Source organism: Variovorax sp. Varisp46 (assembly GCF_059491885.1).
Map to the genome: position 1 here is coordinate 732053 of NZ_CP168515.1, position 111439 is coordinate 843491.

General features: G+C 67.3%; 103 protein-coding genes and 4 tRNA genes (2 of these 107 cut by a window edge). 66 read left to right on the forward strand and 41 right to left on the reverse strand.

The genetic code is table 11. The annotated features are described in order from the left end of the window. From ACEN9N_RS03365 to ACEN9N_RS03385, 5 genes are all read left to right on the forward strand, one after another. Positions 1 to 1875 carry the 3' portion of a DEAD/DEAH box helicase gene (locus ACEN9N_RS03365; RefSeq protein WP_495655349.1) on the forward strand. 39 nt of this gene lie to the left of the window's left edge, so 1875 of the gene's 1914 nt are visible here — the last part of the coding sequence; its start codon lies beyond the left edge, outside the window; its stop codon occupies positions 1873 to 1875. Positions 1876 to 2087: 212 nt separating this feature from the next. Continuing rightward, a complete protein-coding gene (locus ACEN9N_RS03370) occupies positions 2088 to 3161 on the forward strand; it encodes an NAD/NADP octopine/nopaline dehydrogenase family protein (protein WP_495655350.1) in 1074 nt (357 codons plus the stop codon). Beyond that, positions 3151 to 4155 (forward strand): 3-hydroxybutyryl-CoA dehydrogenase, encoded by a 1005-nt coding sequence (locus ACEN9N_RS03375; protein WP_007831273.1) that lies wholly within the window; start codon positions 3151 to 3153, stop codon positions 4153 to 4155. The genes ACEN9N_RS03370 and ACEN9N_RS03375 overlap by 11 nt, the downstream gene beginning before the upstream one ends. Next, positions 4152 to 4949 carry an alpha/beta fold hydrolase gene (locus tag ACEN9N_RS03380; protein WP_495655351.1) on the forward strand — a complete coding sequence of 266 codons (798 nt, stop codon included), beginning with the start codon at positions 4152 to 4154 and terminating at the stop codon, positions 4947 to 4949. Before ACEN9N_RS03375 ends, ACEN9N_RS03380 begins: the two co-directional genes overlap by 4 nt. Beyond that, entirely contained in the window at positions 4946 to 5830 is an 885-nt protein-coding gene (locus ACEN9N_RS03385; RefSeq protein WP_495655352.1) for a quinone oxidoreductase family protein, read from the forward strand. The genes ACEN9N_RS03380 and ACEN9N_RS03385 overlap by 4 nt, the downstream gene beginning before the upstream one ends. Positions 5831 to 5848: 18 nt before the next feature. Here ACEN9N_RS03385 and ACEN9N_RS03390 read toward each other — a convergent pair whose 3' ends face one another. Further along, the gene (locus tag ACEN9N_RS03390) at positions 5849 to 6331 is read right to left on the reverse strand and encodes a MarR family winged helix-turn-helix transcriptional regulator (protein ID WP_007831268.1); all 483 of its coding nucleotides are present in this window, start codon (positions 6329 to 6331) and stop codon (positions 5849 to 5851) included. 145 nt (positions 6332 to 6476) lie between these two features. Between ACEN9N_RS03390 and ACEN9N_RS03395 the strand changes: the two genes are divergently transcribed. The 22 genes from ACEN9N_RS03395 (at position 6477) to ACEN9N_RS03500 (ending at position 31245) form a co-directional block, all read left to right on the forward strand. Further along, the gene (locus tag ACEN9N_RS03395) at positions 6477 to 8669 is read left to right on the forward strand and encodes a thiamine pyrophosphate-dependent enzyme (protein WP_413313458.1); all 2193 of its coding nucleotides are present in this window, start codon (positions 6477 to 6479) and stop codon (positions 8667 to 8669) included. A 137-nt stretch (positions 8670 to 8806) separates the two neighbouring features. Beyond that, a complete protein-coding gene (locus ACEN9N_RS03400) occupies positions 8807 to 10291 on the forward strand; it encodes an indolepyruvate oxidoreductase subunit beta family protein (RefSeq protein WP_495655353.1) in 1485 nt (494 codons plus the stop codon). Positions 10292 to 10307: 16 nt separating this feature from the next. Beyond that, entirely contained in the window at positions 10308 to 11300 is a 993-nt protein-coding gene (locus ACEN9N_RS03405; RefSeq protein WP_495655354.1) for a PDR/VanB family oxidoreductase, read from the forward strand. A gap of 16 nt (positions 11301 to 11316) precedes the next feature. After that, complete coding sequence (locus tag ACEN9N_RS03410) at positions 11317 to 12630, forward strand: aromatic ring-hydroxylating oxygenase subunit alpha (protein ID WP_495655355.1); 1314 nt, start codon at positions 11317 to 11319, stop codon at positions 12628 to 12630. Beyond that, positions 12630 to 13118, forward strand: a complete 489-nt coding sequence (locus tag ACEN9N_RS03415; protein ID WP_495655356.1) for an aromatic-ring-hydroxylating dioxygenase subunit beta — start codon at positions 12630 to 12632, stop codon at positions 13116 to 13118. The genes ACEN9N_RS03410 and ACEN9N_RS03415 overlap by 1 nt, the downstream gene beginning before the upstream one ends. Before the next feature lie 7 nt (positions 13119 to 13125). Beyond that, a complete protein-coding gene (locus ACEN9N_RS03420; RefSeq protein WP_495655357.1) occupies positions 13126 to 14751 on the forward strand; it encodes an AMP-binding protein in 1626 nt (541 codons plus the stop codon). Beyond that, the gene (locus ACEN9N_RS03425; protein WP_413313449.1) at positions 14748 to 15920 is read left to right on the forward strand and encodes a thiolase family protein; all 1173 of its coding nucleotides are present in this window, start codon (positions 14748 to 14750) and stop codon (positions 15918 to 15920) included. The genes ACEN9N_RS03420 and ACEN9N_RS03425 overlap by 4 nt, the downstream gene beginning before the upstream one ends. Beyond that, positions 15917 to 17170, forward strand: coding sequence for an SDR family NAD(P)-dependent oxidoreductase (locus ACEN9N_RS03430; RefSeq protein WP_495655358.1), 1254 nt, complete (start codon positions 15917 to 15919; stop codon positions 17168 to 17170). The genes ACEN9N_RS03425 and ACEN9N_RS03430 overlap by 4 nt, the downstream gene beginning before the upstream one ends. 16 nt (positions 17171 to 17186) lie before the next feature. Beyond that, positions 17187 to 17999 (forward strand): cyclase family protein, encoded by an 813-nt coding sequence (locus ACEN9N_RS03435; protein ID WP_495655359.1) that lies wholly within the window; start codon positions 17187 to 17189, stop codon positions 17997 to 17999. Continuing rightward, positions 17996 to 18730 carry an SDR family oxidoreductase gene (locus ACEN9N_RS03440; protein WP_495655360.1) on the forward strand — a complete coding sequence of 245 codons (735 nt, stop codon included), beginning with the start codon at positions 17996 to 17998 and terminating at the stop codon, positions 18728 to 18730. The genes ACEN9N_RS03435 and ACEN9N_RS03440 overlap by 4 nt, the downstream gene beginning before the upstream one ends. A 52-nt stretch (positions 18731 to 18782) precedes the next feature. Continuing rightward, positions 18783 to 19949, forward strand: coding sequence for an ABC transporter substrate-binding protein (locus tag ACEN9N_RS03445; RefSeq protein WP_007831252.1), 1167 nt, complete (start codon positions 18783 to 18785; stop codon positions 19947 to 19949). A 1-nt stretch (position 19950) separates the two neighbouring features. After that, the gene (locus ACEN9N_RS03450; protein WP_413331368.1) at positions 19951 to 21096 is read left to right on the forward strand and encodes an ABC transporter substrate-binding protein; all 1146 of its coding nucleotides are present in this window, start codon (positions 19951 to 19953) and stop codon (positions 21094 to 21096) included. 22 nt (positions 21097 to 21118) lie between these two features. After that, the gene (locus ACEN9N_RS03455) at positions 21119 to 22438 is read left to right on the forward strand and encodes an aromatic ring-hydroxylating dioxygenase subunit alpha (protein ID WP_413313440.1); all 1320 of its coding nucleotides are present in this window, start codon (positions 21119 to 21121) and stop codon (positions 22436 to 22438) included. Beyond that, the gene (locus tag ACEN9N_RS03460) at positions 22435 to 22899 is read left to right on the forward strand and encodes an aromatic-ring-hydroxylating dioxygenase subunit beta (RefSeq protein WP_495655361.1); all 465 of its coding nucleotides are present in this window, start codon (positions 22435 to 22437) and stop codon (positions 22897 to 22899) included. Before ACEN9N_RS03455 ends, ACEN9N_RS03460 begins: the two co-directional genes overlap by 4 nt. Positions 22900 to 22939: 40 nt before the next feature. Continuing rightward, complete coding sequence (locus tag ACEN9N_RS03465; protein WP_007831231.1) at positions 22940 to 24103, forward strand: ABC transporter substrate-binding protein; 1164 nt, start codon at positions 22940 to 22942, stop codon at positions 24101 to 24103. A gap of 34 nt (positions 24104 to 24137) precedes the next feature. After that, the gene (locus ACEN9N_RS03470) at positions 24138 to 25193 is read left to right on the forward strand and encodes a branched-chain amino acid ABC transporter permease (protein WP_495655362.1); all 1056 of its coding nucleotides are present in this window, start codon (positions 24138 to 24140) and stop codon (positions 25191 to 25193) included. Then, positions 25190 to 26977, forward strand: a complete 1788-nt coding sequence (locus ACEN9N_RS03475) for a branched-chain amino acid ABC transporter ATP-binding protein/permease (RefSeq protein WP_413313432.1) — start codon at positions 25190 to 25192, stop codon at positions 26975 to 26977. The genes ACEN9N_RS03470 and ACEN9N_RS03475 overlap by 4 nt, the downstream gene beginning before the upstream one ends. A gap of 82 nt (positions 26978 to 27059) precedes the next feature. After that, on the forward strand, positions 27060 to 27791 hold the full coding sequence (locus tag ACEN9N_RS03480) for an ABC transporter ATP-binding protein (protein ID WP_413313430.1): 732 nt from the start codon (positions 27060 to 27062) through the stop codon (positions 27789 to 27791). Next, positions 27781 to 29370: an ATP-dependent acyl-CoA ligase gene (locus tag ACEN9N_RS03485; protein WP_495655363.1), complete on the forward strand. Its 1590-nt coding sequence runs from the start codon at positions 27781 to 27783 to the stop codon at positions 29368 to 29370. Before ACEN9N_RS03480 ends, ACEN9N_RS03485 begins: the two co-directional genes overlap by 11 nt. A gap of 104 nt (positions 29371 to 29474) precedes the next feature. Further along, positions 29475 to 30251 (forward strand): SDR family NAD(P)-dependent oxidoreductase, encoded by a 777-nt coding sequence (locus ACEN9N_RS03490; RefSeq protein WP_007831219.1) that lies wholly within the window; start codon positions 29475 to 29477, stop codon positions 30249 to 30251. After that, positions 30248 to 30781 carry a MarR family winged helix-turn-helix transcriptional regulator gene (locus tag ACEN9N_RS03495; protein WP_007831218.1) on the forward strand — a complete coding sequence of 178 codons (534 nt, stop codon included), beginning with the start codon at positions 30248 to 30250 and terminating at the stop codon, positions 30779 to 30781. Before ACEN9N_RS03490 ends, ACEN9N_RS03495 begins: the two co-directional genes overlap by 4 nt. 2 nt (positions 30782 to 30783) lie before the next feature. After that, the gene (locus tag ACEN9N_RS03500) at positions 30784 to 31245 is read left to right on the forward strand and encodes an acyl-CoA thioesterase (RefSeq protein WP_007831217.1); all 462 of its coding nucleotides are present in this window, start codon (positions 30784 to 30786) and stop codon (positions 31243 to 31245) included. 5 nt (positions 31246 to 31250) lie between these two features. Here ACEN9N_RS03500 and ACEN9N_RS03505 read toward each other — a convergent pair whose 3' ends face one another. Continuing rightward, the gene (locus tag ACEN9N_RS03505) at positions 31251 to 31643 is read right to left on the reverse strand and encodes a hypothetical protein (protein WP_007831215.1); all 393 of its coding nucleotides are present in this window, start codon (positions 31641 to 31643) and stop codon (positions 31251 to 31253) included. 725 nt (positions 31644 to 32368) lie between these two features. Between ACEN9N_RS03505 and ACEN9N_RS03510 the strand changes: the two genes are divergently transcribed. The 4 genes from ACEN9N_RS03510 to ACEN9N_RS03525 all read left to right on the forward strand — a co-directional run bounded on the left by ACEN9N_RS03510 (position 32369) and on the right by ACEN9N_RS03525 (position 33405). Next, positions 32369 to 32445, forward strand: a tRNA-Arg gene (locus tag ACEN9N_RS03510). A gap of 39 nt (positions 32446 to 32484) precedes the next feature. Beyond that, a complete protein-coding gene (locus ACEN9N_RS03515) occupies positions 32485 to 32691 on the forward strand; it encodes a short-chain dehydrogenase (protein WP_495655364.1) in 207 nt (68 codons plus the stop codon). Between the two features lie 28 nt (positions 32692 to 32719). After that, positions 32720 to 32790, forward strand: a tRNA-His gene (locus ACEN9N_RS03520). Between the two features lie 51 nt (positions 32791 to 32841). Continuing rightward, on the forward strand, positions 32842 to 33405 hold the full coding sequence (locus tag ACEN9N_RS03525; RefSeq protein ID WP_413313424.1) for an HNH endonuclease: 564 nt from the start codon (positions 32842 to 32844) through the stop codon (positions 33403 to 33405). 92 nt (positions 33406 to 33497) lie between these two features. On the opposite strand, the gene ACEN9N_RS03530 is transcribed toward ACEN9N_RS03525, so the two are convergent. Then, positions 33498 to 33668, reverse strand: a complete 171-nt coding sequence (locus ACEN9N_RS03530) for a hypothetical protein (RefSeq protein WP_007831210.1) — start codon at positions 33666 to 33668, stop codon at positions 33498 to 33500. Between the two features lie 649 nt (positions 33669 to 34317). On the opposite strand from ACEN9N_RS03530, the gene ACEN9N_RS03535 reads away from it, so the two are divergent. Next, positions 34318 to 34539: a hypothetical protein gene (locus ACEN9N_RS03535; protein WP_495655365.1), complete on the forward strand. Its 222-nt coding sequence runs from the start codon at positions 34318 to 34320 to the stop codon at positions 34537 to 34539. Between the two features lie 52 nt (positions 34540 to 34591). Here ACEN9N_RS03535 and ACEN9N_RS03540 read toward each other — a convergent pair whose 3' ends face one another. Beyond that, positions 34592 to 35044 (reverse strand): hypothetical protein, encoded by a 453-nt coding sequence (locus ACEN9N_RS03540; RefSeq protein WP_413313420.1) that lies wholly within the window; start codon positions 35042 to 35044, stop codon positions 34592 to 34594. A 475-nt stretch (positions 35045 to 35519) separates the two neighbouring features. Then, positions 35520 to 35595 (reverse strand) — tRNA-Lys (locus ACEN9N_RS03545). Positions 35596 to 35734: 139 nt separating this feature from the next. Here ACEN9N_RS03545 and ACEN9N_RS03550 point away from each other — a divergent pair. Further along, on the forward strand, positions 35735 to 36442 hold the full coding sequence (locus tag ACEN9N_RS03550) for an SDR family NAD(P)-dependent oxidoreductase (protein WP_007831205.1): 708 nt from the start codon (positions 35735 to 35737) through the stop codon (positions 36440 to 36442). Positions 36443 to 36493: 51 nt separating this feature from the next. Here the strand turns inward: ACEN9N_RS03550 and ACEN9N_RS03555 are convergent. Further along, positions 36494 to 36569 (reverse strand) — tRNA-Ala (locus tag ACEN9N_RS03555). 88 nt (positions 36570 to 36657) lie between these two features. Here ACEN9N_RS03555 and ACEN9N_RS03560 point away from each other — a divergent pair. Beyond that, positions 36658 to 37524 carry an alpha/beta hydrolase gene (locus ACEN9N_RS03560; RefSeq protein ID WP_495655366.1) on the forward strand — a complete coding sequence of 289 codons (867 nt, stop codon included), beginning with the start codon at positions 36658 to 36660 and terminating at the stop codon, positions 37522 to 37524. A gap of 16 nt (positions 37525 to 37540) precedes the next feature. Here ACEN9N_RS03560 and ACEN9N_RS03565 read toward each other — a convergent pair whose 3' ends face one another. Next, a complete protein-coding gene (locus ACEN9N_RS03565) occupies positions 37541 to 38518 on the reverse strand; it encodes a GMP reductase (protein ID WP_007831202.1) in 978 nt (325 codons plus the stop codon). Between the two features lie 207 nt (positions 38519 to 38725). Between ACEN9N_RS03565 and ACEN9N_RS03570 the strand changes: the two genes are divergently transcribed. Further along, on the forward strand, positions 38726 to 41140 hold the full coding sequence (locus ACEN9N_RS03570) for a UvrD-helicase domain-containing protein (RefSeq protein ID WP_478178599.1): 2415 nt from the start codon (positions 38726 to 38728) through the stop codon (positions 41138 to 41140). 36 nt (positions 41141 to 41176) lie between these two features. On the opposite strand, the gene ACEN9N_RS03575 is transcribed toward ACEN9N_RS03570, so the two are convergent. Genes ACEN9N_RS03575 through ACEN9N_RS03585 form a run of 3 tightly spaced genes read right to left on the reverse strand, consistent with a single transcriptional unit; the run spans position 41177 to position 43502 of the window. Beyond that, a complete protein-coding gene (locus tag ACEN9N_RS03575) occupies positions 41177 to 42004 on the reverse strand; it encodes a BPSS1780 family membrane protein (protein ID WP_007831200.1) in 828 nt (275 codons plus the stop codon). Positions 42005 to 42013: 9 nt separating this feature from the next. After that, the gene (locus tag ACEN9N_RS03580; protein WP_495655367.1) at positions 42014 to 43072 is read right to left on the reverse strand and encodes a homoserine kinase; all 1059 of its coding nucleotides are present in this window, start codon (positions 43070 to 43072) and stop codon (positions 42014 to 42016) included. Between the two features lie 58 nt (positions 43073 to 43130). Further along, positions 43131 to 43502 carry a hypothetical protein gene (locus ACEN9N_RS03585; protein WP_413313410.1) on the reverse strand — a complete coding sequence of 124 codons (372 nt, stop codon included), beginning with the start codon at positions 43500 to 43502 and terminating at the stop codon, positions 43131 to 43133. A gap of 97 nt (positions 43503 to 43599) precedes the next feature. Here ACEN9N_RS03585 and polA point away from each other — a divergent pair, with 97 nt between their 5' ends. From polA to ACEN9N_RS03600, 3 genes are all read left to right on the forward strand, one after another. Beyond that, entirely contained in the window at positions 43600 to 46416 is a 2817-nt protein-coding gene (gene polA / locus ACEN9N_RS03590; RefSeq protein ID WP_007831197.1) for a DNA polymerase I, read from the forward strand. 41 nt (positions 46417 to 46457) lie between these two features. Beyond that, on the forward strand, positions 46458 to 47732 hold the full coding sequence (locus ACEN9N_RS03595; RefSeq protein WP_413331355.1) for a M20/M25/M40 family metallo-hydrolase: 1275 nt from the start codon (positions 46458 to 46460) through the stop codon (positions 47730 to 47732). Positions 47733 to 47857: 125 nt separating this feature from the next. Continuing rightward, positions 47858 to 48760, forward strand: a complete 903-nt coding sequence (locus tag ACEN9N_RS03600) for a LysR family transcriptional regulator (protein ID WP_007831195.1) — start codon at positions 47858 to 47860, stop codon at positions 48758 to 48760. A 1-nt stretch (position 48761) separates the two neighbouring features. On the opposite strand, the gene ACEN9N_RS03605 is transcribed toward ACEN9N_RS03600, so the two are convergent. After that, positions 48762 to 49973, reverse strand: coding sequence for a D-amino acid dehydrogenase (locus tag ACEN9N_RS03605; protein WP_413313405.1), 1212 nt, complete (start codon positions 49971 to 49973; stop codon positions 48762 to 48764). A gap of 186 nt (positions 49974 to 50159) precedes the next feature. Between ACEN9N_RS03605 and ACEN9N_RS03610 the strand changes: the two genes are divergently transcribed. The 5 genes from ACEN9N_RS03610 to ACEN9N_RS03630 all read left to right on the forward strand — a co-directional run bounded on the left by ACEN9N_RS03610 (position 50160) and on the right by ACEN9N_RS03630 (position 54241). Then, positions 50160 to 51050 (forward strand): transporter substrate-binding domain-containing protein, encoded by an 891-nt coding sequence (locus ACEN9N_RS03610; RefSeq protein ID WP_007831192.1) that lies wholly within the window; start codon positions 50160 to 50162, stop codon positions 51048 to 51050. 111 nt (positions 51051 to 51161) lie between these two features. Beyond that, positions 51162 to 51911, forward strand: a complete 750-nt coding sequence (locus tag ACEN9N_RS03615; protein WP_413313404.1) for an aspartate/glutamate racemase family protein — start codon at positions 51162 to 51164, stop codon at positions 51909 to 51911. 103 nt (positions 51912 to 52014) lie between these two features. Beyond that, positions 52015 to 52911 carry a dienelactone hydrolase family protein gene (locus tag ACEN9N_RS03620; protein WP_495655368.1) on the forward strand — a complete coding sequence of 299 codons (897 nt, stop codon included), beginning with the start codon at positions 52015 to 52017 and terminating at the stop codon, positions 52909 to 52911. A 108-nt stretch (positions 52912 to 53019) separates the two neighbouring features. Next, complete coding sequence (locus ACEN9N_RS03625; protein WP_495655369.1) at positions 53020 to 53910, forward strand: ZIP family metal transporter; 891 nt, start codon at positions 53020 to 53022, stop codon at positions 53908 to 53910. A gap of 118 nt (positions 53911 to 54028) precedes the next feature. Beyond that, complete coding sequence (locus tag ACEN9N_RS03630) at positions 54029 to 54241, forward strand: hypothetical protein (RefSeq protein WP_007831182.1); 213 nt, start codon at positions 54029 to 54031, stop codon at positions 54239 to 54241. 10 nt (positions 54242 to 54251) lie between these two features. Here ACEN9N_RS03630 and ACEN9N_RS03635 read toward each other — a convergent pair whose 3' ends face one another. Genes ACEN9N_RS03635 through ACEN9N_RS03670 form a run of 8 tightly spaced genes read right to left on the reverse strand, consistent with a single transcriptional unit; the run spans position 54252 to position 63944 of the window. Beyond that, entirely contained in the window at positions 54252 to 55709 is a 1458-nt protein-coding gene (locus tag ACEN9N_RS03635) for an N-acyl-D-amino-acid deacylase family protein (RefSeq protein WP_495655370.1), read from the reverse strand. 16 nt (positions 55710 to 55725) lie between these two features. After that, positions 55726 to 56724: an ABC transporter ATP-binding protein gene (locus ACEN9N_RS03640; protein ID WP_413313400.1), complete on the reverse strand. Its 999-nt coding sequence runs from the start codon at positions 56722 to 56724 to the stop codon at positions 55726 to 55728. Beyond that, positions 56721 to 57761, reverse strand: coding sequence for an ABC transporter ATP-binding protein (locus tag ACEN9N_RS03645; RefSeq protein ID WP_007831171.1), 1041 nt, complete (start codon positions 57759 to 57761; stop codon positions 56721 to 56723). Before ACEN9N_RS03645 ends, ACEN9N_RS03640 begins: the two co-directional genes overlap by 4 nt. A gap of 10 nt (positions 57762 to 57771) precedes the next feature. Then, the gene (locus ACEN9N_RS03650; RefSeq protein ID WP_413313530.1) at positions 57772 to 58665 is read right to left on the reverse strand and encodes an ABC transporter permease; all 894 of its coding nucleotides are present in this window, start codon (positions 58663 to 58665) and stop codon (positions 57772 to 57774) included. A gap of 24 nt (positions 58666 to 58689) precedes the next feature. Continuing rightward, complete coding sequence (locus ACEN9N_RS03655; RefSeq protein ID WP_007831166.1) at positions 58690 to 59625, reverse strand: ABC transporter permease; 936 nt, start codon at positions 59623 to 59625, stop codon at positions 58690 to 58692. Between the two features lie 18 nt (positions 59626 to 59643). Next, the gene (locus tag ACEN9N_RS03660; protein WP_495655371.1) at positions 59644 to 61236 is read right to left on the reverse strand and encodes an ABC transporter substrate-binding protein; all 1593 of its coding nucleotides are present in this window, start codon (positions 61234 to 61236) and stop codon (positions 59644 to 59646) included. 47 nt (positions 61237 to 61283) lie between these two features. Further along, positions 61284 to 62735 (reverse strand): M81 family metallopeptidase, encoded by a 1452-nt coding sequence (locus ACEN9N_RS03665; RefSeq protein WP_495655372.1) that lies wholly within the window; start codon positions 62733 to 62735, stop codon positions 61284 to 61286. 51 nt (positions 62736 to 62786) lie between these two features. Further along, positions 62787 to 63944, reverse strand: coding sequence for an NAD(P)/FAD-dependent oxidoreductase (locus ACEN9N_RS03670; protein ID WP_495655373.1), 1158 nt, complete (start codon positions 63942 to 63944; stop codon positions 62787 to 62789). A gap of 202 nt (positions 63945 to 64146) precedes the next feature. Here ACEN9N_RS03670 and ACEN9N_RS03675 point away from each other — a divergent pair, with 202 nt between their 5' ends. Both ACEN9N_RS03675 and ACEN9N_RS03680 read left to right on the forward strand, forming a co-directional pair. Next, positions 64147 to 64860 carry a helix-turn-helix domain-containing protein gene (locus ACEN9N_RS03675; RefSeq protein WP_495655374.1) on the forward strand — a complete coding sequence of 238 codons (714 nt, stop codon included), beginning with the start codon at positions 64147 to 64149 and terminating at the stop codon, positions 64858 to 64860. A 99-nt stretch (positions 64861 to 64959) separates the two neighbouring features. Beyond that, complete coding sequence (locus ACEN9N_RS03680; protein ID WP_413313395.1) at positions 64960 to 66219, forward strand: M20/M25/M40 family metallo-hydrolase; 1260 nt, start codon at positions 64960 to 64962, stop codon at positions 66217 to 66219. A gap of 42 nt (positions 66220 to 66261) precedes the next feature. On the opposite strand, the gene ACEN9N_RS03685 is transcribed toward ACEN9N_RS03680, so the two are convergent. The 8 genes from ACEN9N_RS03685 to ACEN9N_RS03720 form a co-directional block, all read right to left on the reverse strand. Then, on the reverse strand, positions 66262 to 68301 hold the full coding sequence (locus ACEN9N_RS03685; protein ID WP_495655375.1) for a DUF3300 domain-containing protein: 2040 nt from the start codon (positions 68299 to 68301) through the stop codon (positions 66262 to 66264). A 167-nt stretch (positions 68302 to 68468) separates the two neighbouring features. Then, on the reverse strand, positions 68469 to 69104 hold the full coding sequence (locus ACEN9N_RS03690; RefSeq protein WP_495655376.1) for a DUF3299 domain-containing protein: 636 nt from the start codon (positions 69102 to 69104) through the stop codon (positions 68469 to 68471). A gap of 3 nt (positions 69105 to 69107) precedes the next feature. Further along, positions 69108 to 70370, reverse strand: a complete 1263-nt coding sequence (locus ACEN9N_RS03695; RefSeq protein WP_413749263.1) for an ABC transporter permease — start codon at positions 70368 to 70370, stop codon at positions 69108 to 69110. Continuing rightward, positions 70367 to 71113, reverse strand: coding sequence for an ABC transporter ATP-binding protein (locus tag ACEN9N_RS03700; RefSeq protein ID WP_042673075.1), 747 nt, complete (start codon positions 71111 to 71113; stop codon positions 70367 to 70369). The genes ACEN9N_RS03695 and ACEN9N_RS03700 overlap by 4 nt, the downstream gene beginning before the upstream one ends. A 4-nt stretch (positions 71114 to 71117) precedes the next feature. Next, positions 71118 to 71717: a DUF2796 domain-containing protein gene (locus ACEN9N_RS03705; RefSeq protein ID WP_007831140.1), complete on the reverse strand. Its 600-nt coding sequence runs from the start codon at positions 71715 to 71717 to the stop codon at positions 71118 to 71120. Next, the gene (locus ACEN9N_RS03710) at positions 71714 to 72622 is read right to left on the reverse strand and encodes a sulfurtransferase (RefSeq protein WP_413313392.1); all 909 of its coding nucleotides are present in this window, start codon (positions 72620 to 72622) and stop codon (positions 71714 to 71716) included. Before ACEN9N_RS03710 ends, ACEN9N_RS03705 begins: the two co-directional genes overlap by 4 nt. Before the next feature lie 40 nt (positions 72623 to 72662). After that, a complete protein-coding gene (locus ACEN9N_RS03715; RefSeq protein WP_413313528.1) occupies positions 72663 to 73580 on the reverse strand; it encodes a DMT family transporter in 918 nt (305 codons plus the stop codon). Positions 73581 to 73727: 147 nt separating this feature from the next. After that, positions 73728 to 74867, reverse strand: coding sequence for an aromatic ring-hydroxylating oxygenase subunit alpha (locus ACEN9N_RS03720; RefSeq protein ID WP_007829282.1), 1140 nt, complete (start codon positions 74865 to 74867; stop codon positions 73728 to 73730). A gap of 277 nt (positions 74868 to 75144) precedes the next feature. On the opposite strand from ACEN9N_RS03720, the gene xseB reads away from it, so the two are divergent. From xseB to ACEN9N_RS03740, 4 genes are all read left to right on the forward strand, one after another. After that, positions 75145 to 75411: an exodeoxyribonuclease VII small subunit gene (gene xseB, locus ACEN9N_RS03725; RefSeq protein ID WP_007829283.1), complete on the forward strand. Its 267-nt coding sequence runs from the start codon at positions 75145 to 75147 to the stop codon at positions 75409 to 75411. After that, entirely contained in the window at positions 75408 to 76328 is a 921-nt protein-coding gene (locus tag ACEN9N_RS03730; protein ID WP_007829284.1) for a polyprenyl synthetase family protein, read from the forward strand. The genes xseB and ACEN9N_RS03730 overlap by 4 nt, the downstream gene beginning before the upstream one ends. A 21-nt stretch (positions 76329 to 76349) precedes the next feature. Continuing rightward, on the forward strand, positions 76350 to 78206 hold the full coding sequence (gene dxs, locus ACEN9N_RS03735) for a 1-deoxy-D-xylulose-5-phosphate synthase (RefSeq protein ID WP_007829285.1): 1857 nt from the start codon (positions 76350 to 76352) through the stop codon (positions 78204 to 78206). Positions 78207 to 78316: 110 nt separating this feature from the next. Beyond that, positions 78317 to 79396: a TRAP transporter substrate-binding protein gene (locus ACEN9N_RS03740; protein WP_413313388.1), complete on the forward strand. Its 1080-nt coding sequence runs from the start codon at positions 78317 to 78319 to the stop codon at positions 79394 to 79396. A gap of 89 nt (positions 79397 to 79485) precedes the next feature. On the opposite strand, the gene ACEN9N_RS03745 is transcribed toward ACEN9N_RS03740, so the two are convergent. The 6 genes from ACEN9N_RS03745 to ACEN9N_RS03770 all read right to left on the reverse strand — a co-directional run bounded on the left by ACEN9N_RS03745 (position 79486) and on the right by ACEN9N_RS03770 (position 85726). Then, complete coding sequence (locus ACEN9N_RS03745; protein WP_495655377.1) at positions 79486 to 80490, reverse strand: Bug family tripartite tricarboxylate transporter substrate binding protein; 1005 nt, start codon at positions 80488 to 80490, stop codon at positions 79486 to 79488. A gap of 59 nt (positions 80491 to 80549) precedes the next feature. Then, positions 80550 to 81962: an amidase family protein gene (locus ACEN9N_RS03750; RefSeq protein WP_495655378.1), complete on the reverse strand. Its 1413-nt coding sequence runs from the start codon at positions 81960 to 81962 to the stop codon at positions 80550 to 80552. Between the two features lie 118 nt (positions 81963 to 82080). Beyond that, positions 82081 to 82821, reverse strand: a complete 741-nt coding sequence (locus tag ACEN9N_RS03755) for a FadR/GntR family transcriptional regulator (RefSeq protein ID WP_495655379.1) — start codon at positions 82819 to 82821, stop codon at positions 82081 to 82083. 256 nt (positions 82822 to 83077) lie between these two features. Beyond that, positions 83078 to 83608 carry a hypothetical protein gene (locus tag ACEN9N_RS03760; RefSeq protein WP_495655380.1) on the reverse strand — a complete coding sequence of 177 codons (531 nt, stop codon included), beginning with the start codon at positions 83606 to 83608 and terminating at the stop codon, positions 83078 to 83080. Continuing rightward, on the reverse strand, positions 83605 to 85128 hold the full coding sequence (locus ACEN9N_RS03765; RefSeq protein ID WP_495655381.1) for a TRAP transporter large permease: 1524 nt from the start codon (positions 85126 to 85128) through the stop codon (positions 83605 to 83607). Before ACEN9N_RS03765 ends, ACEN9N_RS03760 begins: the two co-directional genes overlap by 4 nt. 58 nt (positions 85129 to 85186) lie before the next feature. After that, positions 85187 to 85726 carry a TRAP transporter small permease subunit gene (locus ACEN9N_RS03770; protein WP_007829308.1) on the reverse strand — a complete coding sequence of 180 codons (540 nt, stop codon included), beginning with the start codon at positions 85724 to 85726 and terminating at the stop codon, positions 85187 to 85189. A 176-nt stretch (positions 85727 to 85902) separates the two neighbouring features. On the opposite strand from ACEN9N_RS03770, the gene ACEN9N_RS03775 reads away from it, so the two are divergent. Further along, positions 85903 to 87204 carry an SUMF1/EgtB/PvdO family nonheme iron enzyme gene (locus ACEN9N_RS03775; protein WP_081502614.1) on the forward strand — a complete coding sequence of 434 codons (1302 nt, stop codon included), beginning with the start codon at positions 85903 to 85905 and terminating at the stop codon, positions 87202 to 87204. 10 nt (positions 87205 to 87214) lie between these two features. On the opposite strand, the gene ACEN9N_RS03780 is transcribed toward ACEN9N_RS03775, so the two are convergent. Both ACEN9N_RS03780 and aptA read right to left on the reverse strand, forming a co-directional pair. After that, the gene (locus tag ACEN9N_RS03780; protein WP_495655382.1) at positions 87215 to 88654 is read right to left on the reverse strand and encodes an MFS transporter; all 1440 of its coding nucleotides are present in this window, start codon (positions 88652 to 88654) and stop codon (positions 87215 to 87217) included. A 54-nt stretch (positions 88655 to 88708) separates the two neighbouring features. Continuing rightward, on the reverse strand, positions 88709 to 90064 hold the full coding sequence (gene aptA / locus ACEN9N_RS03785) for an omega-aminotransferase AptA (RefSeq protein ID WP_413313375.1): 1356 nt from the start codon (positions 90062 to 90064) through the stop codon (positions 88709 to 88711). 106 nt (positions 90065 to 90170) lie between these two features. Here aptA and ACEN9N_RS03790 point away from each other — a divergent pair, with 106 nt between their 5' ends. Then, complete coding sequence (locus ACEN9N_RS03790; protein ID WP_413313373.1) at positions 90171 to 91127, forward strand: LysR family transcriptional regulator; 957 nt, start codon at positions 90171 to 90173, stop codon at positions 91125 to 91127. 122 nt (positions 91128 to 91249) lie between these two features. On the opposite strand, the gene ACEN9N_RS03795 is transcribed toward ACEN9N_RS03790, so the two are convergent. Continuing rightward, a complete protein-coding gene (locus ACEN9N_RS03795; protein WP_413313371.1) occupies positions 91250 to 92014 on the reverse strand; it encodes a FadR/GntR family transcriptional regulator in 765 nt (254 codons plus the stop codon). Between the two features lie 209 nt (positions 92015 to 92223). On the opposite strand from ACEN9N_RS03795, the gene ACEN9N_RS03800 reads away from it, so the two are divergent. The 8 genes from ACEN9N_RS03800 (at position 92224) to ACEN9N_RS03835 (ending at position 100005) form a co-directional block, all read left to right on the forward strand. Next, a complete protein-coding gene (locus ACEN9N_RS03800; RefSeq protein WP_007829314.1) occupies positions 92224 to 93429 on the forward strand; it encodes an ABC transporter substrate-binding protein in 1206 nt (401 codons plus the stop codon). A 22-nt stretch (positions 93430 to 93451) separates the two neighbouring features. Further along, a complete protein-coding gene (locus tag ACEN9N_RS03805) occupies positions 93452 to 94312 on the forward strand; it encodes a branched-chain amino acid ABC transporter permease (protein ID WP_007829315.1) in 861 nt (286 codons plus the stop codon). Between the two features lie 5 nt (positions 94313 to 94317). Continuing rightward, complete coding sequence (locus ACEN9N_RS03810; RefSeq protein ID WP_413313369.1) at positions 94318 to 95277, forward strand: branched-chain amino acid ABC transporter permease; 960 nt, start codon at positions 94318 to 94320, stop codon at positions 95275 to 95277. Beyond that, positions 95274 to 96041 carry an ABC transporter ATP-binding protein gene (locus ACEN9N_RS03815; RefSeq protein ID WP_478178606.1) on the forward strand — a complete coding sequence of 256 codons (768 nt, stop codon included), beginning with the start codon at positions 95274 to 95276 and terminating at the stop codon, positions 96039 to 96041. The genes ACEN9N_RS03810 and ACEN9N_RS03815 overlap by 4 nt, the downstream gene beginning before the upstream one ends. Next, complete coding sequence (locus ACEN9N_RS03820) at positions 96038 to 96751, forward strand: ABC transporter ATP-binding protein (protein ID WP_007829318.1); 714 nt, start codon at positions 96038 to 96040, stop codon at positions 96749 to 96751. Before ACEN9N_RS03815 ends, ACEN9N_RS03820 begins: the two co-directional genes overlap by 4 nt. A 34-nt stretch (positions 96752 to 96785) precedes the next feature. Further along, positions 96786 to 98042, forward strand: coding sequence for a Zn-dependent hydrolase (locus tag ACEN9N_RS03825; protein WP_413313365.1), 1257 nt, complete (start codon positions 96786 to 96788; stop codon positions 98040 to 98042). Continuing rightward, positions 98039 to 99535 (forward strand): M81 family metallopeptidase, encoded by a 1497-nt coding sequence (locus ACEN9N_RS03830; RefSeq protein WP_495655383.1) that lies wholly within the window; start codon positions 98039 to 98041, stop codon positions 99533 to 99535. The genes ACEN9N_RS03825 and ACEN9N_RS03830 overlap by 4 nt, the downstream gene beginning before the upstream one ends. Positions 99536 to 99627: 92 nt before the next feature. Beyond that, positions 99628 to 100005, forward strand: a complete 378-nt coding sequence (locus ACEN9N_RS03835) for a nuclear transport factor 2 family protein (RefSeq protein WP_007829322.1) — start codon at positions 99628 to 99630, stop codon at positions 100003 to 100005. Positions 100006 to 100030: 25 nt separating this feature from the next. Here ACEN9N_RS03835 and ACEN9N_RS03840 read toward each other — a convergent pair whose 3' ends face one another. Continuing rightward, positions 100031 to 101170, reverse strand: a complete 1140-nt coding sequence (locus tag ACEN9N_RS03840) for a helix-turn-helix domain-containing protein (RefSeq protein ID WP_495655384.1) — start codon at positions 101168 to 101170, stop codon at positions 100031 to 100033. Positions 101171 to 101349: 179 nt separating this feature from the next. On the opposite strand from ACEN9N_RS03840, the gene ACEN9N_RS03845 reads away from it, so the two are divergent. The 7 genes from ACEN9N_RS03845 to ACEN9N_RS03875 all read left to right on the forward strand — a co-directional run bounded on the left by ACEN9N_RS03845 (position 101350) and on the right by ACEN9N_RS03875 (position 108944). After that, complete coding sequence (locus ACEN9N_RS03845) at positions 101350 to 101847, forward strand: (2Fe-2S)-binding protein (RefSeq protein WP_413314757.1); 498 nt, start codon at positions 101350 to 101352, stop codon at positions 101845 to 101847. 13 nt (positions 101848 to 101860) lie between these two features. Next, positions 101861 to 104245 carry a xanthine dehydrogenase family protein molybdopterin-binding subunit gene (locus ACEN9N_RS03850; RefSeq protein WP_413314756.1) on the forward strand — a complete coding sequence of 795 codons (2385 nt, stop codon included), beginning with the start codon at positions 101861 to 101863 and terminating at the stop codon, positions 104243 to 104245. 20 nt (positions 104246 to 104265) lie between these two features. Continuing rightward, complete coding sequence (locus ACEN9N_RS03855) at positions 104266 to 105057, forward strand: FAD binding domain-containing protein (RefSeq protein WP_413331330.1); 792 nt, start codon at positions 104266 to 104268, stop codon at positions 105055 to 105057. A gap of 67 nt (positions 105058 to 105124) precedes the next feature. Continuing rightward, positions 105125 to 106027 carry an AAA family ATPase gene (locus tag ACEN9N_RS03860; protein WP_007829333.1) on the forward strand — a complete coding sequence of 301 codons (903 nt, stop codon included), beginning with the start codon at positions 105125 to 105127 and terminating at the stop codon, positions 106025 to 106027. Positions 106028 to 106057: 30 nt separating this feature from the next. Continuing rightward, the gene (locus tag ACEN9N_RS03865) at positions 106058 to 107272 is read left to right on the forward strand and encodes a vWA domain-containing protein (RefSeq protein ID WP_495655385.1); all 1215 of its coding nucleotides are present in this window, start codon (positions 106058 to 106060) and stop codon (positions 107270 to 107272) included. A gap of 33 nt (positions 107273 to 107305) precedes the next feature. After that, a complete protein-coding gene (locus tag ACEN9N_RS03870; RefSeq protein ID WP_495655386.1) occupies positions 107306 to 107914 on the forward strand; it encodes an SRPBCC family protein in 609 nt (202 codons plus the stop codon). Positions 107915 to 107930: 16 nt separating this feature from the next. Further along, complete coding sequence (locus tag ACEN9N_RS03875) at positions 107931 to 108944, forward strand: XdhC family protein (protein WP_007829339.1); 1014 nt, start codon at positions 107931 to 107933, stop codon at positions 108942 to 108944. A gap of 98 nt (positions 108945 to 109042) precedes the next feature. On the opposite strand, the gene mnhG is transcribed toward ACEN9N_RS03875, so the two are convergent. The 4 genes in view from mnhG to ACEN9N_RS03895 are tightly spaced (each overlapping or abutting the next) and all read right to left on the reverse strand, a layout consistent with a single transcriptional unit that may run on beyond the window. Then, positions 109043 to 109399: a monovalent cation/H(+) antiporter subunit G gene (gene mnhG, locus ACEN9N_RS03880; protein WP_007829341.1), complete on the reverse strand. Its 357-nt coding sequence runs from the start codon at positions 109397 to 109399 to the stop codon at positions 109043 to 109045. Continuing rightward, positions 109396 to 109674 (reverse strand): K+/H+ antiporter subunit F, encoded by a 279-nt coding sequence (locus ACEN9N_RS03885; RefSeq protein ID WP_007829342.1) that lies wholly within the window; start codon positions 109672 to 109674, stop codon positions 109396 to 109398. Before ACEN9N_RS03885 ends, mnhG begins: the two co-directional genes overlap by 4 nt. Beyond that, on the reverse strand, positions 109671 to 110162 hold the full coding sequence (locus ACEN9N_RS03890) for a Na+/H+ antiporter subunit E (protein ID WP_413314753.1): 492 nt from the start codon (positions 110160 to 110162) through the stop codon (positions 109671 to 109673). Before ACEN9N_RS03890 ends, ACEN9N_RS03885 begins: the two co-directional genes overlap by 4 nt. Then, positions 110159 to 111439, reverse strand: partial view of a monovalent cation/H+ antiporter subunit D gene (locus ACEN9N_RS03895; RefSeq protein WP_495656444.1) — the 3' portion only. 378 nt of this gene lie beyond the right edge of the window; 1281 of the gene's 1659 nt are visible here — the last part of the coding sequence; its start codon lies off the right edge, out of view; it ends in the stop codon at positions 110159 to 110161. Before ACEN9N_RS03895 ends, ACEN9N_RS03890 begins: the two co-directional genes overlap by 4 nt.

A 111439-nucleotide genomic window follows, 5' to 3' on the forward strand; every position in this document is an offset into this window, starting at 1 on the left:
GTGCAATCCGCTACCCATAACGAATTCACCGCTGTTTCGGACACCGTGTCCGAATCGCCCATCCTCGAAGCGCTGGATGCAGCCGCTCCCGAAGTGGCCGTGGCCGAAGAGCCCGCCCAGCCCAACGGCTTCATCAAGCTGGGCCTCGCGCCCGAGCTGATCGCCGCCGTGGCCGACCTGGGCTTCACCCAGCCCACGACCGTCCAGGAAAAGGTCATCCCGATCGCCATGGGCGAGCAAGAGGGCGCCGCCCAGACCGCTCGTTTCGTCGACCTGATGGTTTCGAGCCAGACCGGTTCGGGCAAGACTGCCGCCTTCCTGCTGCCCGTGCTGCACACGCTGCTGAAGCGCCAGGCCGAAGCCGAAGCCGAAGCCAAGGCCGAATTCCAGCGCCTCGCCGCCGAAGCCGCTGCCCGCGGCGAAGCCGTGCCGAAGAAGCCGAAGCGCAAGGACCCGACCAACGCCCGTCACTTCAAGCCCGCTACCCCCGGCGCGCTGATCCTGTGCCCGACGCGCGAACTCGCGCAGCAAGTCGCGCACGACGCCATCGAACTGGTTCGCCACTGCCGCGGCCTGCGCATCGCCAACGTGGTGGGCGGCATGCCCTACCAGCTCCAGATCGCCCGCCTGCAGAACGCCGACCTCGTCGTCGCCACGCCGGGCCGCCTGCTCGACCTGCAGCGCTCGTCGCAAATCAAGCTCGACCAAGTCAAGTTCCTGGTGGTCGACGAAGCCGACCGCATGCTCGACCTCGGTTTTGCCGATGACCTGGCCGAAGTCAACCAGCTCACCATCGAGCGCCAGCAGACGATGATGTTCAGCGCCACCTTCGCGCCGCGCATCCAGCAGCTGGCCCAGCGCGTGATGCGCGAGCCGCAGCGTGTGACCATCGACAGCCCGCAAGAAAAGCACGCGAACATCAAGCAAGTGCTGTTCTGGGCCGACAACAGCCAGCACAAGCGCAAGCTGCTGGACCACTGGCTGCGTGACACCACCATCAACCAGGCCATCGTGTTCGCGAGCACGCAGGTCGAGTGCGACGGCCTCGCCAACGACCTGCAGCAGGACGGCTTCAGCGCCGTGGCGCTGCACGGCGCCCTGAGCCAGGGCCTGCGCAACCGCCGCCTGATGGCACTGCGCCAGGGCCAGGTGCAGATCCTGGTGGCCACCGACGTTGCCGCCCGCGGCATCGACGTGCCGACCATCACCCACGTCTTCAACTTCGGCCTGCCGATGAAGGCCGAGGACTACACCCACCGCATCGGCCGCACCGGCCGTGCAGGCCGCGACGGCATTGCCGTCACGTTCGCCGAGTTCCGCGATCGCCGCAAGATCATGGACATCGAGCACTACAGCCGCCAGCAGTTCAAGGCCGAAGTGGTGCCGGGCATGGAACCGCAACAGCGCATGCCGCAATCGCGCCCGCCGCAAGGCGAGTTCCGCGGCGGCCGCGGCGACAATCATTCGCGTGACCGCAAGTTCGGCGGCGGCGGTCATCGCGGTGGCAATGGCGGCGGCTTCGGCGGCGGCAACAGCAACTACGCAGGCGCCAGCGGCTTCAACGACCGCGGCTCGCGTCCCCCGGCACCGCGCGGCGGTGGCTTCGGCGGCCAGGGCCACGGCCATGGCGGCGGTCACAACGCCGGCTTCGGCGGCGGCCGTGACGAAGGCGGCGGCTATGGTCGCAAGCCGGGTTGGGGCGACAGCGCCCCGCGCGGCGGCGGCAATGGTGGTGGCCGTGATTTCGCTCCCCGCGAAGGTTTCGCACCGCGTGAAGGCTTCGCGCCCCGCGGCAATGGCGCAGGCCATGGCGGCCAGGGCAAGGTGTTCGTGCCCCGCGACGCGCAGAAGCGCTCGTTCAAGCCCAGCCGCTGATCCTTGCCGAGCGGCCTGACAGCCGCCTCGTCTCCTCGAAAGCCCGCGCTTCTCACGAACGCGGGCTTTTTCATTTCGGGTTTCCGAGCGGTACGGTGTCGCTTGATTTTGATTGACACCTGAATCGATGAAAAGTAATGTAATGGCGCATTGCTTCCCCGGGTCCGTCCTGCGGCCGCCGGTTCATCGACACCTGCTTTTCGACTTTCGACATGAAAATTGCGATTCTTGGGGGTGGTCATGGCGCCTATGCGGCCGCCGCCGACCTGTCTGAAACCGGCCACGAGGTGCGCCTGTGGCGCCGCGATGCCGCCGCACTGGAGCCCGTCGTCCGCGCCGGCGCGATCACTCTGAAAGACGCCGAAGGCACCCGCGAGGTGCCCATTGCGCTGGCGACCGCCGACATCGGCACTGCCCTGAAGGGCGCCGAGCTGATCGTCATTCCCACGCCCGCCATCGCCCAGCACGACATCGCGCTCGCGATGGCGCCGCATCTGGTCGATGGCCAAGTCGTGTTCCTGCCGCCGGGCACCTTCGGCAGCTACGTGATGGCGAGGACGGTGAAGGAGGCCGGGAGCCGCGCCGACGTCGCCTGGGCCGAGACCGGCACCTTGCCGTACCTCGCGCGCAAGCACGGCGAACGCGAGGTGAACGTCACCATCCGCGCCATCCGCCTGCCGACCGGCATCTATCCGGCGCGCAAGGAGGCCGACGCGATCGAGGTGATCCGCAAGGCCTACCCGGCCGTGCACGGTTGCGGCGACGCGCTCTCGGGCGCATTGATGAACGCCGGCCCCGTCATCCATCCGCCGCTGATGGTGATGAACGCCGCGCCGCTGCAGCACTTCGAGCGCTGGGACATCCACAACGAAGGCACGCAGCGCGCTGTGCGCGATGTGACCGACCGGCTCGACCAGGAGCGCATCGCCGTGCGCGAAGCCTTCGGGCAGGGCGCGCCGCACTATCCGCTGGCCGACCATTACAACAACGACCAGTGGATGTACGGCGACGCGCACAAGCAGCTCGTGAAGTCGGGCGACTGGCGTGAGAACATCGACCTGCACACGCACCGCTACATCACCGAGGACACCGAACTCGGCCTCGCCTTCCTGGCTTCGGCCGCGCGCCATGCGGGCGTGGATGCGCCCATCGCCCATGGCCTGCTGGCCATCGTCGGCGGCTTTCTCGGCCGCGACCTTCGGCGCGGGCCTCGCACTTTCGAAAGCTTCGGCCTTGCCGGCCTGAGCGCCGCCCAACTCAAGCAGAGGCTGCACGATGGCGAATGAGGCCGTGCTCCCGCGCTTCGCGGCCGTCGGCGCGGGCCGCATGGGACGCGGCATCGCCATCGCGTTCGCCTATGCCGGCCGGCGCATCTCGCTGATCGACCTGCGCCCGCGCAGCGACGATGCGTGGCGTCGTTTGCGCGACGAGGCCAGGGCGGAGATCGAAGCCAGCCTTTCGGGTCTCGCCCAGCTTGGCGTGATCGATGCCTCGCAGGTCGAACGCGTCGCCGCGCGTATCGAATTCGTCAACGCTGCCGCCGCACCGCAGGTGCTCGCCGCCGCCGAACTCGTGTTCGAAGGCGTGCCCGAAACCATGGAGGCCAAGCGCGAGGCTTTCGAGCATCTCAACCGCCATTGCCGCGACGACGCCATCCTCACCTCGACCACCAGCAGCATCCTCGTGACGCAGCTGGCCGCACTCGTGCGGCTGCCAGAGCGCTTCCTCAACATGCACTGGCTCAACCCGGCCTACGTGATCCCGGTGGTGGAGCTCAGCTGCCATCCGGGCACCGATGCCACCGTGCTCGCGCGCACCAAGGCGCTGATGGAAGAGATCGGCAAGCTGCCCGTGGTCTGCGGCGCGTCGCCCGGCTACATCGTGCCGCGCCTGCAGGCGCTGGTAATGAACGAAGCCGCGCGAATGATCGAGGAGGGCTCCGCCACAGCCGAGGAGATCGACAAGGCCACGCGCTACGGCCTCGGCCTGCGCTTCGCGGCGCTCGGCGTGGTCGAGTTCATCGACTTCGGCGGCTGCGACATCCTGCATCACGCGAGCCGCGAGATGTCGGCTTCGCTCGATGCCGGCCGCTACACCGCGCCGGCCATCGTCGGGCGCATGGTCGAGCAGGGGCGGCTCGGCCTCAAGAGCGGCAGCGGCTTCTACGATTACGCGGGCCGCGACGTCGCAGCCTACCGGCGCGACGTGCTCTCGCGCACGCTCGGCGAACTGCGGCACGCGGGCCTGTGGCGCGCGCCGGCCGACGAGACCTTGCCATGAGCATCCGCCGCGCCTTTGCCGACCTGTCGGTGGGGCAGGTGCACTTTGCGGAATGCGGCGACCGCAGCGCGCCGGTGGTGCTGCTGCTGCACCAGTCGCCGCGCAGCTGGGCCGAGTACCGCGCCGTGCTGCCGTTGATCGGCGCGCAGCGCCGGGCCATTGCGATGGACACTGCCGGCTTCGGCGACTCCGCGGACGGCGGCGTGCCCGCGAGCATCGGGCAATGGGCGCGCGTGGCGTGCGAACTGCTGGACGTGTTGAACATCGCGCAGGCCGACGTGGTGGGCCACCACACCGGCGGCGTCGTGGCAGTGGAGCTTGCAGCCGCGTTTCCCGATCGCGTGCGCAGCCTGGTGCTGTCGTCGACGCCTTGCACCGACGAAGCTTTTCGCCGCGCGCGTGCGCGGCGCCCGCCCATCGATGAAGTCGCGCCAAGCGAAGATGGCTCCCATCTCGCTGCACTATGGCAGAAGCGCCAGAGCTTCTATCCACCGGGGCGGCCCGAACTGCTCGAAGCCTTCGTGCGCGATGCGTTGAAGGTCGAACGCGTCGAAGAGGGCCATCGCGCCGTCGCGTCGTACCGCATGGAAGAACGCATCGGCCTTGTCGCGCAGCCCACGCTGATCGTGCGCGCCACCGACGATCCGTTCGCGGCGCCGCATGCGGCGCAGCTGCGGCATCACTTGCCGCACGCGCGCATCGTCGACATCGAAGGCGGCATGGTGCCGCTGCCCGATCAGATGCCCGATACCTTCGCGCGCACGGTACTCGACTTTCTGGCGACGCTGCCATGAAGGCCGTGCGCGTCCACGGCTTCGATGCAGTCCCCGTGCTGGAAGAGGTGGCCGATCCCGTCGCAAGGCCGGGCCGCACTATCGTGCGCATGGAAGCCGCGACGGTCGGCCACATCGACCGCACCGTGTGGCGCGGCAGCTTCCTGCGGCATCCGCCGTTGCCTTACACGCCCGGCGTGGAGGCTGCGGGCACCGTCGTCGCGAGCGAACGTTACGACGTCGGCCAGCGCGTGTGGCTGCGCGGCGGCGGACTTGGCACGCTCTTCGATGGCACCTGGTGCGAACTTGTCGATGCGCCCGACGAAGCGTTGGGACTCTTGCCTGACGGCGTTCCGATGACGCTGGGTGCCGCGTTCTTTTCCCCATGCACCTCGGCCTGGGTGGCGCTGCACGACGTCGCGAAGCTGCGGCCCGGTGAACAGGTGCTGGTGACCGGCGCGAGCGGTGCCGTCGGCTCGCTAGTGATGCAGCTGGCAGGCAGCCTGGGCCGCGCAGCGACGGCCGTCGATGCGAATGCCGAAGCACCGCCCGCGGCCAGCGCCGACCTGCTCATCGACACCGTCGGCGGCGACGTCCTTGCGAAAGTCCTGCCTGCGGTGCGCCCCGGTGGGCGCGCGGTGCTGACCGGCTACACCGCCGGCCCGACGCTGCAGCTGGACATTGCACACTTCCTGCAACGCGATGTCGCGCTTCTGCCGCTCAATATGTTCCGGCGTGAATCGGCCGGCCGCGCCGCTGCCCCCGAGTTGCTCGCAAGGCTGGCCGACGGCCGCCTGCATCTGGACGTTCGGCCCTTCGCATTCGACGATGCGGCCGGCGCGCTCGACTGGATTGCGCAACGCGGCCACCGCGGACGGGCTGTTCTCGTGCCTCGCCTTTGACCAGCGAGGCGCGGAGACTCAGTCTTCTTCCGGCCCCTCGACCGGTACGTGCACATGCAGGTCGATCATCTGCCGCAGCGTCTGCTTGAGCTCTTCGGCGCGCCGCAGCCCGAAGGGTTCGAGCACGCGCCGCTCGTGGTCGCGCGCGAGTTCCATCAGATGCTCCACCGCCTTCAAGCCCTTGCGCGTGATGCGCACCAGCGTGATGCGGCGATCACTTTCATGGGGCAGGCGTTCGACCTGTCCGCGCGCTTCCATGCGGTCGAGCAGCCGCGTCACCGTCGGCTGCTTGGTGACAGTTACCTGTGCGAGCTGGCCGATGCTGATCGGCTCGCTGCCCGCAAGCGATGCCATCACGCGCCACTCCGACACGGAGAACCCCTGCTGCCGCGCGACCTCATGGAACTCCGAGGAAATCAATTGGCTGGCCTGTGCCAGCAGCGCCGGCAGGTAGTCGTCGACGAAGCGATGCGATTCGGTGGATGGATCTGGTTCAGCCATGAAGGCACCTCACAGTCGCCGCGGGCACGCGGCTTGCATGTCTAGGGTAATTCATGATTGTGGATACATTCATTTGTCAACATTATAGGAAGCGTGATGTGGCACCTGAAGCGCATCCTCCCACGCGAAGGAAGAAGGACCCCTAATGGCTGAGCGTTCGTTCGTCGAAGAAGTCAAGAAGCTGAGGCTTTCTGGCGGAGATGTCTTTCGTGGCGAGGGCATTCTGGCGGTCACCAAGGCCTTGCTCGAATCCGGAGTTTCCTATGTGGCGGGCTACCAGGGCGCGCCCATCTCGCACCTGATGGATGTGCTGGCCGACGCACAGGACATCCTTGCCGAGCAGGGTATCCGCTTCGAGAACAGTGCAAGCGAAGCCACTGCTGCCGCCACGCTTGCGGCGTCGGTCAACTACCCCTTGCGCGGCGCCGTCACCTTCAAGGCCACCGTGGGCACCAACGTGGCTTCCGACGCGTTGGCCAACCTGGCGTCGGGCGGCGTGACCGGCGGCGCGCTCATCATCGTGGGCGAGGACTACGGCGAGGGCTCGTCGATCATGCAGGAGCGCAGCCATGCGTTCGCCATGAAGTCGCAGATCTGGCTGCTCGACCCGAGGCCCAACCTGCCGAGCATCGTCGATGCGGTGAAGCAGGGCTTCGATCTCTCCGAAGCCAGCAACACGCCCGTGATGCTGCAGCTGCGCATCCGCGCTTGCCATGTGCACGGCCACTTCATCGCCGGCGACAACAAGCGCGCGAAGTTCACGCTCAAGGACGCACTCGAGAATCCGCAGCGCGACGTCGGGCGCATCGTGCTGCCGCCCGCGAGCTTCGTGCACGAGCAGGAGAAGGTGCGGGACCGCTGGCCCGCGGCCGTGCGCTTCATCGAGGAGCGCCAGCTCAACGAATTCTTCTCCGAAGACGCCGACGACATCGGCATCATCGTGCAGGGCGGCAGCTACAACACGCTGCTGCGCGCACTCGAGCGGCTCGGCCTGGCCGACGTGTACGGCAACACGCAGGTACCGCTCTACGTGATGAACGTGGCCTACCCGGTCATCGAGAGCGAGGTGATCCGCTTCTGCGAAGGCAAGCGCGCAGTGCTGGTCGTGGAAGAGGGCCAGCCCAACTTCGTCGAGCAGAACCTCGCGACCATCCTGCGCCAGGCCGGCTCCACCACCGCGCTGCATGGCAAGGACATGCTGCTCGTGGCCGGCGAGTACACCGCATCCGAACTGCTGAAGGGCGCACGCAGCTTCTGCGAGCGCTACGACCGGCTCGCGCCGCTGCCGGTGCCCGCCCCCGTGCGCAAGGTGATCCCTCTGGTGGAGGTCGCAGCGATCGGCGTCGATGCCGCGCCCGAGCCCGCACTGCCGTCCACGGCGCTGGGTGAAGTGGTCCACGCCCGTCCACCGGGCTTCTGCACCGGCTGCCCCGAGCGCCCCATCTTCAGCGCCATGAAGCTGGTCGAGCGCGAACTGGGCCCGCACCACGTGAGCGCAGACATCGGCTGCCACCTGTTCTCCATACTGCCGCCCTTCAACATCGGCAACACCACCATGGGCTACGGCCTCGGCGGCGCAGGTGCTTCCGCGCTCAACGCGCCGGCCGGCAAGCGCGCGATCTCGATGATGGGCGACGGCGGCTTCTGGCACAACGGCCTTACCAGCGGCGTGGCCAACGCGGTCTTCAACAAGAGCGACAACCTCACCATCGTCGTCGACAACAACTACACCTCGGCCACGGGCGGGCAGGACATCCTCTCGTCGAACGCCGTCAACAAGACGCGCAGCACCGGCCACGAAATCGAGCGCGCCGTGCGCGGCGTGGGCGTCGAGTGGGTCAAGACATTGCGCCGAACCTACGACGTCGCCGGCATGCGCGATGCGCTGAAAGAAGCGCTCACCACCAAGACCCGGGGCCCGAAGGTGCTGATCGCCCAGTCGGAATGCATGCTCAACAAGCAACGCCGCGAGAAGCCGCTGGTACGCAAGGCCATCGCCGACGGCAAGCGCATGGTGCGCGAGAAGTTCGGCGTCGACGCCGACACCTGCACCGGCGACCACTCGTGCATCCGCTTGTCGGGCTGCCCGTCGCTGTCGATCAAGCCCAACCCCGATCCGCTGCGCACCGACCCGGTCGCGACCGTGCTCGACAGCTGCGTGGGTTGCGGCGTGTGCGGCGAGGTTTCGCACGCCGCCGTGTTGTGCCCCTCGTTCTACAAGGCGCAGATCGTGAGCAACCCGAGCCGCTGGGACCTGCTGCGCGAGCGTGTGCGCGCTGCCGTCATCGGCTGGCTGCAGCGCGGCGAGGCTCGCCGCCGTGAAGCCTATGCCTTCTGAATGAGTCCCTCCATGCAAAGCGAAGACATTGCGTCGAAGTGCCAGGGATGCCGCGGAACCGGCTTTGCCGGGCCGCAGGTATCGTCCCCGGTAGGGGGTTGGCGGCTACACGAAGTGAGCAAGACTGGGGGGGAGCCATGAGCCCGATCAAGATCGCGATCCTCGCCATGGGCGGGGAGGGAGGCGGCGTTCTGGCCGACTGGATCGTCGACATGGGCGAGGCCAATGGCTACGTGGCGCAGACCACGTCGGTGCCAGGCGTGGCGCAGCGCACGGGCGCAACCATCTACTACGTCGAGCTCTATCCGAGCGCGCAGGCCGAGGCGGACGGCGGCCGACCCGTGCTCGCATTGATGCCATTGCCGGGCGATGTCGACGTGGTGCTGGCGTCGGAGCTTATGGAGGCCGGACGCGCAGTTCAGCGCGGGCTGGTCACGAACGACCGCACCACGCTGATCGCCTCCACGCACCGCGTGTTCTCGATCGCGGAGAAGAGTGCGCTGGGTGACGGCCGCGTCGACAGCGACCAGTTGCTCGCGCACACGGCGCGGGCCGCCAAGCGCTTCATCCGCTTCGACATGGCACAGGCGGCCGAGGCTTCGGGCAGCGTGATCAGCGCTGTGCTCTTTGGTGCGTTGGCAGGATCAGGCGTGCTGCCGTTCAGCCGTGCGCAGTTCGAGGCGACGATCGAACGCGGCGGCGTAGGTGTGAAGCCCAGCCTCAAGGCCTTCGGTGCCGCATTCGCCCGCGCGCAGGGCGGCGACGACGGCGAGCCGGTGAAAGAGGCCCCGCTCGCCACGCCGGCACCGCAACCCCGCCACCCGGCCGTGCGTGCCTTGGTCGAGCGCGTACAGCGTGACTTTCCGGCTGCCGCGCAAGACTTCCTGCTCGAAGGCGTGCGCCGCCTCATCGACTACCAGGACCCGGCCTACGCCGGCCTGTACCTCGACCGCATGGCGGCCTTGCCGGCCGGCGACCACCGGCTGCTGCGTGAAACCGCGCGCCATCTTGCGCTCTGGATGTCCTACGAAGACACCGCCCGCGTCGCGGCCCTGAAGACCCGCGCGACCCGCTTCGAGCGCGTGCGAGGCGAGGCGCGGGTGCAGCCGGGCCAGGTGCTGGCCATCAACGAATACATGCACCCACGCCTGCAGGAAATCTGCGAGACGCTGCCGGGTGGCATCGGCCGCTGGCTCATGGATTCGACGCTGCCGAAGAAGCTCGTCGAGCGCTTCACGCAGCACGGCCGCGTGATCCGGACCAGCTCGCTGCGCGGCTACCTGATGTTGCGCACGGTGGCAGCCATGAAGCGCTGGCGCCTGTCGACGATGCGCTATGCCGAAGAGAACCGCCGCATCGAGGAATGGCTGCTGCGCATCGCCGCGACTGCGCAGCGCAACCCGGAGCTCGCCGTCGAACTCGCGCAGTGCCAGCGGCTCGTGAAGGGCTACAGCGACACGCACGAGCGCGGCGTTCGCAACTACGACACCGTGATGCGTGCCGTCGAGCGCGCCGGCGCGGGGCTGGCACCGGCCACGCTGCGCGAACTGCGCGACTCGGCACTGGCCGACGAACACGGCCACAAGCTGCAGGCTGCACTGGCGCTGCACGCACTGGCCTGACGAAGAGACAACGAAGATGACCGCACCCTCCGCCATCCTCTCGCTGCGCGTCGTCGAAGCGCGGGCATTGAATTCGCTGATCCGCATGCTGCGCCTGCGCGCCGAAGACGGCCGCGCGCTGCCAGGCTTCGCGGCCGGCTCCCACATCCGCGTGCAGGTGTCGCTGCCCGATGGCAAGACCGACTGGCGCCATTACTCGCTTATCAACTTCGCGACCGCGCGCAACGCCACCAACGCACCAACCGAGTACGTGATCGCCGTGCGCAGGGAGGCCGAAGGCCGTGGCGGCTCGCGCTTCATGCACGAGCAGCTGAAAGAAGGCGATACCGTCGCCATCGAGGCGCCGAAGAACGACTTTCCGCTGCACACCGGTCCCGGCGGCACCGTGCTGGTGGCGGGTGGTATCGGCGTCACGCCGCTCGCCACCATGGCCGCGCGCCGCCGCGCCGAAGAGGCGCCGGTGCGCATGCACTACGCCGGCCGCAGCCGCGAGCTGATGGCCTTCCTGCCCGAGCTGCAGGCGCTGCTCGGCGAAGACCTGCGCGTGCACGCCGATGCCGAAACCGGTGCGCCTCTCGACATCGACGCGCTGCTCGACGGCGTGCCCGCTGGCGACCGCCTCTATGTCTGCGGCCCCAAGGTCATGCTGGACGCCGTGCTGGCCCGCACCCAGGCGCGCGGCTGGGAGCACGACCGCGTGCACTTCGAACTCTTCACCGAGCCGGTCGCGGAAGCGGGCGACCAGCCCTTCGAGGTGGAACTCGCCCAGTCGGGCCAGCGCTTCACAGTGCCGGCCGACCAGAGCATCCTCGATTGCCTGATCGAGCACGGCTGCGACCCGATGTTCGACTGCAAGCGCGGCGAATGCGGCGTGTGCGCCGTGCCCGTCATCGAAGGCGAGATCGAGCATCGCGACTACGTGCTCACCGCCCGCGAGAAAGCGGCCGGCAACGTCATCCAGATCTGCATCTCGCGCGCCAAAGGTGCGCGCCTGGTGCTCGACCTCTGAAGGAGCCACGAGAACCATGCCTTCATACCGAGACAACCCTGAAGCCGTCCGCGCGCTGGTGCGCAACGACCAGGTGCACCGCGATCTGTACACCAGCCAGGAACTGTTCGAGCTGGAGCAGGAGCACTTCTTCGCCAACACCTGGAACTATGTCGGCCACGAGAGCCAGCTGCCGAAGCCCGGCGACTGGATCAGCAACGAGATCGCCGGTCGTCCGCTGATCGTCGTTCGCCACGCCGACGGCAGCGTGCGCGCGATGATGAACCGCTGCGCGCACAAGGGCTCGCGGCTGGTGAACGGACCTTGCGGCAACACCGGCAAGTTCTTCCGCTGCCCGTACCACGCCTGGACCTTCAAGACCGACGGTTCGCTGCTGGCCATTCCGCTGAAGACCGGCTACGAGAACACCGAACTGCACGCGTGCGAATCGGCCAAGGGCCTGACGACGCTGAAGCACGTGCGCAGCCACCGCGGCTTCATCTTCGTGAAGATCAACGACGCCGGGCCGGACTTCGACGACTACTTCGGCGACTCGCTGAGCTCCATCGACAACATGGCCGACCGTTCGCCAGAGGGCGAACTCGAGATCGCGGGCGGCTGCCTGCGCTTCATGCACCAGTGCAACTGGAAGATGTTCGTCGAGAACCTCAACGACACCATGCACCCCATGGTGGCGCACGAATCCTCGGCCGGAACCGCCAAGCGCATGTGGGCCGACAAGCCCGCCGACGAGCCCAAGCCCATGGCGGTCGAGCAGTTCGTGCCTTTCATGTCCGACTACAAGTTCTTCGAGGACATGGGCATCCGCACCTACGACAACGGCCACAGCTTCACGGGCGTGCACTTCAGCATCCACAGCAAGTACAAGGCGATCCCGGCCTATGACGACGCCATGAAGGCGCGCTACGGCGAGGAAAAAACCGCGCAGATCCTCGGCATGGCGCGCCACAACACGGTGTACTACCCGAACCTCACGATCAAGGGCGCGATCCAGGCGATCCGCGTGGTCAAGCCGATCTCGGCCGACAGGACGCTGATCGAGAGCTGGACCTTCCGCCTCAAGGGCGCGCCGCCCGAGCTGCTGCAGCGCACCACCATGTACAACCGGCTCATCAACTCGCCGTTCTCGGTGGTGGGGCATGACGACCTGCAGGCCTACCGCGGCATGCAGGCAGGCCTGCATGCGAGCGGCAACGAGTGGGTCAGCCTGCACCGCGACTACGACGCGTCGGAGCTGAAGGGCGGAGAGATCACCACGGGCGGCACCAACGAGCTGCCGATGCGCAACCAGTACCGCGCATGGGTCCAGCGCATGACGGAGACCATGTGATGGCCGGCATCGAAGTCACCCGCCAGGTCCTGATCGATTTCGTCGTGACCGAAGCGCACCTGCTCGACACGCGCCGCTATGAGGAGTGGAACGCACTCTTCACCGACGATGCCTTCTACTGGGTGCCGCTGGTTCCCGACCAGGAAGACGGCCTCAACCACACCTCGCATCTCTACGAGGACAAGCTGCTGCGCGAACTGCGCATCGAGCGCCTCAAGAGCCCGCGCGCCTTCTCGCAACAGCCGCCGAGCCGCTGCCACCACCTGCTGCAGGTTCCGGTGGTCGAGCAATTCGACGCCGAGGCCAACCGCTTCGTGGTGCGCACTGGATTCCACTACACCGAATCGCAGGGCGACGAGCTTCAGTTCTACGTCGGCACCTTCTTCCATCACCTCACGGTGCAGGATGGCGCGCTGCGCATGGCGCTCAAGCGCGTCAACCTGCTCAACTGCGACGCGGCGCTGCCAGCCGTGCAGCTTTTCATCTAGGGACGCGATGACACACGCCACCGTCCATCAAGTCTTCGCGGCCACCGCGGTGCGCACGCCGCAGGCCGATTTCCTGTTCACCGAATCGGTGACCGCGGCTGCCTACGGTATTTCAGCCGGCGCCATTCGCTGGGGCGAGGCCGCGGCCGAGGTCGAGCGTCTGCGCGCGGCCTATGCGCAAGCCGGGTACGGACACGGCCACCGTGTCGGGATGCTGCTGGAGAATCGCCCCGCATTCCTCTTCCACTGGTTCGCGTTGAACGCCCTGGGCGTGAGCGTGGTGCCGATCAACGCCGAGATGCGCTCGGCGGAACTGATCTATTTGATCGGCCACAGCGAAATCGGCTTGGCCGTGACGCTGCCTGAACGTGCCGGCGACCTGCGCGCTGCGGCTGCGCAGGCCGGTGTGGCCTTCGAGACGATGGGGCCCGACGACGCGGTGCCCAGTGCGAAGACGATTGCACCGCGAGCCCATGAGCGCATCGGCGTCGACACCGAATGCGGCCTGCTCTATACCTCGGGCACCACCGGGCGCCCCAAGGGCTGCATCCTGAGCAATGCCTACTTCCTGCGCGCCGGCGAGTGGTACGCCGCGCTCGACGGTGTCTGCAGCATCCGGCCCGACGCCGAGCGCGTCATCACGCCGCTGCCGCTCAACCACATGAACGCGATGGCGTTCTCCACCATGGTGGTGCTGGTCGCGGGCGGCTGCCTGGTGCAGCTCGACCGCTTCCATCCGAAGACCTGGCTGGCCAGCGCGCGCGAAAGCGGCGCGACCATCGTGCATTACCTCGGCGTGATGCCGGCGATGCTCCTGTCGGCCAGCGCGTCTGCGGCCGACAGGGAGCATGCAATCCGCTGGGGCTTCGGCGCTGGTGTGGACCGCAAGAACCACGCACCTTTCGAAGAGCGCTTCGGCTTCCCATTGGTCGAGGCCTGGGCCATGACCGAGACCGGTGCGGCCGCCTGCATCATGGCCAATCGCGAGCCGCGGCTCGTGGGCACCAGCTGCTTCGGCCGGCAGGAGGACTTTGTCGAGATCCGCCTGGTGGGTGAAGACGGCGATGAAGTCGGCGTCGATGCACCCGGCGAGTTGCTGGTGCGTTCGGCCGGCAGCGACCCGAAGCGTTATTTCTTCTCGGGCTACCTGAAGGACGACGACGCCACGCGCGAAGCCTGGGCCGGCGGCTGGTTCCACACCGGCGACCTCGTGCGCCGCGATGCCGAAGGCAACTTCTTCTTCGTCGACCGCAAGAAGAACGTGATCCGCCGCAGCGGCGAGAACATCTCGGCCGTCGAAGTGGAGAGCGTGCTCAACCAGCACCCGGCGGTGAAGGCGTCCGCCGTGGCCGCCACGCCTGACGCGGTGCGCGGCGACGAGGTGCTGGCCTGCATCGTGGTGCGCGAAGGCGCCGATGCATCGCAGCGCGAGCAGCTCGCCGCCAGCATCGTCGAGCATGCGCTCGCGCAGCTGGCCTACTACAAGGCGCCGGGCTACGTGGCCTTCGTTGATGCGCTGCCGCTCACGCCGTCGCAGAAGATCCAGCGTGGCCAGCTGCGCGAGATGGCGCAGTCGCTGCCGGGGCAGAGCCATTGCATCGACACGCGCGCGATGAAAAAGAGGCGGGCATGACGAAGCAGCGGCTCTCCTACGAAGGCGTTGCGGTGGCCGTGCCGGTCACGGTGCCTTATGTGCGCTATTCCACGCGCACCGCGCATTGGTTCATCGGGCAGGCCATCGAGGCGCTGGTCGAAGCCAGCGGCGTGGCCAAGGAACAGATCGACGGCCTCTGCCTGAGCAGCTTCTCGCTCGCGCCCGACACGGCCGTGGGCGTCACGCAGCACCTGGGCCTGTCGCCGCGCTGGCTCGACCACGTGCCCACGGGCGGCGCCTCGGGCGTGATGTGCCTGCGCCGCGCGGCGCGCGCCGTGCAGGCGGGCGATGCCGACATCGTGGCCTGCGTGGGCGCCGACACCAACCACGTCGACTCCTTCCGCCAGACGCTGGGCAGCTTCAGCAACTTCGCGCGCGATGCGAGCTACCCCTACGGCTCGGGCGGGCCGAACTCGATCTTCGCGTTCATCACCGCCAACTACATGCGCACCTACGGCGCGAAACGCGAGGACTTCGGCCGTATCTGCGTGGACCAGCGGACCAATGCGCTCGGCAACCCGAACGCGATGTTCAAGAAGCCGCTCACGCTCGACGAGTACATGGCCGCGCGGCCGATCTCGGACCCGATCCATCTTTTCGACTGCGTGATGCCCTGCGCCGGTGCCGATGCCTTCCTTGTGATGAGCGAGGAGCGCGCGCGCGACCTGGGCCTGGCGCACGTGGTGATCCGCGGCGCCATCGAGCGCCACAACGCCTATGCCGAAGACCCGGTGATGGTGCAGGGCGGCTGGCGCAAGGACCGCGACGACCTCTACGCGCAGGCCGGCGTCCAGCCCGCGGAACTCGACTTCGTGCAGACCTACGACGACTATCCCGTCATCGTGATGATGCAGTTCGAGGATCTGGGCTTCTGCGAGAAGGGCGAGGGCCCGGCCTTCGTGCAGTCGCACACGATGACCTTCGACGGCAGCTTTCCGAACAACACGAGCGGGGGGCAGCTCTCGGCCGGGCAGGCCGGTGCAGCGGGCGGCTTCCTCGGCATGGTCGAGGCGATCCGGCAGCTCACGGACCAAGCCGGACAACGCGCTGTGCCGAACGCCCGGCTGGGCCTCGTCGCCGGCTTCGGCATGGTCACTTACGACCGCTGCCTGTGCACAGGCGCCGTCATTCTCGGGAGATCGGCATGACGATGCCCCTGATGCGCCCCCCGCGCAAGAACCCGGTGCTGCGCACCCGGCAGATGAACCTGCCGCCCGGCGCGCGCGGCCGCGTGGCGCTCGGCCTCACGGCGGCCGCCGCCGAAGGCCGCTTCGAACTGCAGACCTGCGAAGACTGCGGCACGGTGCAGTACCCGCCGCGCGAGGTCTGCCACAAGTGCCTTTCGGCCGCACTGCGCTGGCGGCAGCAAAGCGGTGAGGGCGAGCTGCTCGGCAGCACCACGCTGCACCACAGCAACGACCTGTTCTTCCGCGAGCGGCTGCCCTGGCGGCTGGGCCTGGTGCACCTGGATGCGGGCCCGACGCTCATGGTCCACCTGCATGGCGAGGTCGGCGATGCGCCTGAGCGCGTGCGTGTCGGCGCCCGGCTCGATCGAGCCGGGCAGGCCGTTCTCATTGGTTTTCCGATTGAAGGGAGTCCCCATATGGCCGACGACAAGATGCTGCGCGAGATGACCAGCGACCCAAAGTTCCGCAAGGTGCTGGTGACCGACGGGAAGACCGAGACCGGCCAGGCCATCGTGCGTGCGCTGGTCAAGGCCGGCGCAGACATCGTCTGGGTCGGCCATGCCGAGCCGTGGAAGAAGATGGGCGATGGGCTTGACGACATCTCGGTGCTGCCGCAAGTCACGCTGGTGCCGCTGGACCTGACCAACGGCCGGCAGGTGACCGAGCTCGCGGGCTCCATCGGCGGCAAGGTCGACATCGTGATCAACAACGCGGAGGTGCACCGCACTTTCGGCATCGGCGCGCGCCGCGGCACCGACGTGGCCAAGGCCGAGATGGACATCAACTACTTCGGCCTGCTGCGCCTGGCGCAGGAGTTCGGCCCCGCGCTCAAGGGCCGCTCGGCCGACGGCGCCACGGGCGCGACCGCGTGGGTCAACCTGCTGTCGATCTACGCGCTCAGCAACTTCCCGCCGCACGGCACCTTCAGCGCTTCGAAAGCGGCGGCGCACTCGCTCGCACAGTGCCTGCGCGCCGAGATGCGGCCGGCCGGCATCCGCGTGATCAATGTGTTCCCGGGCCCCATCGACGACGAATGGAACCAGCACACGCCGCCGCCCAAGCTGGCACCCACCGCGCTGGCCAACGCCATCGTCAAGGCACTGCGCGACGGCGTCGAGGACGTGTATCCCGGCGACGTGGCGCAGGAATGGCTGGAACGCTGGCGAGACAACCCGAAGGTGCTCGAACGCGAACTCGCGGCGGGCGACTGAGACAGGAGCCAAACGAATGAGCACGACAACCGAACTGATGTCCACCGCAGAAATCCTCGGCGGCCTCGTGACCGCGATGGCCAGCGGCCGCATCCGCGTGATCGACCTCACGCAGACGCTGACGCCCGAGTTCCCGCAGATCGCGCTGCCGCCCGAGATGGGGCAGTGCTGGCCCTTCCGCATCGAGGAAGTGTCGAAGTATGACGAGCGCGGCCCGGGCTGGTACTGGAACAATTTTTCCTGCGGCGAGCACACCGGAACGCACTTCGACGCGCCCATCCACTGGATCTCGGGCCGCGACCTGCCGAACAACTCGGTCGACACCATTCCCGTGCAGCACTTCGTGGCGCCGGCCTGCGTGATCGATTGTTCGCCGCAGGTGAAGAACGACCCCGACTATCTGCTGACCCTGGAAGACATCGAGGCCTACGAGGCGGCGCATGGCCGCATTCCCAAGGGCGCGTGGGTGCTGATGCGCACCGACTGGTCCAAGCGCACCGACCCCGAGGCCTACCAGAACTTCGACGAAACCGGCCAGCACACGCCGGGCCCGAGCACCGAGGCCGTGCGCTTCCTGGTCGAGCAGCGCGACGTGCTGGGTTTCGGCTCCGAGGCCATCGGCACCGATGCCGGGCAGGGCTATCACCTGCGCCCGCCGTACCCGTGCCACTACTACATGCACGGCGCGGGGCGCTACGGGCTGCAGTGCCTGAGCAACCTCGACCTGCTGCCACCCTCGGGCGCGGTGCTGATCTGCCCGCCGCTGAAGATCGAGAAGGGCAGCGGCAGTCCGCTGCGGGTGCTGGCGCTGGTGGGGGCATCGGCATGAGCGGCGCGGCACCCAAGGTCGCGGCGGTCACCGGCGGCAGCGCCGGCATCGGCAAGGCCATCTGCGAAGACCTGCTCGCGCAGGGCTACGAGGTGGTCTCGCTCGCGCGCCGCAAGGCCGAGATCGGCCATCCGAAGCTGCACAGCCTCGAGGTCGACCTGAGCGACCGCGCCGCCACGGGCGAAGCGGTGCGCGAACTGGTCGAACGCTTTGCGCCGACCACCATCGTCCACAACGCCGGCGTCATACGCGCCGCGCTGCTGCCCGACGTGAAGCTCGACGACCTCGATGCGCTGGTCGACCTGCACCTGGGCTGCGCGATCCAGTTGGTGCAGGGCGCATTGCCCGCGATGCGCGCACAGCGCTTCGGCCGCGTGGTGCTGCTGTCGTCGCGCGCTGCGCTGGGCCTGGCCACGCGCACCAGCTATTCGGCCACCAAGGCCGGCATGCTGGGCATGGCGCGCACCTGGGCGCTGGAACTTGCTGCGGACGGCATCACGGTGAACGTGGTGGCACCGGGTCCGATCCGCACCGACATGTTCTACGACGTGGTCGAGGCCGGCAGCGAGAAGGAACGTGCGCTCGCCGCCTCGGTGCCGGTCAGGCGCATCGGCGAATCGGCCGACGTGGCACGCGCCGTGCGCTTCTTTGCCGATGCCGACAGCAGCTTCGTCACCGGCCAGGTGCTGTACGTGTGCGGCGGTACCAGCGTCGGCAGCCTGGCCCTCTGAATTCTTCCTTCGCTTTTCCACGTTCATCCCAAACCATCCCTGGAGCATCGCCATGAAAGTCCTGAACCGAATTCGCACACTCGCGGCCATTGCCGCGGGCCTCGGCGCGCTGAGCGCCGCGGGCGCATGGGCCGCCGATCTCAAGGTCGGCTTCATCACCTCGATGTCGGGACCGGTGTCTTCGCTCGGCATTCCCTACGACAAGGGCATGAAAGCCGCGCTGGCCTACAAGTCCGAAGTCGGCGGTCGCAAGGTGCAGGTGATCCAGCTCGACGATGCGTCCGACCCGTCCACGGCCGCGCGCAATGCGCGCAAGCTGATCGAGGAAGACAAGGTCGACGTCATCATCGGGACGGCCGGCGCACCCGGCTCGCTGGCCATTGCCGGCGTGGCGCGCGAGACGAAGACACCGCTGATCTCCATCGCCAATGCCGACCTGGCCGGCGAGGACGGCGCCTGGATGGTGACGCTGCCGCAGCCCGCACCGTTGATGATGGGTGCGATGGTCGAGAAGATGAAGCAGGCCGGCGTGAAGACGGTGGCCTACATCGGCTACTCCGACGCCTGGGGCGACCTGGTCTACGACGCGCTCATGAAATCGGCGCCCACGGCCGGCATCAAGGTCGTGTCGAACGAGCGTTATGCGCGCAGCGATTCGTCGGTGGCCGGCCAGGTGCTGAAGATCGTGGCGCTGCGCCCCGACGCGGTGATTACCGGTGCCTCGGGCACGCCCGGTGCGTTGCCGTACCTCGCGCTGACCGAGCGTGGCTACAAGGGAAGGATCTACGGCATGCACTCGCTGATCAACCCCGACTTCATCCGCGTCGGCGGTTCGTCGGTCGAAGGCCTGCTGGCGCCCACGGGCCCGGTGGTGGTGGCCGAGCAGCTGCCCGACAACAACCCGATGAAGAAGATCGCGATGGACTTTCGCGCTGCCTACCAGAAGGCCAACGGCGCGGCGCCCACTGATACCTTCTCGGCCTACAGCTTCGATGCGTGGCTGATCTATCTCGATGCTGCGCAGCGTGCGCTGGCCAGCAAGGCTGAGCCCGGCACGCCGCAATTCCGGCTGGCGCTGCGTGATGCCATCGTGAGCACCAAGGAGCTGGTGGGCACGCATTCGGTCTACAACTTCAAGCCCACTGATCGCTATGGCTCGGATGATCGCTCGCGCGTCGTCGTGAAGCTCGAAAAGGGTCAATGGAAGCTGGTGCCCTGAGATGAAGAACAAGCTAGCCCACATCCTTGGCGCCACAGTGCTTGCTCTGGCAGCTTCGCAGGCCATGGCGGCTGACCTGAAGATCGGCTTCATCAGCTCGCTCTCGGGTCCGGTGGCTGCGCTCGGCATTCCGTACGAGAAGGGCATCCGCGCTGCCATTGCCGAGCATCCCGAGATCGCCGGCCGCAAGGTCCAGCTGATCGTGCTCGACGACGCGTCAGACCCCACCACCGCCGGCCGCAACGCACGCAAGCTGGTGACCGAAGACAAGGTCGACGTGCTCATAGGAACCTCCGGCGTGCCAGGTGCGATGGCCATCGCAGCGGTGGCCAAGGAACTGAACACACCGTTGATCTCGCCCACGCCGGTCACCATCGCCGGCCCCGAGGGCGCGTGGACGGTGACGGTGTCGCAGCCATTCCCGCTCATGGTCGCGGGCGTGGTCGACCGCATGCAGAAGTCCGGCGTGAAGACGGTCGCCTTCATCGGCTTCTCGGACGCACTGGGCGACCTGGCCTACGACTCGCTCGTGAAGAGCGCCGATGCTGCCGGCATCAAGGTGGTGGCCAACGAGCGTTATGCGCGCAGCGATTCCTCGGTGGCCGGGCAGGTGCTGAAGATCGTCGCGGCTCGACCCGACGCCGTGTTCGCGGGCAATTCCGGCACGCCCGGTGCGTTGCCTTACATCGCACTGGCCGAGCGCGGCTACAAGGGAAAGATCTATGGCACGCACGGCCTCATCAACGCCGACTTCGTGCGCGTGGGCGGCGCCTCCGTCGAAGGCCTGCAGGTGCCCAGCGGCCCGGTGCTGGTGGCCGACCAGTTGCCCGACAGCAACCCCATCAAGAAGGTGTCGATGGGCTTTCGCAACGCCTACCAGAAAGTGAACGGCGCGGTGCCGACCGACGCCTTTTCTTCCTACACCTACGACGCCTACCTGCTGCTGGCGGATGCCGCCTCGCGCGCCAAGGGTGAGCCCGGCACACCGCAATACCGCACCGCCCTGCGCGACGCCATCGTGAGCACCAAGGAGCTGGTGGGTACGCACGGCATCTACACCTTCAAGCCCGGCGATAGCTATGGCTCCGACCGGCGCGGCGTGGTGATCGTGCAGATGAACAGGGGGCAGTGGAAGCTGGTTCCCTGAAAAAAGACCCGGGCCCACGTCGATGACCAGCTATCGCCACTATCCCGAACGCGTCGCCGCCCTCGTGCAGCACGACCGCGTGCACCGCGACCTGTACCTGAGCGAGGAGATCTTCGCGCTCGAGCAGGAGCGCCTGTTCGCGAACAGCTGGGTCTTCCTCGGCCATGCGAGCCAGGTGCCCGAGCCCGGCGACTTCGTGGCGCAGGACATCGCGGGCCGGCCGCTGCTGATGGTGCGGCAGCCCGACGGCGCGGTGCACGTGCTCTACAACCGCTGCGCCCACAAGGGCACGCAACTGGTGACGGACGAGAGCGGCAACACCGGCCGCTTCTTCCGCTGCCCGTATCACGCGTGGACCTACAAGCTCGACGGCGCGCCGCTCGGCGTACCGTTGAAGAACGGCTACGAGGGCACGCAGCTCAAGGCGTGCGAGTCGGGGCAGGGGCTGTCGGTGGTGAGGCATGTGAAGGTGTACCGCGACTTCGTGTTCGTGCGCCTCTCCGACACGGGGCCATCGTTCGATGACTACTTCGGGGAGGTGCTGGGTGCCATCGACAACATGGTCGACCGCTCGCCTGAGGGCAATCTCACCGTGGGCGGTGGCGTGCTGCGCAACATCGTCCACTGCAACTGGAAGATGTACCTCGAGAACATCAACGACACGGTGCACCCGATGTCCACGCACGAGTCGGCCACCAAGGCGGCCGAGGCGCTGTGGGAAGGCCACGCGCCCACGGACCCCAAGCCGATGGCGATGGAGCAGATCCTGCCCTTCGGCTCGGGCTACGAGTTCTTCGACAAGATGGGCGGGCGCGTGTTCGCCAATGGCCACAGCGTGCTGGGCGTGAACTTCAGCATCCACTCCAACTATGCGCAGCTGCCGGAGTACGAGGCCGCGATGCAGGCGGCGCACGGCATTGGGCGCGCCACCGAAATTCTGCAGAGATCGCCGCAGAACTCCGTTCTTTATCCGAGCCTGTCGGTCAAGGGCTCGCCGCAGGCCATCCGCGTGATCCGTCCGCTGGCCGCCGGCCGCACGCTGATCGAGGCGTGGAGCTTCCGCGCGGCCGGCGCACCCGCGCTGCTGTTCGAGCGCGCCATGAGCTACAACCGGCTTGTTTTCTCACCGATGTCGGTGGTGGCGCACGATGACGTGCACCTGTTCGAGAGCATCCAGCAGGGCCTGCGCGCGGGCGGCAACGAATGGGTGAGCCTGCACCGCAACTTCGATGCGGCCGAGCTCGCGCAGTCGACCATCACCACCAACGGCACCAACGAGCTGCTCATGCGCAATCAATTCCGCGCCTGGGCGAAGTCGATGTCGGTGGAGGCCGCGCCATGACCGTTCCGCGCGATTTCGCCGCCCACGAAGCGGCCCTGCTCGACGAGCGGCGCTTCGACGACTGGCTGGCGCTCTTTGCCGACGACGGCCACTACTGGGTGCCGCTGCTCGGCGTTGCGCAGGCCGATCCGTTCTCGCACAACTCGCTGGCCTATGAAGACCGGCTGCTGCTGCAGTTGCGCGTGGAGCGCCTCAAGAGCCCGCGCGCGCACTCGCAGCATCCAGCCAGCCACAGCCAGCACGTGCTGCAGCCCTCGCGCATCGAGCACGAGAACGCCGATGAAGCGCGCCTGCGCACGCCATTCCTGTACGTCGAAGCGCGAGGCGAATCCCAGATCCTGCTGAGCGGCACCGCGCGCCATCACCTCGTTCGCACGCCGGCCGGCTGGCGCATCCGCGAGAAGCGCATCGACCTGCTCAACGCCACGCGTGCGTTGCCGGCCATCCAGTTGTTCATCTGAGTTACCTGTCCATTCCAACCATCCTCACCGGAGCTACGACATGAAGAGCCTGATGCAGACCTTGACGCGCGGTGCACTCGCCGCGGCGCTGATTGCCTGTGGTGTTGGGAGCGCGCTGGCGGCCGACCTCAAGGTCGGTCTCAGCGTGTCGCTCTCAGGGCCGAATTCCTCGCTGGGCGTGCCCTATGCCAAGGGCATGCAGGCCGCGCTGGCGTACAAGCCGGAGGTGAACGGCCGCAAGGTCCAGCTCATCGTGCTGGACGACGGCTCCGACCCGACCACGGCCGGGCGCAACGCGCGCAAGCTGATCGAGGAGGACAAGGTCGACGTGCTCATGGGCACCTCGGGCGTGCCCGCCGCCATCGCGATGGCGCAGGTTGGCAAGGAAGCGAAGACGCCGATGATCGGCCTCACGCCCATCTTGCTCGACCCGAACGACAACCCCTGGGTCATGACCGTGGCCCAGCCCACGCAATTGATGATCGATGCGGTCGTCGAGCGCATGAAGCGCAACAACGTGAAGACGGTGGGCTACATCGGCTTCTCCGATGCCTGGGGCGACCTGGTCTACAACGCACTGATGAAGGCCGCGCCCGAGGCCGGCATCAAGGTGGTGAGCAACGAGCGCTATGCGCGCGCCGACGCGTCGGTGACGGGGCAGGTGCTGAAGATCGTGGCGCTGCGGCCCGATGCGGTGATGACCGGCGGCGCCGGAACGCCGGGCGCACTGCCGTTCCTCGCATTGCAGGAGCGCGGCTTCAAGGGTGGCGTGTACGGCCAGCACGGCTTGATCAACCCCGACTTCGTGCGGGTGGTGGGCGCGGCCGGCCAGAACGCGCTGATGCCCACCGGCCCGGTGATCGTGGCCGAGCAATTGCCCGACAACTACCCGACCAAGAAGATCGCGACCGAGTTTCGCGCCGTGTTCCAGAAGGCGAACAACGCGCCAACCGGCGACGCCTACTCGGCCTATTCGTTCGACGGCTGGCTGGTGTTTGCGGACGCCGCATCGCGCGCCATGAAGAAGGCCGAGCCGGGCACGCCCGAGTTCCGCGTGGCGCTGCGCGACGCCATCTTCAGCACGAAGGAAGTGGTGGGCACGCACGGCGTCTACACCTTCAAGCCCGGCAGCCTCTACGGCGTGGACGAACGCGCCCGCGTGATCGTCAAGCTCGACAACGGCCAATGGAAGCTCGCACCTTGAACCGCTCGCCCTTGATTTTCCGGAGGGCCGCGCGATGACCTGGGACGTGGCGCTCATTCTCCTCACCGACGGCCTGGCCAACGGTGCCGTCTACCTGCTGGCCGGCCTGGGGCTGGTGTTGATCTTTTCCGTCACGCGCGTGGTGTTCGTGCCCTTCGGCGACATCGCGGCCTTTGCGGCGCTGTCGCTCGCGGCCTTCGAGACCGGCCGCGTCCCGCCGACCATAGGCATGGTCGCCGTGCTCGCTGCCCTGGCGCTGGCAACGGAAATCGGCAGCCTGTTGCGGCGCGGCGAGGCTGCACGCATTCCCAAGGCGGTGCTGATGTGGGGCGTGCTGCCCGCCATTCCCTGCGTGCTCGCATGGCTGGCGGCGCGGCCGGGCGTGCCGGTGGCGGTGCACATCGCGGTGGCGGTGCTGCTGGTGGTGCCTATCGCGCCGCTGCTGGCGCGAGTGGTGTTCCAGCCGATCGCGGATGCATCGGTGCTGGTGCTGCTGATCGTGTCGCTGGCGCTGCACTTCCTGCTGTCTGGCCTGGGCCTGCTGTTCTTCGGACCTGAAGGCTCGCGCACCACGCCGCTCACCAGCGCCATGTTCACGTTGGGCGACGGCTTCACGGTCAGCGGCCAGGTGGTGCTGATGGTGGGCGCGGCCATCGTGCTGAGCGGGCTGTTCTTCCTGGTGTTCGAACGCACGGTGGCCGGCAAGGCGCTGCGCGCCACGGCGGTCAACCGCGTGGGCGCGCGGCTGGTCGGTATCCGGCCGATGCGCACCGCACTGCTGGCCTACGGATGCGCCTCGCTGCTGGCGGGGCTGATCGGCGTGCTGATTGCGCCGGTGACGACCATGTACTACGACTCGGGTTTCATCATCGGCCTGAAGGCCTTCGTGGCCGCGATCATCGGCGGGCTCGTGAGCTACCCGATGACTGCGGTGGGCGCACTCGCAGTCGGCGTGGTGGAAAGCTTCGCCTCTTTCTGGAGCGGTGCGCTGAAGGACGTGATCGTGTTCAGCCTGCTGATCCCCGTGCTCATGCTGCGCTCCTTCATGGCCACGCATGCCGAAGAGGAAGAAGACGAGGTGGACCAATGAGCGCCAACCGCAAACGCATGACGTGGATCGCCGCGGTGGTGGTCGTGCTGGCCCTGGTGCCGGTGGTGGCGGGGAGCTTCACGGTCTCGCTGCTCAACGACATCGGCATCGGCGCGCTGGTGGCGCTGGGCCTCGTGCTGCTCACCGGCGTGGGCGGCGCGACCTCGTTTGGGCAGGCGGCTTTCGTGGGCATCGCAGCCTACGCCACGGCATGGCTCACGACCACGCAGGGCATGTCGCCGTGGATCGGGCTGCTGTTCGCGCTGCTGCTCACCGGCCTCTCGGCGCTGGCCATCGGCATGCTCACGCTGCGCCTGGGCGGGCACTTCCTGCCGCTCAGCACCATCGCCTGGGGACTGTCGATCGCAATGCTGTTCGGCAATGTCGATGCGCTTGGGCGGCACACGGGCCTGTCGAACATTCCACCGCTGCAGGTCGCGGGCTGGTCGCTGGCCGATCCGCGTTCGATGTACTACCTGATCTGGGTGGTGGTCGGGCTGGCCTGCCTGTTCAGCCACAACCTGCTGCAGTCGCGGCCGGGGCGCGCGATTCGCGGGCTTCGCGGCGGTGCCACGCTGCTGGCGAGCGTGGGGGCGGATGCCTACCGCGTGCGGCTGTCGCTGTTCGTCACGGCCGCGCTGTTCGCGGGGCTGGCGGGCTGGCTCTACGCGCACATGAACCGCTTCGTGAGCCCATCGCCCTTCGACGTGCGCGCGAGCATCGAGTACCTGCTGATGGCCGTGGCCGGCGGGCTCGGCCAGCTGGCGGGCGCACTGGTGGGCGCCGCGCTGGTACTGGTGCTGAAGAACGGCCTGCAGGACGTGCTGCCGATGCTCACGCAGCGCGCCGGCCAGCTCGAGGCGGTGGCATTCGCCGCGCTCTTCATCCTGCTGCTGCACTTCGCGCGCGGCGGCGTGATGGGCCTGCTGCGCCGCTGGACGCACCGGCGCAGCGGCTCGCAGGAGCCTTCGCGCCACGAGGCCCCGCCGGTCGATCCCTTGCCTCACCGCACGCTGCCCGAGCGCGGCTCGCAGGTGCTGTCGGTGAACGGTGCGGTCAAGCGCTTCGGCGGGCTGGTGGCCGTCAACGACGTGAGCTTCGACGTGAAGGCCGGCGAGATCGTCGGCCTGATCGGGCCCAACGGCGCGGGCAAGTCGACCATGTTCAACCTGCTGACCTGCACGCTGCCGATGAGCGCGGGCCAGGTGCGCTTCCTGGCGCACGACATCGCAGGCAAACCGCAGCGCGAGGTGGCGCGGCTGGGGCTGGCGCGCACTTTCCAGCACGTGAAGCTGCGCCCGCACATGAGCCTGCTCGACAACGTGGCGCTGGGCGCGCATTCGCGCACGCGCTCGGGCATCCTGAAGGCGGGGCTGCGGCTCGACCGCCTGGAAGAAAGCCAGATCCTGCAGGAGGCGCAGCGGCAGCTCGACCGCATCGGCCTGGGCGACCGCGCGCACGAGCTGGCGGGCAGCCTGCCGCTGGGCACGCAGCGCATCCTGGAAATCGCGCGCGCGCTGGCCGCCGACCCGGTGCTGCTGGTGCTCGACGAGCCCGCCGCCGGCCTGCGCCGCAAGGAAAAGATGGCGCTCGGCGACCTGCTGCGCAAGCTGCGCGAGGAGGGCGTGACCATCCTGATCGTCGAACACGACATGGACTTCGTGATGAAACTGGTGGACCGGCTGGTGGTGATGAATTTCGGCTCCAAGCTCGTGGAGGGCGTGCCGTCCGCGGTGCGCGCGGACGAGCGGGTGCAGGCGGCTTATCTGGGGAGTGTTGTATGAGCGCCGCACGGCCGCCCGAAGGCGCGGGCCCCCTTCAGGGGGTAGGAGAAGTACACGAAGTGACAAGCCTGGGGGTAGCGCAATGACCGCGATGCTGGAGATTGGCGATCTGCACGTGTCGTACGGGCAGGTTGAGGCGGTGCGCGGCGTGTCGCTCGACCTGCAGCCGGGTCAGATCATTTCGGTAATCGGTCCCAACGGCGCGGGCAAGACCACGCTGCTGGCGGCCGCGATGGGTCTGCTGCCTTGCAAGGGCACGCTGCGCTTCGAGGGCGAAGACCTGCGGGGGCTCGACGTGGAAGCGCGCGTGGAGCGCGGCCTGTGCCTCGTGCCCGAGAAGCGCGAGCTGTTCGGCGAACTCACCGTGCTCGACAACCTGCAGCTCGGCGCCTATGCCAAGCGGCTGCGCGGCGATGCGATGAAGAAGCGGCTGCAGTCGGTGTACGACCGCTTTCCGCGGTTGGCCGAACGGCGTTCGCAGCGCGCAGACACGCTCTCGGGCGGCGAGCGTCAGATGCTGGCGGTGGGGCGCGCGCTGATGTCGGCGCCGCGCCTGCTGATGCTCGACGAGCCGAGCCTCGGCCTCGCGCCGCTGATCGTGCGCGACATCCTCACCATCGTGCGCAAGCTGCGCGAAGACGGTGTCTCGATCCTGCTGGTCGAGCAGAACGCGCGCGCCGCGCTAGAAAGCTCGGACGAAGGCTATGTGCTGGAGACCGGCGAGATCGCGCTGTCGGGTGCCTCGGCCGAGCTGGCGAGCGATCCGCGCGTGCAGGCGACCTATCTCGGTGGAGGCACGCACGATGACGAGTGACCCGCGGGCTGTGCCGCCCGTGCAGCGCACGTTGCCGGCGATGCTGCAGCGGCAGGCCGGGCTGTTCGGCTCGCGTCCGTTGCTTCGGATCGGTGGCGACGAGTGGACGCATCGCGACGCTGCGCAGGCTGCAGCCGTTCGCGCCGGTGCGTTGGCCGCGACCGGCGTGGTGCGCGGCGACCGCGTCGCCGTGATGTGCGGCAACCGCATCGAGTTTCTCGAAAGCTTCCTCGGCGCGGGTTGGCTGGGGGCATCGATGGTGCCGGTCAACACCGCGTCGATGGGGCCGCAGATCGAGTACTTCCTGGCGAACAGCGAGGCGAAGCTGCTGGTGATCGAGGCGGGTTTTCTTGAACGGCTCGCGACGGCGGATCTGGCGCGCACCGCGTTGCGCGAGGTCTGGGTGGTGGGCGAGGCGGAGTCCTCCGGCTGGCAGGCGCCCCAGGGCGTGCGCGTAACGCCTTACCCCGAGGGCGGTGAGGCGCTGGCGCCCGCAGCGGTGCAGCCCGGCGACCCGCTCGCGATTCTGTACACCTCCGGTACGACGGGGCCAGCCAAGGGCGTCGTCTGCCCGCATGCGCAGTATTTCTGGTGGGGCGTGAACAGCGCGGAGGTGCTCGGAGTCGGCGTCGACGACGTGCTGTGCACCACGCTGCCGCTCTTTCACATCAATGCGCTCAACACCTTCGCGCAGGCCGCATTGACGGGCGCAGAGGTGGTGTTCGCGCCGCGCTTCTCGGCCTCGGGCTTCTGGCCGGCGATGCGCGCGAGCGGGGCGACGGTGGTCTACCTGCTGGGCGCAATGGTGCCGATCCTGCTCGCGCAGCCCGAAGGGCCTGGCGAACGCGATCACCGGGTGCGCATCGGCCTCGGGCCCGGCGTGCCGTCCGCCGCAGGTGCCGCATTCAAGGCGCGCACCGGCGTGCAACTGCTCGAAGGCTACGGCTCGACCGAAACCAATTTCGCCATCGCGACCGCCCCGGATTCGCCGCGCGGCGGTGTCATGGGCTGGCTGCGCCCAGGCTTCCAGGCGCGCGTGGCCGACGAAGGCGATGCGGCGCTGCCACCCGGCGAAGCCGGCGAACTGCTGCTGCGCGCGGACGAGCCCCATGCCTTCGCGAGCGGCTATTTCAACATGCCGGAGAAGACGGTCGAGGCCTGGCGCAATCTCTGGTTCCACACCGGCGACCGCGTGGTGCAGGACGCCGACGGTGCGTTCCGCTTCGTCGACCGCATCAAGGACGCGATTCGCCGGCGCGGCGAGAACATCTCGTCGTTCGAGGTCGAGCAGGTGCTGCTGAGCCATCCGGGCGTGGCTTCGTGCGCGGTGTACCCCGTGCAATCCGAACTGGCCGAGGACGAGGTGATGGCCGCGCTGGTGGCGCGCGACGGCGTGCCGATCGACCCGGCCGAACTCGTGCGCTTCTGTGAAAGCCGGCTGCCTTACTTCGCCGTGCCGCGCTACATCGACGTGCTGGCCGACCTGCCGCGCACCGAGAACGGCAAGGTGCAGAAGTTCAAGCTGCGCGAGCGCGGCGTGAGTCCTCAGACCTGGGACGGCCGGCGCGCAAAGACCTGAGGCTCCCGGCAGACGCAACGCGCTCCTTCTTTCCGGCTGTTTCATGCGCTGACAGCTTCGCCGGTACATTTCGCTAAAATGATTCAGAACTAAAACATTCAGGTATGCAATCAAATTCACTGACCGGCCGCCATGCACTCGTCACGGGCGCGGCGCGCGGCATCGGCGCGGAGATCGCGCGCACCCTGGCCGCCGAAGGCGCCGTTCTGACGCTGCTGGGGCGTGACCGCGAAGCGCTGAAGCGTGTGGCCGATTCGCTCGCGGGCAGCGGGCATGGCGTGGCTGCAGCCGATGTGGCGAATCCGCAGGCGGTGCAGGCGGCCTTCGCAGAGGCCCGAGCAGCGCGCGGCCCTGTTGCCGTGCTCGTCAACAACGCGGGTGCCGCCGAGAGCGCGCCTTTCCTCAAGACCTCGTTCGAGCTCTGGCAGCGCATGCTGTCGGTGAACCTCACCGGCAGCTTCCTGTGCGCGCAGGCTGCGCTGCCCGACATGCTCGATGCGGGCTGGGGCCGCATCGTCAACATCGCCAGCACGGCGGGGCAGAAGGGCTACGCCTACGTGTCGGCCTACACCGCGGCCAAGCATGGTGTGGTCGGGCTCACGCGTTCGCTAGCACTCGAAGTGGCGCGCAAGGGCATCACGGTGAATGCCGTATGCCCGGGCTACACCGACACCGACATCCTGCGCAACAGCGTCGCCAACGTGGTCGGCAAGACCGGGCGCAGCGAGGCCGACGCGCTGGCCGAATTCTCCAGCGTCAATCCGCAGCGGCGCATCGTGCAGCCGGCCGAAGTCGCCGATGCGGTGCGCTGGCTGTGCGGCACGGGCGCTGCGTCGGTCACCGGCCAGTCGATCTCGGTTTCAGGGGGAGAGGTGACATGACGCGCGACAACGATGCCTCGCACGCCGTGCTGAGCGATGCGGAGGAACTGGGCCACGAAGCCCGCGCGGGCCACGAGGACCACGCGATGCTCAAGCTCTGGCTGCGCATGCTGGCCAGCACCACGCAGATCGAGGCCGAGATCCGGCGCCGGCTGCGCGAGCGCTTCGGCATCTCGCTCGCGCGCTTCGACTACATGGCGCAGCTCCATCGCTACAAGGACGGGCTCAAGATGCGCGTGCTCTCGCGCTACCTCATGGTGACCGGCGGCAACGTCACAGGCCTGACGGACGAACTCGAGCGCGAAGGCATGGTGGCCCGCGCGCCCAGCCCCGACGACCGCCGCGCGTGGATCGTGAGCCTCACGCCGACAGGGCGCCGCACCTTCGAGACGATGGCGAGCGAGCACGAACAATGGATCCTCGAGATGTTCTCGGGGCTCGACATGAAGACCGTCAAGCAGATGCACACCCAACTGGGCCTGCTGCGTGTGCACGTGATGCGCGGCGAGCCGCCGGCCGAGGAGGGCTGAGCATGAGCGCGGCCACCCCTGTCGATCTCCCGGCCCAGGGCAGCGAGTTCCGCCGCGCACGGCTGATCCGCTTCTCGGACTGCGACCCGGCGGGCATCGTTTTCTACCCTCAGTACTTCGTGATGCTCAACGGGCTCGTCGAAGACTGGGTCAACGAGGGCCTGGGGCTCAGCTACCACGGGCTGGTGGCCGTGCGGCGCATTGGCCTGCCCACCGTGAAGCTCGAAGCCGACTTCCGTGCGGTGAGCCGCATGGGCGACCAGGTCACGCTCGGCCTTACCGTGCAGCGGCTGGGGTCGCGCTCGATGACGCTGCTTGTGCGCTGCTTCGAGCCGGCGACCGGAGAACTGCGCATGCAGATGCAGCAGGTGCTCGTGACCACGTCGCTCGAAACCCATCGCGCCGTCGCCATTCCGGACGACATGCGCGCAGCCATCCTGCGCAACGCGCCCGAGCTGGGCTGAGCGTCCTAGGGGGCGGGCTCGCTGCCCGCCGCGTCCTGCGCGCGCTTCTTCAGCCAGCCGCCGAGCTCCTTCTTTCCCTTGGCATTGGCGGCGCGCCATGCGTTGCGCGCGGCCGCAATGAAGCGCTCTTCCGCTGCATCGGGTACTTCGCTGAGGCGGTCTTCTTCGTCGAGCCAGCCGGGCTCGACGCTGCAATGCCGTTCGATCTGCCGTGCCAGGTTGTCGCCGATGGGCCGCGAGCTCTTGATCTGGCTCCACATGCTCGGAGAAATTTCGAGCTTTTTCGCAAACGCCTGGTCCAGCCCCTTGGCTGGCAGGCCCGCGGCGATGGCCTCTTCGAGAAAGCGGCGGTGCAACGCAAGGGCATTGCGGCGGCGCGCGACGGTGATATTGGGCACTGTTCAAAAACAACAACAAGACAAGAAAAGATTGTCCCGGTTGTTGACGCCGTCGTAAACACTATTTACAGTTGCCTTCATTCGCGGCCCAGGCCGTCCCTTTTGTCCAACCCTTTACAGCCGACAGCGGCAATTTTTTGACTCAGGAACCATCGTGAACACCGCCTTGAACCTCACCAGCATTCGACCCGCCTTGGGCCGATCGCTCGTGCGCGTCTGGTCGTGCGGTGGTTTGGACAGCATGCTGTCGGTCCGACCGAACCAGCACCAGAACCACGTGTATTCCACGAAAGCCGCAGCCAGCCTGCGCGTCGGAAAAGCCGAGGATCAGGTGCTACCGGGTGGAGGTTGCGCATAGGCGCACACCTTCCAAGCTCTCTCATGCAGAGGCCCGGAAACCGCAAGGTTCCGGGCCTTTTTGTTTTGTCTGTCGTGCTTGTTTGCCATTTCGGGTGTGCCTTCACCACACCGCCAGAGCCCACCGCGTAGACGGTCTGGCGGGATGTGCAGGAACCGATCACTCCTGTGCAGCGACGTCGTACGGGACAGCGCCCAGCGCGCTGTCCGTCGCGTGAGGACACAACCGAAATGGAAAGCGGGACACCGTTTTTTTCGAACCACCGAACCCGAGCGGGACCGGGCCATGCAGATGGCCCTCCCGCGGAAACCGACCGCAAAGATTGGGCGGCGCCGGAACCCGTAACCGGACACTTTTTTGTTTTCGACCCGCGTTAGCTCAATGGATCAGAGCACTTGCCTACGAAGCAAGGGGTTGCACGTTCGAGCCGTGCACGTGGGGCCATTTTTTTGTTCGAGCTGTCACGCCAACCAAGGAGCCACCATGCGCAAGCGCAACACCCCGATCCGGATGATCACCGTGCGTCCGGCACAGCCACGCAGCCGCATGGTGATGGCCTTGGCCCGCAGTTTCGGCATTGCCGTCGACGCGCGTCGCACAGGCGAATGCGCGACGGACTCCGCGGGGCGCGAGCCGCTGCCGGAGGGACTCGATCCCGACCAGCGCGTTCGCGCAGTCGGCGAATGGTAGGCCGGCCGCCTGTTCCTTGTTTTTCATGGTGCGCGTAGCTCAATGGCAGAGCCGCGGGTTGTGGTCCCGCTGACGACGGTTCGATCCCGTTCGTGCACCCCGCTTCGTTTCATTCGACCTCATCACCATCGCCGAAAAAGGAGGCGAGACATGCATCCTCACGTCCTGCAGCTCGATATTCAGGGCACGCCGCAAGCCTGGATTTCGCTGGAGCAGGCGGTGTTGCATTACGCGACCGGCTCGGTCGCATGGGAAGACGGCGGCCTGCCGCTCGCCACGCTGCGCGGTGGCTTCAACGTGGTGCGCGGCGTGCAGTCGCGCATCGACGTGGCGCCGATCGTTGCGCTGCGCGGTGCGTCGAAGATCAACCTCTTCGACGTGATTCCGAGCGTCACCAAGAGCAAACTGCTGCGCCGCGACCGCCACACCTGCGCCTACTGCGGCGAGGTGTTCCACGAGCGCGAACTGCAGTGCGAACACGTGCTGCCCGAATCCCGCGGAGGTCCGTGGACCTGGACCAACCTCGTGAGCGCTTGTGGGGTCTGCAACAACCGCAAGGCAGCGCGCACGCCGGAGGAGGCGGGCATGCCACTGGTCTATCTGCCCTATGTGCCGAGCCGCTACGAGAACTTCCTGCTCGAAGGACGCAACATCCGTGTGGATGTGCACGAGTGGCTGGCGAAGCGGCTGCCCAAGGGCTCGCGGCTTCAGTGAGGGCAGGGCCGTGACCCTGGTCTTTGCCCATGAAAAAAGCCCGCAGCCCGTCTCCCAGGCGGCGGGCTTTTGTAAGTGTGAGGCGCCGGTGTTCAGCGTCCGAAGAGGCGGTAGGCGATCAGGCCGGCGGCCGCCAGGCCACTCGCGATGGCGAGGATCACCTTGGTGGCGCGACCCGAACCGCGTTTCGAGCGGGGCCAGTGGTCCGGCCCGATCAGGTCGATGGGGACGGTGGGTTTGCCTATGTCGGACGCCTTTTCCATGGGAGGAAATATAGCTCACGCGTGAAGGCGCGGCCCGGGGCGGGGCCGCATCCTGTGGCCTCTGAACATCGTTGTCGACCTTGGTTGCGGCTGGACAAAAAAATACCCGCCTGAGCGGGTTGAACGAGCTTTATGGCTTCGAAGTTGATTTCCCTGTGTCATTGTTGTTGTGCTGCGTGACAGCCAGTACAAGATGCCATGCCGGATGGGAACCTTTTGCAGGTGGGACCCAGAGCAGCTTGTAAGTGGCGTGCAAATCGTGAAATATTCCCGCATGAGAAAGAAAATCATCCTCGAAGGTTTGACGTGTGCACTTGAGGGTTGGGTTTGCAGTGCTTCTGCAACGCAGCTCCGGCAGTGCATCAATCGGGTGGCCAGTACCTGATGGCCGAGGTGGGTGACGGCCCGATCTGCTTGAACGCTGCGTCGCCGCTTGGATCGCGCGGCAGGGCGCTACCTCCTGGGGCCGGCGAGCCAAAGAAAAAGCCTCCTCGCGTGGACCGTGAGGAGGCTTTGACAAAAAAATAGCGCGAAGAACGCGCTATTTTCGGTGTTGGTGGTGGGCCCTGAGTGGCTCGAACACTCGACGGCTGACTCGTCGGTGTCCGTTGCCGCTTTCGCGCGCAGGTCGCGAAACTGGAACGTGGTGATGTCGATCCCCGCGCTCGTTCACCACCAGCGGGGCCGACTGCTTTGGCCGAGCCGCCTCGAACACGCGGATTTCTTCGAGCAGCTCTTCCAGTGCATTTTCGACCACGATCCGCAGCTTCGTCTCTGTCTTGCCCTGGCGCACCCGCGGGTACTCGCCGCGGATGTGGTCCTTGCTCATGCCGAGCACGTCGGCGGGCCGCTGGCCGGTGATATGGGCTAGGCGCAGCGCGAACCGCAGCGACCACGCAGAATGACCAGCCTGAGCGTCGGGTTCAGACAGCCACGTACTCGACCGCACCGGTGTCCCCGTCCAGGATCATGTCGTAGGGATACCAGTAGATCTGCTCGTCGCCATAGTCGTCGACATAGCTGTACCCGATGTATGTCGTTCCCAGGTACGTGTCTTGAACGTGGATGAAGGTGGCGTATTGCATTCCGTCCGCCCGGGCCATCTTCTTGTTCGTCTTGTATTTCTTGACCGGCAGGTCGCCCTTGTTTGCATGCTTGACGTGGAACGCAGCGATTTTTGTGTCTTTGATGTCCACGGAGACCGTGTGCGGCCCACTCTTGTCGATGACATGCTGGCCGTTACTCTTGAGCTTGTCGCCCACCAATTTCGCGCCATTGTGGTGGTGATGCTTTCCCTTGGCGAAGCTCGCATCGATGAAGCCGAATACGCCGGAAAGGGCGAGGCCGGTAGTCAGAAGACGTCTTGTGAGGTTCATTTCGATTCTCCTTGCCGAGCTTGACCGTCGCGATGCGCGAGTCAGCGCCGAGCGTCAAAGTTCTGCTCTGCCAAAGCGAGCCCGGATGTAGGACTTGGAGCGGCATGTGCGCGGGCCGGCATCCAGGCTTCAGCAAGCGAAGAAGGAGCGAGTGCGCTCGCAGCTCATCTGGTTGCGTTCTTTACGCGTGTTGATGTTGCGCAGATCAAGGTATAGCCTCCCGCCGAGGCTTGATGGAGTCCCTTGTCGGTTGCTGCCATGGACTTCAGGTGAATGGCGCGGACTTGGTCATCCTACCCAGCTGCGGTGCTTCGGCGCCAAGCGCTCATCGGCTTCACCGAATACTCTGGCTGAAAAAGAAAAAACCTCCCAGTCTTTCGACGGGAGGTTTTTCTGTTTTGCGGAACACGTTCGGCGTTTGCGGAACAGTGCTCCTTAAGAAATAGCGCGGAAGCCGCGCAGTTTCCAGTGTTGGTGGTGGGCCCTGAGTGACTCGAACACTCGACCTACGGATTAAGAGTCCGCTGCTCTACCAACTGAGCTAAGAGCCCTTGCGTTGAAAACGTTTGGTGTTTTCTGGCAAGACCACGAGTATATCCCAGAATTTCTGCATGGCCAAAAAATTTGTGGCCGCAGCGTTAGGATTCACCACGCCCGAGAGGGTAGGGCCCTTCAACCAGGAGAATTTCGATGAACGATGCGAACACCACGCCCCATGTCTTGATCACCGGCGCCGCTGGCGCACTGGGCCGCGCCGTCGCTCAGCATTTCATCGACCAGGGCGCGCGCCTGGCGCTGGTCGACCACCATGCGGGCCGTCTTGCTGAAGTCTTTCCGGGCCTGGACAACTCGCAGCATCTCTTGCTGGCGGGCGACGTGACTTCCACCTCCGAGATGGCCGCCCTTGCGGAGCAGGCGCTCAAGTCCTTCGGCCGCATCGACGCACTGGTCCACATCGCGGGCGGATTCGAAATGGGCGAGGCGACGCATGCGCTCACGCGCGCGAGCTGGGACCGGATGATGAATCTCAACGCATGGTCGTTCGTCGCCGTGACGCAGGCGGTGCTGCCCTCGATGATCGCGCGCCGCGCCGGCAGCGTCATCGCCGTGACGGCGAAGGTCGCGGCACGCGGCGTGCCGGCCATGGCCGCGTACATCGCTTCGAAGAGTGCGCTGCAGCGTCTGGTGGAAGCCATGGCAGCCGAGGCTTCGCCGCACGGCGTCAACATCAACAGCGTGGCTCCCAGCGTGCTCGACACGCCAGCCAACCGGCAGGCGATGCCCGATGCGAACCCGGCCGACTGGGTGTCTACCTCGGTCGCGGCGCAGACCATTGGCTTCCTCGCATCGCCGGCGGCTGCGGCGCTGCATGGACAGCATCTGACGCTGGATACCTGAGCCGGAAAAAGAAAGGGCCCTGGCAGATGCCAAGGCCTTTTCTGTGTCGGTTGGTGGAGAGGAGGAGGATCGAACTCCCGACCTCCGCATTGCGAACGCGGCGCTCTCCCAGCTGAGCTACCCCCCCAACACAAGCCGAATTTTAACCAAAACTCCGTCTCGGCGCACGCTGGCGTGCCAAGATGCGCGCCTCGCAAAACACGGAGAAAAAGCGCATGGCCCCGTTCGATCCCGCCTGGCTGGAGGGCATGTACAACAACCTCGCACGGGTCAAGGACCACCCTGCCTACTTCGAGCGCTGGGCACGTGAATCCGCCGCGGTGCGCGAGGCCTTGCCCGCGCGGATCGACGTGCCATATGGCCAGGGCGTGAACGAAACGCTCGACATCTTTCCGGCACCCGTGCCCGACGCTCCCGTGCTGGTTTTCATCCACGGCGGCTACTGGCGCGCCATGGACAAGAAAGACCATTCCTTCATCGCGCCCGCGTTCAATGACCGCGGCATCTGCGTGGTCCAGCCCAACTACGCGCTGTGTCCCGGCACGCCGCGGCGGCCCGTCACGGTGCCCGGCATCCTGCTGCAGATGGTGCGTGCGCTCGAGTGGACATGGCGCCACGTCGCGGCCCATGGCGGCAATCCCTCGCGGATCACCGTCGCAGGCCATTCGGCTGGTGGGCACATGGCGGCGGCGCTGCTGGCCTGCGACTGGAAAGCGGTCGCCTCCGACCTGCCTGCGCAGCTCGTGCGCAATGCGCTGTCGATCTCGGGCCTCTACGACCTTCGCCCGCTGCAGCGCACGCCGTTCCTTGAAAACACACTGAAGCTGAGCGACGCGGACGCCCTGCGCGCCAGCCCCGCCCTGTGGCCAGCACCGAAACGTGGGCAGCTCTACGCAGTTGCAGGCGGCGAGGAGAGCGAGGAGTTCATCCGCCACAACGTGATGATCCGCGAGGCGTGGGGGCGCAACACCGTGCCGGTGTGCGAGGTGCTTCCAGGGCTCGACCACTTCGGCGTGGTCGATGCGCTCGCCGATCCGGCCCACGCGCTGCACCGGCACGCGGTGCAGTTGCTCGAGGCCTGACCGGCAGTGCCCGGGCTTACATCAACAGATGTTCGCCCGCGTTGTCTCCGCCCAGGGTGACGTAGTTGACCTTGCGGATGTCCATCAGCGCGCGCCCGCCCGCGTAGCTGATCGAGCTCTGCACGTCCTGCTCCATCTCGACCAGCGTGTCGGCCAGCTTGCCCTTGATGGGTTCGAGGATGCGCTTGCCCTCGACGTGCTTGTACTCGCCCTTGTTGAAGTCGCTGGCGGAGCCGTAGTACTCCTTGAACAGCGCGCCATCGACCTCGACCGTCTTGCCGGGTGACTCCTCGTGCCCCGCGAACAACGAACCAATCATGACCATCGACGCGCCGAAGCGCACGCTCTTGGCAATGTCGCCGTGGTCGCGGATGCCGCCGTCCGCAATGATCGGCTTGGTCGCGACGCGCGCGCACCACTTGAGCGCCGACAGCTGCCAGCCGCCCGTGCCGAAGCCGGTCTTGAGCTTGGTGATGCAGACCTTGCCCGGGCCGATGCCGACCTTGGTCGCGTCCGCGCCCCAGTTCTCGAGGTCGATCACCGCTTCGGGCGTGCCGACGTTGCCGGCAATCACGAAGGCCTTCGGCAGCTTTTGCTTGAGGTAGCCGATCATGTTCTTCACGCTGTCGGCGTGGCCGTGCGCGATGTCGATCGTGACGTACTCGGGCACGAGGCCTTGCGCCACCATCTGGTCGACGGTGTCGTAGTCGGGCTTCTTCACGCCGAGCGAGATGGACGCGAACACGCCCTTGCCTTGCATCTCCTTGACGAACTTCACGTTGTCGAGGTCGAAGCGGTGCATCACGTAGAAGTAGCCGTTCTGCGCCAGCCACAGGCAGATCGATTCGTCGACCACCGTTTTCATGTTGGCGGGCACCACCGGCAGGCGGAAGCTGCGCTCGCCCAGCGTCACGCTGGTGTCGCACTCGGAGCGGCTCTCCACGCGGCACTTGCGTGGGAGCAAAAGGATGTTGTCGTAATCGAAAATCTGCATGACCAGGCTCCTGAAAGGAATCGTTGAAAGGAACGAATGAGCGCTTGGTCCGGCCGGCTTTCGCGGTACGTTCTTGCAAGAAGACGCCCACAAAAAAACCGGGCGCAAGAATCTTGGGCCCGGTGATTGATTTTACGCGGCCTCGCAAAGGCAGGTCTTCCGATTCTTCATATAACCCGCATACGCAGTGGTTTCTACAATCGCAGGATGTTGTTTCACGATCCTGCGGCTGACGCCCACCCTCCAGCACTGCCGCTGCTCCAGAACCTGAACGCGGAGCAACTCGCCGCGGTCACGCTGCCCGAGGGCAACGCGCTGATCCTGGCCGGCGCCGGCTCCGGCAAGACGCGCGTGCTCACCACCCGCATCGCCTGGCTGCTGCAGACGGGGCAGGTCTCCCCCGGCGGCATCCTTGCCGTGACCTTCACCAACAAGGCCGCCAAGGAAATGATGACGCGCCTGACGGCGATGCTGCCCGTCAATGTGCGCGGCATGTGGATCGGCACTTTCCACGGCCTGTGCAACCGCCTGCTGCGCGCGCACTGGAAGCTGGCCAACCTGCCGTCGACTTTCCAGATCCTCGACACGCAGGACCAGCTCTCGGCCATCAAGCGCCTGATGAAGCAGTTCAATGTCGACGACGAGCGCTTCCCGGCCAAGCAGACGCAATGGTTCATCGCCGGCGCCAAGGAAGACGGCCTGCGCCCCGACGCCGTCGAAGTCCGCAGCGACGACGACCGCAAGAAGGTCGAGCTCTATCGCCTCTATGAAGAGCAATGCCAGCGCGAAGGCGTGGTCGACTTCGGCGAGCTCATGCTGCGCAGCTACGAGCTGCTGCGCGACAACGACCCGGTGCGCGAGCACTACCAGCGGCGCTTCCGCCACATCCTGATCGACGAGTTCCAGGACACCAACCGCCTGCAGTACGCGTGGATCAAGATGCTCGCGGGCAACACCGCCGCGGGCCAGTTCGAGCCGGGCCGCAACAGCGTGATCGCCGTGGGCGACGACGACCAGAGCATCTACGCCTTTCGCGGTGCGCGCGTGGGCAACATGACCGACTTCGTGCGCGAGTTCAACGTCACGCATCAGATCAAGCTGGAGCAGAACTACCGCAGCTACAGCAACATCCTCGACTCGGCCAACGAACTCATCAGCCACAACAAGAAGCGCCTCGGCAAGAACCTGCGCACCGACCAAGGCCCCGGCGAGCCGGTGCGCGTGTACGAATCGCCCACCGACCTCGCCGAGGCCCAGTGGATGGTCGAGGAAATGCGCCAGCTCGTGCGCGATGGCTTCGATCGGAAAGAGATGGCCGTGCTCTACCGCAGCAATGCGCAGAGCCGGGTGATCGAAACGGCGCTCTTCAATGCATCGGTGCCTTACCGCGTGTACGGCGGCCTGCGCTTCTTCGAGCGCGCCGAAATCAAGCATGCGCTGGCCTACCTGCGCCTGCTCGAGAACAAGGACGACGACACCAGCTTCCTGCGCGTGGTCAACTTCCCGCCGCGCGGCATCGGCGCGCGCACGCTCGAAACCCTGCAGGATGCGGCGCGCGCGGCCGGCCGTTCGCTGCACGATGCAGTGAGCGTGGTCGGCGGCAAGGCCGGCGCGAACCTCACGGGCTTCGTCGCCAAGATCGACGTGCTGCGCGAGCAGACCCAGGGTGTGAGCCTGCGCGAGATCATCGAGCTGGTGCTCGACCACAGCGGCCTCGTCGAGCACTACAAGGCCGACCGGGAAGGCGCCGACCGCATCGAGAATCTGGAGGAACTCGTGAACGCGGCAGAGAGCTTCGTCACGCAGGAAGGCTTCGGCCGCGACGCCGTGGCGCTGCCGGTCGACGAGCTGCGCCAGTCGCCCGCGAGCCAGGGCATCGACCTGACCCGCCCGGTGGTCGACGAGCCGCTCGCGCCCGACGCCGAAACCGGCGAGACCCTGAGCCCGCTGGCCGCCTTCCTTACGCACGCCGCCCTCGAATCGGGCGACAACCAGGCGCAGGCCGGGCAGGACGCGGTGCAGCTCATGACCGTGCATGCCGCCAAGGGCCTGGAGTTCGACTGCGTGTTCATCACCGGTATGGAAGAGGGCCTGTTCCCGCACGAGAACTCGATGAGCGACTTCGAGAGCCTCGAGGAAGAGCGCCGCCTGATGTACGTGGCGATCACGCGTGCCCGCAAGCGCCTTTACCTGAGCCATTCGCAGACGCGCATGCTGCACGGCCAGACCCGCTACAACGTCAAGAGCCGCTTCTTCGACGAGTTGCCCGAGGGCGCGCTCAAGTGGCTCACGCCCAAGAACCAGGGCTTCACGCCGTCGGCCTTCGGCTATGGCGGCGGCTACGCGAGCACGCGCGGCGGTGGTGGCGGCTACGGCGGTGGTTATGGCGGCGGCAGCAACAGCCGCGACAAGGAAACTTTTGCCAGCCCGCCCGTGCCGCCGCAGAAGACCGCGCCGTCGCACGGCCTGCGTTCAGGTATGCAGGTGTTCCACAACAAGTTCGGCGAAGGCACGGTGACCGCGCTCGAAGGCACGGGCGACGATGCGCGTGCGCAGGTCAAGTTCGCGCGGCATGGCGTGAAGTGGCTGGCGCTGTCGGTGGCCAAGCTCACGCCGATCTGAGCCGGCCGTCAAGGGGGCAGCAGCCGCTTGCGGCGCTCAGTCGGGCTTGAAGGTGTCGCGGAAGGTGAACCAGTTCGACGCCTGCGCCATGGCGGCGAGCGCCAGCAGCGTGCCGACCATCAACACGTTGCCGACGGCCATCGCGCCGGCATCCGAGCCCAGCGAGCCCACCCCGATCACGACGGTAGCGATCAGCGCCACGCAGGCTAGGCTGATCAGGACCACGCCGCACCACACGAGCCAGAACAGCGCGTAGGCGCTGAAATTCCGGAACATCGCCACCAGGCTGAAGAAGATGCTCTTCACCGGCTCCACCTTGTGCCAGTGAACGAGCGCGGGGGCATGCCACATCGCCGCGACCAGCGGCAGCGTGAGGCACAGCTGAAGCATGTTGGCCACCTGGAAGCGGCTGCTTTCCAGCACTTCCTTCGCAGGAGCTTCGCCGAGGAAGTAGCTGCGCACGAACTGGCCGCCATCGACAACGGCCGTCGCGAGCACCGTCAGGAAGAAATACACCGCGGAAATCAGGCCGAGCACCACCAGCGAACGCCATTCCGTCCGCATGGCACGCGCCACTGCCAGAAACATGAGCGCGCCGGTCGGTTTTTTCACGTCGCCCGTGGCGTTGCCGTTGCCGGACGCGGAATCGGCCACCGACGCTGCGACCATGAAGGCGAGCGTGGAAAACGGCAGCAGCATGAGCGGAAGGAACCTGCCGACCAGCGGCAGTTGCGACACGCTGGAAATCACCGCCATGAACAGAAGGAACAGCGAGACGAAGGCCAGCGGCTGCCGCCAGAAATTCCGGAGCCCGAGGCGGACCCATTCGACGCCGGTTCGCGCCGGCACGAGGTTGAGTTTCATGTGTGTGGATCAGGCAGCCAGCAGCGGCTCGAAGGCCTGTGCCATGGCATGCGGGTAGGTGGCGCGATCGCGCAGCACGCGTTCGAAGTGCGCGGGGTCATGGGGCTTGAGCATGCTCGCCTCGCGCGGCAGATGGAAGTCCCAGAGCCGGGAAATCCAGAAGCGCAGCGCGGCGGCGCGCAGCATTGCGGGCAGCAGGGCGCGTTCGGCGGCGTTCAGCGTTCGCACGGTTTCGTAGGCCGAGAGCAGCGCATCGGCGCGTCCGGCATCGTGCCGGCCGGTCGGCAGGTCGATGGCCCAGTCGTTCAGGCATACGGCCAGGTCGAACAGCCAGGTGTCGGTGCCGGCGAAGTAGAAGTCGAACACGCCGGTCAGGCGCGGTGCGGCACCGGCGTCGCCATCGGTCGCGAACATCACGTTGTCGCGGAACATGTCGGCATGCACCGGGCCGCGCTGCAGGGCCGCATAGGCCGACGATTCGGCGACGTGGTTCTGGTAGGCCAGTTCGGCGCGCAGCAGGGCAGCCTGCGGCTCTTCGATGTACGGCAGCACCACCGGCACCGTCTCGTTCCACCAGGGCAGGCCGCGCAGGTTCGGCTGGATGCGGGGGTAGTCGCGCCCCGCGAGGTGCATGCGTGCCAGCATCGCACCCAGTTCGGCGCAATGCGCCGCACCGGGCGCCAGTTCGCTGCGGCCCGAGAGTTTCTGCACCACCGCCGCGGGCTTGCCGGCCACGATGTGCAGCAGGTCGCAAGAGGCTTCGGCGGGTACGGGAGGCTGGCTTTTCCTGGGCTTCTCGGCGGCGACAGGCTCCGCCGCCGCCACAGGCGCAGGCACCGGCAGGCCGGCGGCCGCCAGGTGCTGCATCAGGCAAAGGTAGTAAGGGAGCTGCCCGGCGCTCAGGCGCTCGAACAGCGTCAGCACGAACTCGCCGGACTCGGTGGTCGCGAAGTAGTTGGTGTTCTCGATGCCGCCTTCGATGCCGCGCAGTTCGCGCAGCGGGCCCAGGCCCAGGCGTTGGACGAGCGCGTCTGCCTCGCCGAAACCGACTTCGGTGAAAACTGCCATGGCGGTACTCAGCGCCGGGTTGCTGGTTCGAAAACGGAAAGGGAAGAGCGCAGCACGGTCAGAACTTCATCACGTTCCAGACGCGGGGGCCGTTGGCGCCCGTTTCGGACGAGCCCTGGCGCCCCGTGGCGGCGTCGGCGGGCAGCACTTCGTAGCCCGGCACGTTCGACTTGGGCTTGACGTTGATGCTTTGCGTGCGGCCGCCGTAGCGGACTTCGTCGACCGATGCGCCGCTGTCCTCGGTGTGGATGTTCTCGACCTTCTGATTGCGCCGGCCCTCGGCTTTGGCCTGCTCCTGATTTTGTAGCGAATTGGCCGGAGCCGCCGCGGGGGCAGACGCGGGCTGCTGCGCCTGCACGGCGGCAAAGGGGGCTGCGAAAGCCAGCGCCAGCAGGATGCGGCGGGCGACCAGGAGTGTGGAGCTAGGCATGCATCGATTGTAGGCGCGGCCCCGATCCTTGGGCGTCGGCTGGAGCCTCGTGCCGTCGTGGTTCGGAGCGCTGCTGCGGGCACGGCAAAATGGCCCGATGACCGACAAGAAAACGCTGCTGCTCGTCGATGGCTCGAGCTATCTCTACCGCGCCTTCCACGCCATGCCCGATCTGCGGGCCGTGCCCGGCGACTCCAAGAGCCCGGCGACCGGCGCCATCCGGGGAATGATCAACATGATGACCGCGCTGCGCCGCGAGGTGCGCGCGGACTACGCGGCCTGCATCTTCGATGCGCCCGGCAAGACCTTCCGCGACGACTGGTACCCCGAGTACAAGGCCAATCGCTCGCCGATGCCCGACGACCTGCGCAGCCAGATCGACCCCATCCACGAGGTGGTGAAGCTGCTCGGCTGGCCCGTGCTCAGCGTGCCCGACGTGGAGGCCGACGACGTCATCGGCACGCTCGCCAAGATCGCCGCCGCGCAGGGTGTCGAGGTGATCGTGTCCAGCGGCGACAAGGACCTGAGCCAGCTGGTCGACGAGCACATCACCATCATCGACACGATGAACGGCAAGAAGCGCGACGTGGCGGGCGTGACGGCGGAGTTCGGCGTGCCGCCGAACCTGATGATCGACTACCAGACGCTGGTCGGCGATTCGGTCGACAACGTGCCCGGCGTCGAGAAGGTCGGCCCCAAGACGGCGGCCAAGTGGCTGCTCGAATACGGCTCGCTCGATGCACTGATCGAACGGTCCACCGAGGTCAAGGGCGCGGCCGGTGAAAACCTGCGCAAGGCGCTCGACAAGCTGCCGCTGAGCAGGCGCCTCGTCACCATTCGCACCGACTGCGACCTCGATGGCCACGTTGTCGGCCTTCCGTCGCTGGACGGGCTGCCCGTGGGGGCGCCGCAGACCGCCGAGCTCAAGCCCTTCTACGAGAAGTTCGGCTTCAAGAGCCTGGTCAAGGCGCTCGAAGCGCAGGAAGTGCCGCCCGAGCTGATCGAGGAGAGCCTCAAGAAGAAGGCTGCCTCCCGGGCCGATAGCGACCAGGGCGGCCTGTTCGACGAACCCTCCGGGCTCGAAGCTCTGGAGGCCGCTTCCCCCGCAAGCAACCTCAAGTACGACACGATCACGACCTGGGCGCAGTTCGACGCCTGGCTCGCGAAGCTCGAAGCCGCCGAACTCGCGGCCATCGACACCGAAACCACTTCGCTCGACGAGATGGTCGCGCAGATCGTCGGCGTGAGCTTCAGCGTCACGCCCGGCGAAGCGGCCTACATCCCGCTGACCCACAACTACCCCGATGCGCCGGAGCAGCTGCCCATCGACGAGGTGCTCGCCAGGCTCAAGCCCTGGCTCGAGAACGGCGCGAAGAAGAAGCTCGGCCAGCACATCAAGTACGACCGCCATGTGTTCGCCAACCACGGCATCGAGGTGCAGGGCTATGCGCACGACACCATGCTGCAGAGCTATGTGCTCGAAGTGCACAAGCCGCACGGCCTCTCCAGCCTGGCCGAGCGCCACCTCGGCCGCAGCGGCATTTCGTACGAAGACCTGTGCGGCAAGGGCGCGCACCAGATCCCGTTCAGCCAGGTCGACATCGCCAAGGCCGCCGAGTATTCGTGCGAGGACAGCGACCAGACGCTCGACGTGCACAACACGCTGTGGCCCCAGCTGGAGAGGAACGAAAAGCTGCGCTTCGTCTACCAGCTCGAAATGGATTCGAGCGAGGCGCTCTACCGCGTCGAGCGCAACGGCGTGCTGATCGACGCACCCACGCTCGCCGCACAGAGCCACGAACTCGGCACGCGCATCATGGCGCTCGAGCAGGAGGCCTACGACATCGCGGGCCAGCCCTTCAACCTCGGTTCCCCCAAGCAGATCGGCGAGATCTTCTTCACCAAGCTGGGCCTGCCCGTGGTCAAGAAGACGCCGAGCGGCGCACCCAGCACCGACGAGGAAGTGCTCGAGAAACTGGCCGAGGATTACCCGCTGCCGGCCAAGATCCTCGAGCACCGCGGCCTGTCGAAGCTCAAGGGCACCTACACCGACAAGCTCGGCCAGCTCGCCAACCCGCGCACCGGCCGCGTGCACACGCACTACGCGCAGGCCGTGGCCGTAACGGGCCGCCTGAGCAGCAACGACCCCAACCTGCAGAACATCCCGATCCGCACGCCCGAAGGCCGCCGCGTGCGCGAGGCCTTCGTGGCGCCCGCCGGCAGCGTGATCGCCAGCGCCGACTACTCGCAGATCGAGCTGCGCATCATGGCCCACATCAGCGGCGACGAGTCGCTGCTGCGCGCCTTCACCGAAGGCATCGACGTGCACCGCGCCACGGCCGCGGAGGTGTTCGGCTCCACGCCAGACCAGGTGTCGAGCGAGCAGCGCCGCTATGCCAAGGTCATCAACTTCGGGCTGATCTACGGCATGAGCAGCTTCGGCCTGGCAAAGAACCTCGGCATCGAGACCAAGGCCGCGGCCTCATACATCGAGCGCTACTTCGCGCGCTACCCGGGCGTGAAGGCCTACATGGACGAGACCAAGGCGCTCGCCAAGGAGCAGGGCTATGTGGAAACCGTGTTCGGCCGCCGCCTGTACCTGCCCGAGATCAACTCGCCCAACGGCCCGCGTCGCGGCGGCGCCGAGCGCGCGGCCATCAATGCGCCGATGCAGGGCACGGCGGCCGACCTCATCAAGCTCAGCATGGTGAAGGTACAGAACGTGCTTGACGAAGAGAAGCGCGGCACCAGGATGATCATGCAGGTGCACGACGAACTGGTGTTCGAAGTACCCGAGGCGGAGATCGAATGGGTGCGCACCGAAATCCCTCGTCTCATGGCCGGCGTGGCCGCGCTGAAGGTACCGCTGCTGGCCGAGATCGGCGTCGGTCCCAACTGGGACAAGGCGCATTGAGGCGTACTGAAAAAGAGACAACGAAGGAAGCACACAAGCACATGAAATTCCCGCATCGCCAATTCCTGCTCGCCGCCGCCTGCGCGGCCTTCCTGGGCTGCGCCTTTGCCGCGCCCGACGCCCGCATCGCCGCGCTCGCCGCCAAGGAAAAGCCCGCGCTGCTCGACACGCTCAAGGAGCTGGTCTCCATCGAATCGGGCAGTCGCGACCTCGACGGGCTCGAGAAGATCTCCGACCTCGTCGCCGCGAAGTTCAAGGCGCTGGGCGGCGAGGTCGAACTGATCGATCCGAGCGCCGAGGCCTACCGCATGGAAGACACGCCCGAGAAGATCGGCCGCGTGGTGCGCGCCACCTTCAAGGGCACGGGCAAGAAGAAGATCCTGCTGATCGCGCACATGGACACGGTCTACACCGTGGGCATGCTCGACAAGCAGCCGTTCCGCATCGAAGGCGACAAGGCCTACGGCCTGGGCATTGCCGACGACAAGCAGGGCGTGGCGGTCATCACGCACATCGTGTCGATGCTGCAGGCAATGAAATTCAAGGAGTACGGCACGCTCACCGTGCTGATCAACGGCGACGAGGAAATCAGTTCGCCCGGCGCGCGCGCGCTCATCACGCGCATGGGCGCCGAGCACGATGCGGTGCTGTCCTTCGAAGGCGCCTATGTGAAGGAAGACAAGCTTTCGCTCGCCACGGCGGGCATCGCCTCGGTCACGCTGCACGTCACGGGCAAGGCCTCGCACGCGGGCTCGGCACCCGAGCTGGGCGTGAACGCGCTGTACGAGCTGTCGCACCAGATCCTGCAGATGCGCGACCTGTCCGATCCGGCCACCGGACTGAAGATGAACTGGACCATCTCCAAGTCGGGCAGCAACCGCAATGTGATTCCGGCCAGCGCCACAGCGGGTGCCGATGTGCGCGTGCTGAAGGTCAGCGACTACGACCGCATCGAGCAGCAGGTGAACGAGCGCGTGAAGAAGCAGCTCATTCCCGAGGCCAAGGTCGAGCTGAAGTTCGAGCGCCGCCGTCCGCCGCTCGAAGCCACCGACGCCTCGCGCGCCCTGGCCCGCCATGCGCAGCAGATCTACAAGGACGAGCTCGGCCGGCCGCTGGGCGCCGACGACAAGGCCGCCGGCGGCGGCACCGACGCGGCCTTCGCGGCGCTGAAGACCAAGGCGCCCGTCATCGAGCGCTTCGGCCTGCAGGGCTTCGGCGCGCACTCGGCCGATGCCGAATACGTGCTGATCGATTCGATCGAACCGCGCCTGTACCTCGGCACCCGCATGGTCATGGATATCGCGCGCGCGAAATGAACCCGCCCCCAGTCTTCGCGCACTTCGTGTCGCTTCGCCCACCCCCTGCAGGGGGCAACACCGGTGGCCCGGCGAAGCCGGTTCCACGGTGCTTCGCGAACAAGTCATCGAGCCGCTGATTCAGCATGCGCCTGCGTCACATCGAGGTCTTCAACGCGATCATGCTCACGGGCAGCGTGAGCGCGGCCGCGCGGCTCATCAACATCACGCAACCGGCGGTCAGCCGCACGCTGCAGCATGCCGAGCTGCAACTGGGCTTTCCGCTGTTCCAGCGCGCCAAGGGCCGGCTCACGCCGACCACCGAGGCCCTCACGCTGTACCCGCACATCGAGCGGCTGTTCGCGCAGCTCGACGAGGTGCAGCGGCTGGCGGCCAACCTGCGCACCGCGGGCGACACGGGCGAGTTGCGCATCCTCAGCGTGCTGGCGCTGAGCTACGACATCCTGCCGCGCGCGCTCAAGGCGTTTCGCGAAAAGCATCCGGGCTATGCGATCACCGTCGAGTCGCTGCACTCGCCGCAGATCATGTCGGCGCTGCTGCTGCAGGAGGCCGATGTGGGCTTCGCCTTCAGCCCCGCCGTGCATCCCTCGCTCACGCAGGAGACGCTGGCCGACAGCCGCATGGTGTGCGTCGCGCCCAAGGGCATGCTGCCGCGCGCGCTGGTGCGCAACGGGTCGGTGGCGCTGCACGACCTCGTCAACCGCCCGGTGATCGGCCTCGACAGCCGCGACCCCGTCGGCACCAGCCTGAGCCAGGCCTGCCGGCAGGCGGGCGTGGGCTTCCAGCAGGCGGTGGTCACGGTGCAGACCTATCACGCGGCGCTGGCCATGGCGCACCATGGCATCGGTGTGGCGCTGGTCGATGGCTGCACGGCGCGCTCGGCGGACCGCGAGAAGGTCGACGTGCTGACGCTGGAGCCGCATATTCCGGTGCCGATTCGCGCGCTGCGCTTCGCGGCACGGCCCGATTCGGTGGCGGTGCGCGGCATCACCCGCTGCATGCAGCAGGCGATTCAGGAAAACATCTAGCTCAGGCCTGCAAGTCCTGTGCGATCTGCAGCGCCGAGCCGAACGCCAGCGTGAACCCCAGCGCGCCATGGCCCGTGTTGAACAGCATGTTCGACGGTGCGCTCGGCAGCCGCCCGATGATCGGCAGCCCCGTCGGCGTGGCGGGCCGCATGCCCGTCCAGGGATGCAGTTCTTCCAGCCGGCTCGCATGCGGAAAGAGGGCGCGGGTTGCGGCTGACAGCGTCTCGATGCGCGTGGCCGGAATGCTCGCGTCGTGTCCCACGAGCTCGGCCATGCCCGCCACGCGCAGGCGTGAGCCGATGCGCGCGAACACCACCTTGCGTGCGCTGTCGGTCACGTTCACATGCGGGGCGGCGCCGGGCGCCGGATCGACGTCGACCGTGATGCTGTAGCCCTTGAGCGGGTACACCGGCAGGTAGGCGCCGAGTGCGCGGCCGAGCTTGTGCGAGGCCGAGCCCAGCGCCATCACGAAAGCATCGGCTTCCACGTCGCCGTTGCTGGTCCGTGCCGCGGCGATGCGGTCTTCGCTGCGCGCAAAGCCGCTCACGTCGGCGCCGAGCATGAAACGCACGCCGCGCGCACTCAGTGCGCGCATCAGCTCGGCGCACACCTTGAGGCAGTCGGCTGCACATTCGCTCGGCGTGTAGACGGCGCCCGCCATCTGGCCGCGGTAGCCGGCGAGCGCGGGCTCGATGGCGATGCATTCGTCGGGCGTCACCAACCGCTGTTCGCTGCCCATGGCACGCTGCAGTTCAAGCTGCGCGCGTGCACCCTCGAGCGACGCCGAGTTGCCGTACAGCACCAGTTTCCCGGTGGCCGAGAAATCGCAGTCGGGCGCGATGTCGGCCTGCATCGCCTCGAACCCGGTGCGGCTCGATGCGGCCAGCGCCAGCAGCCTGGCCGTCGTGTCGCGCGACGTCTGTGCGTTGCAGGCGGCAAGAAAGGCCATGCCCCAGCGCCACTGCAGCGGATCGAGTTGCGGCCGCAGCTTCAGCGGCGAGGTGGGCGACAGCAGCAGCTTGGGCAACTGCTTCCAGATCGACGGATCGGCCAGCGGCTGCACGTACGAATAGCTGAGCTGCGCGCCGTTGCCGCCGCTTGCACCTGCGCCGGGGCCGGCACGGTCGATCACGGTGACCTGATGGCCCTGGCGTTCGAGCTGCCAGGCGGTGGCCAGGCCCACGATGCCGGCACCGAGCACACACACATGCATGGAGGCAACTTTCCGGAGGTTGAGATCAGAGCCAAGACTGTAGGAGGACGCGGCCCCAGCCGGAAATGCCAAAAGAAGCCTCGCCCATAACCTTTGGGCATGGGTCGGATTTCAATTGGAATTGTCGTTTTGCGTCACTCCTTCCTACACTGGCCGCCTGTTCAATCCAACCGAATGAGGGCTCGAATGAAACTTTCCGTCCTGATGGCTTCGATGGCCGCTGCGGTGCTTTTCACCGCCACGGGCGCGCAGGCCGCCGACACGCTCGCCAAGATCGCCGAGTCCGGCAAGATCACGCTCGCCTACCGCGAGTCGTCGGTGCCCTTCAGCTATCTCGATGGCCCCAACAAGCCGATCGGGTTTTCGGTGGAGCTCTCCAACGCTGTGGTCGAAGCAGTGAAGAAGAAGCTGAACAAGCCCAACCTGCAGGTCGCGCTGATGCCCGTCACTTCGCAAAACCGCATTCCGCTGATCACCAACGGCACCGTCGACCTGGAGTGCGGCTCCACCACCAACAACTCCGCACGCGGCAAGGACGTGGCCTTTGCCATCAATCACTTCTATACCGGTACGCGCCTGCTGGTGAAGAAGTCCTCGAAGATCAAGGACTACGCCGACCTCGCGAAGAAGACCGTGGCGAGCACCACCGGCACCACCAACGCGCTGGTCATGCGCAAGTACAACACCGAGAAGAACCTCGGCATGGACATCGTGCTCGGCAAGGACCACGCCGATTCGTTCCTGCTGGTGGAAAGCGACCGCGCCGTGGCCTTCGCCATGGACGACATCCTGCTGTTCGGCCTGATCGCCAATTCCAAGACGCCGGCCGACTTCGAGGTGGTGGGCGAGCCGCTGCAGGTCGAGCCCTATGCCTGCATGCTGCCCAAGGACGACCCGGCCTTCAAGAAGCTGGTGGACGACACCTTCGCCGGCATGATGAAGAGCGGCGAGTTCGAGAAGCTCTACAACAAGTGGTTCATGCAGCCGATCCCGCCGAAGAACGTGCCGCTGAACCTGCCGATGAGCCCGCAGCTGAAGGAAAACCTGAAGGCCCTCAGCGACAAGCCCGCTACTTGAGCTCGCCCCCAGGCTGCGCGCACTTCGTGCCGCTTTGCCAACCCCCTACCGGGGGCAATACCAGCTGCCCGGCAAAGCCGGTTCCGCGGTATTCCTGAAAAGAGAAAGATCATGGCTTCGACGAACGTTGTAGGCATCTTGGGGGGCATGGGCCCCGCGGCGGGCGCCGACTTCGTGCGGCTCTTCGTGCAGGCCTGCGCGCAGCAGATGCGCTCGCGCGGCGAGCCGGTGCGCGACCAGGCCTTTCCCGAGCACTGGCTCGCGCAGGTGCCGGTGCCCGACCGCACCGACGCGCTGGCTTCGGCCGAGCAGGGCGCGCATCAGCCGCTCGAACCGATGCTGCAGGCGCTGGGCCGCCTGGCCGCGCTGGGCAGCAGGGCCGTCGCCATTGCATGCAACACCGCGCATGCCTGGCACGCCAACCTGCAGGAGCGTTTTCCGCAGGTCGAGCTGCTGCACATGGCGCGCGAAACGGCGCGCCACGTGGCCGAGCAGGGCGCGGCCGGCGTGGCGCTGATGGCCACCGAAGGCACCTACCGCGTGCGGCTCTACGAACAGGCGCTGGCCGACGCGGGCCTGGGCTGCCACGTGCCGCTGCCCGAGGAGCGCCGGACCATCATGCGGGGCATCTTCGACGGCGTGAAGGCCGGCAACATGCCGCTCGCCGAGCAGTGCTTCTCCGAGGTGGCCCTGAAGCTCGCCGAACGCCACGGCCCCGTCACCATCATCATGGGCTGCACCGAGGTGCCGCTGGGGCTGCAAGGCTCTGCGGCCGTGGCCGGGCTGGACCTGGTCGATCCCGCGCAGGTGCTGGCCGCTGCGCTGGCGCGCCGGGCGTACGCGTCGCACCAACCCCACTGAATTTCAGGGCTTGGAGGGGCAGGGCCGATTTCGCCTACATTGCGGCGTGCGTTTTCCATGGCGCCACGCCTCATTGTTCGACGATTCAACTGGAGCCCTTCCCATGTCCCTCGACGACAGCCGTTCCGACTTCGATTCGCTTCGCCCCGGCGAGAGCACCGGGCAGGGCGCCACGCGCCGCACCGCGCTCAAGGCCGCCATCGGCGTGGGCTACGCGGCTGCCGTGTTGCCGGTGATGGCGCAGACCGCCATCAGCACCACGGCCGAAGGCCTGAAGGCCGGCCCCATCAAGTACACCGTCAACGGCTTCGAGGTGCCCGCCTACGCGGCCGCGCCAGAAGGTAAGACCGGCCTGCCGGTGATCCTGGTGATCCAGGAAATCTTCGGCGTGCACGAGTACATCGCCGACACCTGCCGCCGCTTCGCCCAACTCGGCTACATGGCCATCGCTCCCGAGCTGTATGCGCGCCAGGGCGACCCGCGCGGTTACACCGACATTCCGAAGCTGCAGGCCGACATCGTCACCAAGGTGCCCGACGCGCAGGTCATGGCCGACCTCGACGGCGCGCTGGCCTATGCCAAGGCCAACGGCGGCGACACCGGCAAGGCCGGCATCACCGGCTTCTGCTGGGGCGGTCGCATCGTCTGGCTCTATGCCGCCACCGGCAAGGTCAAGGCGGGCGTGGCCTGGTACGGCCGGCTGGCCGGGCAGGCCAGCGTACTGACGCCGAAGCACCCGATCGACATCGCCGCCGGCCTGCAGGCGCCGGTGCTCGGCCTGTACGGTGGAAAAGACCAGGGCATCCCTCTTGACACGGTTGATAAGATGAAAGCAGCTCTGGCCACCGGAACCCCGGCGGCCAAGGCGTCGAGCTTCGTCGTGTATCCCGAAGCAGGCCATGCATTCCACGCCGACTACCGCCCGAGCTATGTCAAGAGCGCGGCGGAAGACGGCTGGCAACGCGCCACGGCCTGGTTCAAAGCCAATGGCGTCGCCTGAAGACGGCGCCTTGTAGCCACCCCGCCGAAGGCCGTCCGCGTGACGGCCTTTCTCTTTTTATGAACGGTATGCGGCCCTGACGGCCGCTCTTCTTGCGCAAGCCCAGCTATGAATTTGATAGTCATCATCGCGGCGACCCTGGTTGCCGGTATCGGGAGCGTCTGGCTCGCGGCCCTGTTGTTGAAGGTGGGTGTGCGCAGCGGGTCGGGCGGCGTGAACCCGCAGCACCTGCTGAGCCTGGCGGCCGGCGCGCTGCTGGCCACTGCCTTCATGCACCTGCTGCCCGAAGCCTTCGAAAGCCGCATCGAGCCGGCGCTGCTGTTCGCCGTGCTGCTGTTCGGGCTGGTGTTCTTCTTCCTGCTCGACAAGGCCGAGCTGTGGCACCACGGGCATGAGCATCACCATGGCGAGGAGAAGGGCGGGCACGACGGCCACGACCATGGCCACGAGCACTCGCACGCTCATGCACACGACCACGGGCCCCGCACCGGCGGGTGGGCCGTGCTCACGGGGGACAGCGTGCACTGCTTCGGCGACGGCATCCTGATCGCCTCGGCCTTCACCGCCGACCTGCGCCTTGGCCTGGTCGCCGCCATCGCGGTGCTGGCGCACGAAGTTCCGCATCACATCGGCGACCTCGTCGTGCTGCGCCAGAGTTCGGCCAACCAGCGCGCAGCGCTGGTGAAGGTGTCGCTGGCCGGCACCATGACCGCGCTGGGCGGCATCGCGGGCTGGTGGCTGGTCGATCAGCTGCACAGCTGGCTGCCGTACTTCCTGGTGCTGGCTGGTAGTAGTTTTGTCTACGTGGCGCTGGCCGACCTGATTCCGCAACTGCAAAAGCGCCTGCCGGCGCGCCAGACCGCCGCGCAGATCCTGTGGCTGGCCGCGGGCATCGTGCTGGTCACACTCGTGAGCCGGCTGGCACACGGCGAGCAAGGGCACGACCATGGCCACGACGACCCGGGCCACGGGGAGCACGGCCACGTGCACAAGGACTGACGGTCCTCCAGCTCCTGCAGGAAACTTCCCGACACCGATGCTGCGCGCCGGATGAACCGCAACGGTCGAAACAGGCGCACCATAGGGGGGCTGTCAGAAATCTGCCGAGGAACCGATCATGAACACCATCGACGCCACCGCGCGATCCGCTGCGCCCGCCGAAGACGACGAGGACGACATGCCCGCCGATGACTTCGAGGAGCAGGATGCCGACGTGTCCGACGACCTGTCGGAGGAAACGGGTATCGACCTCACCGATGCGAGCGAGCTCGATGCAGACAACGTGCCGGCCGACGAGGAATTCGATCGCGTCATGAACGCGCCCGACTGACCTCGCTCGCTCAGGCTGCGTCGCGCCGCGTGATTACCTGTCCGTTGCGTGCCCCGCTGTGCACGCCGGCGCGCCAGGTCACGGCGCCGTTCACGATCACCGCGTCGATGCCTTCGGCCGCCCGCGCAGGCGTTTCGTAGTTCGCTGTGTCGCGCACCGTCGCGGCGTTGAAGATCACCACATCGGCGTGGTGCCCCGGCTTCAGCGTGCCGCGCTCGTGCAGGCCGAAGTTGCGGGCCGTGAGCCCGGTCATCTTCCACACCGCCGTCTCCAGCGGGAACAGGCCGACATCGCGGCTGTAGTGGCCAAGCACGCGTGGGAAGGTGCCCCACAGGCGCGGATGCGGCTTCTCGCCCAGCGGAATGCCGTCGGAGCCGATCATGGTCTCGTCGAAGGCGAGGATGCGCTGCACGTCGTCCTCGTCCATCATGAAGTAGATGGCGCTGCCGGGCTGCAGCCGTTTCGCCGCCTCTTCGCCCGACACGCCCCATTCGGCGGCGATGTCCTTCAGGTCGCGGCCCGCGCACTCGGGATGCGGCACGCTCGACGCGATGAGCACGCGGCCTTCCATCATCCCGCGGTCGGTGCGGATCATGGTGGAACCCGCCGTGTACGGATAGCAGTCGAGCCCGATGCACTGGTGCTGCATCGCCTCCTTGATGAAGGGCAGCGTGACTTTCGTCTTGCCGAAGTTGTGCGTGTTCTGCACCTTGTGATGCGACACCACCACCGGGATGTCGAGCGCGCGGCCGATGTGGAAAGTCTCTTCGAGCGACTCCATCACGCGGTCGCTCTCATCGCGCATGTGCGTCACGTACAGCGCCTTGCGTGCGGTGAGCGGGCGGCCAACCTCGATGATTTCCTCGGTCGTCGCCTTCACGGCGGGCGGGTAGAAGGTGCCGGTCGACATGCCGATGGCGCCGGCCTGCATCGCTTCTTCGACCAGCGCCTGCATGGCTGCGATCTCGCTGTCGTTCGCGGGGCGGTCGAGGTCGGCCATGGCCACGGCGCGCAGGGTCGAGTGGCCGACCATCGCGGCCACGTTCACCGACGACGGCGTGGCGCGCAGCGCGTCGAGGTACGCGGCGAAGCTCGTGAAGCGGCCTTCCGCGGGCGACTCGAGCAGGCTCAGCGGCATGGGCAGGTCCATGTCCACGCGCAGCGGCGCGGCGCTGATGCCGCAGTTGCCCGCCACCACCGTGGTCACGCCCTGCGACACCTTGAAGGGCATCTGCGCCTGAGACAGCACAGCCTGGTCGTCGTGCGTATGCGAGTCGATGAAGCCCGGGGCGACGATGCGGCCGGTGGCGTCGATCGTCTGTTCCGCCGTGTGGCCCGCGAGCTTGCCGATGGCGACGATGCGGTCGCCGACGATGCCGATGTCTGCATCGAAGCGCGGCGCCTTGGTGCCGTCGATCACGGTGCCGCCGCGGATCAGAAGTTCGTAGTGAGGGAGCTTTTCGGACACGGGAGAAATCCTTTCTTCAGCGGAAATGGCAAGCGACCAGATGGCTTCCGTTCGCGGACGACGACGGCCGCTCGCCCAGCTCGGGCGCCTTCTCCTTGCACACCGCCTGCGCCATCGGGCAGCGGGTGTGGAAGCGGCAGCCCGAAGGCGGGTTCGCCGGGCTCGGCGGATCGCCCTGCAGCAGCATGCGCCGCGCCGGCGTGCGCGGGTTGGGCACCGGCACGGCCGACAGGAGAATCTCGGTATACGGATGCAGCGGCGCCGAGAACAGCGTGTCCCGGTCGGCGATCTCCACGATGTGGCCGAGGTACATCACCGCCACGCGATGGCTGATGTGGCGCACCACCGCAAGGTCGTGCGCGACGAAGAGATATGCGATGCCGAACTCGGCCTGCAGGTCCATCAGCAGGTTGACGACCTGAGCCTGCACCGACACGTCGAGCGCCGACACCGGCTCGTCGCACACGATCAGCTTCGGGTTCAGCGCCAGCGCCCGCGCGATGCCCAGGCGCTGGCGTTGCCCGCCCGAGAACTCGTGCGGAAATTTCTTCGCCGCTTCCGGCCGAAGGCCCACGCGCGAGAACAGCCACTGCACCCGTTCGCGCCGCTCGGCCGCCGCGCCCGTGCCGAAGTTGCGCATGGGCTCGGCCACGATATCGCCGGCCGTCAGGCGCGGGTTCAGCGAGGCGTACGGGTCCTGGAAGATGATCTGCAGCTGCCGCCGGCGCATGCGCATCTCGTTCGAGGAAAGCGTCAGCAGCTCCTCGCCTTCGAGCTGCACCGAGCCCGCGCTGGGCTCCACCAGCCGCAGCACCGATTTGGCCGTGGTCGTCTTGCCGCAGCCCGATTCGCCCACGAGCGATAGCGTTTCGCCGCGAGCGACGTCGAACGAAACGCCATCCACCGCCTGGATCGGCGGCCGGGCCGGCCGCAGCCAGCGCTTGGGCGTGGTGTAGTGCTTGCGCAGGTTGCGCACCTGCAGCAGCGGTGCGGTCGTTGTTGCTGCTGTCGTCATGCGGCCATCTCCTCGGCGCCGGCCGGTTGTGCCCAGTGTTCCTCGACGGCGAAGCAGGCCACCACGTGGTCGCCCTCCTGCGGCACCAGCTTCGGCGTTTCGGTGCGGCAGCGTTCACGCGCGTGGCTGCAGCGCGCGGCGAACGCGCAGCCCCGGCCCAGCTCGTGCGCGGCCGGCACCAGTCCCGGAATCTCGGTCAGTCGCGTGCTCGCGGTGTTCATCGCGGGCATCGAGGCCATCAGTGCGCGGGTGTAGGGATGCAGCGGGCGGTCGAACAGGTCGATGACGTCGGCTTCTTCCACCTTCTTTCCGGCGTACATGACCACCACGCGGTCGCAGCTCTCGGCCACCACGCCAAGGTCGTGCGTGATCATCACCACGCCCATGCCCAGCTCCTTCTGCAGCCGCTTGATGAGGTCGAGGATCTGCGCCTGGATGGTCACGTCCAGGGCGGTCGTCGGCTCGTCGGCGATCAGTACCTCTGGGTTGCAGGCCAGAGCCAGCGCGATCATCACGCGCTGGCGCATGCCGCCCGAAAGCTGGTGCGGGTACTCGTTCACGCGGCGCTCGGGCTCGGGAATCTGCACCACGCGCAGCATCTCGACCGCGCGCTTCATGGCGTCGGCGCGACTGGCCTTCTGGTGCAGCTGCACCGTCTCGGCGATCTGCCGGCCCACGGTGAGCACCGGGTTCAGCGATGTCATCGGCTCCTGGAAGATCATCGAGATGCGGTTGCCGCGGATCTGCCGCATCTCGCGTTCGCTGAGCTGCATCAGGTCGGTGCCGCGCAGCCGCACGGCGCCCATGTGGCGGCCCGGCGGCGTCGGCACCAGCCGCAGGATCGACAGCGCGGTCACGCTCTTGCCGCAGCCCGATTCGCCGACCACGCCGAGCGTGCGGCCCGCGCGCACGGTGTACGAAACCCCGTCGACCGAGCGCACTACGCCCGCCAGCGTGTGGAAATGGGTGCGCAGGTTGTCGACTTCGAGCAGCGGCTCGCCGGGGGCAAGTGCGGTGTGGGACATGGTGATCGTCATGGCATGCCCTTCACAGTTGCCGCGCCAGGCGCGGGTCCAGCGCATCGCGCAGGCCGTCGCCGAGCAGGTTGATGGCCAGCACCGTGGCCGCCAGCAGCAGGCCCGGGTACAGGATGATGTGGAACGCCACCGCCACGAAGTTGCGGCCCTCGGCCATCATGTTGCCCCAGCTCGGCGTCTGCGACGGCACGCCCACGCCGAGGAACGACAGCGCCGCCTCGGTCAGCACCGCCGCCGCCGCCACGAAGGTGGCCTGCACCACCAGCGGCGCCACGATGTTCGGCAGCACGTGGCGCAGCAGGATCATCGGCAGCCGCGTGCCGACCGCGTGCGCGGCCTCCACATACAGCTGTTCGCGCAGCGTGAGCGCGAGCGAACGCACCAGCCGCACCACGCGCGGAATCTCGGGCACGGTGATGGCGACGATCACCGTCGTCAGGCTGGCGCGCGTCACGGCCATCAGCGCGATGGCCAGCAGGATGCCGGGGATGGCCATGAGCCCGTCCATCACCCGCATGATCGGACCGTCCGCCCAGCGCACGAAGCCCGACACCAGCCCGAGCACGACACCGAAGAAAGTGGCCAGCACCGCGACCGTGGCACCCACGATCATCGACACCTGTCCGCCCCACACGGCGCGGCTGAACACGTCGCGGCCGAGCGCGTCGGTGCCGAACCAGTGCTCGCCCGACGGCGGCTGCATGCGCATCAGAGGGTCGATGTCCTGCGGGTCGTGCGTGGCGACCCAGGGGGCGCCGATGGAGAGGGCTGCCATCAGGATCAGCAGCAGTGCGCCGATGATCAGCGTCGGGTGTTTGCGCGCCCAGCGCCAGCGCGGCGGCACGAAGGGGGTGTCGCCGTGTGCATCCGGCACCGTGGGGGCGGGCGCGTCGATCTCGCTCATGGGGAGGACCGTGGACATGTTTGTTCAGTACTGGATGCGCGGATCGAACAGGCGGTAGCTCAGGTCGATCAGCAGGTTGATCAGCACGTACACCCCGGCCGACAGCAGCAGCACGCTCTGGATCACCGGGTAGTCGTGGCGCTGCACCGAGTCGATCACCAGCCGGCCCACGCCGGGAATGGCGAACACCGTCTCGGTGACCACCACGCCGCCGATCAGCAGCGCGATGCCCGCGCCCACGGTGGTGGCGATGGGAATGGCCGCGTTGCGCAGCGCGTGGCCCAGCACCGGCAGTACGCCCAGGCCCTTGGCGCGGGCGGTGCGGATGTAGTCCTCGTGCAGCACCTCGAGCACGGTGGCGCGCGTCATGCGCGTCACCAGCGCGATGTAGACCAGCGCCAGGTTCACGCAGGGCAGCACCAGCGAGCGCAGCCACTCGCCCGGGCCTTCGGCGAAGCGCACGTAGCCCTGCACCGGAAACCACGGCAGCTGGATCGCGAAGCTGTAGACCAGCAGGTAGCCCACGAGGAACACCGGCACCGAGAAGGCCAGCACCGCGAACAGCATCACCAGCCGGTCGATCCAGCTGCCCGCGCGGTAGGCCGCCAGCGTGCCCAGCGGCACCGACACCACCAGCGTGATGAGCATGGTCAGCGCCGCGATCGACACCGTGGGCTCCAGGCGCTGCCCCAGCAGCTGCGTGACCGGCATCTGCGTGAAGATCGAGGTGCCCAGGTCGCCGGTGAAGAGCTTGCCGATCCACAGCCCGAACTGCTGCCACAGCGGCAGGTTCAGGCCGAGCGCGGCGCGCAGCTTCTCGATGTCTTCCGTGGTGGCGAGGTCGCCCGCGATGAGCGCGGCCGGGTCGCCGGGCGACAGGTGGATCAGCAGGAACACCACCACGGCCACCACCGCCATGACGGGCAGGGTCGCGATGAAGCGTCGAACGATGTAGCCCATGGCGGTGCCCTCGAATCCCTATTGCCTGTCGAGCGCCCAGACCGTCGGCATGCCGGACCAGAGCTTGTCCAGCCCCTTCAGGCTGGTGCGCGCGGCGAAGGCGGCCGAGTACTGGCCCGCATTGATGTACGGCACGGCTTCATACGCGCGGGCCTGGAACGCGTCGAGCAGTTCCTTGCGCTTGGCGGGCACGGTCTCCTTCAGCCATGCGGTGCGCAGCTCGTCCAGCTGCTTGTCGCAGGGCCAGCCGGGCAGGGTGTTGCCGCAGGCCGCGCTCAGGTAGGCGTTGCTGATGGGCGAGTTGGCATCGAACTCGCCGGCCACGGTGACGTACATGTTCCAGCCGCCGGCATCGCCAGCGTCGCGCTTGGCGCGGCGCGCGCCGATGGAGGCCCAGTCCATGGTCTGGGCGTCGACGTTCAGGCCGATGCTCTTCATCGTCTGCGCGGCCATCAGCGCCTCGGCGTTCAGGTAGGGCACGTCGCTGGGTACCAGCAGCACCACCTTCTCGCCCTTGTAGCCGGCGTCGGCGAGCATCTTCTTGGCCTTGGCGACGTCGGCCTTGCGGTAGGGCTCGGCGCCGGCCGCGGTGTCGTTGGGGCTGCCGCAGATGAACCAGGTGGCGCAGTAGGCCATGCGCATGTCCAGCGGGAAGCCCATGGCCGCCATGAAGCGCTCCTGGCTCACGGCCTGCAGCAGCGCCTGGCGCACCTTCGGGTTGTTGAAGGGCGGATGCAGCTGGTTCATCACCAGGAAGCCCTGGTAGGCGCCGCCGGAGCCGATCTTCACGCCCGTGTCGGTGCGCAGCGGCGTGATGTAGTCGGGCGGCAGCTGCTCGATGATGTCGACCTCGCCGCGCTTGAGGGCGGCCACGGCGCTGTTGGCGTCAGGCAGGTAGAGCCACTCGACGCGATCGAAGCTGCTCTTCTTGCTGCCGGCCAGGCCGCTCGGCGGCTCGCTGCGCGCCACGTAGTTGGGGTTGCGCACGAACACCGCCTTGTTGCCCGGCACCCATTCGTCGCGCTTGAAGATGAAGGGGCCGGAGCCCAGCACTTCGGTCAGCGGCGCGGTAGCCGGCATCTTCGCCAGCCGCTCGGGCAGGACCACCGGCGGAAAGCCCGAGGGCTTGGCCAGCGCGTCGAGCACCATCCCGAAGGGCTCGTTGAGCGTGAGCGTGAAGCTGCGCGCGTCGGTGGCCTTCCACTCGGCACCGCTGGCCGTCATGGCGCGGCCGAGGCTGTCGCGTGCGGCCCAGCGTTGCAACGAGGCGACCGCGTCGGCCGAGGTGACGGCGCTGCCGTCGGAGAACTTGAGGTTGGGGCGCAGCGTGAAGCTCCACTGCTTGCCGTCCTTCGAGGCGGTGTACTTCTCCACCATCTGCGGCTGCGGCTTGCCGTTCGCGTCCTGCGCGAAGAGCGTGTCGTAGACCATGTAGCCGAAGTTGCGCGAGATGTAGGCGGTGGTGAAGGTCGGGTCGAGGATCTTCAGGTCGGCATGCGCCACCACCTTCAGCGTCTTGGGCTGCGGCGTCTGGGCATGTGCGGGAAGGCTCGCCGCGAAGGCGGTGGAAAGGGCCAGGGCGGCGAGAGCGCCAAGCGTCCGTCGTTTCATCGTCGGTTCTCCGGTGAGGGCAGGCAGCAAAAAAAAGAAGGAAGGGCTCAGGCCGCGACGCCGATCGGCCATTTCGGCAGGCGGGCCTTGCGATACGGCAGCGTGTTCAGGTCGAGCGTGACGGCGCCCGGTGCGCCTGCGTAGATGACGTGCTTCGCCACCTTGGAATACGACGCGTAGAAATGCTGGGAAGACTTCACGACGATGATCTTCTTGGCGGCGAGGTCGCAGCCCAGCTGCGTGAAGAGGTCGGTGCCCATCGCCTGGTTGCGCAGCGTGATCAGCACGATGTCGATGCCGTTGGCCTCGACCAGCGCGCTGTCGCCCATCAGCGTGGGCGTGCCGGCCAGGCCGGTCATCACCAGGTCGTGCTTGAGCGCCTTCACGGTGCATTCGACATCGAGAGGGTCGCCCGACAGCGGGCTGATCTTGCCGCCGAGGCGCATCGGCAGCTTCGCGCCCACGCCCGCGTCGAAGGCGATGCGCACCGCGATCGGGTCCCACAGCGGGCCCAGCGCCGCATTGGTGATGCCGCGCTCGACCATGCGGCGCAGGATGAAGGTGGAGTCGCTGGCCGCGCCGCCGCCGGGGTTGTCGGCGCCGTCGGAGATCACCACCGGCCCGCCGTCGAAGGCCAGGGCCTCGTCCAGCGATGCATCGATGCCTGGGTAGTTGACGGTGAGACCGTCGCGCATGGCGATGACCTCGTCGGCGAGCTGGCGCGCCAGCAGGTCGGCCTTCGCCTTGTCGCCGTCGGTGTAGACCAGCACCTTGGTGCCCATCTCGGGCACGTCGCCCCACGAGAAGCCGTGCGTGAGCGAGATCGAGAGCACGCCGTCCTTGCCCTCGAGCGACTGCATGCGCTCGACGAAGCCGCGCGCCGGCTGGCGCGAGGTGTGGACCGTGACGATCATGTCGCAGTCGACCACCGCGGGCACCGGCCGCACCTTGCCCTCGACCGTGGCGGCGCAGATGTCGACCAGCTCCAGCCCGCGTTCGAGCACGTCGGTGTGCGGGTACTCCTTGAAGGAGATCATCACGTTCGCGTTGGAGATCATCTGCGGCGTGAGGTGGTTGTGCGGGTCGAGCTCCGCGCCGATCACCACGTCGGGCCCGACGATCTGCCGCACGCGCGCCAGCAGGTCGCCCTCGCAGTCGTCGTAGCCGTCGGCCACCATCGCGCCGTGCAGGCCGAGCAGCACCATGTCGACCGGCAGCACCGCGCGCAGGTCGTCGAGCAGCTCGTCGCGCAGCGTCTCGTAGGCGTGGCGCGTGGTCGTGCCGCTGGGCTGCGCGCCGGCCACCATGCCTTCGAACAGCGTCCAGCCCTTGTCGGCGCCGCGCATCCGTGCGGCCCACAGCGGGCCCGAGAACAGCGTCATCGCCTCGGGGTGCTTGCCGGCGGGGAAGTAGCCACGGTCCTTGAAGGAGGCGAGGCCTGTCGGCATCGGACCGAAGGTGTTGGTTTCGGTGGCAAGGGAAGCACTGAAGACGCGCATGGTCGGACCTCGTGGGGTGGGTTTGTGTTTGTTGTCGGAGGCGGGCCGGGCTCAGCCCGCGGCCGTGCGCAACCGCTGCGGGCCCAGCATTTCCGCCGTGAGCCCGAAGGAGGCGATGCGCTCTGGCAGCGGCAGCCCGCGCGCCAGCGCGGCGCAGGCCTCGCCCATGGCGGCCGATGTCTGGATGCCGTAGCCACCCTGCGCAGCCACCCAGAAGAAGCCGGGCACGCCGGGTTCGAAGCCGCCGACGAGATCGCCGTCGGCCACGAAGGAACGCAGGCCGGCCCAGGTGCGCGTGGGGCGGCGGATGGCGAGGGTGGTCGCTTCCTCGATGCGATGCATGGCGATGGCGATGTCCATCTCCTCCGGCTGCACGTCCTGCGGCTCGACCGGATCGGCATTGGCCGGCGAGCCGAGCAGCATGCCGGCGTCGGGCTTGATGTACCAGCCCTCGTCGGCGCCGAACACCATCGGCCAGTGAGCCACGCTCTGGCCATCGGGTGGCGCGAAGATGAACGCCGAGCGCCGGCGCGGCTCGATGCCCAGCGGCGGCACGCCGGCCATGCGCGCGATGGTGTCGACCCATGCACCGGCCGCGTTGAGCACCACGGGCGCTTCGTACATCGCGCCGCCGGCTTCCACGCGCCAGCGGTCGCCCACACGTTGAATGGCCGTCACGCCCGCATCGCACACCAGCTTGCCGCCCGCGCGCCGCATGCCGCGCAGATAGCCCTGGTGGATGGCGTGCACGTCCATGTCGGACGCATCAGGCTCGTAGACGGCGCCTTGCACCTGCTCGGGACGCAAGGCCGGCACCATCTCGCGCGCCTCTTCGCCGCTCAGGCGCGAGGCGCCGGTGTTCATGTCGCGCAGCACCTGCCAGTGGGCTTCGAGCTCGGCCATGTGGTCGGCGCCCGCGACCATCATCGCGCCGCGGGGCGTGAGCAGCGGGTGCTCGCTGAAGCCTTCGGGCGGGTGTTCGAGGAAGGCCCGGCTCGCCATGGTGAGGGCACGCACCTGCGCGGTGCCGTAGCTTTCCATGAAGAGGGCGGCGGAGCGGCCGGTGGAGTGGTAGCCGGGTTGCGATTCGCGTTCGAGAAGGATCACGCGGGCGTGCGGCGCGAGCCAGTGGGCCACCGAGGCCCCGGCGATGCCGCCGCCGATCACGAGGAAGTCAGCCACGATGGGCTCTGCAGTGCTGGAAGTCATCGACGAAAAGTGTAGGAAGAAATTTGCGGATACGCAAATTAATTCAGAGGTGCCAAGGGGAAACCATGATGCACCGTGCTGGTGAAATTTGCGTTCACGCAATTTGCGTATACGCAACTTCCGCGCCTGCGTCACGCGGGTTGGCATGGATGGCGCGCGCCCCGGCTGGCAGAATCTCCGGCACCACAAGAGGAAGCCAAGCGTGAATCCACACACAGGGACCAAGACGGGCACGAAGCCCAGGGACGAGCCGCCCACGCTGGACCGCGTCACCTTCGGCAACCGCCTGCGCACTGCGCGCAAGCGCTTCGGCTGGACGCTGGCTCAGCTGGCCGAGCGCTCGGGCGTGTCGATCACCACCATCTCGCGCGCCGAGCGCGGCCAGCTCGCGCTGGGCTACGAGAACTTCACGGCGCTGGGCCGCGCTCTCGACATGGACATGAACGCCATGTTCGCCGGCGCCGGCGTCAAGCCCGCGCAGCTCGACGGGCCGGTGGTCACGCGCGCGGGCAAGGGCGTGGTCTACAAGGGGCTTTCCATCGCCTACGAGTTCCTCGGCACCACCGCGGCGGGCAAGCAGATGAGCCCCATCGTCGGCACGGTGCACGCCCGCAAGATCCACGGCCCGGAAGACTTCGTGCGGCACGGCGGCGAGGAGTTCGCCTATGTGCTGTCGGGCGAGATCGAGGTGCACTTCGACAACGGCGAGGTGGTGCGCATGGCCAAGGGCGACTCGCTGTACTTCGACAGCCGCCTGGGCCACGCCTATATCAGCGTGAGCCGCCAGCTTGCGCGCATCGTGGGCATGACCATCGGCGAGAGCGGGCACATGCAATCTGCGCGCGAGGCGCCTGCGTTGAAGGCGCCTCGCAAGACCGGGGCCGCGAAGAAGACCGCGGCTCGGGCCAAGCGCTGAGCAGCGTTCTCGCGCGGCGCCGGGTGTCTCCGATTTGCGCGCGGCCGGCGCCTTGCCCCGCTATGCTTGCCGTCGCCATTCACTCGGAAACCGAACATCATGACCATGCGTTCTTCCTTCTTCGCTCGCTGCTCGATTGCCGTGGCTTGCAGCCTGGTGCTCGGCGCTGCGCACGCCGCACCCGACGCCAAGCTGCTCGCCGCCGCCGAGAAGGCGCAGCCCGCCGTGATCGACAACCTCAAGGAGATGGTGCTGATCGAATCGGGCAGCCTCAACGTCGACGGCCTGCTCAAGATGGCTGACGTGGTGGAAGGGCGGTTGAAGGCCGCCGGCTTCAAGACCGAGCGCCGCAAGGCCACGGCCGGAGCGGGCGCCGACCTCGTCATCGGCACCCTCAAGGGCACGGGCAAGCGCAAGATCATGCTGCAGGGTCACATGGACACGGTGTACGCGCCCGGCATCCTGAACAGCCAGCCCTACAAGGTCGACGGCAACCGCATCTACGGCCCCGGCATCGCCGACGACAAGGGCGGCCTCGCGGTGATGCTGGCGTCGCTGAAGATCCTGGCCGACGCCGGCTGGCGCGACTACGACACGCTCACCGTGCTGATGAATCCCGACGAGGAAGTGGGCTCGGTCGGCTCCGGCGAACTGATCGCCACCATGGCCGACCAGCACGACACGGTGCTGTCTTTTGAACCGACGGTGGCGAAATCGGTGGCCAAGGGCGAGTCGCTGCTCCTGGGCGCGGCCGGCATCGCACAGGCAACGATGGAGGTGAAGGGCCGCGCCGCGCATGCCGGTGCCGCGCCCGAACTGGGCCGCAACGCGCTGTACGAACTGTCGTACCAGATGCTGCAGACCAAGGACCTCGCCAAGGACATTCCCGGCGTGACGCTCAATTGGACCGTGGCACGCGCCACCGGCCCCATCAACCAGATCACCGAGAAGGCGCAGGCGCTGGGCGACATCCGCATCACGCAGCCGGGCGCCGAGAAGAAGCTCAACGAAGCGCTGCAGGCCAAGATCGCCGCCGGCAAGCTGATTCCCGACACCGAGACCACGGTGAAGGTGGAAGTGGGCCGCCCGGCCTTCATCGCGGGCGACAAGGGCCGCGCGCTGGCCGAGAAGGCGCAGGCCATCTACAAGGAAATCGACCGCGAGCTCGCGCTGACGCCGATGACCGGCGGCGGCACCGATGCGGGCTATGCGGGCCGTTCGGGCAAGGCAACGGTGGTCGAGAGCTTCGGCCTCGCGGGCTTCGGCTATCACGCACGCGACGAGTACATCGAAGTCGATTCGATCGTGCCGCGCATCTACCTCGTCACGCGGCTGCTGACCGAAATCGGCAAGAACTGACAGGTTCTGAAAAGAGCCGGCATGCGTTAGCCGGCTCGCCGCTCAGGGACGCTCTTGCGGCTGCCCTGGTTCGCCGTGACGGGGCGGGCGATGGGCCGCTGCTGCTGCTGCTGCCGCCGCCACGCGCTGTTGTTGCTGTTGCGCCTGTTGCTGGGCGTGCTGCTGCGCTGCCTGCTGTTGCTGCGCCTGTTGTTGTTGGCGTTGCTGTTGCATCTGCATCGCCTGTTGCTGCTGTTGCTGGTGCGCGGCTTGCTGTTGCGCCTGTTGCTGGCGCATCTGCTCCATCTGTGCCTGCTGCTGCTGCTGCTGCTGGCGCGCTTGGTTCTGCGCCTGTTGCTGCTGTTCCCGTTGGTGCTGGATCTGGGCCTGTTGTTGCTGCTGTTGCTGGTGCGCGGCTTGCTGTTGCGCCTGCTGCTGACGCATTTGCTCCATCTGTGCCTGCCGCTGCTGGCGCGCCTGGTTCTGCGCCTGTTGCTGCTGCTCCCGTTGGTGCTGGACCTGTGCCTGTTGTTGCTGTTGCTGTTGCTGCAACTGGGCCTGCTGCTGCGCTCGCGCTTGCTGTTGTGCCTGCTGTTGTTGCTGCATCTGCTGGCGTCTTGACTGCTCCAACTGCGCCTGCTGCTGCTGTGCTCCCGGCGGTTGGCCCGCGAGGCGCGCCGGCGGGTGCTGCTGCTGATGCGCCTGTTGTTCTGCCTGCTGCGCTTGTTGTCGACGCAATTGGTCCTGCTGCTGTTGCTGAAGCTGTGCTTGCCGCCCCTGCTGCTGCTGCTGCTGTTGCTGCAGTTGCTGCGCGTGAAGCTGCTGCGCCTGTTGTTGTTGCGCCTGCTGCTGCGAGCGCTGCTGCGCCTGTTGCTGCATCTGCTGCTGGCGAAGCAGGGCCTCCTGCTGGCGGGCCTGCTGTTGTTGCTGCTGCTGGGCCAGCGCGGCTTGTTGCTGCATCTGCTGTTGCTGCTGCGGCGCGAAGCCCGGAGCGGTCGCGAAGTTGGGTGCCGCGGCGCCGGCCGGCAGCCCGCGCGGTGCGCCGCCGTTGTTGTTGTAGACGGTGCGCACGTTGTTCACGTTGTTGACCACCGTGGTCGAGCGCGAGATGTAGGTGTTGTTGTTGTAGACCACGGCCGGGCGGTAGGCCGGGGGCGGCGGTGCGCCGCGGTCTCGGGCGCGCCAACCCGGCGCGCCCCAGTTCACGTTCCACGAATGCCAGCCCCAGTCGTGCCGCTCCAGCGCCGCACCGACCACCACGCCGGCGCCGAACGCGAGCACGCCGGCCGTAATCATCTGGCCCTGGCTGTAGCCCGGCGCCACCTCGACCGGCGGCGCATACGCATAGCCGGGGTACACCGGCTGCGGCGTGCCGTAGATCACCTGCGGGTCATAGGCCGGCACATACACCACGTCGGGCTGCACGGGCTCGATGGTGATGTATTGCGGCGGCGGTTCGATCACCGCGGGGCCGCTGTAGTACGCGGCTTGTGAATCGGGCACGGGCGCGTAGTTCTGTGGCGTCGCCGCGCTGACCACGCGCAGCTTGTCGTTGTTCTTGAGCCGGCCGGCCTTGGCCGCGCGTTGCCGCATGACCTGGATCGCGTTCATCACGTCGGTCGGGTCGTTGTAGTAGGCCTTGCCCAGCGACTCGGTCCACGGGATGTTGGCGGCCATCTGGTCGACCACGCTGCGGAAGGCGGTGAGCGACTTCACGCTAGGGTCCCAGGGCTGCTGGTTGGCTGCATCGGCCAGCGGTCCGGCCTTGAGGCCGCGGTTCTGCGCGAGCCAGTCGTGCGCGGCGGTGATCTGCTCGGGGTAGGTGGCGCCGGCCAGGATCTGCGCGACCAGCTTGTCGGGGTACAGCGCAATGGGCGCGACCATCTGGTAGAGCTGGTCGGCCGAGGGTGGCACATAGGCCACTGGCACGGCTGCAGGCGCGTTGTTCTGCGGCACCGACGGCGCGGGAATGGACGATGCGGCGGGGTCGACGGCAGCGGTCGGCGTGCTGGTTGGCTTGTCGCAGCCTGCGATGGCGAGTGCGCCGATGCACACCGAAATCGTCAGGAGCCGCGGGACCGTTGGGCGATGGGTTTTTGTCATCTGGAGTTCCATGTGGGCGCCGGCGTCGGCCCGGAACTCTTTCAACGGTGCGCGGCGGCAGGCGATGACAAAGCCTGCGCCCCGGATGCAACGGTCTGTGTCGGTTCTGCGCGGTCAAGCCTGTCGGCGCAGAACCACACGGCCAGGAGGCCGCTGCCTTGCTGCGGCTACTTGGCGCCGCCCGTGTACTTGGTGACGCTGGTGGCACTCACGTGATAGCCGCTCACGCCCATCATCGAATCGTTGCGCAGGGTCTGCAGCTTGCCGGTGACCCATACCGTGTCCATGGCGCGGAACTTGGCGCCCTTCTGCGGCACCACGTGCAGGATCTGGTTGGCCGGCGGCGGCGGCGTGTGGATGCAGGCGCCGAAGTAAGGCACCAGCAGGAACTCGGTGACTTCGCCCTTGGCTTCCTCGAGCGGCACGATGAAGCCGGGGATCCTGACTTCGGTGCCGTTCATCGCAGGATTGGTCGGCGCGTTGTTCGACACCTCCTGCATCTTCATGAGCATCTCGTTGGCGCGCGGGTCGCCGTCGTCGAGCGCGCTCAGGTCCATGCCCTTGAATTCCTTCGCCGGGTCCCAGTCCTTGGGCACCAGTTCTTCCCAGGTGATCTGGCGCGGCTGGCCCGGCACGGCCTTGGGCGCGGCTGGCGTTGCCTTGCCACCCAGCGGGTTGTTGGCGGTGGTGTCCTTGGGTGCAGGCTCCACGGCCCAGGCGGCGGCGGCAAGGCCGGTGCCTGCGAGCAGCATCGAAAGCCGGATGAAAGCTTTGCTTTTGGACGTCGTGTGTGCGATGGGCATGATTCAAATTCTCGGTGAGAGGCCGTCGGCAAGGGAGAGGCGGTAGGCGCGGATGCCGGGCAAGAGGCTTGCCAGCCATCCGGCCGCCAGCAGGCTTGCCATCAGCAGCCATTCGTTCAGTGTAGGTTCCGAGAGGCTCAGTGTCAGTCCGAACTGCGACTGCAGCCATGGCGAGAGCAGGGTGATGCCCAGCACAGCCATCACCACGCCGAAGGCCACGCCGAGCACGGTGACCATCGCGCCTTCGAGCGCGAGCAGCGCCAGCACATGGCGCAGGCCAGCGCCCACGGCGCGCAGCACGGCGAGTTCGCGGCGGCGTTCGTTGAGGCCGGCCATCACCACCGAGACCAGCCCCGCGAGGCTGACCAGAGCGACCAGCGCGGACATCAGCAGCAGCGCGTTCTCGCCGATGCCGATCACGCTCCACAACTCGTCGAGCGCCACGCCGGGCAGGATGGCCATCAGCGGTTCGCCGGTATAGGTCGAGATCCATCGCTGCACGCCGAACACCGCGGCGCGGTTCTTCAGGCCCACCAGCGCGGCCGTCACGTTCTTGGGCGTGAGGTCGAACTTGCGTACCTGCTCGGCCGGAATGTGCACGCCCGGCATCGGCGCGCCGCCCACCCATTCGAGGTGGATGGCCTCCATCGCGGCGAGGCCGATGTGCACCGTGCGGTCGACCGGCGTGCCGGTGCGCGCGAGCACGCCCACCACGGTGAAGGGCTTGTCCGCATGCTCGGCCACGTTGAGTTCGCCGCTGCCGTGGGCGAGGGTGATCTTCTGGCCCACGCGGTAGCCGAGCTTGTCGGCCACTTCGGCGCCCACCACCGCATCGAACAGCTCGCTGAAGGGCTTGCCTTCGCGCAGCTTCAGCGTCTGCCTGTCGCCGTAGCGGAAGTGCGTGAAGTAGTCGGTGGACGTGGCCAGCACCGCGAAGCCGCGGTGCGAATCGCCGAGCGACAGCGGCACCACCCAGTCGACACCCGGGTGCGCGGACAGGGCCTGCACGCTCTTCCACGAGATGTTGTTGGTGGCCGCGCCGATGCGGAACACCGAGTACAGCAGCAACTGCGTCGAGCCGGTGCGCGCGCCTACGATCAGGTCGGTGCCCGAGACGGACGATGAGAAGTTCTCGCGCAGCTCGGTGCGGATGCGTTCGACACCCAGAAGAAGAAAGGTCGACAGTGCGATCGAGAACACGGTAAGCGCGAGCGTGAAGCGCCGGTTCCAGGCGCTGTGCCATGCAATGGAGAAGAGTGCCTTCATGCGTCCACCGCCATCGCGCTGGTGGCCGCACGGTTGATCTCGGGCAGCAGCACATGCCGCGCGAAGCGCTGCGCGATGCGCTGGTCGTGGCTCACGAACACCAGCGCGCTGTGGTGCTCGGCGCAGGCTGTCAGCAGCACGTCGAGGAAGGCTTCGCGCCGGTCTTCGTCGAGCGCGGAGGTGGGCTCGTCGGCAATCACCACCTCGGGCTGGCCGATGAGTGCGCGCGCGGCGGCCACGCGCTGCTGCTGCCCGACCGACAGCTGAACGGCCTGGCGCTTCCACAGGTTGCGGTCGAGGCCCATCTGGTCGAGCAGGTGCTCGGCCTCGTCGCGCGAGCTGCCGTTGCGCGATGCATTCGCCTCGCGCCGCTGCGAGAAGCGGCAGGGCAGCAGTACGTTGTCGATCACGCTCAGGTACGGCAGCAGGTTGAACTGCTGGAAGATGTAGCCCACATGGGCCACGCGGCTGCGGTCGCGTGCGGCGCCCGAGAGCTTCGACCAGTCGTGTCCGAGCAGCGTGACCCGGCCTTCGTCGGCCACCAGCACGCCGGCCAGCAGCGACAGCAGCGTGCTCTTGCCGCAGCCGCTCGGGCCGTGCAGGAACACCGATTCGCCCGCGGTGATGCGAAAGGCCTCGATGTCGATGCACGGTTTCTTCACGCGGGGCCATGCGAAGCGCAATGCTTCGGCTGCGAGCACGACGCGCAAGGGCGACGGCTCGGCCTGCAGGGAGGTACTCACAGCCTTACTTGCCCCAGCTCAGGCGGACGGGCTGGGCGGCTTGCGCACCGGCAGGGCGCTTCAGCTGGCGCTTGAACTGTCCCTGCGCCGTGGCAATCTGCGAGTCGATCTGGCGCAAGCCTTTGAATGCACCGAACAGGTTGAGGTCGATGAACTTCGCGGCGGCCGCGTTGGTGCAGTTGAAGGAGAAAGTGGCGTCGAGGTCGGCGTGGCCGACGGGCTCGGCGGGGTCGGGGTTGCCCAGGCCCAGCGCGCCTGAGCGCAGGTCGACCGGTCCGAGCTTGCAGTTGGCGGCGGGGTCGACGATGAAGAGCTTGTCGGCCGCACGCAGCTGGGCGACGGCCTCTTCGACGAGCTTCTTCTCGGCATCGGTCTTGGGTGCGCGTTCGAAGCCGATGATGTTGTCCAGGGGCGACTCCATGTCGATCACCACCGTGGGGCCGTCGACGGCCACGTCGAGCTTGAGCTGGCCGTGCACGTGGGCGTGCTGCTGCTGGGCCTGTGCCGGGAGGAACGGGGCCGCCGCGAAGAGCGCGGCGGCGATTGCGAGTCCCGCGGTGCGTTGGAAGCTCCGGAATGGTCGACTCGTCGTCATCAATGTCATGGTTCAGCGCCTTGCCGGGTCGGCAGCCCCGGCGTGTTGCTCCACTCGCTCCAGCTGCCGGCATAGAGCGCGGTCGTCCCGAACCCCGCGATCTGCATGGCGAGCAGATTCGGCACGGCGCTCACGCCGCTGCCGCAATGGTGGACGACGGTCGCCGCGTCGCGTCCCGCGAGCAGCGCTTCGAACTCGGCACGCAATTGCGATGCCGGCTTGAATTTGCCGTCGGGGCCGAGGTTGTCGGCGAAGGGCCGGTTGAGGGCCCCGGGGATGTGACCGGCAATCGGGTCCAGAGGTTCCACCTCGCCGCGGTAACGTGCGCCGGCGCGTGCATCGATCAGGTTCTGGTCAGGCTGGCCGAGCCGGCGCACCACGGTGTCGGTGGTCACGAGCTTCGCGATGGGTTCGCCCGCGACGAAGTTCGACTGGAAGCGCGCGGGCTCCTCGCGGTCGGTGACTTCGCCGCCCGCGGCCTGCCAGGCCTGCAGGCCGCCGTCGAGCACGGCCACAGCCTCGTGGCCCATCCACTTGAGCATCCACCATAGGCGGCCACAGTAGTTGGCGCCGTTGCGGTCGTACACCACGGCCTGCATGCCGTTGGCGAAGCCGATGCTCGACAGCCACGCCGCGAACTTTTCGCGGCTGGGCAGCGGGTGGCGCCCGCCCGATGCGGGCACGCCGTCTTCCTGCGCCACCACCACCTCGCCGTGTGCACCCGGGACGCCGTGCCTGGCGCTGAGGTCGGTGTCGAGGTTGGCGTACAGGGCGCCCGGAATGTGGGCGGCGGCGTACTGCTGCGCGCCCGCTTCGGGCTTCATGAGGTCGAAGCTGCAGTCGAACACCATCAAGGGCGTGTCGCCCGCTTGCAATTGCTGGAGTTGTTCGACGGAGATGAGGGTGGTGTACATGGCGTGTGCTCCTTCGAAATCGAGAATGTATTTATGTCGTTCAGTGCTCTTCGGCCGGCGCCTTGGGCACCGCCCGCTGTCGCAACACGGTTGCGGCAATGCCGCTCGCGATGATGAGCGCCATCCCGGCCCAGCCGGTGGCATCGATGCGGTCGTTGAACAGCACCACGCTGTAGAACGCAGCAAACACGATGCCCGAATACTGCAGGTTGGCCACCACCAGCGTACCGGCTGCGGTCTTGGCGGTTGCGTAGGCGCGGGTCATGCAGAGTTGTCCGAGGGCGGCCAGCAAGCCAATGGGCAGCAGCCACAGCGCATGCTGCCACGTCCATGCACCGCCGTCCGAAAACCCGGTGGTCGCCGTGGCAATGCCACCGGCCACGGCCGAGCCCACCGCGAAGTAGAAGACCGTGCGAAGTTCGGGCTCGCCGATGCGCGACAGCGCCACCACCTGCATGTAGGCAAAGGCGGCCGTGAGGCCCGACAGCAGGCCCAGCATGCCCGCGAAGCCTTCGTTGGCGTTGACGCTGGGCTTGAGCATCAGCACCACGCCCGCGAAACCCGCCAGCACGGTCAGCACCAGCGCGCCCTGCAGCGGCGGGCGTTCCACGCGCCCGTCGCGCCCGGGCACCGGCACCCACGCCAGCAGCGAACCGCCGACGAGGAAGGCCGCGACCCACACGCTGCTCATGTAGTTGAGCGTGACGGCGGTGGCCAGCGGCATGTGGGCGATGGCATAGAACCACGCGCCCAGCGAGACCACGCCGATGGTGCTGCGCCAGGCGTGCATGCCGGGGTAGCGGGTGGCCAGGGAGACGCTGCGGTTGCGGGCCAGGAGCCAGAGGAAGACGATGCCGATGAGGCCGCGGCCCAGCACCATCTCGCCGCTGTTGAACCACGCCGAGGCCACCTTGACGACAACGCTCATCGTGGCGAACAAAAAGGCGCCGAGCACCATCCAGAGCGCTTGCACTATCTACTCTCCCCCAGGCTTCGCGCACTTCGTGTCGCTTCTCCTACCCCCTCACCGGGGGCAACACCAGCGGCCCGGCAAAGCCGGTTCCGCGGTGTTTCCATCACACCCGTCGATGCGGCTGTCATCGACTCAGGCGTTCTGCATCGCGCTGCGATACCACTCGTGGAACTGCTGCATGCCGTCTTCCATCGGGCTCTGGTAAGGGCCCGTTTCGTTGTCGCCGCGCAGCATCAGCGCGCGGCGGCCGGCGTCCATGCGCTCGGCGATCTCGTCGTCTTCCACGCAGGTTTCCATGTAGGCGGCCTGCTGGGCTTCGACGAACTCGCGCTCGAACGCGACGATTTCCTCGGGGTAGAAGAATTCGACCATGTTGAGCGTCTTCGTCGGGCTCACGGGGTGCAGGGTAGACACCGTGAGCACGTGCGGATACCACTCGACCATCACATGCGGGTAGTAGGTGAGCCAGATGGCGCCGTACTTCGGCGGCTTGCCGTCGCGGTACTTGAGCAGTTGCTCCTGCCACTTCTGGTAGATCGGGCTGCCCGCGCGGCCCAGGCGGTTGGCCACGCCCACCGTCTGCACCGAATAGCGGGGCTTGAACTCCCAGCGCAGGTCGTCGCAGGTGACGAAGCTGCCCAGTCCCGGATGGAACGGGCCAACGTGGTAGTCCTCGAGGTAGACCTCGATGAAGGTCTTCCAGTTGTAGTTGCACTCGTGCAGTTCGACGCGGTCGAGCGCATAGCCGCTGAAATCGAGATCGGCCTGCGGCCCGAGGCCGGCCATGTCAGCCGCCACGTCAGGGCCTGAGCCATCCGGGTTCTTCTCGAACAGAAGGCCGTTCCATTCGGTCAGCGGGTAGTTGTGCAGGTTCAGGCAGGGGTCCTGCTCGAAATGCGGGGCGCCGATCAGCGTGCCGGTGGTGCGCGAATCGCTTGCGGCGTAGGTCCAGCGGTGCAGCGGGCAGACGATGTTGCCGCCGGCCTGGTTGTCGAGCCGGCCCCGGCCCTGGAGGATCAGGGCCTGGCGGTGGCGGCAGACGTTGGAGATCAGCTCCACGCCCTTGGGTGTGTGAACCAGCGCACGGCCCTGGTGCTCCTGCGGCAAGGTGTGGAAGTCGCCCATTTCGGGCACGGCCAGGCGATGGCCGACATAGCGGGGCCCTCGCGAAAAAAGGTTCTGCATTTCGCGGGCATAGAGTGCCTCGTCGAAATACGCGGAAACTGGAAGTTGGCTCGCGGCCTGCTGCAGTTGAAGACTTAAATCAGACATGGAGGACCTGACCAAGCTCCCCACAGGGAGAAAAAAAGGAAAGAACGGAAAGGCGCCGTCCGGGAGGCTCGACGGCCCGAAGAGTGTGTTGACGTCGCCAACGAGAGAAGTTCGCATTGTACCCGGGGGGCATTTTTTGTCCCCCGGCTCTTCACCCGGCTTGGCCGCGTGCAATCGGGCACCGCTCGAGGGTGGGCGCGGCTCGTCTGGAGGGACGGCCGCACGGTTGTTCTGCTCCCAGTCCTAAAATGCCCGGTTTCACCCACGTTTCGCTTGCATGCCCAAGGTGCCTCCCCCTTCCTCGTCCAGCCCGGCGGCAACGCCCGATACCGGCCCGCTGCCTGCCAGTTACGAAGCCGGACTCCAGGAACTGGAGCAACTGGTGGCGGAACTCGAATCGGGCCAGCTGCCCCTCGACCAGCTGCTCGTGAGCTACCAGCGAGGTGCGGCGCTGCTCGCTTTCTGCCGCGACAAGCTGCAGGCGGTCGAAGACCAGATCAAGGTGCTCGATTCGGGCAGCCTCAAGGTCTGGACGCCTGAATGAGCGCCGCCGCGCTGAATTCCAGCCATTGGGACGCCCGCACGCTCGCCGGCTGGAGCGACCCCCATCTGGCGAACGTCGAGGCGGCCTTGTCGCGCTGGGTCGGCGTCGATGCGCCCGTACTGCTGGGCGATGCCATGCGCTACGCCGTACTCGATGGCGGCAAGCGCCTGCGGCCCTTGCTGGTGCTCGCGGCCAGCGAGGCCGTCGGCGGCAACCAGGCCGCCGCCCTGCGCGCGGCCTGCGCCACCGAGCTGATCCACGCCTATTCGCTGGTGCACGACGACTTGCCGTGCATGGACAACGACGTGCTGCGCCGCGGCAAGCCCACCGTGCACGTGAAATTCGGCGAGGCCGACGCCCTGCTGGCCGGCGATGCGCTGCAGGCCCTGGCCTTCGAACTGCTCACGCCCGACGGCGACGAGATTCCCGCTGCCACCCAGGCCCAGCTGTGCCGACTGCTTGCCCGGGCCGCGGGCAGCCAGGGCATGGCTGGCGGCCAGGCCATCGACCTGGCCAGCGTCGGCATTGCGTTGAATGAAGCACAGCTGCGCGAAATGCACCGCCTGAAGACCGGCGCGCTGCTGCAGGGCAGCGTCGAGATGGGCGCTGCCTGCGGCTCCCTCGCCGGCTCGGCACTGGCCGCGCTGCGCGACTATGGCGCGGCCATCGGCCTGGCGTTCCAGGTGGTCGACGACATCCTCGACGTCACGGCCGACTCGCACACCCTGGGCAAGACCGCCGGCAAGGATGCCGCTGCCGACAAGCCCACCTACGTGTCCCTTCTGGGCCTCGACGGCGCGCGCGCCCAGGCCCGCCAGCTGTTGGCCGACGCGCTGGCCGCGCTGGCCCGCAGCGGCCTGCCCGACACCGCAGCGCTGCGCGCTTTGGCCCACATGGTGGTCGATCGCGATCGCTGAGAGAAAAGTACAAACCTTCCCATGGCTCCGCTGCTTCCCACACTCCACGACCCCTCGCCGATCCGCAAATACGACCGGGCCCAGCTGCGCCAACTGTCCGACGAGGTGCGCGCCTGCGTGCTCGACAACGTCTCGCGCACCGGCGGCCACCTGAGCTCCAACCTCGGCACGGTCGAACTCACCGTCGCGCTGCACCACGTGTTCAACACGCCGCACGACCGGCTGGTGTGGGACGTGGGCCACCAGACCTACCCGCACAAGATCCTCACGGGCCGGCGTGAGCGCATGCCTACGCTCAGGCAGATCGGCGGCATCTCGGGCTTTCCTCAGCGCACCGAGAGCGAGTACGACACCTTCGGCACCGCTCATTCGTCGACCAGCATCTCCGCCGCGCTCGGCATGGCCATGGCCGCCAAGCAGAAGGGCGAAGACCGCCATGCCGTGGCCATCATCGGCGACGGCGCGCTCACGGCCGGCATGGCCTTCGAGGCGCTGAACAACGCGGGCGTGTGCGACTGCAAGCTGCTCGTCATCCTGAACGACAACGACATGTCGATCAGCCCGCCCGTGGGCGCGCTCAACCGCTACCTCGCGCAGCTGATGAGCGGCAACTTCTACGCCGCGGCCAAGAGCGTCGGCAAGAGCGTGCTGCGCAACGCGCCGCCGCTGTTCGAGCTGGCCAAGCGGCTGGAGCAGCATGCCAAGGGCATGGTCGTGCCGGCCACGCTGTTCGAGCAGTTCGGCTTCAACTACGTGGGCCCGATCGACGGCCACGACCTCGACTCGCTGGTGCCCACGCTCGAGAACCTCAAGCACCTCGAGGGCCCGCAGTTCCTGCACGTGGTCACGAAGAAGGGGCAGGGCTACAAGCTCGCGGAGGCCGATCCTGTCGCCTACCACGGCCCCGGCAAGTTCGATCCGCAGGTGGGGCTGGTCAAGTCCGCTGCGGTGGTGAAGCAGACATTCACCCAGGTGTTCGGCCAGTGGCTGTGCGACACCGCCGCCGCCGATGGCCGGCTGGTGGGCATCACGCCCGCGATGCGCGAAGGCTCGGGACTCGTGGAGTTCGAGAAGCGCTTTCCCGACCGCTACTACGACGTCGGCATCGCCGAACAGCACGCCGTGACTTTCGCGGCCGGCCTGGCCTGCGAGGGGCTCAAGCCTGTGGTCGCGATCTACTCGACCTTCCTGCAGCGCGCGTACGACCAGCTGATCCACGACGTGGCGATCCAGAACCTGCCGGTGGTGTTCGCGCTCGACCGCGCGGGCCTCGTGGGCGCGGACGGCGCCACGCACGCGGGCGCGTACGACATTCCGTTCCTGCGCTGCATTCCGAACATGAGCATTGCCTGCCCGGCCGACGAGCGCGAATGCCGCCAGCTGCTGACCAGCGCCTACGAGCAGAACCATCCGGTGGCCGTGCGCTATCCGCGCGGAGCGGGCGCCGGCGCTGCGCCGCATCTCACGCTCGAGGCCTTGCCCTTCGGCAAGGGCGAGATCCGCCGCGAAGGCAGGCGCATCGCCATCCTCGCGTTCGGCACGCTGCTGTATCCCGCGCTTGCTGCGGCCGAGCCGCTCGACGCCACGGTGGTCAACATGCGCTGGGCCAAGCCGCTCGATGTCGAACTGCTGCTGAAGGTCGCGGGCACGCACGACGCCATCGTCACGCTGGAAGAGGGCGCCACCATGGGCGGCGCGGGCAGTGCGGTGCTCGAGGCGCTGCAGGCTGCCAACATCCAGAAACCGGTGCTGCAGCTCGGCTTGCCCGACCGCTTCATCGAACACGGCGATCCGGCGAAGCTGCTGGCGAGCATCGGGCTCGACGCGCCCGGCATCGAAGCCTCGATCCGCGAGCGCTTCATTTCGGGCGCAGGGTAAACCCCCGCCGAGCCCTGTAAGCGCGTTTTTACAATCAAGAAGACTTACACAGTCCCCGACGCGGCCACAAGCCGCGTTTTGTTTTATTCCAAGAACTCGGAGAGCTATCAATGGATCGTCGTTCCCTCATCAAAAACGCCGGCATCGCGGGCGTTCTGGCCGCCGGCATCGCACCCGCGGTTCACGCGCAGGCCACCGTTCGCTGGCGCCTGGCGTCGAGTTTTCCCAAGTCGCTGGACACCATCTTCGGCACCGCCGAAGTGTTCGCGAAGAGCGTCAGCGACATGACGGGCGGCAAGTTCCAGATTTCCGTGCACGCGGGTGGCGAGCTGATGCCCGCGTTCGGCGTGGTCGACGGCGTGCAGAACGCCTCGGTCGAAATGGCCCACACGGCCCCGTACTACTTCTACGGCAAGGACCCGACCTTCTGCCTCGGCTGCGCCGTGCCTTTCGGTATGAATACCCGCCAGCAGAACGCATGGATGTACGAAGGCAACGGCCTGAAGCTGATGCGTGCGTTCTACGCCAAGTACAACATCATCAACCTGCCGGGCGGCAACACGGGCGCGCAGATGGGCGGCTGGTTCCGCAAGGAAATCAAGTCGGTTGCCGACCTGAAGGGCCTGAAGTTCCGCACCAACCCGTTCGCAGGCAAGGTGCTCGAGCCCTTCGGCGTGATCCCGCAATCGATCCCTGGTGCCGACCTGTACCCGGCGCTCGAAAAGGGCACGCTGGACGGCCTCGAATGGGTCGGCCCGTACGACGATCAGAAGCTGGGCTTTAACAAGATCGCCCCGTTCTACTACTACCCCGGCTGGTGGGAAGGCGGCCCCGAGCTCGACTTCTACATCAACACCAAGGCATGGGAAGGCCTGTCGGCCGACTACAAGGCGGTCGTCGAGGCTGCTGCCGCGCATGCCAACATCACGATGACGGCCAAGTACGACGCCAAGAACCCTATCGCGCTGAAGCAGCTCGTAGGCTCGGGCACCAAGCTGCGCCCGTTCTCGCAGGACGTGATGAACGCCGCCTTCAAGTCGGCCCAGCAGATCTACTCGGACCTGAACAACAGCAACCCCGAGTGGAAGAAGATCTACAGCGACTGGTCGAAATTCCTGGCTGACCAGAACGCCTGGTTCCGCTACACGGAAGGCACGTTCGACCGCTTCATGCAGCAGCAGAAGCTGTAAGCGCGCCTTCGCATTCGCATGCAAAAAAGCCCCGCCGGGTTCGGCGGGGTTTTTTTTTCGTCTGCGCTTCTCGAAGCGCGTGGCCTTGTTCAGTCGCCCTTGTAGCCCGAAGCCTTGATGATCGGCAGCCAGCGCGCGGCCAATGCGTCGGTGTAGCGGACGACCTCTTCGGTGGAGCCACCGGGCAGCAGGTCGTAGCCCACGCGGCCCAGCTTGTCGCGCACGTCGGGCATGGCCAGTACCTTGCGCACGGCCTGGTTCCATTGGGCGATGGTGGCGGGCGCCATGTTGGCGTGGGCGTAGAGCACGTAGCGCGACGAGGCCACCAACGTCGGGTACCCAGCTTCGGCGAAGGTGGGCACATCGGGCAGGCTGTCGGCGCGCTTGTCGCCGGCAACGGCCAGCACGCGAAGCTTTCCGGCGCGGTGGTATTCGGTGAGCGTGGTCGTGGCGTCCATGCCCGAGCTCACCTGGCCGCCGAGAAGCTCAGTGACCATCGGTGCACCGCCGCGGTAAGGCACCAGCGTGGAGCCCGAGCGCGACACGGCCACGAAGTCCATGGCCAGGAAGTGCAGCAGCGAACCCACCGTGGTGATGCCGATCGAGCCGTGGTCCGGGTTTGCCTTGGCGGTCTGGACGAACTGGGCTAGTGTCTTGATCGGCGACGCCGCGCTGACAGCAATGCCGAACTGAACGCCGGTCACGTCGGTGATCGGTTTGAAATCGGTGGCCGGATTGAAGCGCATGTTGGCGTAGATCGCCGGGCCGATGAACATCGGGTCCACTGGCGCGAGCAGCACGGTGGCCCCGTCGGCCGGCGCGTTCTTCAACACCTCGGCCGCCAGGCGGGTGCCGGCCCCGGGGCGGTTGTCGATCATGACGGTGCGGCCGAGTTCGTCCTTCAGTTTTTCCGCCAGCAGGCGGCCCATGAAGTCGGCCGGGCCGCCGGCCGGGAACGGCACGATGATGCGATTGACGGTTTGCGCCTGCACCGCCGCCGGCAGCATGCAGCCCAGGCCCATGCCGATGGCGGCACCTGCCAGCAGGGTGCGACGCGAAAGCGGGGCCGCGGAAGCGGGGTTGTGTTGACTCATGGGAAAGCTCCTGATGGAAGTGAGGGAGAGCGGGGACGAGGGACGAGGATGGAAAGGAATCAGCGAGTGGTGAAGGGCAAAAACTGCGCGGCGCTTTCAAGCACCTGGCCTGCTTCGAGCAGCAGGTCCTCGCGAAAGCGCCAGGCCAGCAGTTGCACGCCGATGGGCACGCCACCCGCCATGCCTGTGGGCACCGAGAGGCCGGGCATGCCCAGCGCGGCGGTCGCCAGCAGCGGGCTCTGGGCATCGATCAGCGCACGTGCCTGTTCCAGCGTGCCGGCGTCTTCGTCTTGCGGGCAGGGGCGCTGCCATGACACCGGCATCAGCACCAGCGGATGCGATTGCAGAAAGACCGACCAGCTGCGAACCAAGGTCTGGCGCCGCGCCAGCGCATCGAGAAAGCCGTCGCGATCGGTCTCGGGCATGCCGGCCAACAGATGCCGCTGGCTTCGCTGCATGGTTTCGTCGCCGTGCTGCTCGACGCCCGCGATGATGTTGCGGCGGCTGTCATCGACCGTCAGCGTGCGCCACAGGGCGGCCGCCTCGTTGAAGAAAGGCAGTTCGGCTTCGACCACCTCGTAGCCGGCTTGCTGCAGCCAGCGCGCGGCATCGTTCAATGCCGCGGTGACGGCCGGGTCGACGGGAATGCCGGGCGAACGCCTGAACAGCGCCACCCGGATCGGGCCCGCGGGCCGGGGCAGCTCGTGCGGCACCGGCACCCAGTTGGGGTCGCGCGCGTCGCCTCGTGCCATTGCCTCGTAGCCCAGGCGCAGGTCGGCCAGGTTGCGCGCCAGCGGTCCTTGCACCGACATGAGTTGCGGCGTGATGCCCCGCTCGGCCGTCGCACTCGGGTTGTAGGCGGGCACACGGCCGACCGTGGGACGCAGCCCGAGCACGCCGCAGGCATAGGCCGGGTAGCGAATGGAGCCGCCGATGTCGTTGCCGTGCGCCAGTGCGCCCATGCCGCTGGCCACCGCGGACGCCGCGCCGCCGCTGGAGCCTCCCGGAGTGATGGCTGCATCCCACGGGTTCAGCGTGCGCCCGTGCAAGCCGTTGTCGGTGAACCAGCGCGACGAGTAGGTGGCCGTGTTGCTGCGCCCGACGATGATGGCGCCGGCCTTGCGCCAGTGCGCCACCACCGGCGAATCTTCGCGGGCGATGTGGTCGCGCAGCGGTATCACGCCGTTGGTCGTCGCGTGGCCGGCCTGGTCTGCATTGATCTTGATGCTGACCGGCACGCCGTGCAGCGGGCCCAGCTCATCGCCGCGGTGCGTGCGCTGGTCGGCGGCATCGGCGGCGGCCAATGCTTCCTCGGCCAGCACTTCCGCCAAGGCATTGGTCTGCGGGTTGAGTTGCGCGATGCGTGCCAGCACGCTGGCCGTGACCTCGCGGCAGGACACGTCGCGCCGGCGCACGGCGGCGGCAATGTCGACGGCGCCCAGCTGCCAGAGCGCTTGTTGCGGATTCATCATGTGTGTTCAGGCTCCAGAAAATTCAGGCAAAGGAAACCCCGCACCCCGGCGCGACCGGGATGAAAAAAGAAGGGGAGTGATGTGGCTGCGGCCGCGGTGGTCCGCGCCGCCGTCGAGGTCAGCCGCTCGTGCTGTTGCTCATCAGCAGGCTGCCCCGGTCGACGCGGGACTCGGCTTCAAGGGCCAGTGCTTCGGCGTGCTCCATGTGTACCCGCATGATTTCGCGCGCGCGCTCGGGATCGCGGGCGCGCAGCGCGTCCAGCAGATCGGTGTGGCTGTGCATGATTTCTTCGTCGAAACGATCGAACTCCGGCAGCGCGTGGCGCACGATGATCACCCGCCGGATGACGTCGTTGAGCAGGCGGCAGACCAGCCCCAGGAAGGGGCTGCTGCAGGCGTCGATCAACCGGTCATGGAACAGCAGGTCGGCCTCGCGGCGCTCGTTCCAGTCTTCGCTGCCTCCGTGCGCCGGATGGCTGTGGCCGATCAGCGCCTCGAGCTCGGCCAGGTCTGCTTCGTCCAGGCGAGTGGCCACGTTGGCGGCCAGTTCGGGCTCGACCACGCGGCGCAGCGCATACAGCGTGGTGATGTCGACGGGCTGGAAGTACAGGAAGTTGGACACCGCTTCCAGACACTGGTCGTACGTGGTCTGCGTGAGCGTGGCGCCGCCGTTGGGCCCAGTGCTGATGGCCACCAGCCCCTGCACCTGCAGCGCGGCCAGCGCCTCGCGCACCGTGCCGCGCGAGACGCCCATCTGCTCGATCAGTTCTTTTTCTTGCGGCAGCTTGCCGCCGACCTGCTGCTGGGTCTGGACGATCCAGCGCTTAATACCGTTGACGACCTGGTCGGAGCGTTTCACGCGCTTGTCGCGTGTCAGAGGGGGTTTGGGCTTAGGTGGCATGGTGGGTGGAGATTTATGATCATAAATATCACAAATCCATCAAATCCTGTCAACCGGGTTCGCCCGCACGCGCCGTCGGGAATGCGTGCGGCGGTGTTGAAGGGAGCGGGTCGGCGCGTCGGGCCGACGGTGCAGACAGATGCAAACGAGCCGCCATGGCTGGAGCAACTGCTCCAGCCATGGCGGCTCGTTTCAGGGGGTTAGGGGGCCGGGCTCAGGGCGCGCCGGCTTCCGCCGGAGGCGGCGTGGATGGAGCAGCCGGCACGGCCCGCTTCGCCACGCGTTCGCCGAATGCGATCAGCACCTGCGGGTCGCAGGCATGGAACCACGTGATGCCGCCGTAGCGCCGGCGCACCAGCAGGCGCGGCGCGATCACCCGTTCGAGCATGCGGATGTGCACCAGCTTGAGCTGCGCCACATCTTGCGCGCTCACGCGCTTGTCCCAGAGCCAGGTCTGGATGAGCACGTCGTCTTCGAGGCGGGTGCGGCTGTAGACGATCCAGTAGCCGACCCACACCACGCACAGCACCGCGATGCCGAACACCACCAGGGCGCTGGTGGACCAGGTGGTGGTGCGCAGCGAAGGCAGGCTCCACAGCGCGAAGGCGAAGATGTCCACCACGAGCACCACTGCCAATGTGCGCAGCAGCGGCGGGAAGGCGGCGCTCTCCAGCGGGGTGGTGCGGAGGGCGTCGCCGTCGTTGTCTTGTTGTTCTTGCGGAGTGCCGTGGTGCTGTTCGCTCACGGCTTGGTCGGCTCGCTCGAAGCGGCCGGCTGGTCCTTCTTCTCGTTGCCGAACGGGTCTTCCATGTTCACGCCGTTGTTGTTGTCGGGCGAGTTGGCCTGCTCGTCCACCGGCATGTCGAGGTTGACCTTGTCGATGTCGACGACCTTTTCCTTCTCGAGGAACACGGTGACCGTCTGCGGGAAGAAGATCACGATGGCCACCAGCAGCAGCTGCATCAGCACCCACGGCACGGCGCCGAGATAGATGTCGCGCGAGTCCACCTTCTTGGGCAGCGCCCCGTTCTTGAACAGCGTGTCCGCGATGCCCCGCAAGTAGAAGAGCGCGAAGCCGAACGGCGGGTGCATGAACGAGGTCTGCATGTTCACGCACAGCAGCACGCCGAACCACACCATGTCGATGCCCAGCTTGTGGGCCACGGGGCCCAGCAGCGGCAGGATGATGAATGCGATCTCGAAGAAGTCGAGGAAGAACGCGAGGAAGAAGACGAAGAAGTTCACCGCGATCAGGAAGCCCACCTGGCCACCCGGCAGGCCCGACAGCATGTGCTCGATCCACTTGGCGCCGTCGACGCCCTGGAACACCAGCGAGAACACGCGCGAGCCGATCAGGATGAACACCACCATCGCCGTGAGGCGCATGGTGCCTTCCATCGCGCCCTTCAGCAGTTCCCAGTTCAGGCGGCGATGGATCAGCGCGAGGATGAGCGAGCCCACCGCGCCCATCGCACCGGCCTCGGTCGGCGTGGCGATGGCCTTGTCCATGAACGGCAGGCCGCCCATCGAACCGAGCACCGCGAAGATCAGGATGGCCGAGGGAATGATGCCGCGCAGGCACTTGCCCCACAGCGCCCAGCCGTTCAGTGTGCGCGCGCTGGTTGGCAGGCCCGGCACGAAGTGCGGGCGGATGCGGCCGACCATGAAGGTGTAGATCGCGAAGATCAGAACCTGCAGGATCGACGGACCCCAGGCGCCCTTGTACATCTGGCCCACGTCGGTGCCGAGTTGGTCGGCCATGACGATCAGCACCAGCGAGGGCGGCACCAGCTGCGTGATGGTGCCCGAGGCGGCGAGCACGCCGGTCGAGTAGCGCATGTCGTAGCCGTAGCGCATCATGATCGGCAGCGAGATCATCGCCATGGCGATCACCTGGCCGGCCACCGTGCCGGTGATGGCGCCGAGGATGAAGCCCACGATGATCACCGAGTAGCCGAGGCCGCCGCGCACGGGGCCGAAGAGCTGGCCCATCGAGTCGAGCATGTCCTCGGCCAATCCGCATTTCTCCAGTACCGCTCCCATCAGGGTGAAGAACGGGATCGCGAGCAGCGTTTCGTTCGCCAGGATGCCGAAGACGTTCAGCGGCAGGTTGGCCATGAAGCCGGCCGGAAACCAGCCCATCTCGATGGCGAAGAAGCCGCAGATCAGGCCGAGGGCCGAGAGCGAGAACGCGACCGGGAAGCCGATCAGCATGATCACCACGAGCCCCGCGAACATGATCGGGGCGAAATTTTCCATGTGCATTTCTACTTGTCCTGCGGTGCGGGAGAGGGCGAGGCCGGAAGGGGGCGCAGGGCGCTCGTCACTGCACCGGCTTCTCGTAGTGCGTGTCCATCGTGATCAGGCCGCGCAGGTAGGCAATGCGCTTGATGATTTCCGCAATGCCCTGCAGGAACATCGCGGCGAAGCCCACGGGCATCAGCAGCGCGGCGGGCCAGCGGACCAGGCCGCCGATGTTGCCCGACATCTCGCCCGTGATCCACATGTTCCAGAAGAAGGGCCAGGTGAGGTAGGTGAACAGGCCCATCACCGGCAGCAGGAAGAAGATGAGGCCGAACAGGTCGACATACACCGGGCCGTGGCCCTTGAGCTTGCCGTAGATGATGTCCACGCGCACATGCTCGTTGAAGCGCAGCACGACAGGTGCCCCGAGCATCACGGTGGCTGCGAAAAGGTACCACTGGATTTCGAGCCAGGAGTTCTTGCTGAAGTCCAGGCCGTAGCGGATGAGCGCATTGCCGGCTGAAATCAGCGAGGCCGCCAGAACGGCGTAGCCGGCGATCTTGCCGAGCTTTTCGCTGACCCAGTCCATGCCGGTCGCGAATTTGAGGAATGCAGACAAGGGGGTGTCTCCCGCGAAGCCCAAAGGTGAAACGCCTGCCCCTGGTGGGGGCCGCGCAAAGCCCGAGATGTTACCTCGGTGAACCTTTGTATTGCCTTGACGCGGGGGGCGGGGTTTACCCGGAATACGGGTCTCGGCCGGGACGTGGGGGGACGCCCCGGTCGCCATAATCGCCCATGTCTTCGCGCCTTCCGCCTTCGACGCCTTCGGGCGCCATGGGCCTGCCCCATTCGATCGATTCTCCTGACATGTGCCGCGCCGGCCGGGAGCTGTTGTCCCTGGCGCTGATCGATGCGCGCAACCACACGCTGCACCTGCTGTCGCTGTACGAGCAGGTGCTGGGCGCCGAGGCGCTTGCCGCGCCGCCGATGCTCGAGGAAGAGGGCGTGCTGCCGCCGGTCTGGCTGGCCGGCCACATCGGCTGGTTCGCCGAATGGTGGATCGGGCGCAACACCCAGCGCGCTTTCGGGGCCGACTGTCCGGTGCGGCCCACGCGCCTTGCGGCCATCGACCCTGGTGCCGACGGCTGGTGGAATCCCGCGCAGAGTGCGCCGCAGCGGCGCTGGACGCCCGACCTGCCGGACCTCGCGCAGACCAAGGCCTACCTGCTCGAAACGCTGGAGAGCACTCTCGAGCTGCTCGACAACGCGGCCGAGACCGATGCCGGCCTGTATTTCTATCGCCTCGCGCTGTTCCACGAAGACCTGCGCGGCGAGCAGTTCGTGGTGATGGCGCAGACGCTGGGGCTGCCGCTGGGCTTCGAGCAGGCGCCCATCGCCGTCACGCGCGAGCCGCTGCTGCTGCCGGCCACGCGCTGGGAGCTGGGCATGCCCGAGAGCGGCTTCGCCTTCGCGCAGGAGCGAGGAGCGTATCGCGTCGACGTGCCCGAGTTCGAGATCGACGCACAGCCCGTCACCTGGAACCAGTACATCGAATTCGTCGATGACGGCGGCTACGACCGCGAGGAGCTGTGGCACGGCGAAGGCTGGCGCTGGCTTGCCGCGCAGGTCGAGGGCCGACGCGGGCCTCGCCACGTCGAACAGATCGGCGGAGCACGCAGCGGCACCGGCGGTTCGGTGCTGCAGCAGCGCTTCGGCGCGACGGTGCGCGCGGCCGGCCACCACAGCGCGGTGCACCTGAGCTGGTGGGAGGCCGATGCCTGGGCACGCTGGGCCGGACGTCGCATCGCGACCGAGGTCGAATGGGAGATCGCGGCGCACACGGCCGCGCGGCGCGGCTTCCGTTGGGCCGACGTGCATGAATGGACGGCGGGCACCCTGCAGCCGTGGCCGGGCTACCGGCCCGACCCATGGAGCGCGGGAGGCGAATTCGATCCCGCGGCAGCCTTCGGCCGCGCGCGCGTGCTGCGCGGGGCTTCGTTCGCGACGCGTGCGCGCCTGCGTTCGCCGCGCCGCCGCGGCTTTGCGCTGCCTCATCGCGACGACGGCTTCTTCGGCTTTCGCACCTGCGCGCTGTAGAGACTGATGGTCAGCGCTCGCCGCCGGCTTCGGACGACAGCGGCGGTGCCACCTCCTCCAGCGGCTTGCGCTCTGCGTCGACCGCATGGCGCAGGGCCAGCAGCCCCGCGACGATGACCAGCGCCGCCCCGATGCCGTAGCCCACCATCACCGCACCCCGGCTGCCGGTCTCGATCAGCAGGCCGAACAGCAGCGGCGCAGCGAAGCCGCCCGCGCCCATGCCGACCGCATAGAAGATCGCGATGGCGATGGCCCGCATCTCGAGCGGAAACACCTCGCTCACCGTGAGGTACGCCGAGCTCGCCGCCGCCGAAGCCAGGAAGAACACCGCCGACCAGCACATCGCCTGGCTGCGCGCATCGAGCCAGCCCATCATGAAAGCCCAGCCCGTGAGCGCGAGGCCGACGCCCGCGAGCACATAGGTCAGCGCGATCATCCGTCGCCGTCCCACGCTGTCGAACAGCGGCCCCAGCAGCAGCGGCCCGAGCACGTTGCCCAGCGCGAACGGAAAGATGTAGAGCGCCACGTCACCTTCGGGCACGCCATAGAAGCGCGTGAGCACCAGCGCATAGGTGAAGAAGATCGCGTTGTAGAAGAAGGCCTGCGAGATCATCAGCGCCAATGCGACCACGCTGCGCTGCGGGTAGCGCCTGAGCAGTACGCGCGCCACTTCCCGCATCGGCGGGCTGTTGGGGCGCGCGGCCGTGTAGTTCACATGGCCTTGCGACGCGGGCAGCGGTCCGTGCTGCGCCTCGACCTCGGCCTCGATTCGCTCGACGATGCGCCTGGCTTCATCGGCCCGCCCGTGCGCAACGAGCCAGCGCGGGCTCTCTGGAACGTGGCGCCGCACCAGCAGGATCGCCACAGCCAGCACCGCGCCCAGCGCGAAGCCTGCGCGCCAGCCCCACACCGGGCCGATCACGCGCGCGTCGAGCAGCACGAGGCTCAGCGCCGCGCCCAGCGCCGCGCCGATCCAGAAGCTGCCGTTGATCGCGAGGTTGACGCGCCCGCGCACGCGCGCCGGAATCAGCTCGTCGATGGCCGAATTGATGGCCGCGTATTCGCCGCCGATGCCAAGCCCCGTGACGAAGCGGCACAGCGCGAAGAAGGCGAAGTCGGGAGAGAACGCGGTGGCCAGCGTGCCAATGGTGTAGACCACCAGCGTGACGAGAAACAGCTTCTTGCGTCCGAGCCGGTCGGTGAGCCGCCCGAAGAGCAGGGCGCCGAGCACCGCACCTGCCACGTACACCGAGCCCGAGAGGCCGATCTCGCCGGCCGTGAGCCCGAGCGTGTCGGGCCGCTCCAGCACCGCGCCGATGGAGCCCACGAGCGTGACTTCGAGCCCGTCGAGCACCCAGGCCACGCCCAGTGCGATCACCACGCGCCAATGCCAGCGCGACCACGGCAGGTGGTCGAGGCGGGCAGGGATGTCGCTGCGCAATGCCGTCATTGCGCCGATTATTGGAAGGCGGCCGGCGCGCCGCCTGTAGGACCCGGCCTCCGATCAGGCCGTCTCGGCCAGCGCGTCGGCCAGTGCGTTGACCATTCGATCGATCTCCGCCTTCTCCGCAATGAAAGGTGGCGCGAGCTGGATCGTGTCGCCGCCGTAGCGCACGTAGAAGCCCTTTTTCCAGCAGTTCATCGCGATCTCGTACGGACGGCGCGCGGGTTCGCCCGGCAGCGCGGCGATGGTGATGCCCGCGGCGAGGCCGTAGTTGCGGATGTCGGCGACGTGCTTGCTGCCCTTGAGGCTGTGCACCGCGTTCTCGAAGTGCGGCGCCAGCGCCTGCACGCGGCCGATCATGTCTTCCTTCTGCAGCACGTCGAGTGCGGCGATGCCCGCGGCGCAGGCCACCGGGTGTGCGCCGTAGGTGTAGCCGTGCGGGAACTCGAGCATGTAGTCGGGGCCGCCGGCGGCCATGAAGGTGTCGTAGATCTCTTTGTTGGCGACCACCGCGCCCATCGGCTGTGCGCCGTTGGTGACCTGCTTGGCGATGTTCATGATGTCGGGCGTCACGCCGAAGGCTTCGGCGCCCGTGAGCGCGCCGCAGCGGCCGAAGCCGGTGATGACCTCGTCGAAGATCAGCAGGATGTTGTTCGCGGTGCAGATGTCGCGCAGGCGCTTCAGGTAGCCCTTGGGCGGAATCACCACGCCGGCCGAGCCCGCGAAGGGTTCGACGATCACTGCCGCGATGTTCGAGGCGTCGTGCAGCGCGATCAGGTCGAGCAGGCGGTCGGCCAGCTCGGCGCCGTTCTCGGCCATGCCGCGCGTGAAGGCGTTCGATGCGAGCTGCGTGTGCGGCAGGTGGTCGGCCTCGACGCCCTGGCCGAACAGCTTGCGGTTGGCTGCGATGCCGCCGACCGAGATGCCGCCGAAGTTGACGCCGTGGTAGCCCTTCTCGCGGCCGATCAGGCGCGTCTTGCTTGCCTGGCCCTTGGTGCGCCAGTAGGCACGCGCCATCTTCAGCGAGGTGTCGGCGGCTTCGGAGCCCGAGCCGGTGAAGAACACGTAGTCGAGGCCGGCGGGCGTGAGCTCCTTGATCTTGTTGGCCAGCTCGAACGAGAGCGGGTGGCCGAACTGGAAGGCGGGCGAGTAGTCGAGCTTCGCGATCTGGCGGCTCACCGCTTCGGTGATCTCGGGGCGGCCGTGGCCGAGGCCCGAGCACCACAGGCCCGAGAGGCCGTCGAAGATCTTGCGGCCGTCGGCGTCGGTGAAGTAGGCGCCCTTGGCCTCCACGATGATCCGCGGATCGGCCTTGAAGTTGCGGTTGCCGGTGTAGGGCATCCAGTGCGCGTCGAGCCAGGCGGCGTCGGTGCGCAGGGCGGGCGTCGGTTCGATGGCGGGCGTGGCGAGGGTCATGGCGCTTCCCGCACGGGGCGGGCTCCGGGGGTGATGGGATGTGCCGATTGTTCGCAGAGCCTTCAGTGTGGAGAATGGCGCAATATCAATGTTCACTTGACAGTTCATGCAAGTAAAAGAGAAGGCCCAGAACAGTGCCCGGAGCACCCGCAGCCGCGCCGTTCTGGGGCAGCTCAGCGACATGGACCTGCGGCTGCTCAAGGTGTTCAAGAGCGTGGTCGATTGCGGCGGCATGGCCGCGGCCGAACTGGAGCTGAACATCGGCACCTCCACCGTGAGCCGCCATGTGAAAGACCTGGAAACGCGGCTCGGCCTGGTGCTGTGCCGGCGCGGCCGGGCGGGCTTCGCGCTCACGGCCGAGGGGCAGCGCGTGTACGACGAGACGCTGCGGCTACTGGCCTCGGTCGATGCCTTCCGCGGAAGCATCGACGACATCCACAACCGCATGGGCGGACAACTGGACGTGGCCTTGTTCGACAAGACCGCGACCAACCCGAAGGCGCGCATCGGCGAGGCAATCGCGCGCTTCACCGAGATCGCGCCGGAGGTGAGCCTGGCGGTGCATGTGGGTTCGATCAACGCGATCGAGCAGGGCGTGCTGGAGGGCAACTTCCAGATCGGCATCATCCCGGCGCACCGGACTTCGAAGAGCCTCGTGTATGCGGACCTGTTCGACGAGACGATGCTGCTTTACTGCGGCAGGGGCCATCCGCTGTTCGACAGCCCGCATGCCAAGCTCACCTGGTCGAAGCTTGGCGCGCATCATTTCGCGGGGCTGGGCTACCACTCGCCCAACATGGAGCTGAGCCACCGCGCCAAGCTGTCGCGCAAGGCCACCGGCTTCGACCAGGAGGCGATCGCGACGCTGATCCTCTCGGGGCGCTTCCTCGGCTTCCTGCCCGACCACTATGCGCAGGCGTTCGAGCAGCGCGGGCTCATGAAGGCGGTGCTGCCGGCGCGCTTCAATTACGCGTGCCGGTTCGTGAGCCTGCTGCGGCGGTCGCCGAAACCGTCACGGGCGGTATTGGCGTTTCAGGCGTGTCTGGAAAAGGCCCATGCCTGAAGCGGCGCGGGATCGTTCAGAGCACTGGTTGATAGGCCGGCACAAGCTAAAGGAGGAGGCCAAAGGCCGGGGGACATTCGCGGAGGGGAGTACCGGCGGCCTGTGCACGCGCCCTGAAAAATTTAACGCTGCCCGCTCGGCAGCAACAGATGCTTCGCCCCGATGTGCGCCTCCATCTCGTGCATGTGCTGTTCGGCATCGACCATGTGTTCGGTCATCAGGCGCCGCACTTCGTCGGCATCTTCGCGCCGGTAGGCGGCCAGCAGTTGCGTGTGGTAGTCGACGTTCGTCTCGCCGAAGTGGTGATGGTCCAGCGCCTTCTTATAGACCACGAGGTCGCGCAGCAGGTCGTTCAGGAAGCGGCACATGAAGGACAGCACCGGATTGGGGCAGGCCTCGGCCAGCATGGTGTGAAAGGCCAGTTCGGCTTCGCGCTGCGTGCGCAATTCGTCCTCGTTGGCGGGCTCGATGGTGCAAAGGCGCACGTTTTCTTCGAGCCGTTCGAACTGCGAGGGCGTCAGCTTGCCGATTACGCTCACCGCCAGCTCGGGCTCCAGCACCTTGCGCAGCTGGTAGATGTGATGCCCGTCGAGGTGATGGAAGTGCAGGAAGTTGCGCAGCGGCTCCGAGGCATGCTCGACCGACACCTGCTGCAGGTACGCGCCGCCGCCGGGGCCGGTGCGGATGGCGATGAGCCCGCGCACCTCCAGCGCCTTCAGTGCCTCGCGCACCGTGCTCTTCGAATAGCCGAAGAGCTCGATCAATTCCTTCTCGTTCGGTAGCCGGTCGCCGGGCTGCTTGCGCTCCGCCACGATCCAGCGCTTGACGTCCTCGACGATGACGTCCGAGAGCTTCTGCCGCTTGGGACGGTTCTCTCCCACTCTCATTGAAACGCTCCATGCCCATCGGGAGATGCGCGGGATGCGCAACAGCGCGCGATCTTAAACGGCGTGATGCAGAGGGGTGGTCTGGTTTTGGGCACAGGGCTTGCTAGCGGGTTTTTACCAGCATATTAATCCTATTTATCCGCTTAAATTTGCCGGCGCCTGCTCTCCCTCGCTTCTTTTCTCCTCTTCACTACGACCGGAGTTCCTCCATGCAACGCAGACAACTTCTTCAACTCGCCGCCCTCTCGGCCGCTCCCGCCTCGCTCCTGGCCGGTCGCGCCGCCTTCGCCCAATCGGCCGATGCGATCCGCTTCGGCTGCCCGGTGCCCATGTCGGGCGCGTTCGCTGCCAATGGCAAGTTCGCCGACCTGGGCATGAAGCTGGCCATCGAGCAATACGGCAGCGTGCTGAAGCGTCCGCTGGCCTACACGGTGCTCGACACCGAAGGCAAGCCGGCGACCGCTGTGCGCAAGGTGCAGGAAGCCTCGCAGCAGCAGGGCGCGAAGTTCTTCGCGGGCGGCATCCTGTCGTCCGAAGCGCTGGCCATGGGCAAGGAGGCCGAGAAGGCCGGCGGCCTGTTCATCACCACCGCGGGCGCCGACGAGATCACCGGCAAGGACTGCAACCCCGCCACCTTCCGCTGGTCGGTGCCCACCTTCGGCGCCATCGAGCAGACGGTGCGCCCGCTGATCGCGTCGATGCCCAAGGCCAAGCGCTGGTACACCATCACGCCGCAGTACGTGTTCGGCGAGGGCCTGCTGGGCGCGGCCAAGAACATCTTCCAGGAGAAGGGCATCGAGCACGTGGGCAACAGCTACCACTCGCTCAACGAGAAGGAGTTCAGCGGCTACCTCACCAACGCGATGGCGGCCAAGCCCGACGTGCTGCTGCTGCTGAACTTCGGTGCGCAGTCGTCGGCCGCGCTGCGACAGGCAGTGAGCTTCGGCATGCACAAGAACATGACGATCCTCATCGCCTGGGCCTCGGGGCTCGAGCAGTTCGACGAGCTGGGCGCCGACCTGTGCGACGGCGTGTACTTCGGTGCGCAGTACTGGCACACGGCCGACACCGCGCTCAACAAGGACCTCGTGAAGCGCACGGCCGACAAGCTCAAGATCGTGCCCAACTACAGCCTGGCGGGCTCGTACATCTGCACCAAGATCCTGATCGACGGCATCGTGAAGGCGGGCTCTGTGGACCAGAAGGCCGTCATCGCCGCGCTCGAAGGCATGAAGTTCGATGGCCTCACGGGCACGGAAGAAATCCGCAAGGCCGACCATCAGGTCGTCAAGGACTACTACCTGCTCAAGGGCAAGGCCAAGTCGAAGATGAAGGATGCAGCGGACTATGTCGACGTGGTGAGTTCCGGCAAGTCGTTCCTCCCGATCGACAAGAGCGGCTGCAAGCTGGCCTGACGCAACGCAAGCCAACGAGCCCATGACCGTCTACCTGCTCCAGACCATCAACGGAATCGGCATCGGCATGCTGTATTTCCTGCTGGCCGTTGGCTTGTCCATCGTGTTCGGCCTGCTTCGCTTCGTGAACTTTGCACACGGCGCTTTCTATCTGCTCGGAGCCTACCTGTGCTACCAGGCCATGCAGTGGGGCCTGGATTTCTGGGTCGCGCTGGTTGTGGTGCCGCTCGCCGTGGGCGCGCTGGGCTGGCTGGCCGAGAAGCTGCTGCTGCGCCGCGTGTACGCCAAGGCGCACGAGTTCCACATCCTTGTGACGGTGGGCCTGGCGCTCGCGGTGCAGGAGATCGTGATCGTGTTCTGGGGCCCGCTGGGCAACAGCGTGGCCACGCCCGACCTGCTGCAGGGCGTGGTCATGTGGGGCGCCTTCGTCTATCCCAAGTACCGGCTGTTCGTGATCGGCTTCACCGCTGTGCTCGCGGTGCTGCTGTGGTGGGTGCTCGAAGGCACGCGCCTGGGCAGCGCGGTGCGCGCGGGCAGCGAATCGACCGAGATGGTGTCGCTGCTCGGCATCAACGTGTTCCGGGTGTTCAGCCTTGTGTTCGCGCTGGGTGCGGCCACGGCGGCGCTGGCTGGCGTGCTGGCCGCGCCGATCCGCGGGGCCGAGCCCTTCATGGGCGTCGAGGCGCTGAGCGTCGCCTTCGTGGTGGTGGTGATCGGCGGGCTCGGCAGCTTCGGCGGCGCGCTCGTGGGCGGGCTGCTCATCGGCATCGTGCAAAGCCTCATGAGCACCATCTGGCCGCCGGGGGCGAGCCTGATGATCTACATCGCGATGGCGGCCGTGCTGCTGCTGCGCCCGCATGGCCTGCTCGGCCGAAAAGGATGAACGCCATGCCGAGAAAAATCACTTTCCTTCTGGCACTGACCGCCGCGCTGGGCCTGCCGCTGGTGCTGCGCTCGGGCTCGCTCGCGAGCGAGGTGCTGATCTATGCACTCGCGGCCCTGGGCTGCAACCTGCTGCTGGGCTATACGGGGCTGCTGTCCTTCGGGCAGGGCATCTTCTTCGGGCTGGGCAGCTACACCATCGCGATCCTGCTCACGCGCCTGCACCTGCCGATGCCGCTCGCCCTGCTGGCGGCCGTGGCCATGGGCGCGCTTGGCGCGGCGCTGGTCGGCTGGGTCGCCATCCGCCAGCGCGGCACCTACTTCGTGATGCTCACGCTGGCCTTCGCGCAGATGTTCTATTTCATCGCCTACACCGCCACCGACCTCACGGGCGGCGACAACGGCCTGCTCGACGTGCCGCGCCCCGGTTTCATGGACACGCCGTGGAAGTACTACGCCTTCGTCGCGGTGATCTTCCTGATCGCCTTCGGCCTGCTGCTGCGCGTGACCGATTCGATCTTCGGCCGCACGCTGCTGGCCATCCGCGACAACGAGGACCGGGCCGCCGCCGTGGGCTACGACCTCAAGCGCTTCAAGCTGCTGGCCTTCGTGATCTCGGGCGCCGTCACCGGCCTTGCGGGCGGGCTGCACGCGATGATGACCGGCATCGCGCCGCTGTCGAACGCCGAGTACCACACCAGCGAGATGATCCTGGTCATTACCGTGATCGGCGGCACCGGCAACCTGTTCGCCTCGGTGCTGGGCTCGGCCTTCTATGTGCTGCTGGCCGACTGGCTCTCCACGCTGTGGCCGCGCTGGCTGTTGTTGCTGGGCTTGCTGCTGATCGGCGTGAGCATCGGCATGCAGCGCGGGCTCTGGGGGCTGGGCGAGGGCGCGTGGCGCCGCATCTTCCGCAAGACATCGCCTGGCGCCAAAGTGCCTGCGGCCCTGGGAGAAAAAGCATGACGGGCATCCTCATCGAAGCCGTCGGCGTCACCAAGCACTACGGCAAGTTCGCTGCACTCGGCGGCGTCGACCTGAAGATCAGGCGCAATACCGTGCACTCGGTGATCGGCCCGAACGGCGCGGGCAAGACCACGCTGTTCCACATGCTCACGGGCACCGGCACCACCACGGGCGGCCGCATCCTGTTCGACGGCCACGACGTGACGCGCGAGCCCGACCACCGGCGCGTGCAGCGCGGCATGGCGCGCTCGTTCCAGGTCACGGCGCTGTTCCTGAGCCTGTCGGTGCGCGAGAACCTGCGCGTGGCGGCGCAGGGCGTTTCGCCGCGCCAGGCCATGAACTGCTGGCGCGCGCCGGTCGGCGAACTGGCCTGCACGCAGACGGTGGACGAGGTGCTGCAGCGCGTGGGGCTCGAACGGCTGGCGAACACGCCGGCCAGCGAGTTGTCGCATGGCCAGCAGCGCCGCCTCGAAGTGGGCATGGCGCTGGCCGCCAGGCCGAAGGCCATCTTCCTGGACGAGCCGACCTCGGGCATGGGCATCGACGACCTCGACGACATGAAGCACCTGATCCGCGGCCTGCGCGACCAGCACACCGTGGTGCTGATCGAGCACAACATGAACATCGTGATGGACATCTCCGACACCGTGACCGTGATGCAGCTGGGCCGCGTGCTTGCCGAGGGGCTGCCGGGCGACATCCGCTCCGATGCGCGCGTGCGCACGGCCTATCTCGGCAACATGATCACGGGGGGCAAGGCATGAGCGGAAGGAACATCCTGGAAGTCGAGGGGCTGCATGCCCACTACGGCAAGAGCCATGTGCTGCAGGGCGTTTCGATGCGCGTTGGCGATGCCGAACTGGTCACGCTGCTGGGCCGCAACGGCGCGGGCAAGTCGACCACGCTCAAGAGCATTGCCGGCGCGGTCACGCCCACGGGTGGGCGCGTGCGCTTCCAGGGCGCGGACATCGCGGACATGCCGCCGCACCGCATCGCCGCACGCGGCGTGTGCCTGGTGCCCGAGCACCGCGGCATCTTCAAGCTGCTGACGGTGGAAGAAAACCTGCTGCTCGGCCTGCGGCGCGAATCGCCCTGGCAGCTGGCCGACATCTACCGCATCTTTCCGCGACTGAAGGAGCGCCGGCGCAACGGCGGCGGGCAGCTTTCGGGCGGCGAGCAGCAGATGCTGGCCATCGGCCGCGCGCTCATGAACCATCCGCGCCTGCTGATCCTCGACGAGCCGGTCGAAGGCCTGGCGCCGGTGATCGTCGAGGAGATCGTCGCGCAACTCAAGACCATCAAGGCGGCCGGCGTGGCCATCCTGCTGGTCGAGCAGAACCTCGAAGTCTGCGTGCAGCTGGCCGACCGCCACTACATCGTGGAGCAGGGCGTGATCGTGCACGAGGCCGGCAACGCCGACTTCATGGCCGACCATGAAGTGAAAGACCGCTATCTGGGCGTGGGCCTTGCTTGAGGCTTCCCGCAACACTCTTCCTTATCGCAAAGCCATGAACTCACACACCGAACTCCGCATCGACGGCCAGCGGCTCTGGAACTCGCTGATGGAACTGGCGCAGCTCGGCGCCACCGAGAAAGGCGGCGTCTGCCGCATCGCGCTGACCGACCTCGACCGCCAGGGCCGCGACCTGTTCACGCGCTGGATGCGCGAAGCGGGTTGCGAAGTGCGCGTGGACGCCATCGGCAACATCTTCGCGCGCCGCGCCGGCCGCAACAACGTGCTGCCGCCCATCACCACCGGCAGCCACATCGACACGCAGCCCACGGGTGGCAAGTTCGACGGCAACTATGGCGTGCTCGCGGGGCTGGAGGTGATCCGCAGCCTCAACGACGCGAAGATCGAAACCGAAGCACCGCTCGAAGTGGCCGTGTGGACCAACGAGGAGGGCTCGCGCTTCGTGCCCGTGATGATGGGCTCCGGCGTGTTCGTCGGCGCCTTCACGCTCGAGCATGCGCTGGCGCAGCGCGACCACGAGGGCGTGAGCGTGTCGGACGCGCTTGCGGCCATCGGCTATGCAGGCAGCACGGCTGCTTCGGTGGCCGCGTCGCCGGTGGGCGCGTACTTCGAGGCGCACATCGAACAGGGCCCGGTGCTCGAAGCCAACGAGCGCGTGATCGGCGTGGTCGAAGGGGCGCTGGGCCAGCGCTGGTACGACGTGGTGGTCCAGGGCATGGAAGCGCATGCCGGCCCCACGCCGATGGAGCTGCGCAAGGACGCGCTGCTGGCCGCCTCCGAGCTCGTGATCGAGGTCAACCGTATCGCGCTGGCGCACGCGCCGCATGCGCGCGGCACGGTCGGCTGGATCGACAACTATCCGAACTCGCGAAACGTGATCCCGGGCCGCGTGAAGCTCAGCGTGGACCTGCGCGCGGCCGACGACGTGGTGCTGTCGGCCATGGATGCCGAGCTGAAAGAAGCGGTGCAGCGCATCGCGACGAAGGGCAAGGTCGAGATGTCGGTGGAACAGGTCGTCTACTTCCCGCCGCAGCCCTTCACGCCCAAGCTCGTGTCCGCCGTGCGCGAAGCCGCACAGGCGCAGGGCATGAGCTGGATGAACGTGATCAGCGGTGCCGGCCACGACGCCGTGTACCTCGCGCGCGTCTGCCCCACGGCCATGATCTTCGTGCCCTGCCTCGACGGCATCAGCCACAACGAGATCGAGGACGCGCAGCCCGACCACCTCGAGGCCGGCTGCAACGTGCTGCTGCAGGCCATGCTGCAAAGCGCGGGAGTGGCGTCGTCATGAAGGTGCTGATCGCACGTCTCAACCACGAGACCAACACCTTCTCGCCCGTGCCCACGCCGCTCGCGGCTTTCGGCCCCGACGGCCCGACCTTCGGCGAGCAGGCCTACCGGGACAACAAGGGCATGCGCACGGCGATGTCGGCCTTCATCGACCTGGCGGAGCAGGCCGGCGCCACGCTGGTCACGCCGGTGTCGGCCTCGGCCAACCCGAGCGGGCCGGTCGACGCGCAGGCCTACACCACGCTCACGCAGTGCATCGTCGATGCGGCGCCGGGCTGCGACGCCATACTGCTCGACCTGCACGGTGCGATGGTCGCACAGAACAGTGCCGACGGCGAAGGCGACCTGCTCGTGCGCCTGCGCGCCGCGGCGCCGGGCGTGCCCATCGGCGTGGCGCTCGACCTGCATGCCAACGTCACGCCCGAGATGGTCGGCAATGCGGACGTCATCGTCGGCTTCAAGACCTATCCGCACATCGACATGTACGAAACCGGCGAGCACGCCGGCCGCCTGCTGTTCGACCTGCTGGCCGGGCGCAGCAGGCCGGCGATGCGCTGGCGCCGGCTGCCGCTGATGGCACACACGCTGCGCAGCGCCTCGTTCACCGGTGCGATGCAGCGCGCCATCGAGGCGGCGCGCGAAGCCGAGAAATCGTCGGAGTCGCTCGCGGTGTCGATCCTGGCGGGCTTCTCGCTGTCGGACATCGAGGCGCCGTGCATGAGCGTGATCGTGGTCGACGCGCAATCGCCCGAACGCGCGCAGGCCACGGCCGACCGCATCGCGATGCAGATGTGGAGCGAGCGCGAAGCCTTCATCTACCGCAGCGAGCCGCTCACGCAGTCGGTGGCCCGCGCAAAGCTCATCGCCCAGGGAGCCACCCGTCCGGTGCTGCTGCTCGACCATGGCGACAACTGCATGTCTGGCGGCAGCTGCGACACCATGGACGTGCTGCAGGAAGCGCTTGCGCAAGGGCTGCACGGCATCGGCGTGGGGCCGCTGTGCGACCCCGAAGCGGTGGCCGAGCTGATCGCGGCGGGGGAGGGTGCGGAGGCGACAGTCGCACTCGGCAACAAGGTCTCGCTGGAAGGCATCGGGTTGAAGAAAACGCCGGTGCGCCTGACGGGCACCGTGCGCACCATCGGCAACGGCGAGTACGTGATCACCGGCCCCACCTACACCGGCCAGCGCAGCAGCATGGGCCGCACGGTGCTGTTCGACATCGGCGCCGCGCGCATCGTGGTGACCGAGCGCACGCAGGAGCCGTGGGACATCGGCGTCTTCGAGTGCGCGGGGCTCGATCCGCGCAGGGAACGCTTCCTGCTGCTCAAGTCGCGCATGTACTGCCGGCCGGTGTTCGAGCCGCTGTCGGCCGCGCTGGTGGAGTGCGACAGCCCGGGTGTGACCAGTTCGGACTACGGCCTGTTCCCCTTCGGCAAGGTGCACCGGCCGGTGTTTCCGCTGGATGCGAACGCCTCGATGGAGCTTGCCGCATAACCTGCCACGTCATCGACGCGAATCGCGTGCGGCGCGACCATTCCTTCACCCCGCGATGTTGCGGGCCGAACCCTTCGAAAGGAATCGTCATCATGAACACCGCCGCACACGATGCCACCGCGATTGCCCAACGCTACATCGCCGTCTGGAACGAAACCGACGCCGCGCGCCGCGCCGCGCTGATCGAAGCCGGGTGGGCCGCCAACGCGCACTACGTGGACCCGATGGCGCAGGCCAGCGGGCATGAGCAGATCAGCGCGCTGGTCGGCGCGGTGCACCAGCGCTACCCGGGCTTCCGCTTCAACCTGCTGGGCAAGGCGGACGCGCACGGCGACCATCTGCGCTTCTCGTGGACGCTGGGGCCGAGCGGGGCGGAAGACATGATCCAGGGCACCGACTTCGCCCAGCTGGATGCCGGCAAGCTCCGCTCGGTCACGGGCTTCCTGGACAAGGTACCCGTGGGGGCCTGAAGCAGGAAAGCTGAACGCTGTGCGCTCAGTCCGGCATGCCGGCCGAGCGGCCGCGCCACAGCTTGCGGTAGACCGTGGCACGGCTGATGCCCAGTGCCCGCGCGGCTTCCGCCACGTTGCCGCGCGCGTCGGTCACCGCCTTGCGGATCAGCTCGGTTTCGACGTCGCGCAATCGCGGGCGGGTGCTGGATGCGGAAGCACCCTCGGAGCTGCCGCCGCGCCGGGGCCGCGCCTGCACCCGCAAGCCCGACCAGAGCGGCACTTCGAGCACCGCGTCGCCGCGCCGGGCCGCGTCGAACATCATGTGCAGGGGCAGCGCGAACAGGTCGTTGAAATTCAATGCGTGTTCGCAGCGCGCCAGCGGCTGGTGCAGCATCTGCCGGGCCGCCGCATTGGCGCCCGTGATGCCACCGCCAGCGTCGATGCACAGCAGTCCCTCGGTGGCTTCGCTGCTCGGGCTGCCCGGCCAGGCCAGGTGCAACAGCAGCTCGCAGGGCTCGCGGATCAGCAGCATGTTCTCGATGCTGCGCGCGGACAGGGTGGCCAGGTGGCGCAGCTCCGGGCGCTCGACCACCTGCACGCCGGTCAGGTCGAGCATGCCGATGCAGTCGCCCCGGGGGCCGAAGAGCGGCGCGCCCGCGCAGCTGTAGACGCTGGTGTCGTCGAAGAAATGCTCGCCGCGGTGCAGCCACACCGATTCCTGTTCGGCCAGCGCGGTGCCGATCGCGCTGGTGCCGATGGCGCGTTCCGACAGGTCGACGCCGACGCGCGCGATGTCGCGCGCATGGCGGCTGGCGGCGTCGACGCCCCCCGGGCGGTTGCCCACGTCGATCACGATGCCGTCGGCATTGGTCAGGATGGCGAAATAGCGGGTGTCGGCGATGGCGCGCGAAAGCCGGTCGATCACCGGCCGGGCCGCGGAAACCAGCGCCCGGTTGTGTTCGGCGACATCGCAGCCGGCTGCCCGGCTCACCGGATCGAAGCTGACCCGCTGCTGCGGCCGGCGGCCGGCCTCGATGCAGCGCTGCCAGGAACGGGTGATCCACGAATCGACGCACGCGGCACCGCGCGCACGGGGCGGCGACTCGCCCTCGATCAGTTCGCGGCGGGCTTGGGCAATGGCCAGGGAACGCTCAGGAGGTGGCGAAACGACAGTGGCGGGCATCGTGGTTTTTCGCGCGTGTGGGGCGGCTTTTCCCGGCTCGCCGGGCGGCAAGCTGTTTCATTTTGAGAATTTCGTTCGCTCTGTGCAAGAGTCGAGGGTTTTGCCTAGGATAGTGCGAAAGGTGGGCATCCAAGATGCTTTTTGCTGAACCAGCCATCACCTTTCACGGAGACAGCCAAATGCAGGTCGCTTTCAAGATCAACGGCCGTCAGGTCACGGTCGACGCTCCTCCCAATACTTTCCTCGTCCACGCCATCCGAGAGCACCTCCACCTCACCGGAACCCACGTCGGCTGCGACACCGCCCAGTGCGGCGCCTGCACCGTCCACGTCAACGGCAGGGCAGTCAAGTCGTGCAACATCCTGGTCGCGCAGGCCACGGGCGCGGACATCACCACCATCGAGGGCATCGCCGAGGCCGACGGCACCATGCACCCGATGCAGGCTGCATTCAAGGAGTGCCACGGCCTGCAGTGCGGCTTCTGCACCCCGGGGATGGTCATGAGCGCCATCGACCTTTGCACCCACCACCCCAAGTCGAGCGAGTCGGAAATCCGGGAGCTGCTCGAGGGCAACCTGTGCCGCTGCACCGGCTACCAGAACATCGTGAAGGCCGTGAAGATGGGCGGCGAGGCCATGGCCTCGGGTACGCCGGTCAAGACAACCGTCACGGCGTGAAAGGAGCAACATCATGGGTGCTTCCGACTTCTCGAACCTGCCGCACATCGGCGAGGCCCTGCGGCGCAAGGAAGACTATCGTTTCCTGACCGGCGCCGGCAACTACACGGACGACATCACGCTGGCCAACCAGAGCCATGCGGTCTTCGTGCGCTCGCCGCACGCCCATGCCGCCATCAAGTCGATCGACATCGCCGAGGCGCTGAAGATGCCTGGCGTGGTCGGCATCTTCAGCGGCAAGGACATCGAAGGAAAGATGGGCGGCCTGCCCTGCGGCTGGCTCATCAACAACCCCGACGGCACCCCCATGAAGGAGCCGATGCACCCGATCCTCGCGATCAAGAAGGTGCGCTACGTCGGCGACCACGTCGCGATGGTGGTGGCCGAGACGGTCGAGCAGGCCAGGAACGCCGCCGAGGCGGTGGTGGTCGACTACGAGGTGCTCCCCGCGCTCGTGAGCGTGGCCGATGCGGCGAAGAAGGCGAGCGGCGTCACGCTGCACGACGAGGCGCCCGACAACCAGTGCTACAAGTGGGCGCTCGGTGACAAGGCGGCGGTCGACGCGGTGTTTGCCAGCGCCGCGCACGTCACCAAGCTCGACCTGGTCAACAACCGGCTGATTCCGAACCCGATCGAGCCGCGCGTGGCCATCGGCAGCTACAGCCGCGGTACCGACGACTACACGCTGTATGTGTCGAACCAGAATCCGCACGTCGAACGCCTGCTGATGACGGCCTTCGTGCTGGGCCTGCCCGAGCACAAGGTGCGCGTGATCGCGCCCGATGTGGGGGGCGGCTTCGGCTCCAAGATCTTCCTGTATGCCGAAGACGTGTGCCTCACCTGGGCCGCCAAGCAGCTCAACCGCAACATCAAGTGGACGGCGGAACGCTCCGAGTGCTTCCTCTCGGACGCGCACGGCCGCGACCACGTGAGCCACGCCGAGATGGCGATGGACAAGGACGGAAAGTTCCTCGCGCTGCGCGTGCACACCGACGCCAACCTCGGCGCCTACCTGTCGACCTTCTCGACCGCGGTGCCGACCATCCTCTACGCCACGCTGCTGGCGGGCCAGTACACCACGCCGCAGATCTACGTCGAGGTGGATGCCTGGTTCACCAACACCGCGCCGGTCGACGCGTACCGCGGCGCGGGGCGGCCCGAGGCCACCTATCTGCTGGAGCGGCTGGTGTCGCGCTGCGCCTGGGAAATGAACCTGGGGCAGGACGAGATCCGCAAGCTCAACTTCATCAGCACCTTTCCCTACCAGACGCCGGTCGCGCTGCAGTACGACACGGGCGACTTCCACGCCTGCATGGACAAGGCCCGCGTGCTGGCCGAGGTTGACGGCTTCGCCGCGCGCAAGTCGGCCAGCGAGGCCGCAGGCAAGCTGCGCGGCATCGGCTACTCGAGCTACATCGAGGCCTGCGGCATCGCGCCGTCGAACATCGCCGGCGCGCTCGGCGCGCGCGCCGGCCTGTTCGAATGCGGCGAGATCCGCGTGCACCCGACCGGCAGCGTGACGGTGTTCACCGGCTCGCACAGCCACGGCCAGGGGCATGAGACCACCTTCGCGCAGGTCGTGGCGGCGCGGCTGGGCATTCCGGTCGAGAACGTCGACGTGGTGCACGGCGACACCGGCCGCGTGCCCTTCGGCATGGGCACCTACGGCTCGCGTTCCATCTCGGTGGGCGGCGCGGCCATCATGAAGGCGCTCGACAAGATCGAGACCAAGGCCAAGAAGATTGCCGCGCACCTGATGGAGGCAAGCGACGCCGACATCGAGTTCGCCAATGGCGAGTTCACGGTCAAGGGCACCGACAAGAAGATCCCGTTCGGCCAGGTGGCGCTCACGGCCTACGTGCCGCACAACTACCCGCTCGACAAGCTGGAGCCCGGCCTGAACGAAACCGCCTTCTACGACCCGACCAACTTCACCTTCCCGGGCGGCACCTATATCTGCGAGGTCGAGGTCGACAAGCAGACCGGCGAGGTCAAGGTCGACCGCTTCACCGCGGTGGACGACTTCGGCACCATCATCAACCCGATGATCGTCGAGGGCCAGGTACACGGCGGGCTGGTGCAGGGCATCGGCCAGGCGCTGCTGGAGAACTGCGTCTACGACAACGAGACCGGCCAGCTGCTCACCGGCAGCTTCATGGACTACGCCATGCCGCGCGCAGGCGACTTTCCGCAGTTCAAGCTCGACACCGTGTGCACCCCGTGCACGCACAACCCGCTGGGCACCAAGGGCTGCGGCGAGGCGGGAGCCATCGGCTCGCCGCCGGCCGTGATCAATGCCGTGCTCGACGCGCTGGCGCCGCTGGGCGTCAAGGACTTCGACATGCCCGCCTCGCCCAGCCGCGTCTGGGAAGCGATGCAGGCCGCAGCCACACACTAAAACAAAGAAGGAACCGCACCATGTACGCCTTCACACTCGAACGGCCCGCTTCCGTGGCCGACGCGGCCAAACTCGTTGCCGCAGGCGCCAAGCCGCTGGCGGGCGGCCAGACCCTGCTGGCTTCGATGAAGCTGCGGCTCTCGGCCCCCGATCAGCTGGTGGACCTGAGCGGCATCAAGGAACTCACCGGCATCGCGAAAAACGGCAATGCCATCACCATCGGTGCCATGTCGCGCCATCTCGACGTGGCGAACAACGCCGACGTGAAGGCCGCCTTCCCGGCGCTGGCCGACCTGGCCGCGCGCATCGGCGACCGGCAAGTGCGCGCGATGGGCACCATCGGCGGCTCCGTGGCCAACAACGACCCTGCCGCCTGCTATCCCAGCGCGGTGCTGGGCTCCGGCGCGACGGTCATCACCTCGAAGCGCGAGATCGCGGCGGACGATTTCTTCCTGGGCCTGTTCACCACGGCACTCGAAGAGGACGAACTGATCACCGCGATCCGCTTTCCCATTCCGAAGCGCGCCGTCTACGAAAAGCTGCGCCAGAAGGCGTCGAACTTCCCGCTGGTCGGCGTGTTCCTTGCGCAATACGACAGCGGCGTGCGCGTGGCGATCACCGGCGCGGGCAACGGCGTGTTCCGCCATGCGGGGCTCGAGGATGCGCTCAACAAGAGCTTCACGGCGGCCGCTGCCGCAGCCGTGAAGATCGACGCGAGCGACCTGAACAGCGACCTGCATGCTTCGGCCGCGTATCGCGCGAACCTGATCAGCGTGCTGACGCAGCGCGCAGTCACCAAGGCCCTGGGCTGAAGAAGCCGGGGTTGTTGTTCGCTCTACGGAAGACGCGACAGCCTCGCGTCTTCCGCTACGCTTCGCCATGATCTTCCCGACCATCGATTCCCTCTCCGAAGGTTTGATGCAGGCCGGCTACTTTGCCGACCGCCGGCTGGCCACGGCCGTTTTCCTCGCGCTCAAGCTTCAGCGCCCGCTGCTGCTCGAAGGAGAGCCCGGGGTCGGCAAGACCGAACTGGCGAAGGCGCTGTCGACTGCGCTGAGCCGCGAGCTGCTGCGCCTGCAGTGCTACGACGGCCTGGAGCAGCGCGAGGCGCTCTACGAATGGAACTACGCCGCGCAGCTGCTGCACATGCGCGCCGCCGAGGCCACCGGCGCGGCGCGCGATGTGGAGGCCGAGGTCTACCAGCCGCACTACCTGATCCGCCGCCCGCTGCTGCAGGCGCTGCAGACGCCGCTGCCCGGTGCCGTGCTGCTGATCGACGAGGTGGACCGCGCCGACGAGCCGTTCGAGGCCTTCCTGCTCGAATACCTGGGCGAGTACCAGGTGAGCATTCCCGAACTGGGCACGGTGCGCGCCGTGGTGCCGCCCGTGACCATCCTCACGAGCAACCGCACGCGCGAGCTCAACGACGCGGTCAAGCGCCGCTGCCTGTATCACTGGCTCGACTACCCGGAGCGCGAGCGCGAGCTGGCCATCGTGCGCGCGCAGGTGCCGCAGGCCGGCGAGAAGCTGTCGGCGCAGGTGGCGGCCTTCGTCGCACGGCTGCGCGATGCGCCCTTCGTCAACGCCTTCCAGCGTGCGCCCGGCATTGCCGAGAGCGTCGAATGGGCGAGGGCGCTGATCGCGCTCGACACCGTCGAGCTCGACCCCGAAGTGGTGGTGGATACCGCCGGCATCCTGTTCAAGCAGCGCGACGACGTGGCGGCGCTCACGCGGGAGCTGGCATCGGATCTGCTCAAACCCGAGGAGCCGGTCGCGCGCTGAGCGCGTCCCTGTTCCAGACAGCGATTTCGCATGGCCGGAATCCAGCAACTCGGCGACGTCCGCGGCGGCAAGCTCGCCGGCAACATCACCGCCTTCGGCCGTGCCCTGCGCCGTGCCGGCGTGCGTACCGATGCCATGCGCATCGCGCTGGCTGCCGAGGCGGCCACGCTGGTGGGCGTGGACGACAGGCTCGACCTGGGCGCCGCGATGGAAGCCGTGATGGTAAGCCGCGAGCAGGACCGCATGGTGTTCCGCGAACTCTTCGACGCCTGGTTTCGCGACCCGGAACTGGCCAACAAGCTGCTCGCGCAGATGCTGCCGAGTGCCGAAGGCAAGGCCGAGCCCTCGAAGCGCCGGCCGCGCGTGCGCGAAGCGCTTACCGCACCGCGCAGCCCCGCCAGGCCAGCCGAGCCGGCAAAGCCCGACCGCGAGATCGAGTTCGACGCCGCCATGACGTCGAGCGATCGCCAGCGCCTGCAGCATGCGGACTTCAACGCGCTCGGCGCATCCGAATACCGCCTCGTCGAACGGCTTGCGCGCGACATCCGGTTGCCCATTCCCGAACTGCCGTCACGCCGCCTGCGCGTGGCCGGCGATGCGGGCCAGCAGCATGCGCGCATCCATTGGCCGGGCGTGCTGCACGAGGCGGCGCGCACCGGTGGCGAGATCCTGCGGCTGCCCAGGCTCGCGCGGCGCCAGCAGCCCCTGCCGCTGCTGGTGCTGGTCGATGTGTCGGGTTCGATGGAGCGCTATGCACGGCTGCTTCTGGCGTTCCTTCATGCTGCGACGCGCCGGGCGGGGCGCCGCGACGTGTTCGCCTTCGGCACCCGCTTGACCGACCTGACCCCCGCCTTCCGGCTCGCCGACACCGATGCCATGCTCAGTGCAGCCAGCCTCGCCATCGACGACTTCGCAGGCGGCACCCGGCTCGGCAGTTCCCTGACCGAACTGCGCCGCGCCCACGCCCGCCGCCTGACCGGGCGCCGCACGCTGGTGCTGGTGATCAGCGACGGGCTCGACACCGGCGAGCCATCGCTGCTGGAGCAGGAGCTGCTGTGGCTCAAGCGCCATTCGCGCCGCCTGCTGTGGCTCAACCCCTTGCTGCGTTTCGAGGGCTACGCCCCTCTGGCGCGTGGGGCCGGCGTGCTGCACCGGCAAGCAGATGCGATGCTGGCGGTTCACAATCTCAGCGCACTCGAACAGCTCGCCGCGAGCCTGGCCGCCTTGATGCGGTCCGGCCGCTAGCGTTGCCCAGGAAGGAAGCAAAAGGAAACCACCATGGAAATGCTCGGAAACCGCCGCCTCGGCATCACCCAACAACAGGCATGGGACGCGCTCAACGACCCCGAGACGCTGAAGAAATGCATCCCCGGCTGCGACAAGTTCGAGCTCACGGGCGACAACCAGTACAGCGTTGCCCTCGCGCTCAAGATCGGTCCGGTCTCGGCCAAGTTCAACGGCAAGGTGGTGCTGTCGGACATCGTCGCGCCCGATGGCTACAAGCTCACCTTCGAGGGGCAGGGTGGTGTGGCGGGCTTTGCCAAGGGCTCGTCGAGCGTCACGCTCAAGTCGGTGGCCGAAGCGGAGGCCGCGACGCCGCCGGTTGCCGGCTGCGAGCTCGACTACACCGTGCAGGCACAGGTCGGCGGCAAGATTGCCCAACTTGGCCAACGCCTGATCGACGGCGCTGCCAAGTCGACCGCAGATGATTTCTTCAAGCGCTTCGAGGCCGAGATGCAGAGCCGCTATGGCCCCCCGCCTGCGCCGGCCGAGGAAGCCGCCAGCGCCGAGGCGCCGGCCGAGAAGAGCGGCATGATGTCCGGCCTCATGAAGAAGATCGGCCTCGGCAAGAAAGACGACACCGCCGCGACCGGCGACGCCGGCTGAGGAGGCGAACCGCGCTATGGAAAATCTCGACGTCATGGTGCTGCGCACGCTGCGTGACTGGCGGCGTGCCGGCAAACGCGCGCTGCTGACGACCGTCGTGCGCACCTGGGGCTCGTCGCCGCGGCCCGTGGGTTCGATCATGGCCCTGGCCGAAGACGGTGCGGTGGTGGGATCGGTCTCCGGCGGCTGCATCGAGGACGACCTGATCGCGCGCTACAGCCACGCCCACGGCAAGGGCGAGGACGTGCCGCTGGGCGCGCCGCCCGCGCTCGTGAAGTACGGCATCACCGCCGACGAGGCGCATCGCTTCGGACTGCCTTGCGGCGGCACGCTGGAGCTGCTGCTCGAGTACGCGCCCGATGCCGGGTCGCTCGACCTGCTGGTCGCACAGCTGGAACAGGGCAAGCTCATGCAGCGCACGGTGACGCTCGCCACCGGCGAGGTTCGGCTCGCCGAAGCGACGGCGCCCGACGAGCTCACGGTGAACGACACCGAACTCACCAACACCTTCGGCCCCGAATACCGCATGCTGCTGATCGGTGCCGGCCAGCTCGCCGAGTACCTCGCCACGATGGCCAAGTTCAGCGGCTTCGCGGTGACGCTGTGCGATCCGCGCGCCGAATACCGAACGGCGTGGTCGCTGTCTGGCGTGCACATCACGACCGAGATGCCGGACGACGCGGTGCTGGCCTTCAAGCCCGACCGCCGAAGCTGCGTGGTCGCGCTCACGCACGACCCGAAGCTCGACGACCTGGCGTTGCTCGAGGCGCTGCAGAGCGAGGCCTTCTACGTCGGCGCCATCGGCTCGCGCCGCAACGCCGACGCGCGGCGCGACCGCATGATCGAGCACTTCGACCAGACCGAGGAGTCGCTCGCGCGGCTGCGCGGGCCCATCGGCATCTACATTGGCAGCAAGACACCGCCGGAGATCGCGGTGAGCGTGATGGCGGAAATTCTTGCGGTGAAGAACGCGGTGACTCTGCCGCGTGAAGTCGAAGTGGCTCGGGCCAAGGAGATGCAGCAGTTGTAGCCTGGCCGATGTCTGCGGCATTCGGGGTGCCCTGAGCACGATGGGCGCGGCGCTTGCTCCGAACGATCGCGCCCCGAAACTACGCAGACACAGACAAGTCAGCCCGACTTCGCCTCAGGCGGCACATCGCCACCCTTCTGCCGCTCGCGGAACAGCGCCGCGCGCATCAGGAAGATGGTGGTGATCGGCGCCGTGAGTGCGATGAACAGCACGATCAGCACCGCGTGCAGGAACAGGCTGAAGCCCTGCACCGAGAAGTACACGATGGTGGCCACGGTCATGCACCACACGCCTACCGTCGCGCCCAATGTGGGCGCATGGATGCGACGGAAGAAGGTGGGCAGCCGGATCAGGCCGAACGAGCCGATGGCTGCGAAAGCTGCGCCCAGCACGGCGAACACGGCGGTGACGATCTCGGCCCACAGCGGCAGCGGGCCTGCGATGAAGTCCGTCATTCGATCACCTCCCCGCGCAGCAGGAACTTGGCCATCGCCGTGGAACCCACGAAGCCGAACAGCGCGATCAGCATCGCCGCCTCGAAGTAGACGTTGCTCGCGTAGACGATGCCCAGCACCAGCATCATCAGCATGCCGTTGATGTAGAGGCAGTCGAGCGCCATCACGCGGTCCTGCGCGCTCGGGCCGATCAGCAGCCGGGAGAGCGCGCACAGCATGGCCACGGCCAGCAGGAAGAGCGCGAATTTCAGGGCCCAGAAAAGGATGGGTGTCATAGCTCGAAGATCTCCATCAGGGGGCGTTCGTAGCGCTGCTTGATCAGCGCAATGAAGGCAGCATCGTCGTCGAGGTCGAACACGTGGATCAGCAGCGTGCTGCGGTCGAACGACACTTCGCCCCAGGCCGTGCCGGGCGTGAGGCACATGATCATCGCCAGCACCGCGAGCCCGTTGGGGTCGCGCATGTCGAGCGGAATCTGCACGAACTTCGAGCCGATGCGCGAGGTGCGCCGCGTGAGCAGCAGGCGGGCCACGTCGTACGCCGACTTCAGCATGTCGAAGGTCACGATGAAGGACAGCCGCAGCGCGACGCCAGGCCGGCGCATGCGCACCGCCGCCGGACGCAGGCCCTCGGTGAGCAACGGCACGGCGATGGCGAGGACCAGGGCTGCCAGCAGCGTGGCCGCATCGAGCGACTGGTTGAGCAGCAGCCAGACGACGAACAGCGCGAACGACAGCGGCGGGGAAGGCAGAAGGCGCTTCATGGGGCCGTGCCTTCCTTTTTCTTCACCGGGTTCGGGATCTGCCTGGCGCCCAGCACCGCGTTGCGATAAGCCGTGGGGGTCTTCAGACCCTCCGCCGTGGCCCTGGCGTGCTGCATCACGGGCTCGGCCCACACGGTCAGCGCCACGCAGGCCGCGAGAAGTCCGGCCACCGGCAGCACTTCGAGCGCGGGCAGCGAAGGCATGGTGGGGTGGAGCTGCGTCCAGAAATGGCGGATGCCGGTGCGGCTCAGGGCGATCAGCGAGAGAAAACCGGAGACGATCAGCAGCGCGAGGAAGATCCAGCTGGCGGTGCCGAGCGCCTTTGCGCCGAGCAAGCCCGAGAGCATCGCGAACTTGCCGATGAAGCCTGACAGCGGCGGCAGGCCCGCGAGCAGCAGCGTGCAGCCCACGAAGCTCAGGCCGAGGAAGGCCACGCCGGCGGGAATCGCGCGGCCGTAGAGCGCTTGCGCCTCGTCGTCGAGGTTCACGTTGTCGAGCGCGCGCAGGTCTTCGGCGAGGAAGGGGGCGTTGCCGGCCGCCTCGTGCGGTGCGACGCTCATGCCGGCGTTGCGCCAGCGTTCGATCATGTCGGTCAGCAGGAAGAAGGCGCTGACCGCGAGCGTGGAGCTCAGCAGGTAGTACAGCGCGCCCGCCCACACGGCCGGCCGTCCGAGTCCGAGCGCCGCGAGCAGGGTACCGGCCGACACCAGCACGCTGAAGCCCGCGAGGTTCGACAGCCGCTGGGTGCCGACGATGCCGAGGGCGCCGACGAACAGCGTGGCAAGGCCGGTACCCACCAGCGCGGCCTGCCCGAAGGCCGCCGAGTCGCCGGTGTCGGGCGCGAAGAGCACGGTCCACAGCCGCAGGATCGTGTAGATGCCGAGCTTGGTCAGCAGAGCGAACACCGCGCCCACGGGCGACACCGCCGCGCTGTAGGCCGGTACCAGCCAGAAGTTGAGCGGCCATGCGCCGGCCTTCGCGAAGAAGGCTGTCGCGAGGATGGCTGCCGCCGCATGCACCAGCCCGCGGTCTCCCGGCGCGAGTTCGGCGATGCGCACGCCGAGGTCGGCCATGTTGAGCGTGCCGGTCACACCGTAGAGGATGGCCGCGCCGATCAGGAACAGCGACGAGGCCGCGAGATTGATCGCGACGTAGTGCAGCCCGGCCTGCACGCGCAGCCGGCCGGAGCCGTGCAGCAGCAGGCCGTACGAGGCTGCGAGCATGACCTCGAAGAAGACGAACAGGTTGAACAGGTCGCCCGTGAGGAAGGCACCGTT

Coding starts and splice junctions, on each gene's coding strand:
- ACEN9N_RS03370 (WP_495655350.1), top strand. CDS start 2,088: ATGAAAATTGCGATTCTTGGGGGTGGTCATGGCGCCTATGCGGCCGCC.
- ACEN9N_RS03375 (WP_007831273.1), top strand. CDS start 3,151: ATGGCGAATGAGGCCGTGCTCCCGCGCTTCGCGGCCGTCGGCGCGGGC.
- ACEN9N_RS03380 (WP_495655351.1), top strand. CDS start 4,152: ATGAGCATCCGCCGCGCCTTTGCCGACCTGTCGGTGGGGCAGGTGCAC.
- ACEN9N_RS03385 (WP_495655352.1), top strand. CDS start 4,946: ATGAAGGCCGTGCGCGTCCACGGCTTCGATGCAGTCCCCGTGCTGGAA.
- ACEN9N_RS03390 (WP_007831268.1), bottom strand. CDS start 6,331: ATGGCTGAACCAGATCCATCCACCGAATCGCATCGCTTCGTCGACGAC.
- ACEN9N_RS03395 (WP_413313458.1), top strand. CDS start 6,477: ATGGCTGAGCGTTCGTTCGTCGAAGAAGTCAAGAAGCTGAGGCTTTCT.
- ACEN9N_RS03400 (WP_495655353.1), top strand. CDS start 8,807: ATGAGCCCGATCAAGATCGCGATCCTCGCCATGGGCGGGGAGGGAGGC.
- ACEN9N_RS03405 (WP_495655354.1), top strand. CDS start 10,308: ATGACCGCACCCTCCGCCATCCTCTCGCTGCGCGTCGTCGAAGCGCGG.
- ACEN9N_RS03410 (WP_495655355.1), top strand. CDS start 11,317: ATGCCTTCATACCGAGACAACCCTGAAGCCGTCCGCGCGCTGGTGCGC.
- ACEN9N_RS03415 (WP_495655356.1), top strand. CDS start 12,630: ATGGCCGGCATCGAAGTCACCCGCCAGGTCCTGATCGATTTCGTCGTG.
- ACEN9N_RS03420 (WP_495655357.1), top strand. CDS start 13,126: ATGACACACGCCACCGTCCATCAAGTCTTCGCGGCCACCGCGGTGCGC.
- ACEN9N_RS03425 (WP_413313449.1), top strand. CDS start 14,748: ATGACGAAGCAGCGGCTCTCCTACGAAGGCGTTGCGGTGGCCGTGCCG.
- ACEN9N_RS03430 (WP_495655358.1), top strand. CDS start 15,917: ATGACGATGCCCCTGATGCGCCCCCCGCGCAAGAACCCGGTGCTGCGC.
- ACEN9N_RS03435 (WP_495655359.1), top strand. CDS start 17,187: ATGAGCACGACAACCGAACTGATGTCCACCGCAGAAATCCTCGGCGGC.
- ACEN9N_RS03440 (WP_495655360.1), top strand. CDS start 17,996: ATGAGCGGCGCGGCACCCAAGGTCGCGGCGGTCACCGGCGGCAGCGCC.
- ACEN9N_RS03445 (WP_007831252.1), top strand. CDS start 18,783: ATGAAAGTCCTGAACCGAATTCGCACACTCGCGGCCATTGCCGCGGGC.
- ACEN9N_RS03450 (WP_413331368.1), top strand. CDS start 19,951: ATGAAGAACAAGCTAGCCCACATCCTTGGCGCCACAGTGCTTGCTCTG.
- ACEN9N_RS03455 (WP_413313440.1), top strand. CDS start 21,119: ATGACCAGCTATCGCCACTATCCCGAACGCGTCGCCGCCCTCGTGCAG.
- ACEN9N_RS03460 (WP_495655361.1), top strand. CDS start 22,435: ATGACCGTTCCGCGCGATTTCGCCGCCCACGAAGCGGCCCTGCTCGAC.
- ACEN9N_RS03465 (WP_007831231.1), top strand. CDS start 22,940: ATGAAGAGCCTGATGCAGACCTTGACGCGCGGTGCACTCGCCGCGGCG.
- ACEN9N_RS03470 (WP_495655362.1), top strand. CDS start 24,138: ATGACCTGGGACGTGGCGCTCATTCTCCTCACCGACGGCCTGGCCAAC.
- ACEN9N_RS03475 (WP_413313432.1), top strand. CDS start 25,190: ATGAGCGCCAACCGCAAACGCATGACGTGGATCGCCGCGGTGGTGGTC.
- ACEN9N_RS03480 (WP_413313430.1), top strand. CDS start 27,060: ATGACCGCGATGCTGGAGATTGGCGATCTGCACGTGTCGTACGGGCAG.
- ACEN9N_RS03485 (WP_495655363.1), top strand. CDS start 27,781: ATGACGAGTGACCCGCGGGCTGTGCCGCCCGTGCAGCGCACGTTGCCG.
- ACEN9N_RS03490 (WP_007831219.1), top strand. CDS start 29,475: ATGCAATCAAATTCACTGACCGGCCGCCATGCACTCGTCACGGGCGCG.
- ACEN9N_RS03495 (WP_007831218.1), top strand. CDS start 30,248: ATGACGCGCGACAACGATGCCTCGCACGCCGTGCTGAGCGATGCGGAG.
- ACEN9N_RS03500 (WP_007831217.1), top strand. CDS start 30,784: ATGAGCGCGGCCACCCCTGTCGATCTCCCGGCCCAGGGCAGCGAGTTC.
- ACEN9N_RS03515 (WP_495655364.1), top strand. CDS start 32,485: ATGCGCAAGCGCAACACCCCGATCCGGATGATCACCGTGCGTCCGGCA.
- ACEN9N_RS03525 (WP_413313424.1), top strand. CDS start 32,842: ATGCATCCTCACGTCCTGCAGCTCGATATTCAGGGCACGCCGCAAGCC.
- ACEN9N_RS03530 (WP_007831210.1), bottom strand. CDS start 33,668: ATGGAAAAGGCGTCCGACATAGGCAAACCCACCGTCCCCATCGACCTG.
- ACEN9N_RS03535 (WP_495655365.1), top strand. CDS start 34,318: ATGTCGATCCCCGCGCTCGTTCACCACCAGCGGGGCCGACTGCTTTGG.
- ACEN9N_RS03540 (WP_413313420.1), bottom strand. CDS start 35,044: ATGAACCTCACAAGACGTCTTCTGACTACCGGCCTCGCCCTTTCCGGC.
- ACEN9N_RS03550 (WP_007831205.1), top strand. CDS start 35,735: ATGAACGATGCGAACACCACGCCCCATGTCTTGATCACCGGCGCCGCT.
- ACEN9N_RS03560 (WP_495655366.1), top strand. CDS start 36,658: ATGGCCCCGTTCGATCCCGCCTGGCTGGAGGGCATGTACAACAACCTC.
- ACEN9N_RS03565 (WP_007831202.1), bottom strand. CDS start 38,518: ATGCAGATTTTCGATTACGACAACATCCTTTTGCTCCCACGCAAGTGC.
- ACEN9N_RS03570 (WP_478178599.1), top strand. CDS start 38,726: ATGTTGTTTCACGATCCTGCGGCTGACGCCCACCCTCCAGCACTGCCG.
- ACEN9N_RS03575 (WP_007831200.1), bottom strand. CDS start 42,004: ATGAAACTCAACCTCGTGCCGGCGCGAACCGGCGTCGAATGGGTCCGC.
- ACEN9N_RS03580 (WP_495655367.1), bottom strand. CDS start 43,072: ATGGCAGTTTTCACCGAAGTCGGTTTCGGCGAGGCAGACGCGCTCGTC.
- ACEN9N_RS03585 (WP_413313410.1), bottom strand. CDS start 43,502: ATGCCTAGCTCCACACTCCTGGTCGCCCGCCGCATCCTGCTGGCGCTG.
- polA (WP_007831197.1), top strand. CDS start 43,600: ATGACCGACAAGAAAACGCTGCTGCTCGTCGATGGCTCGAGCTATCTC.
- ACEN9N_RS03595 (WP_413331355.1), top strand. CDS start 46,458: ATGAAATTCCCGCATCGCCAATTCCTGCTCGCCGCCGCCTGCGCGGCC.
- ACEN9N_RS03600 (WP_007831195.1), top strand. CDS start 47,858: ATGCGCCTGCGTCACATCGAGGTCTTCAACGCGATCATGCTCACGGGC.
- ACEN9N_RS03605 (WP_413313405.1), bottom strand. CDS start 49,973: ATGCATGTGTGTGTGCTCGGTGCCGGCATCGTGGGCCTGGCCACCGCC.
- ACEN9N_RS03610 (WP_007831192.1), top strand. CDS start 50,160: ATGAAACTTTCCGTCCTGATGGCTTCGATGGCCGCTGCGGTGCTTTTC.
- ACEN9N_RS03615 (WP_413313404.1), top strand. CDS start 51,162: ATGGCTTCGACGAACGTTGTAGGCATCTTGGGGGGCATGGGCCCCGCG.
- ACEN9N_RS03620 (WP_495655368.1), top strand. CDS start 52,015: ATGTCCCTCGACGACAGCCGTTCCGACTTCGATTCGCTTCGCCCCGGC.
- ACEN9N_RS03625 (WP_495655369.1), top strand. CDS start 53,020: ATGAATTTGATAGTCATCATCGCGGCGACCCTGGTTGCCGGTATCGGG.
- ACEN9N_RS03630 (WP_007831182.1), top strand. CDS start 54,029: ATGAACACCATCGACGCCACCGCGCGATCCGCTGCGCCCGCCGAAGAC.
- ACEN9N_RS03640 (WP_413313400.1), bottom strand. CDS start 56,724: ATGACGACAGCAGCAACAACGACCGCACCGCTGCTGCAGGTGCGCAAC.
- ACEN9N_RS03645 (WP_007831171.1), bottom strand. CDS start 57,761: ATGACGATCACCATGTCCCACACCGCACTTGCCCCCGGCGAGCCGCTG.
- ACEN9N_RS03650 (WP_413313530.1), bottom strand. CDS start 58,665: ATGAGCGAGATCGACGCGCCCGCCCCCACGGTGCCGGATGCACACGGC.
- ACEN9N_RS03655 (WP_007831166.1), bottom strand. CDS start 59,625: ATGGGCTACATCGTTCGACGCTTCATCGCGACCCTGCCCGTCATGGCG.
- ACEN9N_RS03660 (WP_495655371.1), bottom strand. CDS start 61,236: ATGAAACGACGGACGCTTGGCGCTCTCGCCGCCCTGGCCCTTTCCACC.
- ACEN9N_RS03665 (WP_495655372.1), bottom strand. CDS start 62,735: ATGCGCGTCTTCAGTGCTTCCCTTGCCACCGAAACCAACACCTTCGGT.
- ACEN9N_RS03670 (WP_495655373.1), bottom strand. CDS start 63,944: ATGACTTCCAGCACTGCAGAGCCCATCGTGGCTGACTTCCTCGTGATC.
- ACEN9N_RS03680 (WP_413313395.1), top strand. CDS start 64,960: ATGACCATGCGTTCTTCCTTCTTCGCTCGCTGCTCGATTGCCGTGGCT.
- ACEN9N_RS03685 (WP_495655375.1), bottom strand. CDS start 68,301: ATGACAAAAACCCATCGCCCAACGGTCCCGCGGCTCCTGACGATTTCG.
- ACEN9N_RS03690 (WP_495655376.1), bottom strand. CDS start 69,104: ATGCCCATCGCACACACGACGTCCAAAAGCAAAGCTTTCATCCGGCTT.
- ACEN9N_RS03695 (WP_413749263.1), bottom strand. CDS start 70,370: ATGAAGGCACTCTTCTCCATTGCATGGCACAGCGCCTGGAACCGGCGC.
- ACEN9N_RS03705 (WP_007831140.1), bottom strand. CDS start 71,717: ATGACATTGATGACGACGAGTCGACCATTCCGGAGCTTCCAACGCACC.
- ACEN9N_RS03710 (WP_413313392.1), bottom strand. CDS start 72,622: ATGTACACCACCCTCATCTCCGTCGAACAACTCCAGCAATTGCAAGCG.
- ACEN9N_RS03715 (WP_413313528.1), bottom strand. CDS start 73,580: ATGGTGCTCGGCGCCTTTTTGTTCGCCACGATGAGCGTTGTCGTCAAG.
- ACEN9N_RS03720 (WP_007829282.1), bottom strand. CDS start 74,867: ATGTCTGATTTAAGTCTTCAACTGCAGCAGGCCGCGAGCCAACTTCCA.
- xseB (WP_007829283.1), top strand. CDS start 75,145: ATGCCCAAGGTGCCTCCCCCTTCCTCGTCCAGCCCGGCGGCAACGCCC.
- ACEN9N_RS03730 (WP_007829284.1), top strand. CDS start 75,408: ATGAGCGCCGCCGCGCTGAATTCCAGCCATTGGGACGCCCGCACGCTC.
- dxs (WP_007829285.1), top strand. CDS start 76,350: ATGGCTCCGCTGCTTCCCACACTCCACGACCCCTCGCCGATCCGCAAA.
- ACEN9N_RS03740 (WP_413313388.1), top strand. CDS start 78,317: ATGGATCGTCGTTCCCTCATCAAAAACGCCGGCATCGCGGGCGTTCTG.
- ACEN9N_RS03745 (WP_495655377.1), bottom strand. CDS start 80,490: ATGAGTCAACACAACCCCGCTTCCGCGGCCCCGCTTTCGCGTCGCACC.
- ACEN9N_RS03750 (WP_495655378.1), bottom strand. CDS start 81,962: ATGATGAATCCGCAACAAGCGCTCTGGCAGCTGGGCGCCGTCGACATT.
- ACEN9N_RS03765 (WP_495655381.1), bottom strand. CDS start 85,128: ATGCACATGGAAAATTTCGCCCCGATCATGTTCGCGGGGCTCGTGGTG.
- ACEN9N_RS03775 (WP_081502614.1), top strand. CDS start 85,903: ATGTCTTCGCGCCTTCCGCCTTCGACGCCTTCGGGCGCCATGGGCCTG.
- ACEN9N_RS03780 (WP_495655382.1), bottom strand. CDS start 88,654: ATGACGGCATTGCGCAGCGACATCCCTGCCCGCCTCGACCACCTGCCG.
- aptA (WP_413313375.1), bottom strand. CDS start 90,064: ATGACCCTCGCCACGCCCGCCATCGAACCGACGCCCGCCCTGCGCACC.
- ACEN9N_RS03790 (WP_413313373.1), top strand. CDS start 90,171: ATGCAAGTAAAAGAGAAGGCCCAGAACAGTGCCCGGAGCACCCGCAGC.
- ACEN9N_RS03795 (WP_413313371.1), bottom strand. CDS start 92,014: ATGAGAGTGGGAGAGAACCGTCCCAAGCGGCAGAAGCTCTCGGACGTC.
- ACEN9N_RS03800 (WP_007829314.1), top strand. CDS start 92,224: ATGCAACGCAGACAACTTCTTCAACTCGCCGCCCTCTCGGCCGCTCCC.
- ACEN9N_RS03805 (WP_007829315.1), top strand. CDS start 93,452: ATGACCGTCTACCTGCTCCAGACCATCAACGGAATCGGCATCGGCATG.
- ACEN9N_RS03810 (WP_413313369.1), top strand. CDS start 94,318: ATGCCGAGAAAAATCACTTTCCTTCTGGCACTGACCGCCGCGCTGGGC.
- ACEN9N_RS03815 (WP_478178606.1), top strand. CDS start 95,274: ATGACGGGCATCCTCATCGAAGCCGTCGGCGTCACCAAGCACTACGGC.
- ACEN9N_RS03820 (WP_007829318.1), top strand. CDS start 96,038: ATGAGCGGAAGGAACATCCTGGAAGTCGAGGGGCTGCATGCCCACTAC.
- ACEN9N_RS03825 (WP_413313365.1), top strand. CDS start 96,786: ATGAACTCACACACCGAACTCCGCATCGACGGCCAGCGGCTCTGGAAC.
- ACEN9N_RS03830 (WP_495655383.1), top strand. CDS start 98,039: ATGAAGGTGCTGATCGCACGTCTCAACCACGAGACCAACACCTTCTCG.
- ACEN9N_RS03835 (WP_007829322.1), top strand. CDS start 99,628: ATGAACACCGCCGCACACGATGCCACCGCGATTGCCCAACGCTACATC.
- ACEN9N_RS03840 (WP_495655384.1), bottom strand. CDS start 101,170: ATGCCCGCCACTGTCGTTTCGCCACCTCCTGAGCGTTCCCTGGCCATT.
- ACEN9N_RS03845 (WP_413314757.1), top strand. CDS start 101,350: ATGCAGGTCGCTTTCAAGATCAACGGCCGTCAGGTCACGGTCGACGCT.
- ACEN9N_RS03850 (WP_413314756.1), top strand. CDS start 101,861: ATGGGTGCTTCCGACTTCTCGAACCTGCCGCACATCGGCGAGGCCCTG.
- ACEN9N_RS03855 (WP_413331330.1), top strand. CDS start 104,266: ATGTACGCCTTCACACTCGAACGGCCCGCTTCCGTGGCCGACGCGGCC.
- ACEN9N_RS03860 (WP_007829333.1), top strand. CDS start 105,125: ATGATCTTCCCGACCATCGATTCCCTCTCCGAAGGTTTGATGCAGGCC.
- ACEN9N_RS03865 (WP_495655385.1), top strand. CDS start 106,058: ATGGCCGGAATCCAGCAACTCGGCGACGTCCGCGGCGGCAAGCTCGCC.
- ACEN9N_RS03870 (WP_495655386.1), top strand. CDS start 107,306: ATGGAAATGCTCGGAAACCGCCGCCTCGGCATCACCCAACAACAGGCA.
- ACEN9N_RS03875 (WP_007829339.1), top strand. CDS start 107,931: ATGGAAAATCTCGACGTCATGGTGCTGCGCACGCTGCGTGACTGGCGG.
- mnhG (WP_007829341.1), bottom strand. CDS start 109,399: ATGACGGACTTCATCGCAGGCCCGCTGCCGCTGTGGGCCGAGATCGTC.
- ACEN9N_RS03885 (WP_007829342.1), bottom strand. CDS start 109,674: ATGACACCCATCCTTTTCTGGGCCCTGAAATTCGCGCTCTTCCTGCTG.
- ACEN9N_RS03890 (WP_413314753.1), bottom strand. CDS start 110,162: ATGAAGCGCCTTCTGCCTTCCCCGCCGCTGTCGTTCGCGCTGTTCGTC.